Here is a 115,343-nt window from a genome sequence, read left to right on the forward strand (position 1 = left end):
CATTCCACTCAACCGGGCACGTATAAGATTGTCCATTTGAATAATCGACCGACATGCTAGACGGAACCGCGGGAGCAATACCTGCCGCGGTCCATATCCATGAGCCATTGCTGGTTGAGCGAGGAACGTATACCTTAAGCACGCCGCTCACTTCGTACGGCTCCGCGAGCGTGATCCAATTGCCATTCACGCTAACGCCGGTAATCTGACCGGTGATGGGAATTTCGGATTCATCGGTCGCCGCATTAAATGCCACCTGCGACTTATCGTCCCAATCAACATAGGCCGAGGTCTCGGTACCATCCGACAGCTTTACCTTAACGCTCGAAGATTGGATCTGGCCGTAGTAATCGGCGCCGACGTATTTTTCTAGAATTGGGTTAGCGTCGATCGACTCAACGGTAATGCCGCTTTCGTTGCTCGTCTCCGTGGCATCTGGAGCGTTTACTGCCGCCGGATCTGCCGCTGCCAGGTCCGCCGCAGTAGCCTCGATGACCACGCGCTGCTTGACTGTCTGCGTGGTGCCATCGACGGTGCCTTCGAACTCATACGAGCCGGCAGGCAGCTGCGCCAGGGTTGCCGGAGCGTCGGCGCAGTTCAATTTCCAGATAACGTTCTCTTGCTTGGTGGCACCACTCTCATAGGTCGCCGTCACGGTCTGAGGCAACGTGGCGTCGGAACCCTCGGCAACGTGCAGCTCGTTCAGGCTGGCAATAGAGACGATCTTATCTTCACTCTGGTCTTGCGAGGTTGCCTGGCCGGTGTCCGCAGACGCGGCAGCCGCACCCGTCGCATCACTTTGCTCGGCAACGACTTGGGTGGTATCACCCTGCATCATCTCGGCGAATGCCTGCGGCGGCACCGAGCCGACCGTCATCGTCAGAGCCAGACCCGCGGTAATGGCCGCGTTGACATGCCTTCTGTTCATGTTTCCTCCCGACACGCTCAACGGACCAAACAGCACTGGTCCGATTGGCAAGTTAAGTTGAGCGTATCCTTCGCCAATGGAGGTTTGCAATATGCCACAGGTTAAGCGGCATAAATGGTTTCGTAAACGGGAGAAATCAGGTGACGTATCTATGTGGCAACGGGATGGTCCCTTTGTCACATCCCGATTACGCAGCGCCACGAAAACGGGCTATCTACTACGTTTAACCCGCATGGGTCGACCATGCTGGTCTTTTTTGAAAACCAGCAAGCCGTCTACCTGCGGTTTTGATTTCACGATTTTCCGTGTGGTCGAGGGTAGTCGGTAAAACGTAGTAGATAGGCCCATTTCGTGGCGAGCAGGTCAACTCGGGGCACTGGGTAGCTAATTTAGGATGGGTTAGCGGAGCAGGCCGGCTACTTCGCCGGCTAGGGTGATGGTGCCGGCTGCTACGAAGGGCTCGCCTGCGGCATCGAAGGCAGCGAGGGCCTCGGACACGCTTGGGTATACGCCCGCGATCTTATCGGCATCAACGAGGGCAGCGAGCTCCTCCGCCGGCAGGGCGCGATCGGACTCGGTCTGGGTCACGACCACGCGGGGGAACGCCGGAACCAGAACGTCAACGATACCCGCCACGTCCTTATCGGCCAGCGCGGCGCACAGCAACGTGGGGCGGTTCTCCACGCACGGATCGATCTCGTCCAGCGCGCTCACAAAGTTCTCGCAGCTCTGAGGGTTATGGCAGGCGTCAATCAGCTTGAGCGGATCGGTTCCCAGCACATCAAAGCGACCCGGCGTGGGGCAGCCCATAAGCGACGCATCGAGCTTGTCATGATCGAGCTCGCGACCCAGATACCCCTCGCACAGCATAATCGCGCACGCGGCATTCTGCGGCTGATACGCCGGCTTGACCATGCTAGAAGTATAGATCGCACGCGGCGTGGTGCAGCTAAACTCAACCGTGTCGCCCACATGTGCCGGCACCTTGGTCGTGGCATGGTTCACCACCAGCGGCACTATGCCGCACTCGCGACAACGTGCATCCATCACGCGCTGAACGCTCGCCTCGTGCGTACCCTCGCCCAAAACAACCAGGCGTCCAGGCTTAATAACCGCAGCCTTCTCCCCCGCAATGGCCTCGAGCGTATCGCCCAAAATGCGTGTGTGATCGAGCCCGATGCCCGTAATGGCAACGGCAACGGGATCGGTCGCACTCGTGGCGTCCCAACGGCCGCCCATGCCAACCTCGAGCACGGCAACGTCCACCGCGGCCTCGGCAAACACGACCAGCGCGGCAGCCGTCAGCAGGTCAAACGGCGTGATGGTATAGGCACGCTCCCCCGCCGCCACACGGCGCGCATTCACGCGATGTCCCGCCTCAACAGCCGCCGAAACGCCACGGGCAAACGCCTCATCGCTCACAACGCGCCCATCGACCTCCATGCGCTCGGGATAGCGCACAAGCTGCGGCGACGTATACAGCGCGGTCTTGACCCCCTCACCGCGAAGAATGGCAGCCGAAAAACGCGTCGTCGAAGTCTTGCCATTGGTACCGGCAACCTGAATGCAATCGAAATATTCGTCGGGACGTCCCAGCTCATCGAGCATATCGACAACCGTCTCAAGCAGAGGACCAGCATCCCCAGAAATCCGCCCCGTATCAGCAGCAAGCCCCACAGCCTCACCAAACGAAAGCAAATCAAACTCAAAAGGAACGGTATACAAGCCGGAACGCTTAGGCATTTTTAGAACCGCCATTCATAGAAAAATAAAACAGTATAGGTTGAGGATAGTCAGCGAAAACGCCTCTGATGAGCCAAGGTGCCGTGAAACAAGGGCGCATAGGGCTTATGCCCATGCGCCCGAAGTTGAACGGCAGATTGGCCATCAGAGGCGTTTGCAGCGTCGAGTCAGCCGCCGTTCGTTAGAACGGCGGAATAGGTGTCCGCAGTAGCGAGCAATGCCCCAAACCGCGTCCCCCAGTAACGCTTACGAGAAGTCAGCAACCTGAGCAGTCAGCGCCGCCAGGATCTCCTTGAGCTCAGCTGCACGGTCCCTCTTCTTCTGGACCACCGCGGGCGCGGCCTTGGCCACAAAGCCCTCGTTGGCCAGCGTCTTCTCGCAGCCGGCGAGCTCCTTCTGGGCCGCGGCGATCTCCTTCTCCAGGCGCGCCTTCTCGGCCGAAAGGTCAACCTTGCCCTCGAGCACCACAAAGACCTCGACGCCGCTATCGACCACGGCAATGCTCGCGGCCGGCTTCTCAACATCGGTACCCATAACCAGCGAGGCAGTGTTTGCCAGAGGCTCGATGGTCGAACGCAGGCTCTCGAGCTTCTCGATGTCCTCGGCACCGGCGCGCACGACCACGTCGAGCTCGGCCTTGGGGCTCAAGCGATAACGCGAACGGGTAGCGCGGGCGGCAGACACGACGGTACGGCACAGCTCAAACGCGCGCTCGGCGTCCTCGTCGACGTACTTGGCGTAGTCGGCGGGCTCCGGCCACTTGGCGATCATGAGCGCCTCGGCGCGGTCAACGTTGCCCTCGGCGTCCAGGTCGAGCACGCTCGCCGGCATGTTGTCCCAAATCTCCTCGGTGACAAACGGCATAAGCGGGTGCATCAGGCGAATGGAGGTGTCGAGCACAAAGATCAGGTTGCGCTGCGCCTGCAGACGGCCCTCGCCCTTCAGACGGGCCTTGGTGACCTCGACGTACCAGTCGCAGACCTCGTTCCAGAAGAACTGCTGCACGCCGCGGGCCATGTCGCCAAAGGTGTAGTTCTCGATGCCCTCGGTGACCATCTTCACGGCCTTGGCCAGGCGGCTGAACATCCAGGCGTCGGCCGGCGTCTCCACGACGGGCTCGCCGGGCGTATAGCCCTCCATGTTCATAAGCAAAAAGCGGCTGGCGTTCCAGATCTTGGTCACAAACGACTTGGCCTGGTCGGTACGCGGGCTGTCGATGAGCTTCTTGGTCTTCTTGTCGATGTTTGCGTCGAACTTAACATCCTGGTTGTTGGTGCACAGCGTGAGCAGGTTGTAACGCATGGCGTCGGCGCCGTACATGCCAATGAGGTCCATGGGGTCAACGCCGTTGCCCTTGGACTTAGACATGCGGCTGCCGTCCTTGGCCAGGATCGTCGGGTAAATGACGACGTCCTTAAACGGAACCTCGTCCAGGAAGTACAGCGAGCTCATGACCATACGGGCGACCCACAGCGCGATGATGTCGCGCGCGGTAACCAGCGCCGTCGTGGGGTGATGTCCCTCGAGCAGCTCCGGCTTTTGCGGCCAGCCCTGCGTGGCGAAGGTCCACAGCTGCGAGCTAAACCAGGTGTCCAGCACGTTCTCGTCCTGATGGATGTGATGGCCGCCGCACTTGGGGCACACGTCGGTGTCCTCGGTAAGGGCGTCCTCCCAGCCGCAATCCTCGCAGTAGAACACGGGGATGCGGTGGCCCCACCACAGCTGGCGTGAGATGCACCAGTCCTTGAGGTTCTCCATCCAGGTGGTGTAGGTCTGCGTCCAGCGCGCGGGGTGGAAGGTGACCTTGCCGGAGTTGACGGCGTCGAGCGCCGGCCCTTTGAGCTTGTCGACGGCCACGAACCACTGCTCGGACAGCCACGGCTCCAGGGCGGAGTCGCAACGGTAGCAGTGCATGACGGAGTGGTCGAGCTCTTCAACGTGGTCGAGCAGGCCGTGCTCCTCAAACCACTTGATGACGGCCTCGCGGCACTCGTCACGGTTCATGCCGGTAAACTCGCCGTAGCCCTCGACGACCACCGCGTGCTCGTCGAAGATATTGATCTGCGGCAGGTCGTGGGCCTGACCCATGGCGTAGTCGTTGGGGTCGTGGGCCGGGGTGACCTTGACAAAGCCGGAGCCAAAGTTGGCGTCGACGTGCCAATCCTCAAAGATGGGGATCTCGCGGTCGACGATGGGGAGCTTGACGGTCTTGCCCACGAAGGCAGCCTTCTCGGGGTCCTTCGGGGAGACGGCAACGCCCGTGTCACCGAGCATGGTCTCGGGGCGCGTGGTGGCGACGACGATGTAATCCTGGCCGTTGACGGGCTCGGTCAGTGGGTAGCGCAGGTGCCACAGGTGGCCCTTCTCGTCCTTATACTCGGCCTCGTCATCCGAGATAGCGGTGGTGCAGTTGGGGCACCAGTTGACGATGCGCTTGCCGCGGTAGATCAGACCGTCGTGATACCAGTCGCAGAAGACCTTACGCACAGCCTGGGCGTAATCCTCGTCCATGGTGAAGCGCTCGTTGTCGAAGTCGACGGAGCAGCCCATGCGCTTGATCTGCTCGACGATGATGCCACCGTACTCGTGGGTCCAGTCCCAGCAGGCGTCGACAAACTTATCGCGACCAATCTCCAGGCGGCTGATGCCCTCACTCTTGAGTTTCTTGTCGACCTTAGTCTGCGTGGCGATACCGGCGTGATCGGTACCGAGCACCCAGCGCGTGGACTTGCCGCGCATGCGAGCCATACGGATGATGGCGTCCTGGATGGAGTCGTCGGTGGCGTGACCCATGTGGAGCTTGCCGGTCACGTTGGGAGGCGGAATGGTGACGGTGCAGTCGCCCACGCCCTCACGGCGCTTGTAGTAGCCGCCGTCAAGCCACTTCTGCAGGATCGCCGGCTCATTGGTCGACGGATCGTAGTTCTTGGGCATCTCTTCCATATATCTCTCCCTTGCCCGTCGGCGTGTCCGCCTGCTTGGTTTTCGCTCGGTCAAGTCCTGGCTCGCACGAAGAGCACATTTAGTGCTCTTCGGCTCGTGCGGAATCTACGAAAACCAAGCAGGCGGACACGCCTTAGGTATCGATTACTTCAGTCTGAATTGACTTCGCTTTGGCTTAAACAAACACACAGAATAACACAGGTAGTTGGGGTTATTGCGTATATATAAAATAGCCTCCGACGACAGATGGTCGGAGGCTATTTGCAAGCACGTTTTTGGCAGGTTTACCCGTAGATGCGTTGGGGCTGTTCTTCGCCCTTAACCGCCGCTTCGGTTACGACGACCTTGGTAACGCCTTCCTCGCTGGGGAGGTCGAACATCGTCTGCTGCAGCACGTCCTCGCAGATGGAGCGCAGGCCGCGGGCGCCGGTCTTGCGGGCGAGCGCCATGCGGGCGATCTCGTGCAGGGCCGCGTCCTCAAACTCAAGCTCAACGTCCTCGAGCTGGAACATCTTGCGGTACTGACGCACCACGGCGTTCTTGGGCTCGGTCAGAATCGACACCAGGTCGTCCTCGTCGAGCGCCTGCGTCTGGGTGACAACGGGCGTACGGCCCACGAACTCGGGGATCATGCCAAAGGCGTTGAGGTCCTGCGGGAGCACCTGACGCAGCAGGTCGTTCTCGTCGACCGAGGTGGGGCCGGCGATCTCGGAGTTAAAGCCCACGCCCTTGTTGCCCACGCGGTCGGCGATGATCTTGTCCAGACCCACAAAGGCACCGCCGCAGATAAACAGGATGTTAGTCGTATCGATCTGCAGCAGCTCCTGCTGGGGATGCTTGCGGCCACCGGTAGGCGGAACGCTGGCCACCGTGCCCTCAAGAATCTTAAGCAGCGCCTGCTGCACACCCTCGCCCGAGACATCGCGGGTAATGGAGAGGTTCTCGGCCTTGCGGGCAATCTTGTCAATCTCGTCCACGTAGATAATGCCCACCTGAGCGCGCTCAATGTCGCCATCGGCAGCATTGATGAGCTTGAGCAGGATGTTCTCCACGTCCTCGCCCACGTAACCAGCCTCGGTGAGCGCGGTGGCATCGGCGATGGCAAACGGCACCTCGAGGATGCGCGCGAGCGTCTGGGCCAGCAGCGTCTTGCCGGTACCGGTGGGACCGAGCAGCAGGATGTTGGACTTGGCGAGCTCTACCTCGTCCATATCGTCGTCGAACTTCGAGTCCAAACCGTCGTCAAAGGCCGAAAGCGCAGCGCCGCCCTCGATCACGCGACGGTAGTGGTTGTACACGGCAACCGACATGGCGCGCTTGGCGTCTTCCTGGCCCATGACATAAGCCGAAAGCTCGTCATAGATCTCGTGCGGCGTCGGCACGTGCGTAATGACCTGGCGGTCGTCCTCGAGCTCAAAGCCCTCGGCCTCGGGGTCCACGGCGGGCTGACCGGCAGCCTGGCCGTGGTCGTTGAGGAAGCCCGGCAGCTTGCCGTTGCGGGCAGCGTCCATAAAGTCCGAAGCCAGCGACTCCTCAAGAATCTCGGAGCAGGCGGCGACGCACTCGTCACAGATAAAGATGTTGGTCGGACCCTTTACGAGGCGACGGACCTGCCCCTGCTCTTTTCCGCAGAAGGAGCAGCGGATGGGGTTGCCATTCTCGTCAAAGTTGTCCTGCATGTTTCCTGCCATCCTAGGCGTCCTTCGCGGCGAGATCGCGCGAGGTGACGATACGGTCGATCAGGCCGTAGTCGAGGGCCTCGGCAGCGGTCAGGTAGTTGTCGCGCTCGGTATCGGCCTGGACCTTCTCGATGGGCTGGCCCGAGGCATCGGACAGGATCTGGTTGAGCTCGCGGCGGGTCTTCTTGATCTCCTCGGCCACGATCTCGATCTCGGTCTGCTGACCTTGAGCACCGCCGCTGGGCTGGTGAATCATGACCTTGGAGTGCGGCAGGCAGAAGCGCTTGCCCTTGGCGCCAGCCGAAAGCAGCACGGCAGCCATAGACGCGGCCATACCAACACAAATGGTGGAGACCTGCGGCTTGATAAAGTTCATGGTGTCAAGAATCGCCAGGCCAGAGTAAACCTCGCCACCGGGCGAATTGATGTAGAGCGAGATATCTTTCTCGGCATCCTGGCTCTCAAGATGCAGCAGCTGGGCAACGACCAGATTGGCGCTGACGGAGTTGATCTCCTCGCCCAAGAAGATGATGCGGTCGTTGAGCAGGCGCGAATAGATATCGTAGCTGCGCTCGCCGCGCGGCGTCTGCTCGATAACGTATGGCACGAGGGCGGAATCGAACTTAGCGATCATACGCATCTCCATTTCTCTTACGGACCAAATTGGTTCTAGATAAACGTACGGTGCCCGCATGCTATGCATTGGCTGGCACCGTACGAAGCAACCGGATAACCGGCTTATAACTTTACCCCATCACGGGCGCATGCATGCGCTCGTGGGCAAGGTGGCGAGAATTACTCGGCGTCCTTGGCGGTCTCGTCGACCTCGGTCACCTTGGCGTTCTCGACCAGGTGGTCGACGGCCTTGGAGCGACGGATGGACTCGCGGACGGCAGGCATGCGGCCATCGGCGATGAACTCAGCCTTGGAAGCCTCGACGTCCTTGACGCCGGCCTTCTCGAACTCGGCGTTGATGTCGTCCTCGGTGACCTCAATCTTGAGCTCGCGGGCGAGGGCGTCCAGAGCCAGGGACTCACGGGCAACGTCGTTGGCCTGCTTGTGCAGGTCGCCGATGAACTGCTCCATGGTCAGGCCGGAAGCGGGCAGCCAGGTGTCCAGCGTCATGCCGCGGGCAGCGAGGTTGGACAGGAAGTTCTGGCCAAGCTCCTCAAAGACGGACTGCTCGTAGTCGGCATCCATCTCGTCGAGCTGCAGGCGCTCAGCGAGAGCGGAGACGCAACGGTTCTCCTTCTCGGCCGGGAGGCGGGAAGCCTTGTCCTGCTCGATCTCAATCTTGATGGCGTCGCGCATAGCGTCGATGCTGTCGAAGCCGAAGTCGGACTTGACGAGCTCGTCGGTGAGCTCGGGGGTGTTGCGGACCTTGATGCCCTTGACGGTGACCTCGACGGTGTGGGTCTCGGCCTCCTCGCCCTCCTCGGCCTCGTCGGTCCAGGTGACGGACTTGACGTCGTCAACGTTGGCGCCGATCAGAGCCTCGTTGAACTCGGCGGGGTTGCTGTCGCTACCGGCGATGAGCATACGGCCCTCGGCGGCGAAGTTATCGGCGTTCTCGACGGCCTTGAGGTCGACGGTGACGTAGTCCTCGGCCTCGACGGCGCGACCCTCGACGTCCTCGAAGGTGGCACGGTAGTTGAGAAGCATCTCGACCTGGTTGTTGATCTCGGACTCGGTGACCTCCGCAGGGGGCATCTCGATCTCGACAGCGTCGAAGGAGGAGAGCTCAGCGGCGGGACGCAGGGAGAACTCGACGGTGTAGGTGTAGTCCTCGTGATCCTTAGCGAGGTCGAGCTCCTTGTAGTCACCGTTCTTGGTGGGGACGATGTCCAGCTCGTTGAGGACGGCGGGCTCGTTGGCGGCGATCAGGTCGTTGGTGGCCTGAGCGAGGGTGGCCTCGGCGCCAAGTGCGGAGTCGATGACCGGACGGGGAGCCTTGCCGGCACGGAAGCCCGGGAAGCGGTACTTCTTGGCGGTGTCCTTGTAGGCCTTCTTGATCGCGGCGTCGACGTCGGCGGCCGGGATGGTGACCGTAGCGGTGAGCTTGGCGTCCTTGACGTCAGAAGCGGTGATGTTCAACACGTTCCTCCTCATACTGCCCAGCTTAACTGAGGTGCTGGTACCTTTATGCAACAAAGTGTCGCGACGGCCAGGGCCGACGCAGATGCGTTGGTGCGGGCGAAAGGACTCGAACCTTCACGGGAATCCCACCAGAACCTAAATCTGGCGCGTCTACCAATTCCGCCACGCCCGCATGAGCGCACAGACTAGGAATGATAGCAGATACGAACGGCAAGCGCACGCACACCTTTTACAGGCTCACGACCTCACCACGAGTGCAAAAGGCGGGGCGAGTTGCCCCGCCCCGCCCATTACGACTTGTTCGCTGCCCCGCTACTCCCCCAGCAGGGCCTTCTCGGGCGTGATCGGCAGCGAGCGCACCTGGTGGCCGGTGGCGTGTGCGACGGCCGAGGCAACGGCGGCGAGCGGCGTGTTGATGACGACCTCGCCGATCGACTTGGCGCCAAACGGGCCCGTCGGCTCGTAGCTCGGCTCAAAGGCCACGCGAATGCTGCCGATATCCAGGCGCGTGGGCAGCTTGTAGCTCATAAAGTTGCCGGTGCGCAGGCGGCCGCGATCATCATGCTCGACAATCTCGTAGAGCGCGTGGCCGATACCCTGGGCAATGCCGCCCTCGGCCTGGACGCGTGCGAGCGCCTCGTTGATCACGGTGCCGCAGTCCACAGCCGCCACGTAGTCCACAACAGTCACCTTACCGGTGGCCTTGTCGACCTCGACCTCGGCAATGCCGGCCATAAACGGCGGAGGCGAAACGGGCAGGCAGGCAGAGGCATGCGAGGTGAGCGCGTCGCCGCCCGCGATGTTCTTGACGCACAGGTTGGCAAAGTCGCGCAGCGTGAGGTAGCGGTTCTGCTCGCGCGCGGCGCGCTCGTCGGACAGTCGCACGTACTGGCCATCAAAGACCACGTCGGCGGCGTCCACATCCCACATCTGGGCTGCCTTGGCGCAAATCTTCTCGCGCAGCTCGGTCGCGGCGTTCTTGGCGGCCAGGCCCGTCACGTACGTACCCGAGCTCGCGTACGAGCCGGCGTCGAACGGCGACACATCGGTGTCCACGCCGCGCACCACGATGAGCGAGCTCTCCACACCCAGCTCCTCGGCGGCAATCTGCGCCAGGATCGTGTCGACGCCCATGCCGTTATCGGTGGCGCCGGTGCCGATGGTAATGAAGCCGTCCTCTTCCAGGCGCATGTCGATGCCGGCGATATCCACGTTGGAGATGCCCGAGCCCTGCATGGTGAGCGCGCAACCCAGGGCTCGCACGCGGTCGCCCAGGTCCACGGCCAGCGGCTTGTCGCGCCAACCGATCATGTCCATCGCGCGCAGCAGGCAGCGGTCGAGCGCGCAGGCGTTGAGCTTCTCGTTGTAGTACTGCGGCATGACTTCGCCCTCGCGCACAATGTTTTTAAGGCGCAGGTCGGCGGGATCCATGTGCAGCATGTCGGCGAGCTCGTTGACGGCGCTCTCCACGGCAAACTGGCCCTGGGTGGCACCGTAGCCGCGATACGCGCCGCCGCGGTTGGTATTGGTGTAGACGGCGTCCCAGCTAAAGCGGCTCGCCTTCACATGGTTATAGATGGGCAAGCTCTTGTGGCCCGACAGGCCGATCGTCGTGGTGGCGTGCTCGCCGTACGCGCCGGCGTTGGACAGCGTGTGCAGATCGATGGCCGTGATGGTGCCGTCGTTCATGGCGCCCAGCTTAACGGTCATCTGCATCTGGTGACGCGAGTTGCCCGCAGTGATGGTCTCCTCGCGGGTGTAACAGCAATAGCTCGGACGGCCAGTCTGCTGGGTCACGAACGCTACGAAGATCTCGCAGCAACCCGTCTGCTTGGAGCCAAAGCCGCCGCCGATGCGCGGCTTAATGACCTGCACCTGCGACTGCGGAATGTCGAGCGACTGCGCGACCATGCGGCGCACGTGGAAGGGCACCTGCGTAGAGGTGGTCACCGAGATACGTCCAAACGCGTCGGTCGTCGCGAAGGCGCGGAAGGTTTCCATGGGCGCGGTCTGCGTGGCCTGGCTGGTGTAGGTGCGCTCAAAGACGATGTCGCTCTGGGCGAAGGCCTCATCCAAGTCGCCAAAATCGCTGGTACCGCTGCACACCAGGTTGCGAGCAACGTCGCCGCCCTGTGGGAACATAAAGGTCACGTCGCCCTCGGGGTGGACCACGATGTCGTTATCGAGCGCCTGGGTAAAGTCGAGCAGGGGCTCGAGCACCTCATAGTCGACCTTGATGAGCTTGAGCGCCTTATCGGCGGCCTCCTCGGTCTCGGCGGCGACGATCGCCACCTCCTCGTTTTGGTAACGGACGAGGTTCTCGAGAATCAGGCGGTCGTAGGGACTCGGCTGCGGATAGCTCTGGCCGGCGATGGTAAAACGGCGCTTGGGCACGTCCTCGTACGTGTAGACGCCCACGACGCCGGGCACCTTCAGGGCGCGCGACGTATCGATGGAGCGGATCTTGGCGCGGGCATAGGGGCTGCGCTTGAGTTTGACAATGAGCGCGCCGGCGGGCACCAGGTCGCCCGTGTAGACGGGACGGCCCTCGAGCAGGGCCTTCGAGTCCTTCTTGGGCTGCTTGTGAGTGATCTGCTTGTAAGAGACACCGTCGCAGCTGGTGTCGTTGACCGGCAGCTCGGGCAACTCAAAGCCAACCTGTACGCCGGACTCGTTGAGGAAGCGCACGATGGCGCGCAGCTGGCTCTCGTAGCCGCTGCAACGGCAGAGATTGCCGGCGAGCTGGCGCGAGAGCTCCTCGCGCGTGGCGACGAGGCTCGGGTCCTCCTTGGCGGCGCGGGCAAGCGCCAGCACGTTCATGATGAGGCCGGGGGCACAAAAACCGCACTGCTCGGCGCCTTCGGCAGCCATCGCACGGGCGAGCGCCTCAGACTCGGCCTTGAGGCCCTCGAGCGTGGTGATGGAGCGGCCCTCGACGCGCGCGGCGGGAACCGAGCAGCTCAGCACCGGGTCGCCATCGAGCCACACCGTGCACAGGCCGCAGTTGGTGGTTTCGCAGGCACAGCGCACCGATGCGCAACCCTGCTCGCGCAGCAGCGCAAAGAGCATGGTATCGGGGGCAATCTGAACCTTGACCTTGCGGCCATTGAGCGTAAAGGAAAGATCGATGAGTTTGGCAGCCATTAGCGCACCTCGCTAGAATCGACGCCGGGCACGCGGCGGCAGGAATACTCGTCCGTGGCAAACTTGGGGATCTGCACGGTCTCGAGCTCGCGGGCAAGCGCGGCCGAAAGCTCGATGCCGGCGGCGCGGCGCACGGCCTGAATCGCAAGCGGCGCCGAGATGCGGCGGCGGTAGTCGGCCGAGCCCCACATATTGGTGCCATAGCTCAGCGCGCGTACGGACGCGGCCAGGGCGCGAAGCTCGTCCTCGGAAGGCTGCTCGCCGGTAAGGCCACATGCCTCGCCCTGCAGCAGGGTCGCGCGCAGCGGGCGAGCACCCACGGTGACATGCCAGCTGTTGTCCCACCAGGCGGCGGTGACGTTTAAGGAGGGGAAGTCGGTCGCGGCCTTGCGCACGGCCTCATAGCTTGCGCGGTAATCGTGCTTAACGACCACCACGTGCTCGATCACGTCGCGCACATAGCCCATGTCCACGAACTCGGCGAGCGGCACACGGCCGGCCCCCGTCAGCTCGACATAGCAATCGAGGGCCAAAAATGCCGAGAGCACGTCCGAGAAACCAAAGCGACCGTAAATGCTGCCGCCCACCGTGGCGGTGTTACGCAGCTGCACGCCCACGATATCGTGGACGGCGAACTCAAAGACATGGTTGACAAGCGCGTTGAGCTCGGCATGGCGCTCGAGCTGGCGCAGGGTGCACATGGTGCCGATGCGAAACTCGGTCTCGGTCTCCTCGATCTGATCGAGTCCACAGGCCGAAAGGTCAATCGCCGTCGCCAGGCGACGCGAACCCAGGCGCATCCAGATGCCGCCGCCCACAATCTTATTGTTGCGGTTCTTCTGTAAGAGCTCATAGGCTTCGGCCGCGCTTCCAACACGGACGTAGGTACCGAACTTGAGCACGTTCTCCCCCATCTCTCCACTTGTCCAGTACTTTTAAGTGTACCAAACGAGGGGCCGCGACCTTCCACAGCACAAAAACCTCCCTCCCATCCATAACTTGCGGTGAAATACGGACTATTTGTCGGGCTTAGGGCGCCCAACAGTCCGTATTTCACCGCAACTTAAGGGGCGGTCGGCAGAGGGCCGAGGGAAATGATCCATTTTCCTCCGTCGCATGCGGATCAAAAAAGGCTCCCAGCCGGATAGCTGGGAGCCTTATCACATGCTATGTCGAGCGAAGATTTAGCAGACGCCCTGGGCGAGCATGGCGTCGGCGACCTTCAGGAAGCCGGCGATGTTGGCGCCCATAACGAAGTTGCCCTCCTGGCCATACTCCTTGGCGGTGTCGTCCACGTTGTGGAACATGCCGCGCATGAGCTGCTCGAGCTTGCCGTCGACCTCCTCGAAGGTCCAGGACAGGTGCTCGGCGTTCTGGCTCATCTCCAGGCCGGACACGAGCACGCCGCCGGCGTTGGCAGCCTTACCGGGCATAAAGGCGACGCCGTTCTCCTGGAAGCAGGTCGTGGCCTCGATGGTCGTGGGCATGTTCGCGCCCTCGCCGACCACCTTGCAGCCGTTGGCGACGAGCGCCTGGGCGTCCTCGAGCAGCAGCGTGTTCTCGCGAGCGCAGGGCAGCGCGATGTCGCAGGGCAGCTGCCAAACGCCACGGCCGTCGCCCTCGTGCCACACGGCGTTGGGCTTCTCGTCAACGTACATAGCGAGCGTAACGCCCTTGTCGTGGCCGGAGCGCTTCTTGTTGTAGACGTGCTCGAGCACGGTGTAGTCGATGCCGTCGGGATCCTCGACCCAGCCGTGAGTATCGGAGCAGGCCAGCACCTTGCCGCCGAGCTGGGAGACCTTCTGGACGGCGTAGATGGCGACGTTACCGGAGCCGTGAACGACGACGTTCTTGCCCTCGAAGGAGTCGCCGCGGCTCTTGAGGTACTCGTCCACAAAGTAGGCCAGGCCGTAGCCGGTGGCCTCGGTACGGGCAAGCGAGCCGCCAAAGGAGAGGCCCTTGCCGGTAAGGACGCCGGTCCACTCGTTGGTCAGGCGCTTGTACTGACCGAACAGGTAGGCAACCTCGCGGCCGCCAACGCCCAGGTCGCCGGCGGGAACGTCGGTGTTGGGGCCGATGTGGCGATAGAGCTCGGTCATGAAGGACTGGCAGAAGTGCATGATCTCGTTGTTGGACTTGCCCTTGGGGTCAAAGTCGGAGCCGCCCTTGCCGCCGCCCATGGGAAGGGTGGTCAGGCTGTTCTTGAGGATCTGCTCCAGACCCAGGAACTTGAGCATACCCAGGGTGACCGTCGGGTTAAAGCGCAGGCCGCCCTTGTAGGGTCCAATGGCAGAGTTGAACTCGACACGGTAACCGCGGTTGACCTGAACCTTGCCCTGGTCGTCGACCCAGGGAACACGGAACATGACGATGCGCTCGGGCTCGACGAGGCGCTCCAGCAGGGCGGCCTCCTCGTACTCGGGGTGGGCGTCGAGCGCCGGCTGGATGGTGCCGAGGATCTCGGTCGCGGCCTGGATGAACTCAGGCTGCTCGGGATAGCGGGCCTTGAGCTCTTCGAGAACTTTCTGCGTGTAGCTCATGCTTCCTCCAATGATGGGAAACGAAAAATGTTGGTCGCGGCACCCTATGCGCCGCGAACTTTATCGAGTATGGATAATATCGCACTGTTGCAGCAAAGTTTCGCATAAGCCGACGAGCAGATGTTTCGTTTTGATTACGATGCAGGTAGAAGCGTTTTTGAACACCCGACGTACAAATCGCGTGTTTCGAAGCTGTTTCGTCCACGTGTTCCAAACCACCACATTGGGGACAGGCACCTTTGTGGTGGTTTTGGTGGTTAGAGGACGAGCTGATGGTAGTCGGCGGGGGTTATGCAGCCCTCGGTGGCGGCGCGGAAGGCGGCGAGGGCATCGCCCGAGAACGGCATGGCCCAGCACAGTCCGCAGCCGGCGGTGATGGAGCCGGGCAGCGGCATGATGCGCCCGGGCACACCGGCGGCAAGACACAGCTGCTCGCATTCCATCACATCGAAGGTGCTGTCGAACGACACGATAATCTTGCGTTCGTGGTCGAGGGCATCACCGGACGGGCCTTCGCGGTGCGCCTCACGATACGCCGCGGCGGCCGCTTCCTCTTCCGCAGTATGTCCACAGCCGCCGCAGCCGCAGGTACAGGGCTCGGAACCATCGCAAGTGCAAGGCTCTCCCGTGTCGGGGCAAATATCGTGAGACATGGCAACTCCAATCGTCTAGGCGAGTAACTCGGCCGCCGCAAACTCCTCGGGCGTATTGACGTTTTCGAAGCAGAGCGTCGAGCCTGCGACCTCGACAATCTGGGGCTCATCCAGATAGCCGGCATGGACCCGGTCAATCAAACAGCGGATGCGTTGGCGGTCCTGGTCGAGCAACTCACGGGCAACCGGCGCACACGCGTCACGGCGCCAGACAGCGCAAAGCGGCTCAATCCCCCGCTCCTCGCGCGGGACGCACACATCGAGCGGGCCTTCCTTGACCCGATCCGAAAGCGCGCCGATCAGTTCTGGTGAGACGAACGGCATATCGCAGGCGACGATCGCCGCGAGGGGCAACCGAGCGGCAGCCAGCGAGCTCGCGATGCCACGCATGGCACCCGCCGACCCTTCAAGGTCCGCCACCACACGCGGCACCAGGCCGCCAAACGCGCGCTCCTCAAGATAGGTAAGCTCGCTGGGGCGCGAAGTCGTCACGACCAACTCGCCGGCAACTGGCGCCAGCCGGCCCAGCACGCGTTCGATGAGCGGCTCGCCGCAAAACAACATCCGTGCCTTGTCGCAACCCATGCGCGATGACAACCCGCCCGCCTGGACGACACAAGAAAGATCGGCTCGTCTTACGGTAGTCATACGGCAAACCACCCCCATCGGCATGCTCGAAACCCGGTGCACGAAGCTAAACACAGCCGCCGAAATATCGGCGCTACGAAAAGCTCGTGCAAAAACAAAACAGCGCCTTTGCGGCACGCAGCAAGACCGCGAGCACAAAAGCGCTGGTAGCGTATGGCGGGAACGTATGTGAATCGAACACATCCAAGACGTTTTGCACGCCTCGCAACGGTTTTGAGGACCGCGGAGCCCACCGGAGCCCATCCGTTCCCAAGTGCGGCGGTATTTTACCAAACCGAGCAGCCAATCTAGCGCAGGGAGCGCAGGCCGCCGGCCTCCTTGTCGAGCACCGTGAAGCGCACGGCATCCAGGTGCTCCAAGATGCTGATGGCACGCTTGCGCGACACACCCAGGGCCTCGCGCAACACACTCGTGGTGGCAGCGCCACCGGCTGCCTCAATGGCAACGGCAACAAGCTCGCGCGCATGGACTTCCGAGATAGCAGACAGGGCAACGTCGCGCTCGACCTTCACGATGGAACGGTTGAGCGAAAGCTCGCGCAGGGCACGCGTCATGGTGTCGCGATCGAGCTTCAACTGCTCGCCAACCTCGGGCAGCGTCGGCGCATCGAGGCCGGCTTCGTCCAGCAAGGCAACGATACGTTCGCAGGCCTCATGCACTACACGTGCGGCAGCGGCGGCCGAATGCGGGTCGAACACCTCAGCGCCCTCGGCGGCGCACACGCCACGCGAGCAGCCCTCGGAAATCAGGGCTGCGGCAACATTATCGTCAGCGGTAGGCCACGCAGCATGGGCAACGGCGCCGGGCGTAAAGCCCGTCTCCTTGGGAGCCGCCGCGTGCATGGCTGACAGAGTCGCCGCCAGTGCATCCATCGCGGCGTCGAGCACCACGGCGTCCGCCAAGAGGTCCACATCACCCACGGCAAGCTTGCGAACGGAGACCTGCGACACCAAACCGCGCAGTGCGGCATCGACCTTGCCGACACCAAGATCCAAAGCCTCGGCAACATCAACCGCCGTAACCGGCAGCGTCTGCAGCGCCAGCCAAGCGCCCACACCGCCCGCGATATCGCCGGACTCGAGCGCCGCATACAGCGCACGCTCCCCTTCAGCAAGCTCGCGCGAGCGACGGCAGCGCGAAAGCAGCACGCGCCCGCCGCCAATGAGCATCACGGGCGAAAATGACAGCACCACGGCATGGTCCCCGGCACGTAGCGGCAACGAGTTTTCCAAGCGCACCTGAACGATACGGGTCTCGCCCACCGCCATGGGGGCTTCGCCCTCCATGAGCATGATGCGACCGACGACCTCGGCCGTGCCGGCCATCACATGCACACGCGCGCCCGACTCGAGCACGCGCGGCTTGGCGCCCTCGCGGCCCAGGTAGGTGAACGTCATCATAAAGCGCAACGTCTGACCAAAGCGGTCCGCCACGCCCAGCATCTCGCCACGGTCAAGCGCCGCGACACCGTCACCAACCAGGTTGAGCGCCACACGCTGACCAGGCAGCGCGCGCGGCGTATCGCCATGCACCTGGATCCCGCGCACGCGACAGACCGTACGCGACGGCAGGGCGACGAGCTCGTCGCCCACCGCAACCGGCGCATCGTGCAGCGTTCCCGTCACGACGGTGCCGACGCCCTTGATCGTAAAGCAGCGGTCGATAGGCAGACGCGGTGCGGCATCGGTGAGCTCGGCACGGGCACGACAGGAATCCCAGCAAGCGGCAACCTGCTCGTCAAGCGCAGTCAGCAGGTCATCGATTCCCGCGCCGGTCTTGGACGACACGGGGACAATCGACGCGTCCGCAAACACGGTACCCGACAAAAAGTCATCGACATCGAGCTCGGCAAGCTCGGTCATCTCGTTATCGGCCAAGTCGCACATCGTCAGCGCGACGACCATATGCGTGACGCCCAGCAGCTCCAGCACGTGCACGTGCTCGCGGGTCTGCGGCATCACGCCCTCGACGGCCGAAACCACCAGCACGGCAACGTCGATGCCCGTGGCGCCCTGCACCATGGCGCGCAGGTAATGCGCGTGGCCCGGCACGTCGACCAGGCCGACGATCTTGCCGCTCGGCAGCGCCAGATCGCCAAAGCCCAGCTCCACGGTCATACCGCGACGGCGCTCGACCTCCAGACGGTCGGGATTCTTGCCGGTCAGTGCCTCGATCAGTGCGGACTTACCGTGGTCAACGTGACCCGTCGTGCCAACGATAACGGGACACTCCACCAGCGTTTGAACCTCACTCATCGAGCAATCGCCTTCTCAACGCACGCGACGAGCGTCGATGCCGCCGTCTCGATATCGCGGTCACCCACGAGTGTGCGCACGTCAAACAGGACGCGATCGTGCGAGGCGCGCGTGACGACCGGCGTGTCGAGATCTTGGACGAGCGAGCGCTTGAGTGCGTCAACGGAAAGACGCTCATCGACGAGGCGCACGGCAACGCACATGGTGGGCAGCTCGACGGTAGGCAGCGAGCCGCCGCCGGGAGTCGACGACTCCTCGACGATCTCCACCTGAACGGCGCACGGGCAACCGGCCTTATCGAGCCCGTCGACCATCCGATCGCGCAGCTTGCGTGCGCGACGCTCCAGATGAGCCTGCGGAAGCGTGAGCATGTTGAGCACCGGCACCTCACGATGGGCCACATCCGCCCCGTCCATGTAGATACGCAGCGTGGCCTCGAGCGCCGACAGAGCCAGTTTGCCCGGGCGCAGGGCGCGCATAAGCGGATGTGACCCACAGGCCTGGACCAGATTGCGACGGCCCATGATAATGCCCGCCTGCGCGGCGCCCAGCAGCTTATCACCCGAGCACGACACGATATCGAGCCCCGACGCCACCGAAGTGGGTGTAGTCTCCTCGCCGCCACGAACCAGGATGTCGTCGGGCAGGAGCGCGCCCGACCCCTGGTCCTCGTAGAACAGCAGACCATGCTTGTGGGCCAGGGCGGCAAGCTCCCGAGAGCCCACCTCCTCGTGAAAGCCCTCGATGCGATAGTTGGAAGGATGGACCTTCAGGATCATGGCCGTTTCGGGCGTAATGGCGCGCTCGTAGTCGCCCAAATGCGTGCGGTTGGTGGCGCCGACCTCGACGAGTTTGGCGCCCGAGGCCGCCATGACATCGGGGATGCGGAAGCTGCCGCCAATCTCGACAAGCTCGCCGCGGCTGACAATGACCTCCTTGCCTGCGGCATGGGTCGCCAGCACCAGCAGCACGGCGGCCGCGTTATTGTTAACGACCAGCGCGTCCTCGGCACCGGTAAGCGAGCGGATCAGCTGCGCGGCATGCTCCTTGCGCGACCCACGCGAGCAGGTGTCCACACTGTACTCGAGCGTGCTGTAGCCGCGCGCGACCTCGGCCACGGCCTTGGCAGCTGACTCCGCGAGCGGGGCTCGACCCAGATTGGTATGGATAACGACACCCGTGGCGTTGACGGCAGGACGCAGACTCGGCAGTGCTGATCGATGCGCACGCCACTCGATCGCCGAGGCCAGGTCGCGCTTAGAGCGCGGGGCGGCACCGGCGCGAATGGCGGCGCGCTCCTCGTCGAGCTCCGCCGTGACGGCGGCATGAACCACCGCGTCGCAGGTCTCCCCCGCCGCCTTCACTACCGGCCACTCGGCAAGCAGCTCGTTGACGGAAGGGATAGCGCGCAGGCGGGCGCGCACCTCATCGGACATGTTCTGGCTATCGCTCATGTGCGGCCTTTCAAAACCAAAGGTGAATCAATCGTTCGAACGTCAAACTATCAGCCAATTCGATCGGCTGAGTCAATCAATCGCTATTATCCTCGTGCGCCGTGATCTTTTCCACGCGAACGGCGTTTTCCTGGGTGAGCGCGGCGCCCGTCAACGGGTCCCAACGCAACGGTGTATGGTCGAGCGGGCCGACGCCCAAGGCTTGAGCGTCACCGGCATCGGCGCCAAACGAACGTCCGCCGGGGGCGGCCGACGTAAAGATACATGCCGGATGCAGATACGGCGTCGCCTCTACGCGCACGCGGTCGCGGCCCATATCGCTCACGAGCTCGACGATCTCGCCGTCGGCGATGCCCATGTGCTCAGCAGCATCGGCATTCATCTGCACGGCATCCAGATCCGATCCAGCCTCGGCGGCACCTTGGGCCGCAAGCCTGCGCGAGGTGTGCGACTCAAAGGGACGGTTACCGCTAATGAGGCGAAACATCCCCGGGGCAGGCTCCACCATGGGAGCGATCCAGTTGGGTACACGACCCAGACCGGCTCGTTCCCATACGTCACTTGCCAGCGCAATTTTGCCGCGATCCAAGGGAATCGCCGGCTCGCCCGTACGCGACGGCATCGCAACACCCGTGTCGGCCCAGCCGCGCTCCTTGAGCTCGTCCAGATCGATCCCAAAAGGCGCCACCTGGGCAGCTGCCAGATCGTCAGACGTAAACTGGAAGTACTCGCCCACGCCACACGCCTGCGCCAGACCGGCAAAAATCTCCCGACCGGGACGCGTGTCGTCATGCTGCACGGGCAGCACGGCGTTGCGGTAGAACACGCGCGCATCGTTGGCGCCTGTCACCGTTCCCACGCCGCGGTCAACCTCCAGATACGTCAGGTCGGGCAGCACGAAATCAGAAGCACGCGCCGTCTCGGACCAGCGAATATCAATCGTCACGAGCAAGTCGAGCTGCTGCAAAATACTCAACCAAGCCTGTGCATTGCCATAGCCCGCACCGGGGTTACTGGCATAGACGATGAGCCCACGCAAATCGCCGGCAAGAATCGACTGACCGATGGTCGTGCACAGGCCGCGCACCGGATCGACCAGTGGATAGCGCTCGGACCCCAGCTTGGATATGCGCGGCACCGGCGGCGTCGCAAAACGTGCGGGATCAAGGTCGCCCAGCACAAGCGGTGTGGGTGGATTGAGCGCGCCGCCTGCGTGTCCGATGCAGCCCAGCAGCACATCGACCAGACAAATCGCGCGCGCGGTCTGGGTGCTATTGGCATACGCGATACCGATACCACCATGAAAGCCGGCGTCCACCACAGCGGCAGGCGCGGCGGCAGCGAGATCGCGCGCCGTGGCGACAATCTCTGCGGCCGGCACGTCGCACATCGATTCGGCCCACTCGGGTGTCCAAGCACTGGCCGCCTGCGCCAGCTCGTCAAAACCCGTGGTATAGCGGGTCACGAACTCGTGGTCATACAGGTCCTCGGCAATCAAGACATGCGCAATGCCCAACAGCAAGGCCAGGTCGCAGCCCGGGCGCACGCGCAGCCAGCGGTCTGCAAGCGCAGCCGAGCCGCTGCGCCGGGGGTCGACCACGATGATCTTCGCCCCGCGGCGACGGGCATCGTTGAGCGCATCAACGGCCCCCATCGTCGACGAATCGACAATGGAGCGCCCCAGGTACATGATGCAATCGGTATGCGCCAGGTCGGAAGCGGGACTATAGCCCAGGCTGTGCTCCCATCCGGTGAGACGACTTACCTCGCAGGCGCCATCGGCACCGTACACGTTGGGCGAGCCCAGCGCATGCATAAAGCGATACGCCCAGTAGCGGTCGAACGAGGGCACGCCGAGCGTCATGCCCAGCGCACGGGGCCCGCACTCGTCAACAATCCCCAAAAGGCGCTCGGCAATCTGCACGAACGCCTCATCCCACGAAATCGCATCGAACCCCGAGCCATCAGCTCGCCGACGCATGGGGTGCACGATGCGGTCGCGCTCGTCAAACGGCATTGCCAGGCGATGCCGTCCGCGGGCGCACAGGGCACGCGCAGCGCACGGGTGCCCCGGCACCGGCAACTCGGCTACCACACGTCCGTCCTCAACGCGTGCCGCAAAGGCGCAATCGGCATAGCATCCCCCGCATGTGGTCACCACGGCGCGACCGTCACGCTCCACAGCAGATGCCATCTCGATTACCCCTTTCACCAGTCAAACACAACAGGTCAACAGCCCAGCAACGAGCCCAGACCAAAAAAGCCTCCCGCACGGCAACGCCCCGCGGGAGACCTAACGTCAAACAGACGGCACCTTACGCCTCGGACTTCTTGGCGTAGATAAACCAATAGCCGAGCACGACCAGAACCGCACCGCCCACAATGTTGCCCAGCGTGGCAGCGGACAGGTTAAACGCAATGCCCGCAACGTTGAGCGCATCGGCGCCGGCGACCTTGGCACCATAGCCGCATGCATGCATTACGGCACCCATGGGCAAAAAGTACATGTTGGCAACGCAGTGCTCAAAACCGCAGGCCACAAAGGCAGCGATGGGCAGCAGAATGCCCACAACCTTATCGACAACGGTCTTGCCGGCGGTACCGATCCACACGGCCAGGCACACAAAGATGTTGCACAGGATGCCACGGAAGAAGATCGTCACCCAGTCGATCGTCACCTTGCCGGCGGCGACGCTCACCATGGAGTTGGCGACCGCCTCGCCATTGAGCTTGTAAATGCCGGCCATGTACACCAAAAAGACGATGAACAGGGCACCGACAAAGTTACCGACCCATACGACGACCCAAGCCTTGAGCATCTGAGCCAAGGTGATCTTTTTGCTCTTGAGCGCACAGACCATAAGCGAATTACCGGTAAACAGCTCGGCGCCGCATACCAGTACCAGCACCAAGCCCAGGCAAAAGCACAGGCCGCCCACGACGCGCTGAGCACCCCAGCCGAGCGTGCTATCGCTCAAGAACACCGTAAAGAACAGGCCACCGAAGGCGATGAACGCGCCGGCGAACATTGCCAACAGAAAGGCCTTTGCGACCGGCAGGTTGGCCTTAGTCACGCCGGCGGCCTCGGTCTTGGCCTCGATCGCGGCGGGCGCCAGGCAATCGGGAGCGGGGTACTCCACCTTGGAATCTGCCATGTCAATCACTTCTTTCCTAATCAGCAGAGACAAGCGCTCCTATTGCTCTTGCCCCAAGCGGACAAAGTGGGAAAAGTCGTTGGCGGCCACGGCGTCGTACACGGCGTCGACGGCCTCAAAGACTTCCGGGGACATGGGGTTGTAGAACTCCGTGTCGCCCGGCTGAATCCCGACGAAGACGATATCATCGCACGATTGCTCGATTTCCTCGATCAGAATCGACAAAGGAAGCGAATGCGTGGTGAACATCGACTTGCGGGCCACATCGCGTTTGTCGAGCAAACGGATGGACCCGACGGGCAGCGCCATGTCGGCGGCATCGACCAAGACCAGGCGCGGCGGACGCTCGCGCTTGACCTCGATGATGTCGTCCTCGGGCGTCTGACCGCCGTCGATGGTGTACCAGCCGGCGATGGGTGCGTCCTCCATCTTTTTGGAGAGCACGGGGCCGGCGGCATCGTCGGCACGCAGCACGCTTCCCGCCGTGAGCACGATACCCGCAAACGGGGCGCCGTTCACACGTCCATCCACAACGCGACCCATTACTGCAACCTCCCCGTCAGATACACGCCCGACACATCGCGCACGCGCTCAACCAGATCACGGAACTTCATCAGAAACGCGACCTGCTGGGCATGCAGGCCAAAGTCGTCGTCGAACACCGAGATGCCGGCCTTGGCCGACCCGCGAAAACCGCGCTCGTCGAGCAACGCATCGCAGGCCTCGAGCAGCGACGGCACCGCCGCCTTGTCGAGCTGGCACTCGCCAAAGGAGCGGATGGCCTCAAACTTGGTTTTGGCCTCCCCCTCCGGCAGCGCGTCGATAAGCGTATAGAGCACGTTCACCGGCACCGACAGACGCGGCTCAAAGCAGTCGAGCACGCCGGTGTGGTGGCCCACGGCGAGCGTGTAGTACAGCACGTCGCAGGCCTCCTGGGGAACGTCTTCCTCGGTCTCCACAAACTTACGCGTGAGCTCATAGAAGACCACCTGGTCGGGCGCATGGCCCAGGCAGGGGTCGGCGACGCCCTCGGCAGCCTCGTCGCTTGCGCGCGAGGCATCGCCAAAAGAGCCTCCGAGCATGCCGGGGCCCGCAAAGTAACCAGAGCGGTCCGTGAGCTCCATCTAGCGACCTCCGGCCAGCACCAGATCCTGCAGCGCCGAGTACACCTCGACGCGGCGCGGATCGTCCTGCTTGTCGATGAGCAGCGCCATGGCACCGCGGATATCGCCCTTGGGCGCACCCTCGAGCGTATCCATAAACTCATTGGCCAGGTCGCGGCCGTAACGGTAACCGCTCATGGCGCGAGCTTCGCGCTCGATGGCAACACGCAGCTTGTACGGCACGCCGGGGTGCAGGATATCGGCCTGCTCGCCGGTAGCCTCGACCGTGGTCTCGGCATGGAGCTTTTGGTCCAGCAGACCGAGCGCCATGGCAAAGCCGTAGACGGTCTGCGCGGGGCTGGGCGGGCAGCCGGGGATGTAGACATCGACCGGCAGAATCTTGTCCGTGCCGCCCCAGACGCAGTAGTTGTCGTAGAAGATGCCGCCGGTGCAGCCGCACGCGCCATAGGACACCACGATCTTGGGATCGGGTGCGGCCTCAAAGGCGCGCAGGGCCGGCATGCGCATGGCACGCGTCACGGCGCCGGTGTACAGCAGCACATCGGCGTGGCGGGGCGAGGGCACGACCTTGATGCCAAAGCGCTCGACGTCGAAGACGGGCGTGATGGAACCGAAGATCTCGATCTCGCAGCCGTTGCAGCCGCCGCAGTCGACACGGTAGACGTACACCGAGCGCTTGATCTTCTTAAGAAGGGTCGCCTTGGCCTTCTCGATGCTCTCGTCGAGCTCGATCTTGGTCGGGCGGTACTGAAGCCGCTCGGGCAAAAGCGTGGGTTCGGCCATGGTTACTCCTCCTTCGTTTCAAAATCCATGATGATGCCCTCGACCGGCGCAGGACCGGCGGGAATCTCGGGCGCATCGGGGTTGAGCTCGCGGTCGATATACTCCGGGTTCACGCCGTGGCCGCCCAGATACTCCATGCCGGGGCCCTGGGGCTCACCGGACGCAAGCGTCTCGTTGGCAGCCATGCCGTGCGCGTTGCCGGTCTTTACGGCCGAGGCGGCGCGAAGGGCGTCGAGCTCGCGCTTGCACTCCTGGCACATGCCGACGGTACGGGCGGCCTGGATGGCCTCCATGCCGCCGGCCTTTTGCAGCAGGCGCTTGGCGTAGTCGATCTCCTTGTGCGGGGCAAACGGCTTGCCGCAACGCGAGCAGTGCTCGAGCGTGTAGACGCTCTTGCTGGTAAGGTCGTCTTTGCTCATGACGGCCAGCTCAAACTCCTCGGTGAGCTTGATGGCCTCCATGGGGCAGGCTTCCTCGCAGCGGCCGCAAAAGATGCAGCGACCGTAGTCGATCGACCAGGTGATGGTATCGGCCGCAAGGTCGGTGTCCATGCGAATGGCATCGGCCGGGCACGCCACGCCGCAGGCACCGCAGGCGATGCAGAGCTCCGCGTTGTGCTCGGGCTTGCCGCGCATGTCCTTGTTGGTGGGAAACGGCGCAAACGGGTACTTGACCGTCGCGTCGCCGGCCTTGGCGTTGACCTTCCAAAGCTTAAGCATATTAGAGCGCCTCCTCATCGAGCGGAGCGGCCATGGTGCCCTCGCCCGCAAGCGGCGACTTGTCGCGCCAGACGTTCTCGAACTGCTCCTTGTCGAGCACGTGGTCGCGCTTGGCGGCGACATCGGTCACCGTCACGCGGTCGGTGCAGGAGTAGCACGGGTCGAGCGAGCCGACGATCAGCGCCGCGTCGCCCACGGTGTTGCCGCGGAACATGTAGCGCAGGACCGGCCAGTTGCTGTACGTGGCGGCCTTGGCGCGCCAGCGGTAGCACTTCTGGTTGTTGCCGAGCATGGCCCAGTGCACGTCCTCGCCGCGCGGCGCCTCGGTGGCACCGATGGCGTACTTGTGCGGGGTGTACTCCCAATCCGTGGTGAGGATGGGGCCCGACGGGCAGTTTTCGAGCATGGTCTCGATCATGTCGATCGAATCGTAGACCTCCTGGATGCGAACGGCGGTACGGCCGAAGGCGTCGCAGGTGTCGGCCGTGGCGGCGTGCATCTTTTGGACGTCCGGATCGGCGTAGCCGTCGAAAGGATGGTCAAAACGCACGTCGCGGGCATAGCCCGAGCCACGCATAAGCGGGCCGACCGGCGAGAAGTCGCGTGCGATCTTGCGGTCCAAGATGCCGATGCCACTCGTACGCTCAATAAAGTTGGGCGTGGAGAGCAAGACGTCGACGAGTTCCTGAACCTCGGAGCGCAGCTGGTGGATGGTCGTGAGCGTGGAAAGCTTCTGCTCGGCCAAAATGTCGCGACGCACACCGCCGATCACGTTGAGACCGTAGGTCTTACGGTGACCGGAGAGCTTCTCGGCCAGGTCCATGGACTTCTCGCGGACGCGGAAGAACTGCTGGAAGCCGGAGTCGAAGCCCGTGTAGTGCGATGCGAGACCAATGTTGAGCAGATGCGAGTGCAGGCGCTCGACCTCGAGCATGATAGCGCGGATGTACTGGGCGCGCGGCGGGACATGAATGCCCTGGGCGCGCTCGACGGCCTCGGCATAGGCCACCGAGTGGGCGCAGCCGCAGATGCCGCAGATGCGGTCGGCGAGGAACGTCACGGCGTCATAGTTCAGGCGCGTCTCGGCGACCTTCTCCATACCGCGGTGCACGTAGAACAGACGGTAGTCGGCGTCGACGATCGTCTCGCCCTCGACGAACAGGCGGAAGTGGCCGGGCTCGTCGGAGGTAATGTGCAACGGGCCCATGGGGACGAGTGTGGTCTCCTTGCCCTTGGTATCGGCCAAGAACTCGTAGTTTTCCATGTCGCTCGCGGGAGCGGGACGGAAGCGGTAGTCCATGGAGTCCTTGCGCAGCGGGTACAGGCCGCTGGGCCAGTCATCGGGAAGCACCAGGCGACGACGATCGGGCAGGCCCTCGGGAATCAGGCCGAACATGTCGCGAAGCTCGCGCTCGCCCCACACGCAGGCGGGGACGAACGGCGTCACGGACGGGAACGTCATCTTGGCGGGATCGACCTCGGTGCGCACGGTCACCCAGCCGGGGTCCTCCCCCTCCATGGAGATGACGTAGTACACGGCGTAACGGCCGCACAGACTGCGCTCATCGTTGCCGATGATCACGGGAATCCAACCGTAGCGCTCGTAATACAGGTAGTGGACGGCCTCGGGCAGCTTGTCCTGCTTGACGGTAATCGTCAGCTGGTCCTCGCACTGCCACTCGACCTTCTCGATGCAGCCCGGAACGGCGCGGCGCAGGGCCTCGACATGGCTCTCGCAGCGACGGGCATACACCTTGTTCTCAGTTTCAATCATTCGTTACTCCACCTCGCTCTGAGCGGTCTCGGTACCGAACACAGCGCGGTACATCGGCGTCGCGTGAAGTTCCTCGGTGCTCTGCTCGAGCACGATGCCAGTCGCAGTCTCCACACCGTGCACGAGAGGCAGCGGGGTGGCGATGCCAAACCACAAGATCATGACAGCCAGGATGATTTCGGGGATAAGCATGAGCGCCGGGGCCTCATGCTTATCCATGCCCTGGGGCGCATGGCCGAATACCGACTTGAGTGCGATGCGGGTGAGCGCGGAGATGGCCACGGTAAGACCGAGGGCGACCACGACGACCAGCCACATGGGACCGGCGGTAACACCGGCGACAAAGGTCAGGAACTCAGAGATAAACATGCCAAAGGGCGGGAAGGCACCAAGGCCGAGCAGCGCCAGGATGGCGAGCGCGGCGGTTGCGGGGGCAACCTCGACGACGCCTTGGATCTTGGCCAGGCTACGCGTGCCAAAGGCGTGCTGGATGTTGCCGGACACGCAGAAGGCAAGCGTCTTGGTAAAGCCGTGGAACACGCAGTGCAGCAGGGCCGCGGCGATACCCAGCGGGCCACCGATACCCAAGCACAGGGCGATAACGCCCACGTTCTCCACAGACGAGTACGCAAAGCGGCGCTTGAGGTCGTCCTGGCGAAACATCGAGAGTGCCGCCACCAAAATGGACAGCGTGCCGACGATCAGCAGCAAAAGTTGCGGATACTCGGCGCCCACGGCTTGGATAGTAAAGCCGTAGAAGCGCATGATCACAAGCATGGCGCACTTAAGCAGCACGCCCGAGAGCAGGGCCGAGACAGGGCTCGGGGCCTGGGAGTGGGCATCGGGCAGCCACGTGTGCATGGGGAACAGGCCGGCCTTGGTGCCAAAGCCGATCACGATAAACGCAAAGGCGAGGCGCATGAGCGTCGGGTCGAACTGGTCGGCATACGGCAGCACGCACGACAGGAATGCGGCCTCGTGGGCGTTGGGAATCACGTCGGCGGCGTTGGCGTAGATCAGCAGCGTACCGAACAGGCCAAAGGCCACGCCGGCGGTGCAGACCATCGCATACTTCCAAGAAGCCTCGAGGGCCGTCTTGTTCTTGTAGATGCCCACGAGGAACACGGTGGAAAGCGTGGTTGCCTCCACGGCGGCCCACGTGAGGATCATGTTGTTGGACAGGCACGCGAGCAGCATGGTGAACACAAACAGGCTAAACAACGCAAAATACTGCTTGGCGCGCTCGGCGGGCATGGAGCCCTCCTCGATATCGGCCTTTACATAGGGCAGCGAGAACAGCCCCGTAAGAAAACCGATAAAGCCGATGAGCAGCACAAAGATGGCGCCCAGCGAATCGAGGTGAAACCACAGGCCAAGAGCGCTCGCGGTGTCGCCGCTCATAAGGACGTCACCGGCCGACATAATCGACAGCACCAGGACGGCTGCGACGGAGACCAGGTTGAGGCCGGCAAACACGTTATAGGACGTGTTCTTGGGCAAAAACGCCATGACCAGCGAGAACACCAAAGGAGTCGCGAGCAGGGCTAGAATCAACGTTTCCATGGACTACCCCCTCAGCTCGGACAGGTCGCGCGCATCGAGCGAGTGGGAGTCGTCCCAAATGCGACGCACGACGATGGACATGATGATGACGGCAAAGATGGCGTCGGTGGCGATACCGATCTCGATGATCTCGGGAGCGGTGGGGGCCAAAAGCGCGAGCGTCACATGGCTGCCGTTTTCCATAAGGCAGTATCCAAAGATCTGCTTCATGATGTTGCGCTGCGAGATGATGCAGGTGAGGCCCACAAAGAAGTGAGCGAAGCTAATAGCGAGCGCAGGCGTTGCGACCTCGGCCGTGGGCAGGCTGATCTGCGTCACGACGGCAAAGCAAATCGCGACCTCCACGGCGATGATGCAAATGGCCCACGCGGGCTTAAGGCCGGCCTTGAGCGATGCGTCGCTCGGCTCGCCCATCTTCTTGTATGCGCGGTTGAGGATGTAAGGGACCAGGACGACCTTAGTGATAAAGGCAGATCCAGCCCACATAAGCAGCTCCTGCGCACCAGTGGTGACACCGAGCGTGGCGAGCAGCCCCACGAGCACCAGCGACTGCACCGCATACCAGTGGATGGAATGTTTGATGTTCTTGGAGACAACCACCATGGTGGACGTGACGATCAGAAGGCCGCCAAGGATGTTGACGATCGAATAACCCATGTCGTTCTACCTCCTAACCGATCCAGCTGGCCGAAAGCGGGCCGCTGACGATGACCATGATGATGAGCACGATGAACACGAACGCCATCGCGCGGGGAAGCGGGGCACCCGCAGCGACCTCTTCGCTCGGCTCGCCGGGCAGGCAATAGCCCATCCACTTAAGGAACCAGGCAAAGGTGGCGACGGTCTCGGCAACCATGATGCACACGAGCACCAGGATTGCGACGTTGCCGGCACCCACAGAAAAGCCGCCGGCGATGATCTGGAACTTCGAGAAGAACGTGTTCATGGGCGGCACGCCGGCAATGGCGAGCGCCGCGACACCAAAGCCCACGCCCGAGATCGGGTACTTCTTTACGATGCCGCGAAGCTTGGGCAGCATACGCGTGCCGAGCGTAAAGGAGAACGAACCGGCGATCAGGAAGAACAGCGTCTTGGCGAAAGCGTGGTTAAAGATGTGGCAAACGGCGCCATCAAAGGCTAACTGACTGCCAAAGACCGAAAGGCCCAGACCAAAGAACACATAGGAGAGCTGGGCGATCGTGGAGAAGGCCAGCAGACGCTTCATGTCCTTTTGCGGCAGGTACATCAGGAAACCAAAGAGCATCGTGACCATTGCGTCGATAATGGCAACCCAGCCCACGATCTCGGGAACCTCGCCGGCAGAGACGAGTGCACGCGCGAACACGCACACGCCGACCTTGACCATCGAGGCACCATGCAGGTAGGCCGAAACAGGCGTCGGCGCCTCCATGGCCGAAGGCAGCCACATATACATGGGAACCTGTGCGGACTTGGCCCAGGCCGCAAACAACACGAGCAAAAGGACGATGGCCTTGAGCTTGGCGTCGAGGCCGGCAATCGCGGTAATGGCGAAGGTGCCGGTGTGGGCAAACACGATGGCGGCGCCCAGATACAGGCCGAGCGCACCGATATGCGTGATGATCAGGGCCTTCATGCCGGCCTTCTTGGCCGTAGGCGTCATGTAATAGCTAATGAGGCCCCAAGAGCACGCACCCGTGATCTCAAAGAACACGAGCTGGCCCAAAAGGGTCGAGCTGTACACGAGGCCGGCCATGGCGCCGATGAAGGTCGCGAGGTACGCGTAGAAACGACGACGCGGCGCATCGGGATGCTCACGGTTATTCTCGCTCATATAGGGAATCGAATAGATCACGACAAGCAGGCCGATACCCACAAAGGCGGGCGCGAGCAGCGTGCTCATGCGATCGAAGGTGAAGCCCATAACGAGGGTCTGCCCAAACGAGATCAGGGGGACCTGCGTGTCGGGCATGCCGGCGCCAGCGAAATTCGCGGCGAGGGCGATGGTGCAGGCCGTCGAGACGGCGGCACCCAAAACGCTGAACCACTTGGCGTACGGACGGGGGAACAGGGAGACGAGCACCGAGGCCACCATCGGGGCCGCGATAGCGACCAAGCCGAGAAGGGACAGACTGACTGCAAATGACATTGTTTCTCCCTTCTCCTACACGCCGACGACCACGAAGACAAACGCCAGAACGGCGATGCCCACGACGGCCCAGGTCTGATTGCCGAGCACCTTAAAACGCGAACGCGAGCAGGAGTTCTCGATCACGCCGCACACGACAAAGTCGATCAGGCACTTCACCAGGAAGATGACCGCGCCCAGAACGGCGGCGGCGCCCACGGTCGCGGGCTCGCCCCAGGGGACGAAGATCGCGCAGAACCAGGCGACGACCAGGACCTGCTTCATGGACATGGCGAGCTTGGCCATCGCAAGCGACGGGCCGGAAAGCTCGGCGAGCGGGCCTTCCTGGAGCTCCTGCTCGGCCTCGGCCTGATCAAACGGCAGCTTGCCGAGCTCCATGTAGCAGGCGATCGCAAAGGCGATGCCGGCGAGGATCACGGCGACCGGCGCGTCGACGGCGCCCGTCATGATGTGCTGACCCATGGTGGCGATGTCGGTGGAACCGCACACCAGGGCGGCGGCAAACAGCGCCAGCAGCATGGACGGCTCGATGAGCACGCTCATGAGCAGCTCGCGGACGCCGCCGATGCCGGCGTAGGCGTTGGACGAATCCACGCCGCAGAGGGCGAAGAAGAAGCGGGCGAGCGCCAGGCTGTACATGATGGTGATAGCGTCACCAAAGACCGGGATGGGGCTTTGTGCCGTAAAGAGCGGCAGGCCCATCGCGAGCATAAAGGCGACGGCGAAGAACAGCGGCGGCATAATGCGCAGCGCAAAGCTCGCGTCCTCGCTCTGGGACTCGGGGCGCGCAAAGAGCTTGGCCAGGTCGCGGTAGTCCTGCATGATGCTGGGGCCGCGACGGTTGTGCATCTTGGCGCGGATCACGCGGCCGAGACCGGAGAAGAACGGCGCGACGGCCATAACGACCACGCCCTGCAGAACGGCAAGTACGATGTTGTTCATGCTCTCCCCTCCTTAACCCATTTGCACGGCGAGCACGAGGAACACCACGAGTGCCGCGACGATGTAGCAGATATAGATGCTGTAGTTGCCGCCCTCGAGCTTAGTCGCGAGGTCGGCGAGCTTCTCGACACCCTTATGCGGGGCATCGACGAGAACCTTGTCGGGTACGGGCTCCACAGCCTCGGCCACACCGGTGAGCTTCTGGAAGAAGTGCGCGATGGACCAGCAGACGGCCGTGCAGCGGTCGCGCAGCGTATAGAGCGGCTGCATAAACCAGGACACCTCGGAGGCAAAGGTCGTGGCCACGACGGGCATATGCTCGTTGGGAGCATAACCGCACGCCCACGGCTGGGACTTCTGCACCTTGCCGACGGTCTTGAGCTTGCGATAGCCGCAGGCAAGGCCGACGAGCACCACGAGCGCAATGGCGATCGCGGGCGTGGAGGTGGCAGCGCCGGAGTACTGGTTCATGAGCTCCATGCCCTCGGCGGCAAACACGCCACCGTACGGATGCAGCACGGACGCGGCGACATCGACCAGCACGGGCGCGATCACGGGAGCGCCAATGCCCAGCACGACGCAGATGGCCGCGAGCAGGCCCTGCGCAAACACCATGGGGGCGGGAACCTCCTTGGCATTAGCCGCGGCCTCGGAGCGGGGCGCGGAGGCAAAGGAGACGCCATAGGCCTTGACGAAGCACGTGACGGCCAGCGCGCCGGTAATGGCGAGCGCGACGGCAGCGAACACGGCCACGATCATGACGGCCTTGTCACCCTGCATGGCAGCATTAAACAGCGACTGATAGGTAAACCACTCGGACACAAAGCCGTTGAAGGGCGGGATGGCCGAGATGGCAAGCGCGCCAATAAGGAAGCAGATGGCTGTTGCCGGCATACGGCGGAACAGGCCGCCCATCTTCTCCATATTGCGCGTACCCGTGGAGTACAGCAGCGCACCGGCGCCCAAGAACAGCTCGCCCTTAAACATCGCGTGGTTGAACGTGTGGTAGAGGGCGGCCATCAGAGCCAGGACGGCGATGCCGACCGAGTCGAGCGCCATGGCGGCCATGGAGGCGCCGACGCCGAGCAGAATGATGCCGATGTTCTCGACGGAGTGATAGGCCAGCAGGCGCTTGATGTCATGCTCCTGCAAGGCAAAGGCCACGCCGAGGACCGACGAGATCGCACCGAAGACCATGACCATAAGGCCCCACCAGACCTGAACACCCGAGGCGGAGAGCAGGTCGAGGCCCACCTTGAGGATGCCGAAGATACCGATCTTGATCATGCCGCCGGACATGAGGGCACTCACGTTGGACGGCGCCTCGGGATGTGCCTTGGGCAGCCAGCCGTGCAGCGGGATGATACCGGCCTTGGCGCCAAAGCCAAAGAAGGCGAGCACGAAGCACACGGATGCGACCGCGGGGCTAAACTGCGTGGCGCGGAAATCCGCAAAGGCAAACGAGCCACCGGCGAAGTTGGTCATGGTGAGGAAGCTCGCCATGATGAGCACAAAGCCCACGTGCGCGATCACAAAGTAGAGCCAACCGCCGTGGATGGAGTTCTCGTTCTCCTCGATCACGACCAGGAAGTACGAGGTCAGCGACATGAGCTCAAAGGCGACCAGGAACCAAAACACGTTGTCGGCGGTAATGACGAGCATCATGGACGCCACGAAGGTGTTAAAGAAGAAGCCGGCGCGGCCCTTTTTGCCCGGGTACTCATCAAAGTAGTTGAGACCGTAGATCGAACCGGCAAACGCGAGCACCGAGATGAGCGCCACGAACAGGCCGGACAGCTGATTGAGCAGCAGCTGGAAATGGGCAAACGGGAAGAACACGATGGTGTCGACCGACGTGACATTGCCCAGCACGGCCTGGATACCAGCCACAAACGAAAGCACCGCGGCGACGGCGCCGATAAGGCAGCCGGCGGTCTTGGCGGCGTTATCGGCCTTGATCAGCAGAACCGAGGCGAGCGCACCGATGCACGAGACGGCAAGCGATGCGATAAACAGCGTCATGCTATCCATTGTTTACGCTCCCTTCTGCTTTCTCGGACAGGCCCTGGGCAACAGCGGTAACGTCGACGACCGGGCCGTTTTCGATCGAGCGCAAGCGCTTGGCCTCGTCGAGCTCGCGATCGGCCGCGCCGCCCATGACGGTCAGCGCCTTGGTGGGGCACGCCGCCACACAATGCGGGCCGTCCGGATCGAAGGCGCACAGGTCGCACTTCACAGCGCAGGTGTACTGGCCGGGAGCCCACGTAAGCAGGCTGCTCAGGGACTTAGGATACGAAGGCGTCGGATCGCACATGCCTGCGACGCCGGCAATAGACGTGCCATCGGGATGGATGGCACCGAAGGGGCACGCGATGGCGCACAGCCTGCACCCGATGCACTCCTGCTCCTTGACGTGGATGCGATCGCCATCGTGCTCGATGGCATTCACCGGGCAAACCTCGGCGCAGGGGGCACCCTCGCAATGGTGGCAGGCAAGGGCGGCCGAAATACCGCCGGTCTTCACGAGCGCCAGGCGTGGCGTATCCTGAAGACCCTGCATCCGGTGGGCGTCGGCACAGGCGGACTGGCATGTTCCGCAACCGATGCACCTCTCCGGGTTGATGTCGATGAAGCGGTTCATCCCCACTTCCTTTCAAAATAACGGGCCGGGCTCCCGAACGTACGGGACGCCCGGCCCAAAAAGCCAACGAGAACGGGACTACACGATTTGATTCACGTGCGTCTCGTCATCGAACTTGGCGGCACCGGGCTCGACGTCCTGGGGAGCGGCGGCGTCGACCAGAGCCTGCTTGAGCTCGGTGTACTGACGCTCGACTTCGCCCTCGGCCCAGACCTGGTCGGCAATGGCGTCGACCTGGCAGGCGGAGAACTTGTCCTCGGGCGTGTGCGAGACCGGGTCGACCTTGTGCATGGTCAGCTCGTTGCACTTACCGATCCACCACTGGTAGGTCATATAGACCGTGCCCTTGTTGATACGGTCGCTCACGTCGGCGCGGCTGTATACCTGGCCGCGGCGGCTGTGAATCGAGACGATGTCGCCGTTCTTGATACCGCGCGCCTGGGCGTCCGCGGGATTCATGCGGACAAAGCCGGGCTCGTCGGCGAGCAGCGCCAGCGTCTTGCAGTTGCCAGTCATCGAGCGGCAGCTGTAGTGGCCGACCTCACGGACGGTGCACAGGATGAGCGGGTACTCATCGTCGGGAAGCTCGGAGGGCGCCTCCCAGTCGTGCGCCATCAGGTTGGCGCGGCCGTCCTTGGTGGTGAACTTGCCACCAGCGAACATGTCGGGCGTACCGTGGTCGTTCACATCGGTGCTCTTGACGGGCCACTGAGCGTAACCGCCCTCGGGAGCCATCTTCTCGTAGGTTGCGCCCACAAAGTTGGGGCACAGGCTAATGCACTCGTTCCAGATCTGCTCGGTGTTGTCGTAGTGCATGGGGTAGCCCATGCGCGTGGACAGGTCCGCGAAGATCTCCCAGTCGTGGCGGCACTCGCCCTTGGGCGGAACGGCCGCGTCAAAGTGTTGGAAGCTACGGTCGGATGCGGTAAAGACACCCTCGTGCTCGCCCCAAGAGGTAGCAGGCAGGATGACGTCGGCGAGCATGGTCGTCTGCGTCATAAAGATGTCCTGGCAAATGAACAGATCCAGCTCGGAAAGCGTCTTGCGCATACCAGCCGAATCGGGCTCGGTCTGCACCGGGTCCTCGCCGTAGTTGTAGAAGCAGTGCACCTTGCCCTCGTCGACCAGGTGACCCAGATCGGTGAGCTTGTAGCCCTCCTCCAAGGGGAGCTTTTCCTCGGGCACGCCCCAAGCCTTGGCAAACTTGGCGCGAGCGGCGGGGTCGGTGACTTTCTGGTAGCCAGGGTACAGGTTGGGCAGCATGCCCATATCGCAGGAGCCCTGGACGTTGTTCTGGCCACGCACGGGCGCGAGGCCGGAGTTGGGTTTGCCGATCTGGCCGGCAACGCAGGCGATGGAGGCGATGGTGTGCACCGTCTTCAGGTTCTGCTTCTGCTGGCATACGCCCATGCCCCAGCCAATGATGGCAGAGGGCTTCGCCGTGGCGTACATCTCGGCAGCTTGGTGGATCAGCGCGGGATCGACACCCGTGATGTCCTGTACGGATTCGGGAGTGTAGTTCTTGATGGTCTCCCACCACTCGTCAAAGCCGTTCGTGTGCTCGGCGACGAATTCCTTGTCGTAGAGGCCATCGTTGACCAGACAGTTGGCAAAGGCGTTGAGGAACGCGACATTGCAACCGTTCTTGATCGGAAGGTAGAGATCGGCGATACGCGCAGTTTCGATATGGCGCGGGTCGGCGACGATGATCTTGCAACCCTTTTCTTTGGCTCGCACGATACGCCTTGCGACGATGGGGTGCGAATCGGCAGGGTTATAGCCGAAGAGGAAAATGCAGCCCGCATCCTCCATACCGGGGATGGAGCATGACATGCAACCTGAACCAACCGTGTCCATCAGACCGAGGACAGTAGGGCCGTGTCAAGTACGGGCGCAGTTGTCCACGCTGTGGGTGCCGATGCACGCACGCGTAAACTTCTGCATGACGTAGTTCGCCTCATTGCCGCCGCCTCGCGAAGAGCCGGTGGTCATGACAGCGTTAGGACCATATTCGTCAATTATGGCCTGCATCTTAGATGCGGTGAAATCCAGTGCCTCGTCCCAGCTTACGCGCTCAAGATCCGCGCCCTTGGTGCGGCGGATCATCGGGTGCAGTACGCGAGGAGTCAAGATCTTGGTGTCGTTGATGAAGTCGTAGCCGCTCATGCCCTTAAGGCACAGCTCGCCCTGATTGGTGATGCCGTTGAGCGGTTCGGTACCCACGACCTGGCCGTTTTGGACCAAGAGGTTAAACTGGCAACCGGCACCGCAGTACGGGCAGATCACTTTATGCTTCTCCATGACACCCTCCTTCCTTTCTCTGCTACCGATTACTCGGTACGTATTTGACAATCGTTGGGCCTGTATGGCCGCCCGCCTACGCCTCGTTTTCGATGGTGGCGCGGGCACGCTCGGCAGTCAGCTCCGCCAGGCGCTCCTCGTCTACCAAGGTGAGACCCTTGGTCGGGCACGCCTCGGCACACGCCGGACCGCCGGGACGGTCCACGCACAGGTCGCACTTGAGCACGAAGCTCTTAGTCTGCGAACCCACGCGCACGTCGCCCATCAAGACGGGGACCTGCGTGGTCGCCACGCTCACGGCGCCAAAGGGGCACGCCATGACGCAGCTCTTGCAGCCGATGCAGTTGTCCTCGTTAACGCCGATGCGATGGTTCTTTGGATCAAAGAACAAAGCACCCGTGGGGCAGGCCTTAGCGCACGGGGCATCCTCGCAGTGATGGCAAGCCACCGGTGCGGAGATCTCGTACGTACGCGTCACGCGCAGGCGCGGCGCGGCGATGTTGCCGGGAATGTCGTGCGCCTCGATGCACGCCGCCATGCAGGTTTGGCACCCAATGCAGCGCGATGAATCGGCTACGACTCGTTTATTGCCCATGTTGTTCACTCCCTCCTGAATCCCATGCCGGAGAGACCCTGTCGACGTTGCCCCGGACCGCCCGTGGTCCGGCATCGGCGTATCGAGAGCATGCGGCGAAACAGGCACTCGGTAGAATATCTCCAACGGTATACAGGTTAAATATACGCAGTTGCAGGGGGTAAACTTGAGCATAGGCCCTGCATTACGGGTGTATTGCAGGGGTTTGGGCTGGTTAGGATTATTCTCAATAGGATATAAAAGCGAGTGTATTACACGCGTACGCCCAACAAAGATTTCACGCTCGCTTCTGAAGGATGTAGTACGTTTGTAATAATGATCACACTCAATTACTCGAGTGCAATAAAGTAATTGTTATAAGATTGGCAATTACTAGCCGAAGCTGTATTTGACTATTCATATTGCACGCTCATTAAGGGAGGCCAGTGATGTCATCGACTCAAAAACGAGCCATCCTGCAGGTGCGCATTCGCGAGGAAGACAAGCAGCATGCTGAGCGTCTCTACGACGCCATGGGCACATCGCTCGCCGAGGCCGTACGTCTTTTTGTCGCGCAGAGCATTTTGATGCGTAAGCTCCCCTTTCAGCCGGTCGCAGTACGATCAAAAGACGGCACCGCCGCCTATGGATCGCTCAAAGCATATGGGGACCCCAATCGCCGCTCCAAGGAGCGCAATGCTTGGATTGAATACCTTGCTACAGAAAGCGACGATTCGATTTTGGGTCCCGAGGAAGTAGATATCCATGAGTAGCACCATCATCGACGAGACCGTCATCCTGCGCTATCTGCTCGACGACGACGAGGTCCTGTCGCCGCGCGCTGCCAAGGTCATCGCCACGCGCACCGCTCGCGTCTACCCCGAGATCATCACGCGCGTCGTGGTCACGCTGCGCGACGTCTATAAGGTTCCACGCGTTGAGATTGCTGCGGCCATGAAAAGGCTGATCGATGACGTCATGGTCGACGAGCCCACCGTTGTCGCCCTTGCCGTCAAACTCTTTGGCAAGACCCATATGGACTTTACCGACTGCCTCCTCGCAGCCCGAACCGCCATCTACAACGATGATGTCATGAGCTTTGGCAAGCCCATCATCCAAGGCAAGATCGATTACCGCCGCAAGCGCCAAACCGCAGCCGAAGCCCGCAGCCGCAGCATCGACTCCACCATCGACAAGCTCCGCCACCGCCCCCGCAGCTAACCCCATGCCCACCCAAGTTGCGGTGAAATAGTTCCTGGATTTAGGCTTATTCGAGCTTTTCAGGAACTATTTCACCGCAACTTTCTGTAAGGGCAGGTTTTAATACCGCCGAAAGGCCATTATCGACCGTTTGCCGATGTGCCCAGCTCCGTTATAAGCCCCTGACCTGCACCGTCAAGCTTTTGGCCAGTTCATGGCAAGGTCCGACAGAATGAATATGCGATAGCTTGATGTCATTCGTTCCCTCTCAATGCCTTGGGGTCGCCAATGAGTAACGATGGCCGCTGTACTAAACCACAGGTAAAGCTATTCTTCTCGATATTCGAGGCTCATCATGACGGGCGCCTGTTTGTAGCTACGGAAAAATGGGATGAACGATGCGCCTACGCACTCATGAAAAAACAAATGATCGTTCGACTCTATAACCACGTCTATGCCGACCCCGCATATTGGAATGACCTCGGCGTCGAAGATCGCATCTTTCAATTGGCATCCGCCATTGCGGTCGTTGAACCGGATGCCGTGTTTTGTGGAGCAACGGCGGCACTGCTCTATGGCATCGGTTCTGCATATTCGCTTCTCGACAAGGTGCAAGTGCTGCTGCCGCGTTCCACCAGACGCGATATGTACGAATTCGTTGAATACCGACGCTGGCGGGCGGGCGAAGTGTGGCAGCTCGGTCCGTTTGCGCTCACGGATCCGTATCGAACGGTTGTCGATATCGCCCGAACGACCGCGTTTCGCTATGCGCTGGGTTATGTCGACGGGTTGGCTCGTGAGTACGGTGTCGAGCGTGAAGAATTACGTGCATATGCACAAGCGAACTGCCGCGGACTGCACGGCATCGCGCGCGCATTTGACGTTTTTGAACACATGGATGGCAGATCGGATAACGGTGGAGAATCCGAAGCACGGGCAGCAATGATTCTGGCGGGAGTTGCCGCTCCCAAACTTCAGGTTGAAATCACTCGACCGGGGAACGCCGGCTACTATCTGGCCGACTACGGCTGGCAGATGCCAAACGGCTCCTGGATGCTGGCTGAGCTGCATGGACTAGGCAAGTTTGAGGACGATGCCCAAAATGATCCGGAACATACTGCAGCAAAAACCTATCGAGCTGCCCTCATGCGCGACGCGAACCTGCGTGCCATGGGCCACAACGTCATTCATTTCAAACTTTCAGACACCTACGATGTCGAAGCATTTGGCACCATGATGCGCGGCTACGGTATACCAACCACAAAACCCTACGCAGACTCCTGACCGGCTGCCCTCATCTTCTCGACAACAGAACCCATCATCGACCCAGCCCGCTCGGCCTCAATAAGTTGCGGTGAAATAGTTCCTGGATAACAGCTTTTGCGGCTAATCCAGGAACTATTTCACCGCAACTTAGGAGGGGATATGGGGTCCCCGGCATGTATATGAAAACGGCTCTGATCCCCAATGGAAACCAAAGCCGTTAAAAAAATTCTTGTGGAGCGGGCGACGGGAATCGAACCCGCGTCATCAGCTTGGAAGGCTGGGGTTCTACCATTGAACTACGCCCGCAAGATATGGTCGGGACGACAGGATTTGAACCTGCGACATCCTGCTCCCAAAGCAGGCGCGCTACCAAACTGCGCCACGTCCCGAAGGTGTTGAGCAGCTAAGGTCTAAACCTTGCGTGTCCCAAAGCGAAGGAAATTATAGGGGAGACTCCCCGCCTGTGCAAGCGACGATACCCTAGCTCCTCGAATGTGCAACAAAACGACTATGGAGCAGGCCGATCACAAAGGCAACTACGGCGACCGGCGCCCACGCGGCACCGATATCCGCCAGCGGCAGCGCATCGAACGGTAGCCACGCACCCGCAAAGAACGCGTCGCGAACCGAGGTGATCACACTCTGCACCGCGACCACGCCGCCGACCCAGATCCACACCTGCGGATGAGCGTCGCAAAAGCCGTGCACCAAGCCCATAAGCACCAGCACGATGGCGACAGGGTACAGGGCGTTGAGCATGGGCACCGAGAACATGAGGATCACGTCGAGGCCCACGTTGGAGAGCACGCACGAAAACACCGCGAACACAAAGGCGAGTATCGCAAAGGGACGGCGCATGGCCTCCTCGGAAGCCTCTGCTCCCCCTTCGACCACATACGTCTCGCAGAAGTAGCGCGAGCAGCAGCTGATAAGGCCGATGCACACGTTCATGCAGGCAAGGAAGAAGATAGCGAAGACCACGACCGTGCCGGCAAGCCCAAAGTGCATGGAGGCCGAACGAGCGAGGATGGCGGCGCCGTTGGTAGCGTCGGGCATCACGGTGCCGAGCTGCATACCGGCAAGGCCCAAGCCGCAGTAGATGATGGCCATGAGCACGCCGGCGATCACACCGGAACGCGAAATCTCGAAAGCCACGCGCTTGTCATCGGTAACGCCCAGCTCGTGGATGGTCTCGGCGATGATGATGCCAAAGGCGAGCGACGCGAGCAGGTCCATGGTCTGGTAGCCGGTCAAAAAGCCCTGCACGGCAGCACCGGCATCATAGGGAGCCTGCGGCGCGGCGGCGGGGCCCAGCGGCGAGACCATGGCGGCACCCACGACCAATACGATAAGAGCAATGAGAGCGGGGCCCGTAATGCGGCCGAGCACGCGTGTGATGACGCCCGGGCGCAGCGTGAGCGCAAACGCGACGACGAAGAAGCCGACGGCAAACACCAGGCGCGCCGTGCCGAGCGAGACGCCCTCGGGCAACAGCGGCACCAGCATCTCGAAGGCCGTGGAACTCGTACGCGGAATGGCCAGGCACGGGCCAATGGCCAGATACACCGCCGCGACAAAGAACTCGCCAAACTTGGGGTGCACGCGGCCAGCAAGCTCGCGCGCCGTTCCGGCAAGCGCCACGGCGATAAAGCCCATGACGGGCAGGCCGATGGCGGCAATCAGAAAGCCGAACATGGCGACCGGCGTGGCGGAACCTGCCTGCAGCGCCAGCAGCGGCGGAATAATGAGGTTGCCGGCGCCAAAGAGCATCGAGAACAGGGCGATGCCGACGGTGACGACATGGTCGGAGCGCAGACCGCGCGGAGCGGATGAAGCCATGGGACCACCTTTCGAGTCAAAACAAAAACGGGACGGGCAAAAGACCCGTCCCGCAAGTATATACGCTTTAGCAGACTAAATCGCACAAAGCTTCAATCTAGCCACCCCTTTTGAGCCGTTACGCGTCCGAGCGATGGCGACGCAGCAGCTCGAGCCCCAGCGCGACAAGCGCAGCGGCGCCTGCAGCGACGACGACGGCCAATGGCGCACGATCGCCCGTGTCGGCGAGCTGCTGAGCGCTCGACTTGGAAGATTCCTTCTTGCCGGAGTTTTCCGCGCCCGATGCCTTTGCCTTATCAGCTGCGGAGTCATCCGAACTACCGGGTTTTGTCGGATCCTTTAAATCCGGCTGGTCGGAATCGGGCGTTCCGGGCTTTTCCGGCTCCGGCTTACTCGGGTTGTCGGGCTCAGGCTTATCCGGGTTATCCGGGTCCGGCTTGTCCGGCTGATCAGGCTCCGGTTTGCCGGGCTCGGGCCTGCCCGGGTCAGGCTGGTCGGGCTCGGGCTTGTCCGGCTGGTCCGGGTCCGGCTTGTCCGGATCGGGTCCATCGGGCTTGTCCGGATCGGGAACCACCGGGTCCGGGCCGATAGGCTCCTGCTTCTTCTTCACCGTCAGCGTACCGGGCTCGACCGTGACATCAAAGTTCGGGTCGGTGACCGTCGCCCCGATCTGGTACTCGCCCGCCGGTGAGCTTTCGTCGGCGTCGCAGGAGTACTCGACCTTCACGCCCGAGGTATCGGCTGAGCTCTCAAGGCTCGAGGTAAACGAGGGGTTCGCCTCTCCCTCGAAGCGTTCAACATCGTCGACCTTCACCTTGAGCTTCGCCGGTGAAATCTTGAACTTGCGCGAGGCGGCGCCGATATACCCGTCGCTTCGCAGCATGGCAACGGCGCGATACGTGCCGGCATCGGTCGGGGCCTCACTCGACGAATAGTGCGTGCCGCCCGTCCCGTAGTACCTGACCCTCAGGTCACCTTCGCAGGCCTTGGGAACCCCCGTGACCTTGGGCGCTTGAGCATCACCGCTATAGACGAAGTTACCGCCCTCAAATGCAAGCTCGACCCGCTTCGCCTGAACGACCAGAACGAAGTGCGCGGTCACGATCTTGCCCTGAGCATCCTTGCACGTGATGTCAAAGGTAGACACTCCGGCCTTGGACGGGGTGCCCGAGAGCGTCAGACCGCCCGCTGTGCGGGCAAGCTTAAACCCGTCGGGGAGCTTAGCGTCGTCCCACGTGTACTCATACGGAGCTTCGCCACCCGCGGCACCCGAAATCGTCGCGCGATACGTGCTATGCACACGTGCGACCGGCAGTAGACCGCCGTTGAACACAAGGGCATCGCGGGGCACAACGGAAACGACGGCACGATCGCTTTCCACCTGCGTCTCGGTACCAAGGTAGCGCTGAGTGACACAGCAGAAATACTCGCCGGCGCAATCCTCGTTGAGACCCTCGATGAGGAATGTCTCCCCCGTCTCGCCCTCGAGCGCCACGACCTCGCCGCCCACCATGTGGAACCATTGATAGGAAAGTTCGACATCGGCGGCAGAACCCGTGGTCGAGGACGCGTGGTCGAGGACGCCCTTGCCCGCCTCGGCAGCAACCGAGAGCACGACAGCATCGCTCTCGTGAGCGCTCGCATCCTGCGGCTGGGCGATCACCTTCGGAGCGTCCGCCTTCACGAACTCGAACGTGACCTCCTGCGACGCGGTGACGCCACTCAGCGTGACCTCGTACGCCCCGCCCTCATAGTCGGAGATATCGAGATCGATGGCCTTGTCCGAGCCGGCTTCCGTGACCGTCACCCGCTCGAGATAGCAGCCCTCGACGGGCGTCGCCGAGAGCGTCACGTCGCCGCCGGCATCAACGGTGACGGAAGCGTTGTCGACCGAACCGTTGACCGCCTCTGCCGTCACCTCAAAGCGCTCGGGCTTGTCCGGGTTATCGGGCTCGGGGTTATCAGGGTCGGGATTATCGGGATCCGGCTTGGGGCCCGGATCAGGATTATCAGGTTCAGGGTTAGGATCCGGGTCGGGGTTGGGATCCGGATCAGGCTGATCGGGGTCCGGATTGTCCGGGTCCGGAACCACCGGGCCGGAATCAACGGGCTCCTGTTTCTTTTTCACCGTCAGCGTTCCGGGCACGACCTCGACATCGAAGTTCGGGTCGGTGACCGTCGCGCCGATCCGGTACTTGCCAGCAGGAGAGCTCTCATCGGCATCGCAGGAGTACGCGACCTTCACACCCGAAGTGTCAACCGCACTCTCCAGGCTCGAGGTAAACGCTGGGTTCGCCTCTCCCTCGAAGCGCTCGGCGTCGTCGACCTTCACCTTGAGCTTTGCCGGAGCGATCTCGAACTCGCAGGCAGCGGCACCGATGTAGCCGTGGCTGCGCAGTGTGGCGACAGCGCGGTATGTGCCGGCATCAGTCGGGGCCTCCGTCGAGGAATATTGCGTGCTTCCGGTCCCGTAGTACTTAATCTTGAGATCGCCCTTACAGACCTTGGGCGCACCGGAAACTTCGGGCGCCTGCGACGCGCCATTAAAGGTATAGTCGCCATCCGTAAACGTAAGTATTACGTGCTTTGCCTGGACAACGAGCGCAAAGCGGGCGGTCATGGCCTCGCCACGGGCATCCGTGCACGTGATATCAAAGGCGGAAACGCCCGTCTTGGACGGGATGCCAGAGAGCGTCAGACCGCCCGGCGTACGGGAAAGCTTGAGCCCGTCGGGGAGCTTCGTCTCATCCCATGCGTACTCGTACGGAGCCTTGCCGCCCGCGGCCCCGGCAATCGTGGCGATGTACGTACTGTGGGCGCTCGCTGCCGGCAGCAGGTCGCCGTTAAACACAAGGGTGTCCCAGGCAACGACGGAGACGGAGGCGCAATCACTGTCCGTCTGCTTCTCAGTATCAAGGTAGCGTTGAGTGATGCGGCAGAAGTACTCGCCGGCCTGCTCGTCATCGAGGTCCGCGAGCGAGAGCGTCTCCCCCGTCTCGCCATCGAGCGCCACGGCCTTGCCATTCACCATGCGGAACCACTGGTAGGAAAGCTCAACCTCGGCAGCGCACCCCGTGGACGAGGTCGCGTGGTCGGCGACGTTCTTGCCTGCCTCGGCCGCAACCGAGAGCACAGCCGAATCGCCCTCATGGACGCTTACGTCCTGCGGCTGCGCAACCACACGCGGAGCGTCCGCCTTGACAAACTCGAACGTGACCTCCTGCGATGCGGTGACATCGCTCAGCGTGACCTCATACGCCCCGCCCTTGTAATCAGAAATGTCGAGGTCAACTGTCGCATCCGAGCCGGCCTGCACGACCGTCACGCGCTCGAGGTAGCAGCCCTCGTCGGGCGTCGCCGAGAGGGTTGCATCCCCGCCCTCAACAACCGAAACCAAAGCACTATCGACCGAACCGTTGACTGCCTTCGCCGTCACCTTGCAGTGCTCGGGCTTTTTCTTGACCGTCAGCGTGCCGGGGTCGACCGCGACATCAAAGTTCGGATCGGCGACCGCCGCGTCAATCTGGTACTCACCCGCCGGCGATTTCTTATTCGCCGAGCAGAAGTACGTAACCTTTACGTCCGAGGTGTCGCAACGGCTCACCAGGCTGGAGGTAAACTCGGGATTCTCCTGGCCCTCAAAGCGTTCGGCATCGTCGACCTTCACCAGCAGCTGAGCCGGCGCAACAGCAACCGTCAGTTCAACGTCTTCGGCAGCAAGATAGTTACGCGAGGCAGCGGCATGGGCGACAACACGTGCCGTACCGGCGGCCTTCACCGTCGCGCAGCGTCCCTTAATCGAAACCGGGCTCGCATCGTCATCGGAATCAACCAGATCAAAGCTCACGGGAGTCTGGGCAACGTTGTTAAACACAATGGGGTCTCCACCGTAAACACCCGAATAGCTCGTCGTTCCCGTAATGACTTGGCTTGCCTTTGCAATCGAGAAGTCGGCGGACTTTTTACCCTGATAGTTGGGGTCAGTCACCTTAACCGTGACGCGATAGTTGCCACTGTCACACGGCTCCAGCGCCGTCGGACCATAGGTGGTTCCATCTATACCGCGATAGGCAACGGAATAGGCAGACGCATCAAGGCCGGCAACCGCAACCGCCGCACCGTGTCGTGCGCCATCGTATGTCACATCAGACGTCTCGATCAGAATATCGACTGGGGCCTTCTCGATCGTGAAGTCACAGGAGGCATTACCGACATATCCCTTAGCGTCGAGCGTCGCCACCACACGATACGTGCCGGCATCCACCGGCGCCTGATCCGACGAGTAATGTGTGTCTCCCGTGCCAACATAGGTCAGTGTGATATCGCCCTCGCAACCCTCGGGCACGCCCGAAAGCTCCGGGGCCTGCGCCGTCGCGTTGTAGGTGAAGGTCTGGCCCTCAAATGCAAGCGGGGCTTTCTTCGCCTTCACGAGCAGTACAAAATGCGCTACGCGCTTATTACCCAGGTCATCGGTACACCTAATCTTGAAGCTATGCACACCCGTAGCCGCAGGCACGCCCGAGAGCACCAAGGCGCCCGATCCGTCATCTGCCAGCGTCAGCTGCATGCCCTCAGGAACCTCAACGTCAGCCAAGTTGTACGCATACGGCGCCTTGCCGCCCATAGCGCCGGCAATCTCTGCACGGTACTCATCATGAGCGGTCGCCACCGGCAGCACGCGCCCGTTAAACACAAGTGCTTCTCGGGGCACGATGGATACCTTCGCATGTTCGGTATCCGTCTTTGCCACCGTGCCCAGGTAGTTCTGCGTAATGCGGCAGAAGTACTCGCCTTCGCCGTCGCTGTCGAGCTGGGCGATCGAAAGAGTCTCCCCCGTCTCGCTCTTCAGCGCCACCGCCTTGCCGCCATCGTCAGACACGCGATACCACTGGTAGCTCAGCTTGACGTCTGCGGCGGATCCAGAAGACACAGCCGCATGGACGCGAACGTTGCGCCCCGCCTCGGCGGCAACCGAAAACTCAACCGGATCGCCCTCGTAAGCACTCGCATCCTGCGGCTGCGCAAGGACCTGTGGAGCCGCAGCCTTCGCGAATTCAAACGTGACCTGCTGCGGAGCACTCACGCCACTCAGTGTGACCTCGTACGCCCCACCCTTATAGTCAGAAATAACAAGGTCACAGGCATTGCCGGCCGGTCCGTCATCACCCGCCTCTTCGGCAACGGTCACGCGCGTCAGGTAGCAGCCCTCATCGGGCATCGCCGAAAGCGTCACCTTGCCATCCGTAGCGACCAAAGCAGACTCCGGATCAACCGATCCGTTGACCGCTCGGGCCGTCACCTTGTACTTGGGCGCCTCCGCAAAGCGTGCCTCGACGGTCATATCGTCCTCGGGCACAAACGTCCAGGAAGCATCCGTGCTCAGCGGTTCGTCGCCCAACGAACCATCTTCGTTACGCGTATACCACCCATCAAACACATACCCCGCATCGGGAACGGCAGTCAGGGTCATGGACTCACCGTTCTCGACTTCGTTGGTCACGGCATAGCCCAGCGACTCGTCCTCGGAGGAGCCCTCGACGTGTCCTCCCTGACGCGGATCAACCGCCGTAACCGTCATCGACGCCCGCTCGTAAACGGCCGTAAAAGTACGGTTGCCAAACACTACGCGGTTGATCACCGGCGTGGCGCCCACAGGCATGCCGTTCTCATCAACCCAGTATTTAAACTTCCAACCCTCGTGCGGCACGGTAAACATAATCGCCGCGGAGTGGTAGGAGCCGCCGGTACCAAGCGCAACCATGCTAAAGCCCGCGTCCTTGGGATACGTAGCGACCTGGACATCGCAGCCCGTCTCATAGAACACGGCCGTAAGCTGCCTATTCTCCTTTGCGGTACCGATATAGAACGAGCTGTAGCTCACCGTGACACCCGCATCGTCGACCCAATGCGAGAAGTGGTACTTCTTCCACGGGATCGCGATCGCCATAAACATGTCGCCCCTGTCGTAGGACCTGCTACCGGCAGGAATACCGTCGACCAGAAGGGCCGTACCGCGGAAGATGGACGACCCCGTGACGGTAATGGTCACTTGTCCATCGGATTCGAACTGCGCGTAGTACGCTATGTCCTGCGTGGCGGTCACATCGAGGGTCGTCGCGGTCTCGACAATCGAGGTACCCTCCTTATCGGTGCTCCAGCCCACAAAGCGATAGCCCATACCGGCAACAGCGGTCAGCTCCACTTGATCGCCCACGGCAAAGCTACCGCTGCCCGTAACACGGCAGCCCCTGTTCGATGCCTTGTCCTTCACCACGATCTCGCCCGTAACGGTCACCTCGTACGGATCGGCAAACACGGCCTGGAGCTCCAGCGTATCGTCCTCGAGCCCCTCGACCATATCCTTGTCGAGCTTAACCCAACAATGGGCGTCGCAGCTCAGCAGCGACTTGTTGCCCTCGGCATCCAGGACATACCAGCCGACAAAACGTTTGGTTCCCATAGGCGTAGCGTTGAGTTCGACCGTATCACCGAATTGATAGGAGCCCTCGCCGCTCAGGGTGCCCACGCCATCGTCACTTGCGCTCAAAACGACCTGATAGGACTTAGGCGTAAAGGTCGCCGTATAGGTGGCGTCACCCGTGACCTTAACGGTATAGTCGGCGTTCACGCTGACCGTCTCACCCTTATCGTCGATCCAGCCCGCAAACGAATATCCGGTGTTGGCGATCGCACGAAGCGTTGCGCGGTCGCCGGCCTCATAGCCACCAAAGCCGCTCACGGCTCCGCCCTCGGCAGGCGAAGCAACGGTATGCACGACATACGAACCCGACGCAAAGACGGCATAGAGCGACGTATCCTCACGCACGGTAAATCGATAGGTTTTCTTGGAGCTCACGCACGTGCCGTTACGGAACCAGCCCACAAAAGCCGTATCCTCGGCGGCGACCGCACGCACGGTTGCGACCTGTCCGGCGGCATACGCCCCCGCGCCCTCGACCGTGCCCATGCTCTCTTCGCACGAGACGTCCACCGTATATTGCTTTGCCGAGAACACGGCCTGGAGCGTCGTGTCGGACGTCGGCACCACGTGATAGGTGCCGTCACGGCTTACCACGGTGCCCGAAGCATCGGCCCAATACTCAAACGCATAGCCCGAAAGCGCATGCGCGGTCAGCATGGCGGCATGCCCCGCCTCGACGGTGCCTGTGCCCTCGACCCAGCCGGCGGCATTTGATTTGACCAGTGAACCGGTGCCGGAATCGACTACCGTCGTGGCGTCGACTTCATAGCTTTTTGCCATAAAGCGCGCGACGTGCACATGGCTGCGCTCCTGGTGGCAGGTGAACTCCGCATCGGCAGACTCAAACGTGCCGTCGGCCGTATACCAACCCGTAAAGACGTAACCGGGGTTGGGCGTCGCCTTCAGGGCAACCTCCGCGCCGCGGTCGGCAAGGATTCGGCTCGCCTTGACGGTGCCGCCCTCCGCGGGATCGGCGAGGGGCACGCAGACGGTATCGATAGGCACAAAGGCCGCGGTAATGACGCAGTGCCCGGTTTTGCCGCGAGCTTTGGCAACCAACGTGGTCTCGTGCTTAAGGCTCTTCAGGCGGCCATTGACGTACCAGCCCCAGAACAAAAAGCCAGGATGGGCCTTGGCCGTCAGATGAAGGGTCTCACCTAATTTGAACGTATCGGTCGTAGGCTTCACCACGGTCCCATTGCACGTCACGGTACCGCCGAGCCATGAATCGGCCGTGACCATAACCTCGGGCTTTGAGTCGGTAAAGATCGCGGTATAGGTATCGCTCTTGGTGACCTTAACGACCAGCTCGGCGGAGTCATACTCCTTACTGGAGCCATCCTTCCAATGGTCAAAGCGGTAGCCGTCGTTGGCCTTCGCTTTGAGCATCACCGTATCGCCGTAGCCGCAGGTAACAGAAGACGCGCCCGGATGCCCCTCGATCTCAACCGTACCGCGCTCCACAAAAGTCTTTTTTGCCTTCGCCGTCACGGTATACGTGTTTTCCTCAAACACCGCGCGCACCGTGCATTCCACGTCCTCGGGATAGAACTCGAGGTAGCTGGGGTCGGTGCCCAAAAGCAGGTCCGTCTTGGCGTCGTACCAGCCCTTAAAGGTAAATTGTTTGCTCGCCTCGGCCGTGAGCTCTATGCTCAGCGTGGCAGGCTCGCCCTTCATGCAGTAGCCCTCGCCGTGCACCAAATATTTGCCCGCCATGGCCGCGGCTGGCTCAACGACAACGTCCACCTTGCAGGCACGCGTAAACTTTGCCTGGATCACGCAGTCGGTAATGGGCTCAAAGGTATAGGAGCGCTCGCTCGACACCAGCGTCGACGTGGTATCCGAGCCGCCGTTGCTCAGATACCAACCGTCAAAGATATAACCCTCGGATGGGGTGGCCTCCGCGGTCAGGTGCTCGCCCTCGGGAACCTCGAGCACCATGCCGGCAGTCTCGCCGCGCTTCAGCGTAACGGTACCGCCCTCGAGCGGGTCGGCCTCGGCGCGCACAGTATGCGCATCCCTGCCGTCCATTACGGCCTCGATCCGGGCATTTCCGTTAACGCGGTATTCGCAAACTTCCTGTTTGTTGGCAATCGTGATGCCCTGCGCATCGGTCTCTCGCCACTCTACAAACCGGTACGTCTTCTCCGGATTGTCGGGGCGCACCTTGGGCCGCATCGTAAACGTGAGAATGTCCCCATCCTTCGCGCGAACCTTGCCATCCACGACCGGCACACCATCGCACAGCACCTCGGCGCTGTCGAAGGGATCGGTATTCACCAGGATGGTCTTATCCGCCTTACGGAAGCGTGCAACCAGATGGCGGTCGACCTCGGCCTTAAAGATATACGTACGCTCGGGCGAAACCTCGATGCCGTCCTCAAACCATCCCACAAAGGCATAGTCGGGACCCTCGCTCGCAGTGACCATAGCCTGATCGCCAGGGGTGATGCTCTGCTTTACGGGGCTTGCGGTGCAGCCTGTCGAAAAATCGGCCTGAATGCCATCGGCTTCGGCAACCGCAGTGACCTCGACTTTTTTCTCAAAGACGGCCGTCATTTTTACGACCTCGGGCGTCAGGTCCGTGATCGTCATCGTCTTGAGAGGAGATGTCGAGACCTCGACGCCGTTCTCTTTCCAACATACGAAGCGATAGCCGGGATTTGCGACAGCCTCGAGCGTGGCGACCGTCCCCTCATAGTGGATACCGCCGCCGGTAACGACGCCGCCCACCTCGGGCTGCGCGGTGGCAATAATTTCGATCTTATGGTCGCCATGGGGCTTGGGCTTCTTGTGGTCGTCGATGATGTCCTTAATCTCCTTGAGCACCTTGGTGCCCACAGCGGCAACATCCTCAATGTTGTCGGCCATGCCAATCTCAATCACCGCGTCGGCCGCGATGGGGTCGACAATCTCGCCCAAGCCATACATGGTAGCGAGAACGGCCGCAGCCGTAATCGCAGCGATGAGCGCGGCCTTCAGCGCCGCGAGTGACTCATCGGGGCCAGTCGCCTCGCGGAAATGCGCGGCGTACTGCACATCCCCCTCGAGCACAAACGTGTAGGACGGACCATCGTCGCCGGTAAAGACAACGTTGCCGAGGGCATCGGTCGCGTAGTCAAACACATAGCCGGGTAAAGGGACCGCTACGACCGTTACGCGTGACCCGATGCCGTACAGACCGGTGGAAAGGAACTGTCCGAGCGGCTGACCGTTCTCATCGACCCCGTCCACGCTCAGGACCACGCTCGCCTGAGGGGCACAGTAGCGCGGCGTAATCTCGATCTTGGAGTCGCTCTCATCCTCGGACTCAGTCGCGTCCGCCTCGTTCACCGTATAGGTAAAGTCGAGCTGATCGCTCACGGCGTAGGCGTCATCGCCCTCACCCAGATACCAGCCCAGGAACAGCGCGTTATCCGTTACGGCGGAAACCTCAACCGTCTCGCCGGTATTGCGATAGCAGTTTTGAGCGGTAACACTCAGGTGCGCATAGTCCTGTGACGAATCGGTAGCCTGCGCATTGTTGATGTGCACCGCATAGTCCTTGAGCTTAAAGCGAGCCTCCAGGGACAGGTCCTTATCCGGCGTAAACGTGTAGACTGTCTCTTTGGAGATGTACTTGCCGGACTCGGTGTCATACCAGCCCTTAAAGGTAAGGTTGTCGTTGAGCATCCCCAAAGCACCGGCATCGAGCGTGATCTCGGCGCCCGCATCGATCGTCATCGCGCCGGAAACATCGGGCAGCTCAACGCCGTCCATTAGCTTGCGTTCGCCTTTATCGATCGTTTGGGCATAGGAGATCTGGAACGACGTCGGCTCAGGCTTCTTAAGCTGTAGCGTGCCCTTTGTCTGGGTTTCAAAATGTGAATAGCCGTCGTCATACACGAGCTTTACGGACTGTCCGTCCATCGACTCATCGAAGACGTCACCGTCGCAGGGAGTCGCCGTAAGGTACTCGCCGAGCTCATCCTGTATGAGCGCCTCGTAGTTCCAAATCGATACCGTATGCGGGTAATCGAGCTCAACGCTCATGCCCTCGAGCGAAATGGTCTCCCCCGTCTCGTAGGTCATGTTGTTGGGGTCGCATGAGATCTCAACGTTCTCGAGCACCTTGCCCACCGGGACGGGCAGGCAGCCGTTGCACCTCTCCCAAACAGCTTTGGGATGCCCGTTAGCATACTTCGGAATCATCTTGGCAGGGACCATGACGGTCATGTTGTATTTGGGGAACGTGTCGGTGTTAATGAGCACCGCATGGTTGCACCCAAAGAACACGGTCTCGAGATTGGTACTGCCAAACGCCTTTTCCGGCAACTCCTCGATCTTGGAGTTATATGGCAGCGTCAGCCCGCCGCTCAAGTCGGTGCCGTAGAAGCAGGTGTGGCCAAGCGTTTGGACCGTTGTGTTGCTCTCGAGCCCTGTGGTGGCAAGGTTCGTGCAGAACCTGAACGCGCAAACGCCAATCGATGTAATGGAGGTATTCTTGTCCAGGCCGGTATCGGTCAGAGCCTTGCAGCCTTCGTAGGCTCTGTCGGGAATCGATGTGAGGCCGACAACCTTGTCGAGCCCCGTGGACACCAGCCCACAGTCGACAAACGCGGCTTCACCCATAGAGCCAATGGTGGCAACCTCGTTGATGTTCAAACTTGTAAGCGACTTGCAGCCATAGAATGCCTCTTTCCCGATGGTGCCGATGGTCATACCGGAAAGGCTGATATCGGTGAGATTCGGGCAGTTATAGAAGGCGTGCAATCCGATTTTAGAAATGGAGCTATTCTCAAAGCGCACTGAGCGCAGATTGGTAGAGTCGGCGCAGAGCTGTGCGTCGACTTCATCAACCCCGTAATCGACAATCAAATTCGTTACCATTCGACCGTCGACAGAGTTCTCGCGCGGGTTGTTTTCATCGATTTCTACCGTAAGATTTCCGTTTGCGTCGCACGGATACAGATAGTAGTTGGGCATGAGCTTGGCATACTCGTAGGCTGCCTGCTGCAGGTTGCCCTTGCTGTTCGTGACAAGGTGTGTGTAGCCGTCGTCATACACCAGCTGTATGGGTTCTCCGTCCATCGAGCCATCGAAGACGTCGCCGTCGCAGGGAGTCGCCGTAAGGTATTCGCCGAGTTCTTCCTTTATGAGGGCTTCGTAGTCGCTATCCATCGTCGAATGAGGATATTGAAACGTGACACTCATGCCCCTGAGCGAAATGGTGTCACCCTGCTGATAGGCCATCTTGTCGGGATCGCGCGAAATCTTTATTTTTTGGAGTACCTTACCTACGGGGACGGGCAGGCTGCCATTGCAACTCTCCCAAACCTCTTTGGGGCGGCCGCTTGCGTATTGCGAAACCATCTTGGCAGGGACCATGGCGGTCATGTATTGCTTGGGAAACGTGGTGGAATTAATGAGTACAACATGGTCGCACCCAAGGTACACGGTTTCGAGCTTAGAGCCATAGAACGCACGGCTCGGCAGTTCCTCGATTTTGGAATAAAGGGGCAGCGTCAGCCCGCCGCTCATATTGGTCCCGGAGAAGCAACCTTCGTAGAGCGTCTTGATCGTCGTATTGCTCTCAAGTCCGGTCGTCGCAAGGCGGGAGCAGTTTTTGAACGCATTAACGCCGATTGACGTGATGGATGTGTTCCCGCCCAGACCGGTATCGGTCAGAGCGCTACAGGCATTATAAGCGTTCTCAGGAATCGAACTGAGGCCAACGACCTTGTCGAGCCCCGTAGACCGCAGCCCGCTCCAGGCAAACGCGGCATCGCCCATCGTGCCGATGGTAGCAACGTCGTCAATATTTAGGCTCGTAAGCGATCCGCACCCAGAAAAGGCCCCTGTTCCGATACTTCCAATGGTCATACCGGAAAAGCTGATATCGGCGAGATTGGAGCACCCAGAAAAGGCGTGTAGTCCAATTGAAGAAATAAAGCTGTTCTCAAAACGCACCGAACGCAGATTGGAGGAATACTCACAAATATATCCGGGGACCCCATCCACTCCGTAATCAACGATCAGATTGGTTACCATTTTACCGTCGACAGAGCTCCCATACGGGTCGTCTCCATCGATCTCTACCGTAACGTTTCCGCTTGCATCACACGGATACACATGGCCGTTCGGCATAAGCTTGGCATACTCATAGACCGTTGGATCCTCATACACGAGGGGATCGACTTCGCTGTCATCGGACGAGGACTCTGACGTTGCAGGCGAGCTCTTAGCAGCATCGGAATCGGTCGCAGCACTTGTGAGGTCCTGCGCTAGGCTCGTCCCGGGGGCGTCGGATGCCGCGCTGGATGAGTCGTCCTGCGTATTATTCTCTTGGTCGGAAGACGTGGATGAAGCGCTTTCGTCCGAAGGTGATGATTCATCGACCGCATCGACATCAGCGTCAGAGCCCGAGTCGGTCTCTTGGGCCTCGCTCTCGAAGGCGACCGCCCCGGCATCATCGGCATAGGCCGTGCTGGGAGCAAGGGGTATCGAGGTCACGACCATCGCGACCGAAAGATAGACGACTAAAAACCTATAGAGGGCAGCAGTGATCCTGTTCATAGGAACCTTCCCGCAATTCGCAAAGATACAGAGTCCCAGTGTGGGCCATCATCTCACAATACCCTGTATAAGCGACAATGCGGGAAGGCTGCGCAAACGGTTTATCTAAGGGCGCAAATGGTTGGTCTAATCGCTGCTTAAATCGCGCAAAGCGTCAATCGCGGTGTCGACATCCTCGGCCGTGTTGAAGTAACCAAACGAGAAGCGAACCACGCCCTGGCGCTCGGTTCCCAGCGCGCGGTGCATGAGTGGGGCGCAATGGGCACCGGGGCGCGTCGCAATCCCCCACCCCTGCATGAGCGCGTCCGAGATCTCGGCAGAGTCGATATCACCCACGTTGAGTGAGACGATCGCCGAGCGTGCTGGCTGGTCGAAGGCACCGTAGAGTTTGATTTCCGGAATCTCACGAACACCGGCGAGAAAGCGATCGGCCAGGGCGCGTTCGTGAGTCGCAATCGCTTCAACTCCACCCTGTGCCTCGATAAAATCAAGGCCTGCGGAAAGGCCCGCTATGCCGTGACCGTTGAGCGTGCCCGCCTCGAGCCGCGTGGGCCACTCCATGGGCTGTAAGGCATCGAAGCTGTGCACACCCGTGCCGCCCATGGCCCAGGGCGCCACGTCGACGTCCTCCGCCACGGCCAGGCCACCGGTGCCCTGCGGGCCCATAAGCCCCTTATGTCCAGTAAAGCACACGACGTCGAGCCCCATGGCGCGCATATCGATATGCGCTGTGCCGGCAGACTGCGAGGCATCAACGATCACAAGCGCACCTGCCGCATGGGCGATGGCAGCCACACGCGAAACGTCGACCGCGTTGCCGGTCACATTGGAGGCGTGCGTCACCACCACGGCACGCGTACCAGGCGTGACCAACCGCTCGAGCTCGTCGTAGTCGAGCGCGCCGCTCGCGTCGCAGCCCGCATGCTCAACCGTCACACCCTGCTCCGTCGCCAAGCGATTGAGCGGACGCAGCACCGAATTGTGCTCAAGAACCGTCGTGACCACGCGGTCACCGGGACGCACCACCCCGTTGATGGCGGTGTTGAGCGCCGCCGTGGAGTTGGGCGTAAAGCACACATGGTCCGCCCTCGGGCAACCCAAAAGGCGCGCGAGCTTGGCACGGCAAGCGTGAATCGTACGAGCGGCATCGAGGGCACCCAACGTGGCGCCGCGCCCAGCATTGCCGAGCGAGCACATCGCCTGCGTCACGGCATCGATGACCGCCTGCGGCTTGTGCATGGTCGTCGCCGCGTTATCCAGATAGATCATCGCACGACCTCCCACATATCAATCACGGTAAAGCCCTCGGTGGGAACACCTGCTGCGACAAGCTCGGCGCGCAGCAGGCCCTCATCCGAAGGCAGCGCCTTCCACGCCAAGCCGCAGCCGGCAGCGACCTCTCCGGGCACGGGAATCGTTCGCCCGGGAAGACCGCGCTCGACGCACAGGGACTCACAACCCATGGCGGCCGCCGTGGTGGGAAACGTGATGACAAGCGCCGGGCGCTTCTCCCTCATGGCAACTCCAACCAATACGCTACGGACGCACGACGCGACCGGCCTGCTCCATCTTTTCGACGATCACGTACATGTTGGTGACCTCGCCCACCGCAAGCTGGTCTTTAATGCCATAGTGGTCGAGGCAGGTACCGCAGGTAAGAATCTCGACGCCCTGCTCGGCCAGGCCCTTCAGGTCATCGAGCACCGGCGAGCCCTCGACGGTGAGCTTGGCACCGCCGTTGTAGAACAGCATGGTCGCGGGCAGCTCCTCCTGCTGCGTCACGGCAAAGATGAAGGCCTTCATGAGCTTGTGGCCCAGCTCGTCGTCGCCGCGGCCCATGCAATCTGTGTAGACGGAAATGACGAGCTTGCCCTTGCCGGCGCTGGCGTCGCAGAAGGCAGCGCCATCCTGCTCGGGATCGGCCACGGCAACGGCGCCAGAGGTCGCCACGGTCACGTGCCACTCGGCGTCCGAGATCTTCTCGACCGAGGCCGTGCAGCCCTTCTCCTGCGCCATCTTGGAGATGTTCTTGACGGCGGTCTCGTTATCGACCGCGGTCACGACGGCACCCTCGCCATCGAGCTGCTTGAGTGCCTTAAGCGTCTTGACGACGGGCAGCGGGCAGGCATCACCCATGGCATTGACTTCAATTTTGGTAGACATAGCAAAATCCTTTCGAAAGAACCGTTCTAGAGAACGGTAAACAGTTACATAAACGTGCGGGCTAGCGAACAACGCGGACGGCGGGACCGCCCAGCACCGGCTCGCACACGCGCCCGACAACGGCGGCAACGCGCCCCTCGGCATGTAAACGACGCGCAAGCTCATCCACATCCGCCACGGGTGCCGCGATGAGCAAACCGCCCGAGGTCTGCGGATCGTACAGCGCATCCAACATGCCCGACTCCAGGTCCTCGTCGGCAGCCACACGCGGGCCAAAGAAGTCCTGATTGCGGTAGGAGCCCGCGGGGATAATGCCCAGACGCGCCATATCGAGCACCTGGTCAAAGAGCGGCACCGCCCCCGACGCAAGCTCAATCTGCACGCCCGAACCCTCGGCCATCTCGCACGCATGCCCGATCAGGCCAAAGCCCGTGACATCGGTGCAGCCGTGAAGCTCAAGTCCCTCGGCCAGACGAATCGGCGCCTCGTTGAGGGTGCGCATCGAGTCAAACATCGGGCTAGCCTCGTCCTGCTCGATGAGCTCGCCCTTAATGGCCGTGGTGATGATGCCCGAGCCGATCGCCTTGGTCAGCAGCAGGACATCGCCCACGCGCGCGCCGCTGTTGGCGAGCATGCGGTCGAGCGAGACAAAGCCGCTCACGGAAAGGCCGTACTTGGGCTCGTCGTCGTTGATGGTATGGCCGCCCGCGATAGAGCAACCGGCCTCGACGCACTTATCGGCACCGCCTGCCAAAATCTTGCCGGCAACCTCAACGCCCAGACAACTGGGTATGCAGAGCAAGTTCATGGCATGGCTCGGCCGCCCGCCCATGGCGTAGATGTCCGACAGCGAGTTGGCCGCGGCGATCTGGCCAAACAGGAACGGGTCGTCGACCATCGGCGGGAAGAAGTCGATGGACTGCACGAGCCCCAGGTTCTCCCCTACGCGGAAGACGCTCGCATCGTCGGAGGTATCGAACCCCACGAGCAGGTTGTCGTTATGCACATTGGGTAAATCGCCCAGGACCTGGGCGAGGGCTCCAGGAGCCAACTTAGCGGCTCAACCGCTCGCGGCAGTCATAGACGTGAGCTTAATCTGATCGTCAGGCATCGATACCTCCTCTCATCAGTCAATCATTTTCTCTCAGTATACGCATGAATGCGAGCCCAAGGCGGATGCATTAATTGAGCGCCTGTGCGCGGACAGCCGCGCCGATCGCTCCGGCAAAGCGAGCCTGGGGCGAGGTGGTCACCGGCGACCCCAGTAGCTCGCCCAACCGCTCCACTACGAAGGCGTTCTCGCACAGGCCACCGGTCAGGTAGTACGGGGCGCCCGCGGCCTGCCCGGCCATGGTCGCCACGCGCGAGACCACGCTGTCGATCACGCCACGCGCAATGTTCTCGCGCGGCTCACCGCGACCGATCAGGCTGATAACCTCGCTTTCGGCAAACACGGTGCACATGCTGCTGATCTTGGTGGGCTCGCCGGTGCGGGCGAGGTCTGCCATCTGCTGCTGGGTAATGCCCAAGCGGTCGGCCATGATCTCCAGAAAGCGCCCCGTGCCGGCGGCACACTTGTCGTTCATGGCAAACTTGGCCACGCGGCCACCCTTAAGTTGGATGACCTTGGTGTCCTGACCGCCCACGTCAATCACGGTGCCGTGGTCGCCAAACAGGCGCACGGCACCGGTGCCGTGGCAGGTAATCTCGGTAACGACCTTGTGCGCATAGGGCACCGCAACGCGGCCGTAGCCGGTCGCGATCACGCGCACGTCGTCGGCAGCCACGTCATAACCCGCCGCTGCCAGTGCCTCGCGCAGACGCTCGGCCGCATCGACCGAGGAGAACCCGGTTGGCTGCACGCACGTCCATGCCACCGAACCCTCCCCGTCGACCACAGCAGCCTTAGCCGCCGTAGACCCGATATCGATCCCGATCCCTATCATGGCTCTCTCCCAATCTAAACATCAAAGGTAGCGGCGCGTTCAGGCGCCTTGGCATCCTCCCTCACATGTAACAAAGGGACAGTCCCTTTGTCACATACCGTCACCTACAAGGTTTCGATAAAGGCGGCGATGCGCGTCTCGATCTGGCCCATGTCACCGTTGCTGTAGTCGGTCTCGATCTTCATGTACGGAATACCCGCACCCTCGACAGCCTCCTGCATGCGCGCACTCTCCACGTTAAAGGTGTGGCAGGCCTGCAGCACGCTCTCCACTACGCCATCGACGTGATATTTCTCGCACATGGCCAGCGTGTTCTCCATACGACCGTCGTTGGGCGTCATGACCGAGCAGTTGATATCCAGATAGCGGTCGGCGATGGCGCGAAGGATGTCGGACGCGTCCGGGTCGATCATCATGGCCGCCGTGCGCTCGCCCGAGCAATCGTCCATGCACGCGACCACACCGCCGTTAGACTCGATGGTACGACCGATCTTGTTGATCACACCGCCCACCGGGCATCCGGTGATCAGAATGCGCTTGGCGTCCGCCGCAACCGGGCGCTCGCCCGCGTCGTAGACCTCACGCAGCTTGGCAACCTTTTGCTCCAGCTGCTGCGTATAGGCCTCGATATCAAAGCTGAACATACCGGCAAACATGGTGCTCATCAGGTCGACGCCGCTCATGGCCGCCGGCTGGTTGGCCTGCAGCGCAAACATCTCGAGCTGGGCCGCACGCAAGCGGTTGCGACGACGGACGGCAGCGCGCAGGTCATCGTCGGTAATCGTGATGCCGTAGAAGTCCTCGAGCTCCTCCTTGAGCAGGCGGCACTCCTCGTACCAGCCTTCACGCTCGTGGGCACGATCGCGACCCTGCGGAAGATGCAGAATGTGCGTGCGCTTGAGCTCCCCCAGCAGTTCGTACATCTTCTTCTTGCCGTCGCAGGTGGTCTCGCCGATGATCATATCGCTAAAGTACGTAAACGGACACTTTTGCGAGTAGGCAAAGCCGTACGTCGATTTGATGAGCGGACACAGATTTGCCGGCAGCACCTTCTCGGCCTCGGGAATCACCTCGTCGGACGTGCCGCACAGAGCCACGCTCGCAGCCCCCGCGGCATCGATAATCTCGAGCGGCGTATAGCTGCACAAAAAGCCGACCAGGCGATTACCCGCCTGCTTATAATCCTTGACGCGAATAAACGCCGCCTTGCGTTGCTCGTTGAACTCCTCAAACGTGCGCGGCAACGGCTGTTCAATATATTCCGACATATAACTCCTTAACAAACCTTTTAACCAACCAAGGAAACGGCTTTCCCAGGTGCCCAAGGTTGCCGTGAAAGAGGAACGCCGCGTACTTCTGGTACGCAAGCGACGGTTTGAACGGCAAGATCGGGTGCCTGGGAAGCCACCGGGACGGATAGTCCTAAATGGTTTCCAAGAAAGCCTCGATCCTGGTTTGCAATTGGCCTGCGTCCTCGCCGGCGTAGTCGGTCGTGATGTGCATAAACGGAATGCCGGCTTCCTCGGCGGCCTTCTCCACGGCAAACGACTCCATCTCGTAGAGCGTGCAGAACTGCAGGGCCACATCGACGATACCGTCGGCATGCAGGTCCTTGGCCATCTGGACAATGTCCTTCATACGCTGGTCGTTGGGCGTAAAGACAGCGCAGTTGATCTTAAAGTAGCGCTCGGCGATGGCGTCGAGCATCTCGTCGACCGTCTCGCCGCCCTCGTCCACCAGGTCCTTGTAATAGCGCGAACCCGTGCAGGACTCCTCTCCTACCACAACGCCGCCGGCCTTCTCGATGAGGTTGAACAGCTTCCAGTTGGGCACGGCCATGGGCGTACCGGTGTACAGGATGCGCTTGGTCCCCTTGGGCGCCACGCCCTCGCCGACCTCGACACGCTGCTCGCACTCAGCCGCCATATCGTTGATGGCTCCGGTCAGACGCGGCGTGTCGTCCATAAAGGCGGCCTGAACGGTCAGCAGGCTGTCGAGACCGCTAATGGGCGCTGGGTCGGCAGCGCGCGTGGCAGCGAGGCGCTGCAGGGCGCGACGCTTCTCATTGACGGCGTGGATGGCGGCCTTCAGACGCTCAGGCGTAATCGTGACGCCGCACTCTTCCTCAATCTTGGCGGCGAGCTTTTTAACCTCGGCCTTCCAGGTCACGAGCGTCGACTCGTCGTGCACGTTGGGAATATCCATGACGTACATGTTCTTTTGCGTGGCAAAAAACTCGTAGGCCTTCTTCTTGCCATCGCAGGTGTTCTCGCCTACCACCAAGTCACTCGACTCGATGTAGGGGCAGACCTCACCCAGCTTAAAGCCGGCAAAGCTCTTGATAAGCGGACAAGTGTTGCGCGGTAAGTGCTCCTCGACCTTGTCCGTTGCCCAATCGGCACCCGAGCACAGACCAACGGGAATGCCGTCACAGGCAAGCACGATCTCCTCGGGCACGTACACGCAGAACGAGCCCACGATTTTGGTGGCCTCGCCGGCCTCCTTCTTGTCGAGCATCTCCTTAATACGGCCGCTATGGATGTTGGTGGCTACAAAGTCCAGGTAGGACGTTGACTTAGGGCGGTTGTTCTGTGACAGGAACATGTCCCCGTACATCTGGCCCACGGCACCCAGCAGCATATCGTGGTCGGCAAGATTCATGCCGAGGCTCTCCCACATCGGATGGAAATCAAATTCTTCAGCCATGACGGTTCCCCTCTCGAACCAAAAACGGATAACAACGGTATCGATGCACGACGGACGGCGATTGCCCGGCCGTGCTCAAACCCGGAATTTTAGGGAACCTGCTTTGCGGTCGATTATTTAGTTGTGCGTCGTCTCTCCCGGAGCCGTGAACATACCTGCTCATATGCGACTCCGAGCCATATATAGGGCACGCGCGGCAACGCGGCGAATGTATGTCGTCTGCGGCATGTGCGCACCCTCCTTTACAAGATAAGGTCAACTATATCAACGGTCATCGACCATGCGAACACCGTTGACATTCGTACGACAGTGTCGTGTGCCGTCGATTAATAAATAATTATCTTGATTGATAAGAATTTGTCATTCCTCATTCGGCGAACGGCAAAAACAAAGCCGCCGAGGCTTATATCCCCCGACGGAACTACCCGGCGCTATCGACAAACCAAATGGATCCTGCTGGCATCAAAATGCATGCGCAGCGTCTCGCCTGCTTGCGGCAGCTCGTCGACAGGTATGCCCACTTTGTTGACCTTCCACTGCAGGCGCGTCGGCGCATCGGCACGCGGCACGTCCAGCAGCACCAGGCGCTCAAAACGCGAATCGCTCACTCGGGCCACGTGCAGGTCATAGCTGTTGCGACCCCGCTCGGCACGGTTGTCCACATGAAAGTAGCTCGCACGAATACCCAGGTACGCCACGTTATCGGGAACCTCACGGCCCACGTTGAAGGTCATGCCCCAGTCCAGGGCCTCAACTTCCTGAAGCCCGATCTTGCGCGCGCGGCTCGTATTCTTGCAGCCCGTCAGGCGCAGCGCAGCCAAGGTTTGCGGCCGGCGGACCACGTCCTCGACGGAGCCGATCTCCTCCACATGTCCGTTATGCATCACGCAAATGCGCTCGCACAGGCGGCATGCCTCGTCAATATCGTGGCTCACGTAGAGCACGGTACGGTTACAGACGTCGAACAGGTCGAGCATGTTCTGCTCAAGCGCGCTCTTGAGATACGCGTCGAGCGCACTCATGGGCTCATCAAACATAAAAATGCCCGGGTGTGCCGCCACCATGCGAGCAAGCGCCACACGCTGCTGCTGGCCGCCCGAGAGACGCGCGGGATAGCGGTCGGCAAAACCGGCCAGTCCAAAGATACCCAGGTAGCGCTCGGCAAGTTGCCTGCGCGCCGCGGCGTCGCCTGCACCCTCAACGCCGGCGCACACGTTATCGGCCACCGTCATATTAGGGAACAGCTGATAGTTTTGAAACATCAGGGCGCACTTGCGCTCCTGGGGCGACAGATTGATGCCCGCCACCGAGTCAAAGAAGGTTACGCCGTTGACGACGATCTTGCCCTCGTCGGGCGTCTCCACGCCGGCAATACAGCGCAAGGTGCAGCTCTTGCCGCATCCGGAGGCGCCGAGCAGCGCCACACGCTCCTCGCCGGCATCGAGCTGAATGTCGAGGGTAAAGCCGGGATAGCGCTTTTTGATATCCAGAACGAGCGACATGGCCTATCGACCTCCCTGCAAAGCGGCATCATCGCGCATGAGCTCGGCCAGCGCCTCGCGATCGATACGCAAGGCATCGCCGCCCGCCGGGTCGAGCGAATCGCCCTGTCCGGCAAGATCTTTGATCCGCTTGCGCTCCACACAGGAAAGGCCCCGCTCGCGATACTTTTGCGAATGCGCCGTGTACATGTTGATGAACAGGATGACCAGGAAACTAAACACGATCACGACGACGACCCAAAAGAGGGCCACCGAGGTGTTGCCGCCCATCCACTCAAAGTAGATGGCGATGGGGATGGTCTGGGTAATGCCGGCGTAGTTACCCGCAAAGAACAGGGTGCAGCCAAACTCGCCCATCGCGCGGGCAAAGGCGAGCACCGTGCCGGCGGCAATCGAGGGCCAGCCAAGCGGCATCATAAGCTTGGTAAAGATGCGACGCTCGGACCATCCCAGGGTTCGCGCCGCATCGAGCATCTGCGTGTCGAGGCTCTCGAAGGCTCCGAGTGCCGTACGGTAGACCAGCGGGAACGACACCACCACGGCAGAGATCACCGCCGCCGGCCACGTAAAGACGATCGAGACGCCGTGCGCGATAAGCCACCGACCGACCCCGGTCGAGCGGCCAAACAACATGAGGAGCAGAAAGCCGCAGACCGTGGGCGGCAGCACCATAGGAATCGTAAAGACCGAATCGAGCAGGCCCTTGATGCGACTCGAGGTACCCATAGTCTTCCACGCGGCGAACAGGCCCAGCGCAAAGGAGATCAGCAGGGCAAGGCCGCTCGTCTTAATGGACACCCAAAACGGGCGATAGTCGATGTCGCCCAAAAAGGAGGCCAGAGAGGCCAAGGGCCCCTGCTCATCCCGCAACACGACAGACGATGCTTCTACCATTTGAGCGCTATCAAGCCAACGCGCGCCGCCCTTGGCATCACCCGAGGCTGACGCAATCACCACATAGCGGTCCCCATCCGCACCACGCACATCAAAGCCATAGGTATACCCGCCGGCATCAAACGTTGTTTCCGCCGTGACATACCAAGGAAGATCCACGTCCCCCAGCTGCGCACCTCCCATGCAGTTTGCGCTGTCGAGCTCACAGACGAGAGCCTTGAGACCCGATACGCACTCGTTGTCCTGCGGATCCAAACCATACTTCTCGACTGCCTTGGGCGATATCCACACCACAACGCGGTCGGCAGCGGGCGCCACTACAAGGTCCACGTCCTCGTCAACGGGAAACCGGTAGCCCTCAGGCTGGCCCTCCATGGCACGAGCGGTCCCCTTGGCCAACCGCTCAAAACCCTCGATCCCATAGGAAAGCCCATGAGCGGTCGCAGCAACCTGGGCCCCGTCCTCAGCGTCCCCAGCAAACGCAAGTCCCGGCACCCAGCAAAGCGCGAGGGTCAAAGCACAGGCGACAAGCATGCGGAATCTATTAAGCACGAAAAGCTCCAAGCGAATACAAGGACGGAGTGAGACACAAAACGATGGAATTATCGCGCCAAGCCGCACTACTCGGAAAGCTCAAAGCCGTACTTAGCCCAAATCTTCTGAGCCTTCTTGTTGGTCAGACAGAAGTCGATAAATGCCTTGGCCTCGTCGGCGTGCTCGGAGCTCTCGGCAACGGCGCCCGGGTACACGATGGGCTTGTGCGAATCCTCGGGGCACACGAAGGCCTCCTCGATGCCGTCATAGCGGAAGATATCGGAGCTGTAGACAAAACCGGCCACGCAGTCGCCCGTAGACACATAGGCGGCGGCGGTACCAACTTTGTCGGCCAGTGCGACCTTGTCGGCGATCTCGGGTGCGTACTCGCCATCGTCACCCTCGGCACCGGTGTAGAGGCCCGCGGAGGCCAGTGCCTGGTTGGCGTACTTGCCGGCAGGAACGGTCTTGGCGTCGCCGATGGCGATCTTGCCGTCCAGGCTCGCGACGTCGGCGATGGCCTCGACCTTGGTGTCGGAGCCCTCGGCGCGAATGACCACAAGATCGTTGACGAACATATCCTCACGCGTGTCGGCGTCGACGAGCTCGGCGGCCTCGGCGTCGTCCATGGTGCCCTTGGAGGCTGTGATGAGCACGTCGACCGTGGCGCCGGCGCGCATCTGCTCGACAAGGTCGCCGGACGCCTTAAACTGCGTGTCGGCAAAGGTGGTACCGGTCTGCTCGGTGTAGAGCTTCTGAACCTCGGGCAAAGCCTTCTCGAGCGAGTTGGCAGCAAAGACCTGCAGCTCGACAGCCTTCTTGGACGAAATCTTGGCGGAACCGGCATCGGAACCGGTCGACTCAGGCTCCTTGTTGCCGGAGCAGCCGGCAAGGCCAAGGCCGGCAGCGGCGACAGCGGAGAGTGAGACGAATCCGCGGCGAGAAACCATATCGAACATGTTCAACCCTTTCGGACCTTGTGCCCGGGTACCCCACCGCAGGCTTTATTCTGTAATTAAATTATACTTCGGTGCGAATAATGATTATGAGAAATTATTCTCGTCTGAAAATATAGTTTCAAGCATGCCTACAGAATGCCGTCCCCTTGGGCGCAAATAAAAGGCGGAGCAGCCGTTCAGGTCGCTCCGCCGCAGGTAAACCGCTTAGTTGGTATGTCCGCCGCCCGCTGTCATCTGAGCCGCATGCTCCAGCTGGTCCGCTATGGCCTCCCAGCTTTCGCGGGCGGCCTTCGTAGAACCGGGAAAGTTTACGACAAGTGTATGACCTCGTTGCATGCAAATAGCGCGCGAGAGCATAGCGCGGCGCGTCTTGGTCATGGAGTACGCACGGATTGCCTCTGCAATACCCGGCACATCGCGCTCGCAGACGGCACGCGTCGCCTCGGGCGTCACATCGCGCATCGAAAGCCCCGTGCCGCCGCAGGTGAGCACGACATTGGCGTGGCACTCATCGGCGGCTTCCACAATGGCATCACCGATCTCGCTGACGTCGTCGCGCACGACCACATGCGAGGCGACCGTCCAGCCCTGCGCCTCGATAAGTTCCTCGAGTGCGGCTCCAGCCTCGTCCTGGGCAAGATCGCGCGTATCCGAGCACGTCACGATCGATATCTTCAGCTCCATAGCATTCCTCCTACAACACGGCGCCCTCGGGCAGGTCGACGCGAACAACGTCCACGACATCGCCCACCTTGAGGTCGCACGGCCCTTCGTCAACACGCAACAGGCAGTTAGCCCGCTGCATCGTGCCGAGCAGCGCCGAATTCTGCGTCTTGGCCTCGGTCACCAACAGCTCACCGGTCTCGGGGTCGCGCAAAACCGTGGCGCGATCGAAGAAGCGGCGATGCTGTCGCTTTTTCACGCCGTGCGTGAGCGTCGCCTGCTGCACGGGACGCACGCCCTCGGCAAAGCCGCGCATCTTGCGGATCGCCGGACGCGCAAGCATCTCAAAGCCTACATACGCCGCGGCCGGATTGCCTGAAAGTCCCAGGTAGGGCTTACCCCCAAGCAAGCCAAACGTGATGGCCTTGCCCGGACGCATCGAGATGCGATCGAACAGCACCTCACCCTCGCGCCGGACGAGCGCCGTCACGTAGTCGTAGTCGCCTGCCGAGGCGCCACCGCTCGTAATGACAAAATCGCACTCCTGCACGGCACGATGCACCAGCTCGGCAATCGCCTGCTCATCATCGGGCGCAATGCCGTAGAACACGGGCTCGGCTCCTGCATCGAGCGCTTCGGCCATCAACGCCGACGAATTGGAGTCGCGAATCTGCCCGCGCGCCGGCACGTTCCTCGGTGCGACCAGTTCCGTCCCCAGCGAGATAATGCCCACACGCGGCGCGGCATGCACCTTCACGCTCGCATACCCGGCGCTCGCCAGCAAGCCGGCGCCCGCCGGAGCCACAACCTCGCCGGTGCGCATCACGACATCGCCGGCATGTGCCTCCTCGGCGGCAGAGCGAACGTTCTCCCCTACCTTGGCAGGCGCCGAGAAGCGAACGTGCGAGCCCTCGTTGCCGTCGCCATCGAGTACGTCGACGATCTCGTACTTCACCACGGCATCGGCACCTTCGGGCACCGGCGCTCCCGTCATGATGCGGACCGTCTCGCCCGCGCCAATTATGCCCTCAAACACATGGCCCGCGGCCTCATGTCCGATAACGTCGAGCGTCACTGGCGCCTCGCCAGATGTCTGCGCCAAGTCCGCCGAGCGCACGGCATATCCGTCCATAGCGCTGTTGGCAAACGGCGAGATGTCGGTATCGGCCACCGCGTCCTCGGCCAAGGGAAAACCAGCTGCCTGCCACACGGGAATCTCGATGAGATCCGTCGGAGCAACGTGCGACAAAACAATCGATTGCGCATCCTCCAGCGGTATGAGTTTCTCTGCCATATGCACCTCTTAATGCCACGGCGCACAACAGGGGCGCCGATTCTTTATGCTTGTCTCAGTATAATCCCCCGACGCACGACCGCGACTCGGCCTGTACCCGCAAATACACCTGTCGGTTGCAGGCCGCGAAACAGAATGGAAACCAACCCACCGGCTCGTCGCGTTTACCGCGTTTTATAATGCTTGCGTTGCAACCTAAAAGAGGAACGTATGGCACATAACGACAAACCCGAAAGCGCAAACGAAGCGCAGGATCATTCCCAGCCGCTCGACGACGGCGGATTTTTCTCCCTTAATGACGTCATCACGGCAGGCAGGCATCAACTTACCCGCTCCGAGCATCTCTTGGCTGCCGGCACGCGCCGCAACGCCCGCAACCTACTCGCGAGCGCCAAGTTGCTCGTACTCGTCGTCATCGTCTCGCTCGCCATGGGCGCTGCCGCTTGGGCGTTTTTGGCCTCGTTGAATATCGCGACCGACTATCGCGAGCACCATGCGTGGATTTACGCGCTGCTTCCCGTTGTGGGCGTTGCCACCGCATGGGTGTACAAAAACCACGGTCTTGCCGCCAAACGCGGTAACAACCTGGTCATCGACTCCGCTCTGGGCACACGCCTCATCCATATGCGCATGGCCGTCCTCACCTTCGTCTGCTCTACGCTCACGCACCTAACGGGCGGATCGGCCGGTCGCGAGGGAGCCGCGGTGCAGATTGGCGGCACCATCGCCAGCAACATCTCGAGCCTCGCCCACCTCAAAAAGCATGACCACCACGACCTCATGCTCGCCGGCATCTCGTCGGCCTTTGGCGCCGTATTCGGTTCGCCCCTTGCTGGAGCTTTCTTTGGCATGGAGATGTGCTTTATCGGCAAGATCGACTACACCGCGGGCATCTACTGCCTGGTCGCCTCGTTTACCGGCTACTTTACGTCGCTTGCCTTGGGAACCAAGTACGAGGCGAATGTCATCGCCAGCGTTCCCAACATGACACCACGGACGGTTGTCATCGTTGTTATCAGCGCCATTATCTTCGGCCTGACGGCACGCCTCTTTGCCTGGTCGGTTCGAACCGTCAAAAGCTTGTACGGTCGCTTTATCGCCAATTACCTCGTCCGCGCACTCATAGGCGCACTCGTGGTTTTGGCCGCCTATGCCCTCCTCGACGCCTGGGACTACGCCGGCCTTTCCACGTGGCTTTCCGGCGCAGGATTTGCCGGCAACACCAGCCTGGCGGACGCAGCCATCAAGTTGGTCGTCACAGCGCTTACCCTGGGTGCGGGCTTCCAAGGCGGCGAGGTCACGCCCCTGTTTGGCATCGGTGCGGCACTCGGTGGCTGGATCGGGTGCCTTACCGGACTTGACCCCAGTTTTCTGGCGGCTCTCGGCATGCTCGGCGTGTTCTGCGCCGGCCTCAACGTGCCCATCACCACCTGCATGATGGCCATCGACCTGTTCCACGGCACGGCCGCCGGGTTCTTTGTCATCGTGGCCTTTATCAGCTATCTCGTCGGCGGCCACCGCGGCGTATATCCCGCGCAGCGCATCATCTCACCCAAGCGCCGTTCACTTATCGTTGATGAGGGCGGTACGGTAGCGGATGCTATCGAGCGCCACAACGACCTGATAGAGTAGACGCAAGTATTCGCAGTGCAGCCACAATCAGGGGCAATTCGACCTGAGCGCGACCGCACTGTCATGCCACACGCCGGGAGTCGCCTCATGCAAGCAACTGATTTTGGTCGCACGCTCATCATCGCCAACCCCGCCGCCCAGTCGCGTGCGGCGCGCGAGGTCGCTGAGCGCCTGCAGCGCTTTTTGGACATGACCGCACGCTCATCCCAGTTTGACCTGGTGCTGACCGAACGCACGGGGCACGCCAAGGAGCTGGCCGCACAGGCTCAGGGCTATCGCACCGTTATCGCACTCGGCGGCGACGGCGTGATTCACGAGGTCGTCAACGGGCTTATGACGCAAAAGGAGGACGTCCGCCCCGCTCTTGCCGTCCTGCCCGTGGGCTCCGGCAACGATTTTGCCCAAACGCTTGGCATCGACGATTTCTCCGGCAAGGATTTTGGCGCGCTGCTCACCTGCGAGCTGCAGCGTCAGGACATCGGGCGCATTCGCTCGTGGAGCCCAGCGAGCGGCAGCGGCGAGGCTACCGTTGAGTACTACGACCAGACGCTTTCGGTCGGCATCGATGCCGCCATCGGCCTTGGCACCACCGAGCTGCGCAAAAAGACCGGCTTGACGGGCGCTCCGCTCTACACCCTATCGGGACTTGAGCGGTTTGGCCTGCGCTATCGCAACTACCCCATGACAGTCAGCTTTGACGGCGCGCCCGCCGAGCGCGTGAGGGCGATCATCATGGCAATTCAGCTGGGCCCCACCTATGGCTCGGGCTATCACATCTGCCCCGATGCCGACCCCTGCGACGGCATACTCGACGTCTGCTACGCCTGCGGCCCCGTCCCGCGCGCGGTTGCCCTGCCCATGTTCCTTTCGGCCAAAGACGGCCACCACACCAAGCTGCCACCGGTTCGCATGCGCCGCTGTCGCCATGTCGTGCTTACCTTTGAGGAGCCCGACTACCCCATCCAGGCCGACGGCGAGCCCATCGTCGCCTCGCGCATCGAGGTCGACATCCTCGCCGGCGCCCTCCACGTCTGGCACCCCACCCGCTAGCCACCCTTAAGTTGCGGTGAAATAGGGATTGTTTGGGGGTGCGGACAGATAGTTGGACCGCGGGGCGGTCCGAACTGGAGGTTCGCATGTACAGCAGGGAGAAGGTCGAGCTCTTCCTCCTGGCGACGGAGGACGGCATGGGGCCCACCGCCGCCGCGGAGTTCGCGGGGGTCACGGTGAGCGCGGCCAAGAAGTGGGCGACGGAGCACCTCCCGCGCAGCTACACCGGCGGGGGCTGTAGAATCGTGGCGAGGAAGCGGCTCGAGGTGATATACGCGATCATGGGGGACAAGGTTCCGTACGCAGTCTAACGGCCGGCGGAGATCGCAGGCCCGGCAGGGCCTGCGTCAGCATTGCCGAAAACGCCTATCGAAAGGGCAATCCTTCTTGACAGAACTACAGGAACACCCCCACGCGGGCGAGAGGGCGCGCAGGCGCGGCGAGCGCCTAGCACGCGAACTCCCGTAAGAGCGCGTCTTCCACTTCCCGAAGCGAAAGGGCCCCACCTCCCTCGGCGGGACGGGCGACCACGATGCAGCGCGCTCCCACGTCGCGCGCGGAGGCGATCTTCTCGGCCGTGCCGCCTACGGTTCCCGAGTCCTTGGTCACAAGCCACTGGGCGCCCACCTGCCGAAGCATCGCCTCGTTGAGCTCGCGGGTGAAGGGCCCCTGCATGCCGATGACGTGCGACGGCGAAAACCCCGCGTCGATGCACTTCGTTATAGCACCGGGCAGCGGGAGCACACGCACGAAGAAGCGCTCCGCGAAATCGGCGACGCGCGTGTAGGGAGCAAGCTCCTTGCTCCCCGTCGTGAGAAGCGCGCGACCCGGGTTCTCGGAGAGAAAGCGCGCCGCGCAGGCGATCGACGCGACCGACACGACGCCTTTGGGCAGCGCCTCGACCGGGCGCGCAAGGCGCAGGCATCGTGCACCCACGACGAGCGAAGCGGCCCGGATGTTGCCGCTTGCGAGCGTAGCGAAGGGGTGCGTGGCGTCGACGACGATGCGCGCGCCGGAAAGCTCGCGCTCCATGTCAGCCTCGTCGAGCCTGCCCGCATGCACCTCGATGCCCGGAAGCTCGCCCAAAAGCTCGCCTCCGTACTCGGTTGCCGCATAGGCGCGGGCGGGGATGCCCGCCCCGCTCGCCCATTCGCACAGAAGGCGGCCCTCGGTGGTGCCGGCGAAGATGCGCAGCGCCGGCGCGGATGCGGGCGCCGTCACTTCGGGCCGCCTGGGCGCGTGATCTGGTAGAGCAGCGCGTTCATAATGGCGGCCGCCACGGTCGAGCCGCCCTTGCGACCCCTCGCGACGATGGCCGGCACGCGTCGCGCGAGTAACTCCTCTTTCGCCTCGACCACGTTCACAAACCCGACCGGCACCCCAACGACGAGCGCGGGCGCGATCTTCCCCGCGTCCATGAGCTCGGCGAGGCGCAGAAGTGCTGTGGGAGCGTTGCCGACGGCCACGGTGAGCGGACCCTCGAGGCCGCAAGCTTTGTCCATGCTCGCAACGGCGCGAGTCGTGCCCGCGGCGCGCGCCGTTGCGGCGACATCAGGGTCGGACATGTAGCACACGGCCTTGCAGCCGAGCTTCTCGAGCGCGGGCTTGCTTATGCCTGCGAGCGCCATGTTCGTGTCGGTGAGCACCGTGGCCCCTGCGCGCAGTGCGTCGAGCGCACAGTGCGCGGCGTCATGGGTGAACACGAGGGAATCGGCGTACGAGAAGTCGGCAGTGGTGTGGATGACGCGCTTCACGACGGGCTCTTCGAGCGGCGGGAACGTGCGGCCGCCGAGCTCTTCGGTGATGATCTCGAAGCTGCGCCGCTCGATGTCGCCGGGCGCCATCTCCTTGGAATCCATCTAGTACTCCACTCCTTCCCTTGCACATATCCCCTGCTCGTAGGGATGTTTCTCGCACCGCATCTCGGTTATGTAGTCGGCCTTCTCCACGATCTTGCAGGAAGGCGCGCGCCCGGTGAGCGCTACTTCGACGCCGCGCGCGGACATATCGAGCGCGCGGTCCACGAGCGCCTCGTCGACAAGCCCCTTCGAAAGCGCGTCGAGCACCTCGTCGAGCACGAGCAATCCCTCTTGCGCGCCCTCGAACTCGGCGAGCGCGGAAGCGAGGTTCCCATCGTGCAGCTCGCACGTCGCGGCAAGTTCTTCCGACGTCATCGACCAGGTAAACTTGTCCGACGCCTTCCCCGCGAACACGGGCACGCCGAAATGCTCGGCGAGCAGGCGCACCTCCCCGCTTTCGCCGTCTTTCAGGAACTGCACGACGACGACGCGGCGGCCTGCAGCGAGCATGCGAAGGGCGAGGCCCATCGCCGCCGTGGTCTTGCCTTTGCCGTCGCCATGATACACGTGGATCATACGCCCTCCTCGATAATGCGGTAGACATGCTCCATGTCGAGCGCCCCGCGCACGACGTCGGCCAGGCGGTCGAACTCGCGAGCACGGTGATCGGCCGCGGACGCCGCGCCCGCAGCACCCACGACGTTCTCGGGCAGGCCGCGCATGCGCGCGAGCGAGCGCGCGAGGGCGAGCGCCACCCCCGGTTCGTCGAACAGGCCGTGGAGATAGGTTCCGAACACGTTTCCGCAGGCCGCGCCTTCTGGTTTGCCGCCAATCGTGCCCGCAGGGGCGCAGGAGACGGTCGTTTCGCCGTCGTGAATCTCGTACCCACGCGCCGTCATACCGTTCCACACCGAGAACGCGCCTTGGGCGCCCGTGATGCGCAGCTCCGACTGGGCGAGGCGCTTTTCCTCCTTGAACACCGTACTTGCGGGGATGAGCCCGAGCCCGCGCGCGGTGCCAGCGCCTTCCCTGCCGTACGGGTCGGAAAGCTCGTCTCCCAAAAGCTGGTAGCCTCCGCATATGCCGAGCACCGGCGTGCCCGCGCCCGAAAGCGCGCGTACACAGGCTCCGATGCCGCTAGCCGCAAGCCAGCGCGCGTCGTCGAGCGTAGTCTTCGAGCCGGGAAGCACCACCAGGTCGGGTCGGCCCAGATCGGTCGTCGAGGAAACGTAGCGCACGCCCACGCCGGACACGCGCGAAAGCGGGTCGAAGTCGGTGAAGTTCGACAGATGCGGAAGACGCACGACGGCGACGTCGATGACGCCGCGCGCCTCGCGGGCAGATAGGCGCGGCGCGAGCGAGTCCTCGTCGTCCAGGTCGAGCGTAAGATACGGCACGACCCCCACGACGGGAACCCCGCACATCTTCTCGAGCGGGGCCAAACCCGGGCGCAGGATTTCCACATCGCCGCGGAACTTGTTCACCACAAGTCCCCGCAAAAGCGCACGGTCCTCGGGCGCAAGGAGCGCGACCGTACCGTAGAGCTGGGCAAACACCCCGCCTGGGTCGATGTCGCCCGCGAGCAGCACGGGGGAGGACACGGCGCGCGCGAGCCCCATGTTGACGATGTCGTTTTCGGCAAGGTTGATTTCGGCGGGGCTGCCGGCGCCCTCGATGACGATGACGTCGTTTTCCTCCGCGAGCGAATCGAACGCCTCCAAAATCTGCGGCATGAGCGCCTTCTTTCGCGCGAAGTAGTCCCTCGCAGCGAAGGCTCCCTGCGCCTTGCCGGCCACGATGAGCTGGCTTCGGTGACCGCTTTCAGGCTTGAGCAGGATGGGGTTCATGCGCACGTCGGGCGCGATGCCGCACGCCTCGGCCTGCATGATCTGGGCGCGCCCCATCTCGAGCCCGTCGGCCGTGACACCGCTGTTGAGTGCCATGTTCTGGCTCTTGAAGGGAGTCACGCGCAGGCCGTCCTGCGAAAGCACGCGGCAAAGCCCCGCCGCAAGCAGGCTCTTCCCCGCGTTCGACATGGTGCCCTGGATCATGATGGGCTTCGCCCTACCCACGGGTATCGACCTCCTTCGCCGAGCCTCGGCCATCCGCGCCCGCCATAGCGCCGCTGCAAGAAGCGCCACCCCGTTCGTCGGGTTCGCCTTCGCCCGATGCGCCTTCCGCCCGAAGCACGCGGCTGAACGCCATCGCAAGCCGGGCATTCTCCTTGCGCGTGCGCACCGCGACGCGGCACCAGAAACGGGACAGCACCGAAAACGAGTCGCACGTGCGGACCAAAACCCCCTGATTATAAAGGCGCTCGGGGATGTCTTTCGCCGGCGTGCGGACTAAAAGGAAGTTCGCATCCGACGGCACGACGGAAAGCCCGAGCGAGGAGAGCTCGTGGGAAAGCCACGCTCGCTCGCCCGCCAATACATCGCGCGTGCGCGAGACGTATTCGAGGTCTTCCAGGGCGGCGATGCCCGCGGCCTCGGCGACCGAGGAGACGGGCCACGCCTGCCCCGCCCGGCGAATCCCCTCGATGAGTTGGGCGTTTCCGCTGATCAGATATCCCAACCGCAACCCCGCCATTCCGTAGAGCTTGGTGAACGCGGAGAGCACGGCCACATGGCGCGAACACGCGGCGCGTGCGGCCACGCTCCTTTCGCGGGCGTCGGGCGCAAATCCGAGGAAGCACTCGTCCACGACGAGCAGCGCGCCCACCTGCTCGCAGCGGCAAGCCGCGGCATCGATCACGCTGGGGTCGACGAGGCGCCCCGTCGGGTTGTTCGGATTGCAGAGGTACGCCACGTCTCCCGGCCCCTCGATCGCGCGGGCGAAGGAGGCGGGCACGTCGAAGTCGTCCGCTTCAGAGAGCGGGAACTCCTGCACGCATGCGCCGTAGTACGATGCCGCCTCAGCATATTCAGAGAACGTCGGCGCGCACACGACGATGCGTTTCGGGCGCACCGCCGCGGCGAGCCGCCAGATGATGTCGGACGCGCCCGCGCCGCAGACGATAGTATCTTCGGGAATGCCCTGGGCACGCGCCAGGGCGCGAACGAGGGCGAGGCTTTCCCTATCGGGGTAGGCGTCGATTCGAGAAAGCGCCTTGCAAGCTGCGGCGACGGCGCGCGACGAGGGGCCTGCCGGATTCACGTTCACCGAGAAGTCAATGAGGTCGGAGGCGTCCCCTTCGCAAGCGATGCCGAGCGATTGCGCGCTGCCCCCATGCGTACGGGCACGCAGGGTTCCCCCGACAGCCCGGGGCGCGGCGTGGTCTTCCCTCATGCCATCGCCCCCACGGCGAGCACGACTGCCGCGCGCGCGGCGCCGAAGACGACGAGCGCGCATACGGATGCGGCGAGCATGAGCCTTGTCGCCCGGGCGATGTCGCCCCACTCGATTTCGCGGGACGCGTCGCCTATCGTCGGTTTCTCAACGAGCTTGCCGAAATACACCGCGGGTCCTGCCAGGCGCAGCCCGAGCGCGCCCGCGCACGCCGACTCGGTCTGCGCCGCGTTCGGGCTCGCATGGCGACGCCTGTCGCGGCGCCAGATGCGCGCCGCCCCGCGCGCGTCGAGCCCGACGATCGGGCACACGGCGATCATGAGCAGGGCCGATAAGCGCGAGGGAATCCAGTTCACCGCATCGTCGAGGCGCGCCGAGGCGCAGCCGAAGTCGATGTAGCGCTCGTTTTTGTAGCCCACCATACTGTCGAGCGTGTTCACCGCCTTGTACGCCATGCCCAAGGGCGCACCCCCGATCATAAGGTAGAAAAGCGGCGCGATGACGCCGTCGCTCGCGTTCTCCGCCACCGTTTCCACGGCGGCGCGCGCGACGCCCCGCTCGTCGAGAACAGACGTGTCGCGTCCCACGATGAGCCCGACGGCTTCGCGCGCCGCGACAAGGCCGCCCTTCGAGAACGCGCGGGCCACGGCCAGGCTCTGGCGGCGCAGCTCGCATGCCGCGAGAATCTGATAGCTCGCCCATGCCTCGGCCACGAAGCGCAAGCCGGAGTGAACCATGCCGCAAACATGCAGGATTCCCCAGGTCAAAAGCCCACACGCAAGCGGAAGCGCCACGGCGAGCACAAGCCCTGCGGCGCGCGTGCCCGCGGACGTTTGCGGGAATGCGCCCCGCAGGCGGCCTTCGGCCCACGTGATTGCGCGCCCCATGGCGACGACGGGATGGGGAAGCCAGCGCGGGTCGCCGAAGGCAAGGTCGGCCGCGAACCCGGCGGCGACGGCAAGAATCGTCATCACCGGGCATCGCCCCCCGAAGCGGGGCGAACGTCGCGAAGGCAGCGCCCATCCCAGGTGGCGGCCCATGCGCCGCCCGGCTCGGTATGCACGTCGAAGTATCCCATTTTCGGGACAGCAAGCTCGGAGAGCAGCGCTTTCACGGTACCCGCGTGAACGACGAAGACGGCGCGCCCCCTCCCCTGGGCGCGCTCCGATTTGCACGCCTCCCGAAACGCCGCGACGACGCGGCGGGTGAAATCGCTCTTGCCCTCGCCATGCGGGCAGCGCGTCTCGCACCAGGAGTCTACCCAGGCGCGGTAGCGCGCATCCTCTTTAAGCTCGGCGGCGCTTCGCCCCTCGAAGTCGCCGAAATCCATCTCGCGCAGACCGGGGCACGCCATAAGCTCCGCGTTCGGGAAGAGGATGCGCGCCGTCTGGTCGGTGCGGGCCATGCCGCTCGTGATAACACGAAACGCGTCACGATCGCACGCGAGGTCGCGCAAAGCGCGCTCGCCCGCGCTCGACAGGGGCTCGTCGGTGCCCGCCCCGCTGTAGCGATGGTCTTCCGTGCCCGCCGTGGCACCATGGCGCACGAAGACGACTTCCAAAGGCGCGCCCGCGCCCTGCGTCCCTCGAGGCGCATCGGCAAGGTTTCCTTTGATGACCTGGGGAATCCCGCACGTCATGCGCACGACGACGTCGGCGCGCGCAGCGAGCGCGCATCCCAGGCGCCCCGCGCGCTCGCGCCATTGGGCGTCTTCCGCACGCATGGGGACGACCCCCGAGCCGACCAAGGGCAGAATCACTGCGTCGAAGCCGATCAGCCGCTCGAGCGCCCGGTCAGCGTCGAGCGCGCGTACGAGTTCCTCAGCACGGTATGCGACGCGGCCGGCAAAAGCCGCGGGCACGCCGCCCTCCACAAGCTGCGCCGCGTCGACGAAATCATCCGCCGCGAACCCGAGCTTTTCGCGCACGAAGGCCCTCTTCCCCGAATGCGCGCCACCTACCACGAGCATCATAGGAGCATGCCCCCCGCCACCAGCATGGCAAGCATCGCGAGCTCGGCCCATTGCAGAAACCATCCGGCCAAATCCCCCGTCACCCCGCCGAAGCGGGACAGGGCAACATGGCGGTACCACGCGAGCGCCAAAAGCCCCGCCACCGCCATAAGGGCGCCGACGGCCTGAGCGCACGCGGCCATCCCTACAGCCGAAGCCGCAGCGAAAGCGCAAAGCGGCACGACGATCGCCGCGCGCTTCTTCGCAGGCGAGAGCCCCGCGGCCATGCCGTCCGCCCGCGCGGCAGGCCAGCATTCAACGGCGAGCCCCGAAAGCGCGCGGGAGAACACGAGCGAGCACAGAAGCGCGAAGAACGCCCCCGCCGTAAGCGGCAGCGCGGTGAACAGGGAAAACTGCAGAATAAGGTACACAACAACACCGATGACCCCGAAGGCGCCCGCCCGCGGGTCGTGCATGATCTCGAGCTTTCGCTCGCGCGGGGCCCAACTTGCAAGCGCATCGGAGGTGTCGCAGAGCCCGTCTAGGTGGATGCCTCCCGTCACCGCCACAGGCAGCGCCACGAGCACGGCCGCGACGATGGTCGCGGGCACGCCGAGCAGGTTCGCCACGTGCCCCCACGCCGTCATGAGGAAGCCTTCCGCAAGGCCCACCAGGGGAAACGCGGCAAGTGCATGGGTTGACCCGAAATCGGTCCAGGCCGATTTCGGGACGGGGATGCGCGAGAACGTTCCGAACGCCGCGCCGATCGCCTCGGTTATCTTCACCTTGTAGGTCCTTCACCTTTCATCCACACGGGAATCCCGCATACCACTTCGACTGCGCGGTCGGCCAGCGCCGCCACGCCCGCGTTCACGCGCGCGAGCGCGCGCCTCCATGCCTCGGTCCCCTCATCGTAGCGCATCCCATCGGCGAACACGTCGACGGTGACCACCACCGTATACGCAGCGGCCTGAGCGAGCCGTTCGATGCCTCCGAGCACCTCGCGCGCCGCAGCGTCGGGGTCACGTGGGGACAAGCCGCCTTCCGCGAAAAGCTCGTTCGCAACCAGGTTGCCCACGTCCTCCAAAAGAAGCGTGCAGCCGCGCGGAAGCCCAGGCACTGCGGCGCCCACGTCACGCGTGCGCTCGAGGGTGGAAAACCCCTTGCCCTCGCGCAGCGCCCGATGGCGCGCAATGCGGTGGGCGCCCTCTTCCCCGAAGGGCTCCATCGTTGCCAGGTACACGCGGGGGCCGTCGTGCCCGAGGCACAGGGACTCGGCGTAGGCGCTCTTGCCGCTCGCGGCGGCGCCGATAACGAGCGTCACCGTCATTTCCCGGCCTCGAAATGCTCGTAAGCAGCCATGCCAGTCGCCGTGAACGTCTTCCCATCCCGGTACACGCGCAGCGCCGAATCCAGAAGGGGCAGATACGCCATGGCGCCCGCGCCCTCGCCCAAGTGCATGCCTGCGTCGAGGGGTGCCTTTATGCCGAGCTCGCGAAGGAGCTCCTGGCTTGCGGGTTCGCTTGATGCGTGGGTGCCCACGAGGTAACCCAAGGCGTTGGGGCACAGGCGCGCCGCGCACAGGGCCGCCGTGCAGGATATGACCCCGTCGAGGAGCGCCGGCGCCTTCGAGGCCGCGGCCCCCAGGTAGAAGCCGCACATCGCCGCGATGTCGAAGCCGCCCACCTTCGAGAGCACGTCGATTGGGTCGGCGGGATCGGGCGAGTTCGCGTCGATAGCGCGCTCGACCACGTCGCGCTTGCGCGCGAGCGAGGCGTCCGAGAGCCCCGCGCCGCGCCCGACGAGGCTCCGCGCGTCCGCCCGGATGAGCACTGCGGCCACCGCCGCCGAGGTGGTCGTGTTGCCGATGCCCATCTCGCCCGCGGCGAGAAGGCGCACGCCGGCGCGGGCAAGCCCGCACGCGACGGCAATTCCGACCTCGATCGCGCGCACGGCCCCATCTCGAGACATAGCGGAGCCGTGCGCGATGTTGCCACTCCCCCGCCGCACGTTCGCGCGCACCATGCGCGCGTCTTCTATGCCCCGGGCCATACCCACGTCGACGGGCACGACCTCGGCATCCGCGAACGCCGCCATGCGGCAGGCGCTCGTGGCCCCCTCGCACATGTTGCGCGCGACGGCTCGCGTCACGTCTTGCCCGCTTTGCGACACGCCTTCGGCAACGACCCCGTTGTCGGAGAAGAATACCGCGAGCGCACGGGGAAACTCGGCCACCTCGGCGCTCCCCTGAGCTGCAGCGATACACGCGACGGCGTCTTCAAAGTCGCCCAATCCCCCCAAGGGGTGCGCGATGGAGTCCCACGCGGCGTACGCGGCGGCGCGGGCGCATTCGTCTGCGGGCGCGATCCGGGAGAGCGCGGCTTCGAGCACGGCGCCCGGCGCCGACGAGAACGCGCGCTCGACTTCCTCGCGAATGCAGGCAAGCGCGGTTTCGGTTGTTTCAGCCATGCCGTCTCCTCTCTGCGAACGACGCTGCGGCAGATGCGAACGCGCGCGCAACGTCGGGGTTCGCGGGATAGTACACATGCGGAAAGCCCGCCACCAGGGACGGGGTGGTCGTCATGCACGGCCAGCCCTTGTCGCGCCGGGGCTTCTGCGCCCAGAAGTCGCCGCCCGGGCAGGTGGACTGCCAGTAGTGGAACTCGTGCGCGCGGATGCGTGTGCCGCGCGGCCCGTAGAGCCCGTCGCGTTGGGAAGTGAGCTCCACGTACCCGAAATGGGACAGCCTTCCCCCGTTCTCGCTTGCGCCCTCAAGGGCGCCCGCAACAGGCCAGCGCCGCCCCTCGCTATCGGCGATTTCGCGCTGCAGGTACAGAAACCCACCGCATTCGGCGACCGTCGGCATGCCGGATTCCACCGCGCGCCGCACCGCCTCGCGCATCGACGCGTTCTCGGAGAGCTGCCGCGCATGGAGCTCCGGGTAGCCGCCCCCCAGATAGAGGGCGCTTGTCCCCCGGGGCAGCTCGCTATCACACAGGGGGCTGAAAAAGACCAGCTCGCAACCCAGGTCCTCGAGCGCGCGCAGATTCTCCTCGTAATAGAACGAGAACGCCTCGTCACGCGCGACGGCGACGATGGGCCGCGCTCCCGCGATCGGCTCCAACCGGTAAGGTTCCTCGCGGATATCGGGTGCCGTCGCCGCTATTTCGAGCAAGCGGTCGACGTCGACGCTCTTTTCCACCAGCTCGGCCATCTTGTCGATGCGCGCGGAGAGCTGCTCGACCTCGTCGGCGGTCACAAGCCCCAGATGCCGGCTTTCGAGCGAGAACGCCTCGTCGGCGGGGATATTCCCCAAAACCGCGACGCCCGTGTGCTTCTCGATCGCAGGCGCCGCATAGGCGCAGGCAGCGGCGCTCGTCTTGTTCAGCACGACGCCGCGCACGTTCGCACAAGGCAGGAACTCGGCGATGCCGCGGATTACGGCGGCGAGCGATAAAGACGCCCCGCGCCCGTTCACCACTAAAACGACCGGCGTTTCCGTGTCGCGCGCAACCTGGTAGCTGCTCGCGTCGGCCACGCCGGGCGCCATGCCGTCGTAGAAGCCCATGACCCCCTCGAGCACCGCGACATCCGCGCCCGCGGCGCCGCGTGCCAACAGGGCGCGCAGCGTCGGGGCGTCGGTGAAGAAGCCATCTAAGTTGCCCGAACGCGCACCCACGACGCGGCGATGAAAGAGCGGGTCAATGTAATCGGGGCCGCATTTGAAGGCCGCGCATGCAAGGCCGCGGCGCGCGAGCGCGCGCAGGAGCGCGCACGTTACGACCGTCTTGCCGCTCCCGCTCGAGGGGGCAGCGACCATGAAGCGCGGGATGGACGTGCTCACCGGGCGCCGCCTTCCCCATCTGCGGCGTTGTAGTTAGCAAGCGAGACCACCCCAACGGACGGGTTCCCCTCGGCAGAGGGGTCCTCCCCGACAGGCGGCTCAGCAAGCGCCCCGACTTCGGCAAGCTCCTCGGCATCCGCGCCCGCACCACGCGCACTGACGAGGAACACGGGGTTTTGCGCCTTCATAAGATGGTGCGAGCCTACAGCCTCGGCACGGGCGGCCGACACCTGGCACGCCTCGAACCCCTTAAAGCGCGAACCCGAGAGGAGCGCGCACGCCTCGGTGAGCGTCTCAACGGTGACGCATGGCACGCACAGGCGAACCTGCGAGTTCTTCTCGAGTGCCGCCTCCACGATGGAGGGAAGCTCGCCCGCGCTCCCGCCGACGAACACGGCGTCGGGGACGGGCAGTTTCGCGAGCGCTTCGGGGGCGACACCGGGGACCGCATACACGTTTCCGCACCCGAATGCATCCGCGTTCTCTCGGATGAGCCGCACGCCGGCCGCGTTGCGCTCGACCGCCCATACCGACCCCGCTCGCGCGACGAGCGCCGCCTCGATCGACACGCTCCCCGTGCCGGCGCCGACATCCCACACGGTGTCGGTCGCGGTAAGGCGCAGCTTCGCGAGCGCGACGGCGCGCACCTCCTGCTTGGTCATGGGAACGTCGCCGCGGATGAAGAGCTCGTCGGGAATGCCCGAGGAAGCGTACGGCCAGCGGGAGCTCGCGGCGCGGGATGCGCCCGCAGAGTCCGCTGCGGAAGAAGCCGCCGCGGGCGCAGACGCGCCGGCCGGCGCCTCGGAGGCTGCGCTAGAGCCCGCAGGCGACCCGGCGCCGCCTGCGAACTCGATAAGCATCACGTTCAAGTCGTCGAACATCTGACCTGCGATTTCACTTGCGGTCGCGCAGGTGATGCGCTCGTCGGGGTACGACAGGCGCTCGGCCACCGTCACGCGCGCGTCCCCGAAGCCCGCCTGCACAAGCTCGCCCGAAAGCCGCGAGGGGTCTTCCCCGCCCGACGTGGCGAGGAAGAGCTCACCTGCGCGCTCGGCCTCGGCCAGGATGTCGCACGCCACGCCGTGAGCGCTCGCGAAGCGCCAATCCTGCCATGGACGCGCGAGGCGCGCGGCAAGATACGACGCTGAGCTTATGCCGGGAATGACGTGCACGTCCACCTGCGCGTCGCCGGAGAGCGCCTCCACCAGGCGGCGCGCGCCGCTGAACAGCCCCACATCGCCCGTCATCACGACCACGGCGCGCTGCCACGACGCCGCATCGGTGAGCGCGGAGACGATGTCCGCCGTCTTCACGAGCTCGCATCTCACCACGTCGGGCGACACGTCGATGCCGACAAGCGCGCGATGAGCGCCGATGACCACGTCGGCGATGTCGATCGCGTCGAGCGCCGCGCGCGAGAGCAAGTCGGGGTTTCCGGGCCCCGCCCCGATGATCGTTACCTTTCGCATGGAATCTCCCGATACCCGCGCGGCGTGACCATACGGCCGCCTACGCGCTTCGTGTCCGCGTTGCCGACGAACACGGTGGTGAACATGTCGGCGTCGAACTCCCCCAGCTCGGAGAGCCTGCACATGCCCGACTGCTGCCCCTCGCGCCCGATGTTGCGTACCCAGCCGCAGAGCGTGTCGGGGGCCTTCCATTCGAGCATAATCTTCGCCGCGCGCGAGAGCCTGTCGGCGCGCTTTCTGCTGCGCGGGTTGTACAAACAGATGCAGAAGTCGGCGCTCGCCACGGCGGCGAGCCTGCGCTCGATGACCTCCCACGGCGTGAGCAGGTCGGAGAGCGACACGACCGCGAAGTCGTGGGCAAGCGGGGCGCCGAGCACCGCCGACCCGCTCTGAGCCGCGGTGGCCCCGGCGATAACTTCCACGTCTACATCGGGGTAGTCCTCCGCAAGCTCCAGCACGGGGCTCGCCATGCCGTACACGCCCGCGTCACCGCTGCACACGAGCGCCACGGCTTCTCCGCTCTGCGCGCGTGAAAGCGCCAGGCGGCACCGTTCGACCTCGTGCATCATCGGCGTCGCGAGATGCGCCGCGTCGGGCACGGCGGCGAGCGCGAGCTCCACGTATTTCGTGTACCCCACAACGATGTCGGCCGCCTCGAGCGCGCGCCGAGCCGCAATCGTCATGCCGTCGGGGCCGCCCGGGCCGATCCCCACCACGAAGAGCTTTCCCATCACAGCTCCTTAAACGAAAGTTCGATAGTTACCTTGGAAAACGCGACGGTCACGCCGCCGTGAGCGAGCTTCGGGAAGATAAGTTTGCCCCCGTCCGCGAGCGCCGCGCGCTCGCACACGTTGTCGACCCCCACCGTCGCGCGCACGAAATCAGATGACGAAACGCTGCCTTCGACCTGCGACAACTCCTCTGCGGAATACGTCACGAGCGGTATATTGCGCGCGCGGCAGAAGGCGAGCAGACCCTCCTCGTGCGCCTTCACGTCGATCGTCGCCGCCTCGCGCACGGCCGAAGGCGAGATACCCGCCTGCCCGCACGCGAGAAGAAACGCCTCCCCGATCGCTTCGGCGCACGCACCGCGACGGCACCCTATGCCCGCAACGATGCAGGGCACGACAAGGCGAAGCGGCTCGAGCGCAGGCGCCTGCGCCCGCACGCCCGCCGGCCTCCCCGTCTCACCGGCGGGCACGACCTCGCCCGCTGTCTCCGCCGCGCGAACGGGCGCACCTGCATTCGCGCCAGCGAACGGCGACACGACGATATCGGCCCGAGCGCGGTCGGACGCAATGTCAACCCCCTCAGGCGGCTGTCCCGAAATCGGCATGTCGGAATAGAGCGCCACGCGCCCGCCCGAAAGCAGCCGCGCCGACACTCGCTTGATGGCCTCGGGATTCGAGACGGCGAGCCCCGCACAGCGCGCCCACGTATCCACCGCCCACACGCCGCGGACGTCGGTCGCCGTGGTGATGACGGGGATGGCCCCTGCCGCGCGTGCCACAGTTTGCGCAAGCTCGTTCGCACCGCCCAAATGCCCCGACAAAAGCGAGACGGCAAAGCGCCCCGCCTCGTCGATCGCCACAACCGCGGAATCGTTTGCCTTCGAGGCGACATGCGGCGCGATCGCCCGCACGGCGATACCCGCCGCGCCCACGAACAGAAGCGCGTCCGACGCTTCCCACGCGAGCGCCGTCCATGCGCGCAGGTCGGCCTTCCCCTCGCCGAACCCGCGCGAAACGGAAACGTCCCAGCCAGGGTCATCTTCACCTGTCTGCGCGCAATCGGAAAGCGCGCGGGCGATGCGCTCCGCCAACGCATACCCCCTCTCAGTAAACGCTATGCAGGAAACCCTCATCTAGCTCACCACCATCGTCGAGAAGTAGCTGCCCCGATCGGGCACATCGTCGAGCGAGCGGTACACGCACTCGCCCGAAAGCCCACAGTCCTCTACGAGCTCGGCACCGTCGAAGGCGCCCTCCTCGCGAAGGATGTGCTTCATGTCCGCAAGCGAGCGGCGCGCCTTCATGACCACCTTCGTCCCCGGCCAGTCGATTGCGCGGCGCACGTCGTCGTAGCCGCCGGGCACGATGTGCAGAGGCGACGACATCTCGGGCGTGAGGTCGCGCTCGAGCGCCGCGGCGACCGCGCAGAAGCTCGGCACGCCGGGAATGGCGCGCGCCTCGAACCCGCAGGCGCGCACGTCGGGCGCTATGCGCTGGAAAGTGGCGTAGATGCTCGGGTCCCCCAGGTTCAGCAGCGCGACGTCGCGGACCGCATCCAGGTGCGCGACAAGCTCGCGAACAAGTGAGGCATGCTCGGCCGCGCGGCGCTCGGCGTCGCGCGTCATCGAGAATCGCACGGGGATCACCGTCTTGCCTGTAAGGTCGACGGCGCCGCGCACGATGTCGAGCGCGACCATGGCCCCGTCCGCCGTCTGCGGTGCGGCGATGACCGGACACGATTCGATTGTGCGGACGGCCTTGATCGTGAGCAGCTCGGGGTCGCCAGGCCCCGTGCCCACCCCGTACAGCACGCCTTTACTCATACGTCGCCCCCAATTCCCCGATAACTGCATCGGCGCCCGACGTGCGGAAAAGCTCTCGGCGCTCGGCGTCAAACACGACCGCGGCGATGTCGCATGCGCCCGTCGCGCGGCGGCGCAACCTGTCCTCGATTGCCGCAGCGAGCGAGGCGCGCGCAGCGTCCCCCACGCCGGCGGCCTCGATTGCCTCGAGCGCCGCCGTGGTCGTGACCGACGACATGATCTCGCGTACGGTCTTCGCGCCCGCGCCGGCCAAGGCCGCGTGGGCGGCCAGAATCTCCGCGCGGCAGTCGGCGGTACGCGAATGGGTGTCCATGATGCCGCCCGCGACCTTCACCAGCTTGCCGATGTGTCCCACAAGAAGGACATTGGTAAATCCCTCGCGAACGCAGCAATCAATCGCATCGCCCACGAAGTTGGAGATGAAGACCACCGGCGCACCGTTTAGGTGGAAATGCCCCGAGATGAACTGCCCGCCGTAGTTGCCGGGCGTGAGCACGACTCCGCGCCGCCCCATAGCCGCATGCTGCCGGATCTCGAGCTCGATGCTGTCGCGCAAGGCAGCGAGGCTGCGCGGCTCGACGATGCCCGTCGTGCCCAGGATGGAGATGCCGTCCTTTATCCCCAGGTGCGGGTTAAAGGTCTTTTCGGCAAGGGCAACACCCTCGGGTACCGAAATCGTCACAGCAATATTTCCAGAAAAGCCATGCGCGGCGCACACCTCGCGCACCGCCGAAGTGATCATCGCGCGCGGCGTCGCGTTGATGGCGGCCGCCCCCACCGGCTGCTCGAGCCCGGGCAACGTCACGCGCCCCACGCCCACGCCGCCATCGACGGAAACTTCCGATTCGCGCGCGGGCACGCCCTTGCTGCCCGCAGCACCCGTGCCCGACCCCGCATGTTCCACGCGCGCGTACACGAGCACGCCGTCGGTCACATCGGCATCGTCGCCTGCGTCCTTTCGCACGGCGCACTGGGCGCACCCCTCGCCGATAAATGCGTCGACCACGTTCGCCTCGACGGGCAGCCCGCCGGGGGTGACGATCGACACGCGGCCGACGGGCTTTCGTGACAAGAGCATCTCACAGGCCGCCTTCGCCGCGAGCGCGGCGCAACTCCCCGTGGTGTAGCCGCAGCGCAGGCGGGTCGTCCCGGTATATATGTAGTGCTCGAAGGCCACGCTAGCTGCTCGCCTTCCGATACCCCGTGGCAAACGAAGGGTCGTAAAGCTTGCTGCGCTCGTACGACTCCGCTTGCGCGCCGTCGTGCGCAAGCCCGCCGCGAGCTCCGAGCACGCGGCCCACCACCACGAGCGCCGTGCGGTCGATGCCCTCTCGCGCGCCCGCATCGGCGAGCGTGCCCACTGTGCAGCGCACCACGCGCTCCTCAGGCCAGGTCGCCTTGTACACGAGCGCCGCCGGCTCGTCGGAGCTGCGGCCCGCGGCCAAAAGCTCGGCGGAAAGCTCGGCGAGCATACCCGAGCTCAGGAAGATAACCATAGTCGAGCCGCTTTCCGCCATGGTGCGCATGCCCTCGCCCGCGGGCATGGGGGTACGTCCGGAAAGCCGCGTGATCACGACCGACTGGCTGATTCCCGGCAGCGTGTATTCCTGGCGAAGCGCCGCCGCGGCACCGCAAAAGCTCGACACGCCGGGCACCACCTCGTAGTCCACGCCGCGCGCGTCGAGCGCGTCCATCTGCTCCTGGATGGCGCCGTACAGGCACGGGTCGCCCGTGTGCAGGCGCACCACTTCCTCGCCCCGCGCACCTGCCGCGCACATCACGTCGAGCACTTCCTCCAAGGTCATGTGCGCGCTGTCGTAGACGACGCAGGATTCCTTGCACTCGGCGAGCAGCTCGGGGTTCACAAGGCTCCCCGCCCAAACGACCACGTCGGCCGCACGCAGAAGACGCGCCCCGCGCAGTGTGATAAGGTCGGCGGCGCCCGAACCTGCGCCAACGATATGAATCATCCGAGCCTTCCCTTCCCGTTTCTCATCGCAACCGTTTACGCCGCCCTTCGCGCAGCGGGCAAAACACGGCGCCCGCAGCGGCAATCGGCGCAAATACGTAGGCAGGAGGCGCAATGCCGCCCGCCCTGGCTTTGACACGCCCACAAACGCCCACTATCATAGTGGTAGTTTCGGCAACGAGCATATGACAATCGAATAAAAGGAAACGACCGGCGCGGCGCCCACACAGTCCGCGCTGGCTTGCGGAGGGAACCAGGTGGGAATCCTGGGCAAGGGACATTACTGTGTAGGACGCGCGCGCGAACCGCCTCGCGCCCCAAGCCAGACTGCTTCGCCTTTTCCTCACGGCATCGCCGTGGCGTTAGCTCCTTGTGAACCCCGAGGAGTGCGCTTCCCTTTCGAATGCAAGAAACAGGCGCGCTATCCCTTTGCGGACAAGCGCGCTTTTCTTTCGCTTGTGCCGATAAGCAACTGTCGCCGGGGGACCGGCAAACCGAGGAAAGGGAAAACCATGTCCGACCAGATGTCACGCCGCGGCTTCATGGGCGCCGCAGCAACCGGAGCCGTCGCGCTCGCCGGAGTCGTGCTCGCGGGCTGCTCCAGCACCTCCACGAGTTCCGAGAAATCGAGCGAAAAGGAGAAGACTGTGAAGCCGGTCATCCTCGTCACGAGCTTCGGCACGAGCTACAACGACTCGCGCCACATCACCATCGGCGCCATCGAAGACGCTATCCGCGAGAAGTACTGGCAGGACTACGACATCCGCCGCGCCTTCACCGCGCAGATCATCATCGACAAGCTGAAGAAGCGCGACGGCATCACGATCGACAACATGACCGAGGCGCTCGACCGCTGCGTGGAAGACGGCGTGAAGGAAATCGTCGTGCAGCCGACGCATCTCATGGCTGGCCTGGAATATGCCGACGTGAAAGACGAGCTCGACAAGTACGCCGACAAGTTCGACAAGATCTCGCTCGGCGACCCGCTGCTCACCTCCGACGACGACTACAAGAAGGTGGCCGCAGCCATTAAGGAGAACATGGCGTCCTTCGACGACGGCGAGACGGCGCTGTGCCTCATGGGCCACGGCACCGAAGCCGATTCCAACGCCGACTATGCCAAGATGCAGGAAGTGTTCAAGAACGAGGGCTTGACGCAGTTCTTCGTCGGCACCGTCGAGGCTGAACCGACCTGCGAGGATGTTATCGCCGCCGCGAGCGCCGCAGGGTACAAGAAGGCCGTGCTCGCGCCGTTCATGGTGGTCGCGGGCGACCACGCGAACAACGACATGGCAGACGAGACCGACCCCGACAGCTGGGCTGCGAAGTTCGTGGCCGCCGGCTTCGAAGTGACGTGCCTGCTCCAGGGTCTGGGACAGAACGTCGCGGTCGACGACATCTACGTCTCGCACGTGGACGACGCCATCGCCAAGCTGTAAACTCGCCGCGCACGGGGGCGCCGGTCGCGTCCCCGTGCAACGGGCATGCGCCTTCCCCGACCGACGGCGCATGCCCGTTGCATTCGCATCCCGTCTGCCCACCGCACGGCGCGGGCGGTCGAAGCGATTGAAAGGAACCCCTCCATGTTGAAGAAAACCCTCACCTTCGCCCTGTCGGCGGCGCTTTGCGCGTTCTCGCTCGTCGGCTGCGCCGGAAATTCAATCGACAGCGCAAAGGCAAGCGATGCCGATTCCCAGGAAAAGACCGAACAGGCGGCCGATGCGCCCCAGGGCGCAAGCGCTGCCCCCATCACCGCCGACAAGGTGGCCGACGGCACCTATCCGATCACCGTGGATTCCAGCTCGAACATGTTCAGGATTGTGGACGCCCAGCTCATCGTGGAAAACGGCTCCATGCACTGCGTGATGACGCTTTCCGGCACGGGCTACGGCAAGCTCTTCATGGGCACGGGCGACGAGGCTGCCGCCGCGAGCGAGGCCGACTTCATCCCCTATGTGGAAAACGCGGAAGGCAAGTACACCTACGACGTGCCCGTTGATGCGCTCGACGAGGACACCGCCTGTGCCGCGTGGAGTATTAGAAAAGAGCAGTGGTACGACCGCACGCTCGTGTTCGAATCCGCCGGCGTCGATCTGCGCGCCGACGCACTGAAGTAACGCCATGCGGTCGATTCTTCCCAAGGGGGAAAACAGGAAGCTCCACAGCATCGCGGCGCGCGCGATCGCTTGCGTTCTCGTCGCCCTGCTCGCGCTTCCCTTCGCGGGGTGCAGTGCGAGCCCGAACGCGACCGGTGGCACGGCGGGCTCTCAGGAATACACTGTGAGTGTCTCGCTTTCCGGCGGGTCAGGGCGTGCAAGCATCGCCTCACCCACCACAATTGTGAAGGATGGCGACACCTACACCGCGACCATCACCTGGTCGAGTTCGAACTACGACAAGATGACCGTCGACGGCGTGGACTACGCGCCCGTAAATGACGGCGGCAACTCCACGTTCGAGATACCCGTCACGCTCGACGAGGACATCGCCGTGTCGGCCGAGACCGTCGCCATGTCGACGCCGCACACCATCGACTACACGATCCACTTCGACTCATCCACCATGAAGGAGAAATCGGGCGACGATGCAAGCGGCGGCTCCCCTGCGGGAACGGCTTCAAGCGCCGCGGCCGACTTCCACAACGCCGATTTGGGCTGCGGCTGGGAGCCGACGGGGGCGCTTCAGCTTGAATACGCCAAGCACTTCACTGTCGACGAGTTCGAAGGCGGTCTGCGGCTAATCTGCGTTTCGAATGGGGAGCGTTTCCTCGTGGTGCCGCAAGATGCGAAGGTACCTGATGGGTTGAGCTCCGACATCGCGGTCATAAGGCGCCCCGCCGACAAGGTGTACCTCGTGTCGTCGGCGACGATGTGCCTGGTCGACGCGCTCGATGCGAACGACAATATCCTCATGTCGGGCACGAAGGCCGACGATTGCTCGGTCGCGGGCTTCAAAAGCGCGCTCGAAAGTGGGGCGATCGCCTACGGCGGCAAGTACAGCGCACCCGACTACGAGCGATTATCGGCCTCGGGCTGCACGCTCGCCATCGAGAACACCATGATCAACCACACGCCCGATGTGAAGGAAAAACTTCAGAAGCTCGGGCTCGTCGTGCTCACCGAACAGTCGTCGAGCGAGCCCGAAGCACTCGGGCGCATCGAGTGGATTAAGCTTTTCGGCGTCCTGTTCGACAAGGAAGATGAGGCCGCGCGCCTGTTCAGCGAGCAGAAGGCCCGCGTCGAGCAAACGTCGGGGCTCACGTCGTCAGGTAAAACCGTGGCGTATTTCTACATTAACTCGAACGGGGCCGCTGTCACGCGGCGGGCGGGCGACTACGTGGCGCAGATGATCGAGCTTGCAGGCGGCAGCTACGCGCTCGATGACGCGCAGGCGTCGTCGACGTCAGGTTCGTCAGTAACGCTCGAAATGGAGCGCTTCTACGCGACGGCGAAGGATGCCGACATCATCGTCTACAACGGCACCATCGACGAATCGGTTGCCACCTTGGACGACTTCGTAGGCAAAAACGCGCTATTGTCGCAGTTCAAAGCCGTGAAGAACGGCAACGTCTGGGTCACAAGCGCCGACATGTACCAGCAGATGACTTCTACCGCCGACATTATCGACGAGCTGCACGGGGCGTTCGCCGGCGATGACGCGAGCGACTTCCATTATCTGAGGAAGCTCGGCTAGTGCCATGAGAAGCCGGCTTTCCATGGCATACAACGAATCGGGGCGCGCCGCGCGGTGTCGCGTCGTGACGGCGCTGCTCGCTGTTTCTCTCATCGTGCTCGTCGGGGCCAACCTGTGCATCGGGAGCGTGCTCGTGCCCGCAGACCACATCCCCGGCATCCTTTCGGGCGGCGCGGCCAATTCCATAGAAAGCCAGGTCATCTGGGAGATTCGCCTGCCGCGCGTGCTTTCAGCCGTGCTTCTCGGCGGGGCACTTTCGCTCTCCGGGTTCCTGCTGCAGACGTTTTTCAACAACCCCATCGCCGACCCGTTCATCTTGGGCGTCTCCTCGGGCGCAAAGTTCGTCGTCGCGCTTACGATGATCGTACTTCTGGGCGCGAACCAGGCCATGTCCTCGCCGGCCATGGTGGCCGCAGCGTTTCTGGGCTCGCTTATCACCATCGGCTTCGTGCTCCTCATCGCACGGCGCATAAGTTCCATGGCCATGCTCATCGTGGCGGGCGTCATGGTGGGATACATCTGCTCGGCGGCGACGAACTTCCTCATCGCCTTCGCCGACGACCAGTCCATCGTGAACCTGCACAACTGGTCTTTGGGTAGCTTCTCGGGTTCGAGCTGGGACGACATCGCGGTCATCGCGGTCGTGGTGATCACCGTGAGCGCATGCGTATTCGCGATATCGAAGCCCCTTTCCGCCTTCCAGCTGGGAGAAGCCTACGCGAAAAGCGTCGGCGTGAACGTCGAACGCTTCCGCGTGGTGCTCGTCCTTCTAGCAAGCATGCTCTCCGCCTGCGTGACCGCGTTCGCTGGTCCGGTGTCGTTCGTAGGCATCGCGGTTCCGCATCTCGTGAAGTCGGCGCTAAAGTCGTCGAAGCCCATCCGCGTGATTCCTGCGTGCTTCTTGGGAGGCGCAATCTTCTGCGCGGGCTGCGATTTGATCGCGCGCACGCTGTTCTCTCCCGTCGAGCTTTCCATCAGCGCCGTCACCGCCATCTTCGGCGCTCCGGTGGTTATCGCGCTCATGTTGAAGAAGCGGGTGAGGTAGATGGGGGAATTCGTGCCGCGGCCCAAAACGCTCGGAGGGGACATTCCATGCTTAGACAGTCCTGAGCTCACACGAAAGCGCCATGAGGCACTTTCGGCTCGTGCGGAACTGCGCGCAGAACGCCTCCTCCGAGCGGAGTCGAACCTCGAAACCCCGGTCGAAACGCAGGCTGACGGAGCGCCGCTTTTCCACATAAGCGACTTGTCGGCGGGCTACGACAAGAAGGTCGTAGTCGAAGGCGTCGATCTGGAGGTTCGCGCGGGCGACGTCGTGGCGCTCATCGGGCCGAACGGCTCGGGCAAGTCGACCATCTTGAAAACCATCACACGCCATCTGGCACCGCTTGCCGGCGCGGTCGAGCTCGACGGGCGGGAAATTTCCCGATGGAAGACGGCGGAGTTTGCAAGGAACCTTGCCGTTATGCTGACAGATCGCCCCCGGACCGAGCTCCTCACCTGCCGCGATGTCGTAGAGGCGGGAAGGCACCCCTACACCGGGCGAATGGGCACACTCTCGCCCGACGACCATAGTCGGGTCGACGAGGCCATGAAAACCGCACATGTGGAAGAGCTCGCCGAGCGCGACTTTATGCAGATAAGCGACGGGCAACGCCAGCGCGTCATGCTCGCACGCGCCATCGCGCAGGATCCGCGTGTGCTCGTGCTCGACGAGCCCACGTCGTATCTCGATATCCGCTACCAGATCGACCTGCTGCGAATACTTCGCCACCTAGCGAAATCGCGGAATGTGGCTGTCATCATGTCCATCCACGAACTCGAGCTCGCGCAGAAAAGCGCCGACAAGGTGATTTGCGTGAAGGACGGCCGGGCCTTCCGCGCCGGCGCACCCGAGGACATATTCACGCGCGAGACGATTGGCGAGCTCTACGGCCTTCAACATGGCACCTTCAACGAGCGCTTCGGCAGCGTGGAAATTGGGCGCCCGCACGGCGATGCGCACACGTTCGTCATCGCCGGCGCAGGTACGGGGTCGGCTGTGTTTCGCCAGCTCATCCGGCAGGGCAAGGCGTTCTACGCGGGCGTTCTGCACGAAGGGGACATCGACTGCGAGCTCGCGCGCGACCTGGCGGCGGAATGCGTGGCCGAGCGCGCCTTCGAGCCGATCGGGGATAAAACCATAACCCGCGCCAAAGAGCTCCTCGTCCACTGCGCGCGCCTTATCGTGTGCCCCGCCGCCTTCGGCACCATAAACGCCCGTAACGCAGAGCTCGTCGAGTTCGCACGCTCGCACGGTATCGAGGTCATGCGAGCGTGCGAAGGCGCATCGGAGGATTCCCAATTGGAGTGGGAAGGATAAACTGGACTTTCCTTTAAGGATCCTCAAGCGTACCGTCGCTCGTATTCCACTGGAGACATGTAGCCCAAGGTGAAATGCATGCGCACCCTATTTTAATAGAGCTCTATGCGCTTGAAGATGTCCTGTTTGGCCTCGTCCCTCGTCCCATAGCTCCTCCCTTCCGCCAATTCCCTTTTCAGCGTCTTGAAGAACGACTCAGCCACCGCGTTGTCCAGCGGCGTGCCGGACCTTGATACCGACCGGATTACGCCAGGCGAGTCCAGACATCGCTGGAAGGAACGGGAGGCGTGCTGCGCGCCTTGATCGTCATGGAAGACGAGGCCGCCGTCATCTGCGGACCCTCCCTGCCAACCGCCTGCTCTATCGCGTCGATCGCGACCTTCTCGGTGATGCGCTCGGACATCGACCAGCCCGCGACCTTGCGGGAGAAGGCGCCTGTCACGGCTGCGAGATAGAGCCACCCTTCTCTTGTGGGTATGTAGGTGATGTCGCCCACCCAAAGCCTGTTGCGCCCGCCGCCGAAGAAAGCGCGCTCCGCCAGGTTCAGCCGAGGGTCTCCCTTTTGCGGCTTTAGCTGCATAAACAGCCCCTATTTCACCGCAACTTATTGAGAAGATCATTCGTCGCTGCCCGGCTTGCGACGGTTGGCCTTTTTAATCGCATTGAAGTGCTTGTCGTTGAGCCTGCGCTGGCGCGATCGCTGGGGCACTTTGGTCTTGACGCGACGGCGCGGCGGACGGCCACGACGCTCAAGCTCTGCCCTCAGCTTACGCAGGCAGCTCGCGCGATTTTGAAACTGGCTGCGGCTCTCGCGCGCCGTCACGGTAATCCCCGAAGGGATATGCTTCATGCGTACCGCCGAGTCTGTCGTGTTCACACCCTGGCCGCCCGGGCCCGTCGCGCGAAACACCTGCACCTCGCAGTCGCGGACCAGCTCCTCGGCCGACATCTCGGCAAAGCGCGCATACTCGCGCCATCCCATCTTGATCTCATCCATACCAATACCTCCTCTCAAACAAAAAAATGTGACAAAGGGACAGCCCCTTTGTCACATCGCATACCAATCGCTTGTGTTGCGCGCTTAGGCGAAGGTGATCTCGCCGTTCTCGCAGTCCATATCGGCGATACGGGCCAGGCTCTCAACGCGGAAGCCGCGCTCGCGGAGCTTATCGCCACCGCCCTGGAAGCCCTTCTCCACGGCAATGCCGATGCCGGCAACCTCGGCACCAGCGGCCTCGCAGATCTTGATAAGACCCTCGAGCGCGCAGCCGTTGGCCAAGAAGTCGTCGATGATCAGGACCTTGTCGCCCTCGGACAGGAAGCGCTTGCCCACGATGACCGGGTACTCCTTTTGCTTGGTAAAGGAGTAGATGGTCGTAGCATACTGCTCGCCGTCGAGATTGATGGACTGCGCCTTTTTGGCAAAGACAACCGGCACACCGCCAAAATGCTGAGCCGCGATGCAGGCCATGCCAATACCCGAAGCCTCGATCGTCAGAATCTTATTGATCTCGACATCCTTGAACAGACGGGCCCACTCGGCGCCCATGTGGTCGAACAGCTCAACGTCGCACTGGTGGTTGAGGAAGGCATCAACCTTAAGGACGTTACCGGCCTTTACGATGCCGTCATGGCGAATACGATCCTCAAGCTCCTGCATGGCGCAACCCCTTCTCGCGGCAAGGATACCGCGCAATTAATAAACGTTGTTCGATAGTCTACCACGGACCGACCCCCGCCCGCCCCACAAGCCGCATCGCACCACAAACCAGTCTTTTTGGGACGGAGCGAATCGTGGCAGACAGCCTCCCAACACGCTAATGACGGACGCGCATCTTCACCAAACGCACCATGGCGAGCGCAAAGCCCACTGCCGCCACAGTCATGAGCACGTAGAATACCGAACGAAAACCAAACAGGAACACATCCGGACGACCTGCAACAATACTGGTCACGGCCTCACCCATCGCCACGCTCATCTGCCCATACAGAATATGCGACGCCGCCGTAATACCCACTGCCATACCCGCATAGCGCGCCAGGCTACCCAGGCTGCCCGCAAAGCCGAGCGCCTCGCGCGGAGCCGAGCCCATATACAGCGAGTTATTGGGGCTCTGGAAAATCGACGTGCCGCACGACATAAACGCGACGCAGCACACAATCACAGGGATAGAAGAGTGCTCATCGAGCGTGCTAACCGCAAAGAGGCCGCACACGTACACGCCCAGGCCGACTGCCGTAGGGCCCTCGCAGCCAACACGGTCCGAAACCGTACCCGAAAGCGGGCCGATAAAGGCATTCACCATCGGCAGTGCCAAAAAGAGCAATCCGGAAATGTCAGAACCAAACCCATGGGCGTCCTGAAAATAGAACGGCAGGATAAACTCGGATGCGCCAATACCAACGAACACGATGAGCATGCAGGCAAGGTTGATGCTGAAGGCCGAATTTGCAAAGCAGCGACGAGCAGCCTCGATCAGGGACATGGGGCGCTCGCCGGCCTCCGGCTTAACATGCGGTAGCGTATAGAGCCCCACGATAAATGAGATGACGCCAATGGGTAGGTTGATGAGGAAGATGCTCTCCCAGGGAAAGTTTGCCACCAGCATGCCGCCGAGCACGGGGCCACACATCATGCCGAGGGCCACAAAGGTCGCAAGAATACCCATGGCACGACCGCGCTCGCGCGCCGGAAACGACTCGGTGATGATACCCATGTTGTTAGCCATGGCCGCCGCGCAACCGACACCCTGAACAATGCGTGCCAGGATAAGAACCTCGAGCGAGGCCGAAAGGCCGCACAGCAGCGAGCCGGCCGTAAAAACGATGACGCCCAGCTGGAATACGCCCACCTTGCCGCGTACGTCGCCCAGACGGCCAAACGGCAACATAGCCACGCATGTCGCGAGCAAATACACCGAGCTCACCAGCTGAATGCGATCGAGGCCCACGCCCAGCTCCTTTTGCATCACGGGCAACGCCACGGTCACGACAGTCGAATCCAGACACGACATAAACGTCATGATGAGCACGGTAAACAGAATCGCCCATTTGTTCTTGCCATGGGTGTCGCCCTCAAGGGCAATGTGCTCGCGGCGCAGCTGCTCTGCGGTTTTCTCCATATCCATCCTTTCGAGTGGCGCAACGCAAAAACGGGGCCCCAATCGCCTACAAACAGTCGCGATTGGGGTCCCGCCTACGGAATCGGAACGAAAGGTCGCCGAAGCTTTCTGCCAGCATCGGCACCTTATGCGAACGCTAGCCTAGCACTGCTCGAGTGCCTGCTCAAGGTCGGCAATCAGATCGGCCGCGTCCTCGAGGCCGCACGACAGGCGCACCATGTCGGCGGAGATGCCGCAGGCGATGAGCTCCTCATCGTTCATCTGGCGATGCGTGGCGTTAGCGGGATGCAGGCAGCAGGTGCGGGCGTCTGCCACATGCGTGGCGATCTGGGCGAGCTTAAGGCTCTTCATAAAGGTCTCGGCCGCCGCGCGACCACCGTTAAAGCCAAAGCTCACGACGCCGCAGGTACCGTTGGGCATGTACTTCTGAGCCAAGTCATAGTACTTATCGCCCTCCAGGCCCGGATAGCTCACGAAGCGCACCTTGGGATGGCTCTGCAGGAACTTGGCAACGGCCAGGCCGTTCTCGCAATGACGCGGCATGCGCACATGCAGGCTCTCGAGCGAGCTGTTCAAGAAGAACGCCGCCTGCGGGTTCTGCATGGGGCCAAGGTCGCGCATGAGCTGCGCGGTAGCCTTGGTAATGAAGGCACCCTCGCGACCGAACTTCTCGGCATAGGTCACGCCGTGATAGCTCTCGTCGGGCGTGGTGAGACCCGGGAACTTGTCTGCATGGGCCATCCAGTCAAACTGGCCGTGGTCGACGATCACGCCGCCAAGGTAGGCAGCATGTCCATCCATGTACTTGGTGGTGGAGTGCGTAACGATGTCGGCGCCCCACTCAAAGGGACGGCACATCACGGGCGTCGGGAAGGTGTTGTCGACCATCAGCGGCACGCCGTGGTCATGTGCGGCCTTGGCAAATCGCTCGATGTCGAGGACGGCCAACGCGGGGTTGGCGATCGTCTCGCCAAAGACGAGCTTGGTATTGGGCTCAAAGGCGGCCTCCAGCTCCTCATCGGTGCAGTCGGGGGCGACGAACGTGCAAGTCACGCCCATGCGGCCCATGGTATGGGCGAGCAGGTTATACGTACCGCCGTAGATAGCAGAGCTCGCGACCACGTGATCACCGGCACCGGCCACGTTAAAGATCGCGAGGAAGTTCGCGGCCATGCCCGAACTCGTGAGCATCGCAGCGGTGCCGCCCTCCATCTCGCAGATCTTGGCGGCAACCAGATCGCACGTGGGGTTCTGCAGACGGCTGTAGAAGTAACCAGACTCCTCCAGGTCAAACAGCTTGCCCATGTGCTCGGACGTGTCGTATTTCCACGTGGTGGACTGGTAGATGGGCACCTGGCGCGGCTCCGCATCGCCCGGGCGATAGCCGCCCTGAACACACGTGGTACCGATAGTCTGCTCGCACATATCCAACTCCCTTACTTGGGTTTTGTTTTTATTCGGTTCACGATACCGCTACCCCGCACCCCTCTCAACCCATCCCGCCGATAGGTTATGGGACAAATTAATCAGGTTTATTTGTCCCAAATCTTAAGAAAATGTTCGATGGAGAAAAACAATGAGATATGCACTGCGGTCTCGATAAGCGAATGCGCCGGCAAGGGTACCATAGGCGGGTACACCGCAATCGAGGAGACGACGATGAAGCAGATCGATACCACCCAGCTCAACACTGCCACCTGCCAGGCTCAGGCTGCCGAATACCACGCCCGCGGCTTTAACTGCGCACAAGCCGTTGCTTGCACTCTTGCGCCCGCCGTCGGACTCGACCCCGAGACCGCGTTTACCCTCACCGAGGGCTTTGGCGCCGGCATGGGAGGCATGACCGAAACCTGCGGCGCCATCTCGGGCGCCGTGGCCATCATGGGCTTTGTAATGAGCGACGGTATGGAAAACCCCAAGACCAAGGGCCAGACCTACAAGCTGTCGCGCGAAATCGCTAAGCGTTTTAAAACGAAGAACACGACGACCGTCTGCGGCACGCTCAAGGGCGTCGGATCGGATAATGGCCCGCTCCGCAGCTGCCCCGGCTGCATCGACGATGCCGTCGAGATCGCCTGCGATATGCTAAAGCAGCTCGCCGAGTAAACGGCAGCAACGTAAAACGACGGCCGGCCCGCTTGGGATCCATCCAAAAGCACGCCGGCCGTCGTCGTTAGAACTCGGCAAATTCGGGAGCGCCGACCTCGATCTCCTCGCGCCCTGCCATAAGCTCGCGCATCTTAGCGCAAAACGGCTCCTGCTCCCCCGCCTTAAACACCAAATGAATCGTCACGGCATCCGCGTAATCGGTATCCGCAACCTTGGCACCCGAATCCTGCGCCAAGCGAAGCACCTGCTCGTATTGCGGATAGGCCACACGCACATCAACCGGCACAACGCTCGTCATCTCAACGATCTGCCCGGCCTCCTGAGCCGCAGCCACCGCCGCCTGCGTCGCCGCGGTATAGGCGCGAACCAGGCCGCCCGGCCCCAACAGCGTGCCGCCAAAATAGCGCGTCACCACGCAGCAAACATTTTTGAGCCCTGCGCCGCGCAGCACCTCGAGCGTCGGCATGCCGCTCGTACGGCTCGGCTCACCATCATCGCTCTGGCGCTCACGTCCATCGACCAAAATCCACGCGGGAACATTGTGTCGAGCGTCGTAATGACGCTTGCGAACCATCTCGATAAAGGCATTCGCCTCGTCCTCGGACTCAATATGGACCAGCTGGGCAATAAACCGGCTCTTGCGGTCCACAAACTCGCCCGAAACCTCAATATTCGATTGCAGAGTAAAATAGCTGTCCAACAAAGCCCCTCAACAACAAGCAAAGCGCAGTAACAAACAGCCTCAATAATACGATAACCCCAGCAAAAAGAATGGAGCCACCGATGATTCCGTCAACGAAAGCGAGAACCCGTCAGCGCGAGCAAGGTGCCTTGAAAGACGAGATTGCAACGAGAACGGAGCCGCCGACGACCAGGCAAAAACAGCGAGACGGCGTCAGCTGAGTCGATTTGGCCCGAAAGAGGAGGGAGCACGCCTTATGGCGGCGACCGACGAATGAGCGCCAAATCGGCCAGCTGACGCCGTCGCAGCGTCAACAAGAAAGCTGAGTGGGCCTGTAAGCCGGGTTCTGTCGTGAACGGTCATTTATCTTGTCTGCACGTTACCGTGCAGCTCCACGCACGCTACCCGAACGCGGACCGGGCCGGCCCATAGCGTTCCTATTCGCGCTTGCTCCGGATGGGGCTTGCCAAGCCGCCGTGTTGCCACGACGCTGGTGGTCTCTTACACCACCGTTTCAGCTTTTCCCTTTACGCCTTGCGGCGCAGGTGGGAGTCTTCTTTTCTGCGGCGCTTTCCGTCGGATCACTCCGCCCGGCCGTTAGCCGGCATCCCGCCCTCTGGAGCCCGGACTTTCCTCACGCGTACTGCAAGCAGCACATCGCGCGACCGTCTGGCCCACTCAGCAGTGAAAGAGTGTAGCACACCGTTGCCGCAGGCAATGGCACAACGCAAACGCTCGACACGATAAACCAAGAACCGTCATGCGCTACAATGGTCCTGTCGATGGGCAACGTCGTCAGTCGAGACGCGACCGCGCTCCGCACCCCTCCGTCTACTCGGTGTGTTCCCGCCTCCTCCCCGAGGCGGGATGTCGGCATTTTTCATGTACCGACAACTCAATAGCAAGCGGATAGCCAAAGCAGCGTTACGCGCGGGCACCACCGAACATTTCAGAGCCAAGCAAAAAGGGACCCGTCCATTGCGGACGGATCCCTTACAACAAGTGATCGTCAAACCGATTTACTCGGCGTCGGTCTCCTCGTCCTTCTTCTCGGAAGGCAGCGGGGTAACCTCGATCTCGACGCCCAGAGTCTCAGCAGCAGACTTCATGGACAGGGAGATACGACGACGGTCGAGGTCGATCTCCATGACCTTGACCTGAACCTTGTCGCCCACGTGGGTGACCTGAGAAGGCTGGTCGACGTGCTTGTTGGCCATCTCGGAGATGTGCACCAGGCCCTCGATGCCCTCGCCCAGGTCGACGAAAGCGCCAAACGGGACAAGCTTGGTCACCGTGCCCTCGACGATAGCGCCGACGGGGTACTTCTTGACCAGTGCGCGCCACGGATCCTCGGTGGTCTGCTTGAGACCCAGGGAGATGCGCTCGCGGTTGAGATCGACGTCGAGAACCTCGACCTCGACCTCCTGGCCAACCTTGACAACCTCGGAAGGATGGTTGACGTGGTTCCAGGAAAGCTCGGAGATGTGGATGAGGCCGTCGATACCGCCGAGGTCGACGAAGGCGCCGAAGTCGACGATGGAGGAAACGGTGCCCTGGAGACGCATGCCAGACTTGAGCTTGGACAGGATCTCGGAGCGCTCGGCCTTACGGGACTCCTCGAGCACGACGCGACGAGAGAGGACGACGTTGTTGCGGTTGCGGTCCATCTCGATGACGCGGGCCTCGATGCGGGTGCCCATGTAGGAGGTGAGGTCCTTGACGCGACGGAGGTCGACGAGGGAAGCGGGCAGGAAGCCACGCAGGCCGATGTCGAGGATCAGGCCGCCCTTGACAACCTCGATAACCTCGCCCTCGACGTTCTCGCCGGAGTTGAACTTCTCCTCGATGCGGTTCCAAGCACGCTCGTACTCAGCACGCTTCTTGGACAGGACCAGACGACCGTCCTTGTCCTCCTTCTGGAGAACCAGAGCCTCGATGGGATCACCGAGTGCAACGATGTCTGCAGGGTTAGCGTCCTTGCGGATGGACAGCTCGCGGACCGGGATAACGCCCTCGGACTTGAATCCGATGTCAACGAGCACCTCGTCATGCTCGATCTTAACGACAGTGCCGTTAACGAGATCGCCCTCATCAAAGTCGGTAATCGTACCGTCGATGAGGTTGTTCATCTCCTCCTCGTTGACATCGTCAAGAGAGAAAATGGACGAGTTCTGAATCTCACTCAAAGGTGGACCCCTTTCGAACTACGGGGCCCCGATTGCTAGGACCTACAGAAGGGTGCGACAAGCACACAACGTTTAGGAACACTCGGGAGCCGACAGATACTAATGTGACGCTTGTGCAATCACGTTCGTATAGGTTACGGGGAAATGAGTTCGATTTCAAGCGTGAACTGCGATTTTTTACTCGTGTGGAGACTTTTTCGTAATCTTATGAACACGCGTCTCCGCAACTTGACGATAACCAGCCAGGCATTCGGCTTTGGGATAAAGTATCCGGAGCCAACGATTCTAGATCGATTTTTCGAGAAAGGTGCCCGCGTGCTCAAAGCAGTCGTTTTCGATATGGACGAAACGCTTCTTAGCATCAACCTCAACGCGTTCATCCTTCGCTATTTTAAGGATGTCTCTTCGATGCTCGCGGATATCGGGCGCCGCAGCCGCGGTGGCACGATGGCACGCCTCGGCACCATCCTGGTCGACCTCAACGCCAATCGCCGCAGCAGCACGGACAATCGCACCAATCTTGAGTTTTACCAAGAAGAGGTCGAGCGCCGATGCGGCATTTGCCTCTCGGACCCACTTATCTACGAGGCGTTTACCTACTACGACCGCGAAGTTCTTCCGTACAAGAATGACGAACTCATCAACGCCCATGCCATGCCGGGCGCACACGCCGCGCTTCAGGCCGTACAGGACGCAGGGCTGCGCTGCGCGCTCTTTACCAACCCCAGCTTTCCGCAGGGGGCCATCGAGTGCCGCATGGGTTGGGGCGACCTGGCCGACGCCCCCTTTGAGCTCGTCACGCACATGGGAAACGCCACCCGCTGCAAGCCTGATGCCACCTACTATCTAGAGCAGCTTCAGGTGATGGGGCTCGAACCGCACGAGGTCCTTATGGTGGGCAACGATCCCAAACGCGACTTCCCTAACCCCGCCTGCGGCATTCAGACTGCCTATGTAGGCCAGGGCAAGCCCAACCGAGTCACCTGGCGCGGAACCATGGAAGGCTTCGCCCGCGACTTTAACGCCGTAGTAGAAGCCTTCTACGAACACCAAGTAGCCGATGCACTAAGCTAGTCTCCAAATCCGGAATGGGGCAAACATCAGGTACGTTTGTCCCATGCTTCGTTACGTGGGCAACGGCTTGAGGGCAAGATGCGACGGCGCGGTGTCTTAGGCCGTGATCATTTTGACGCGCTCACCGATTTTGGCGTCGCGCTTGTCGGAGATGACAGTAAAGCCCTCCAAATCGCGCACCTTTACATTTGAAAACACGTGGAACTTGGAACTATCGGCGAGCACGTAACTCGTCTGGGCGTTCTGCATCACGATGCGCTTTTTGATGGCCTCGGGATAACCCGGCGTCATGATGCCGCGGTCCTCGTCCACCGCGTTGACGCCTATAAACGCCCGGTCAAAATACAGCTCACGCAACGTGTTCTCCACCATTGGCCCGGTCAGTGAGCAGGTGACGGGATTGAAGTCGCCGCCAATAACCACCACCTTGGCCGCGAGCTCGCCCGTAAAGCGACATGCATAGCCATTGGTTGTGTAGATGGTTACCGGCTTATCAACGAGTATGCCCAGGAGGGCCGTCGCAGTGGTACCAGAATCGACATAGACTGTCTCGCCGTCCTCGACCTCCGCCGCCGCGCGGCGCGCGATCAGGTCTTTCTCGCTACTCCGCTGCGCGCCCTTTTCAAAGACACTCGCCTCGTGAGCCGCAGAATGCAGCTTGACCGCACCGCCGGTCAGATACTCGATGCTCCCCCGCTTCTCGAGCTCCTTGAGGTCGCGGCGCAGCGTAGACATCGACACGTCGGGCATAAAGGCCGCGAGCTCGTCGATCTTGAGCAGGTCGGCCTCCCTAAGCTTGTTAAGAATCAGTTCATGGCGCTCATACGGAATCATCGGCGTTCCTTCCTTTTCATCTATTTTCAAAGTTTAACCTAATTAAGCCAAGCAAAAGCAAAAAGGGTCGTTGCCATTTAAGCAGCGACCCTTTATCAGATGGAGGTCGGTCTTGGCCTTGAGCTCATGACGCAGGGTCTCAAAGCGAGATTAGGCGAGTTGATCGTCCTTACCAGTAAAGATGTAGCCGAGCACGCCGGCAACAACAGCCGAAATAGCCATGCCGATCATGGCGAAAGCGAAGTTCATCGGGTCGGAGGAGACGAAGGCCGGGAACGTGGTGACGGAGCCAAAGACAAAGGCAGTGGTGACGACCTTGAAGAGGCCGAGGAACGCACCGCCGCAGGCACCGCCGATGATCTGAGCCAGGAAGAGCTTCTTGTTCTTGACGAGCATGCCAAAGAGCGTGGGCTCGATGATGGCAGAGAGGCAGATGGTCACGGCGCCGGTCATGGCAAAGCTCTTGAGCTTCTGGTCGCGGGCCTTGAGGAAGACGCCGAGGGCGCACCCGATAACGGCAAAGTTGCAGGCAAAGGTGGCCGGGCAAATGTAGTCGAAACCGTTGGAGGCAATATTGTTAATCATGATGGGGTTAACGGCCCAGTGAATACCCATCGAGACGAGCACGGACCAACCGCCGCCCACCAGGATGCCAGCAAGCACGTTGGAGCGGGCGATGAGCCAGTTGACCACGAAGGCGATGCCCTCGCCGGCATAGACGCCCAAGGGGCCGATCACGAGCATGGTGGCGGGAACCATGATGATCAGCGAGACCGCGGGGAGCACGACGAGCTTAAGGGTCTCGGGCACATGCTCATCCAGGAACTTATAGAGGAACGAGTAAACCCAGATGGCGATGATGGCCGGGATAACGGTGGAGTTGTAGCTCATAAGCACCACGGGAATGCCAAAGAACTCGCTCATGGCGCCGTTGCCCGCATCGCCCATCAAGCCGATAAAGTCGGGATAGAGCAAACAGGCGCAGATCAGGGCCGACAGATACGGGCTCGCACCAAAGCGTTTGCCCGATGAGAAGCCCAGAAGCACCGGCAGGAAGTAGAACACGCTCATCGAGAGGGTGTAGAGGATGGTGTAGGTGCCCGTGCCCTCGGTGATAAGGCCAAGCTGAACCGCAAGGATCAGCAGGCCGCGGAGGATACCGGAGCCGGCCATGGCGGGCAGCAGCGGAGCAAAGACGCCCGAGATGGCGGAGAAGATCTTAGAGACGATGCCCTCGTCAGAGGAGGCGCTTGTGGAGACCTCGGCGCCCGAACCCTTGACGAGCGGCTCGAACTTCTCGTAGAGCTTGGGCACCTCGGTGCCGATCAGCACCTGGTACTGGCCGGCAGAGTTGACGGTGTTGACCACGCCGTCAACCTCCTTGACGGCCGCGTCGTCGCACCTGGAATCGTCGCGCAGGTTCAAGCGAAGACGGGTGGCGCAGTGTGTCATGCCCGAGATATTCTCGGGGCCGCCCACGGCGGCAAGAATGCCCTTGGCAGTAGCTTCCCAATCGCGTTTCATAAAATGATTACCTCCCCATCGCACAGAAGAGCTCGCGCACGAGCGCGGCCGCTTCGAGTGCATCGTTTGCGTCGATCACGGACTGGATTCTTTCATGGCCCACGCTTTCCAGGGCGTCATTCATAAGCTTCATCATAGCGAGGTTATGAGCGCACTCCCCTTCAGCATCCTCGATAAGCGGGAACGTATCGAAGTAGATGGCGTGGTCAAAGGCGTATTTCTTGAGATAGAAAAGCATTTCGAGCGTCTTGACAGGCGTAGCCATGCCGATCATGAGCCCGTCGTCCATCACGCCGTAACCATCGTTGAGGTGAATGCCGTAGAGCTTGCCGGCGCGGCCGAAGATATCGGTAGCCATCGCGGGGTTCTCGTGCTTCATGAGCATATGACAGTAATCGAGCGTGACACCCAAATTCTCGCGGTCCACCGCGTTGAGGATCATGCCGGTGAGGCCCATCGTATCGATATAGGCGTAGCTGCGCTCCTCATAGGGCTTGTACTCGATGGAGATATGCAGGTCGGGTGCATAGTCGCAGACCGCCTGGAACGCCTTAACGAGGTTATCAAACACGCGGGTGTAGTCGATCTGGAAGCTGTAGTCAAAGCCATCGTGACCGAGCCAGATCGTCACGGTATCGCCGCCGCAGGCGCGACAGTAGTCGCAGGCCTCATAGCAGAGCTTAAGCGCCTCCCCAGCGAGCGCGGGATCCTGGTTGCCCAGGTCACCATTGATGAAGTCGCTGCGGAAACGAAGGGCCGTGCCGTTGAGCTTGAGATCGTGCGCGTCGAGCTTGGCCTTCATCTCCTCGGCGGAGATGCCTGCCACATGCTCGGGGTAGTTAAGGTCCACATGGGTGAGGCCGACACGCTGGAATTGATCGAAGACGTGGTCGATGTTCTTCTCACCGGTTCGGTAGTAAGAGTTGATACGGGTTGCGAATTTCATCGCTGAGCTGCCTTTCCTGTAAGGAAACGTTCAAGCGGGAAGCCCCGACCGTTGCGCGCATTTGGACAGGTACCTCTTCCGCAACTACAGTCTATTGCAACTATTTCTCATTCGCAATCATCTTTTTCCATTCCTATTCATATAGTTTCATAGTTATTGCATAGTGAACCAGCTTTTACCTGCACTTTAGTTGATGAATACACCTGACACTCGTTGAAACTTTATGATCTCCTTGATTTCAACTACCGTTTACCGCCGAATATCAACCATTCACCGGCAAAGAAAAAGCACCTGCCCACTATGCAGGCAGGTGCTTTACAGCCACATGCGCGACGGCTTCAACAGGAAAAATGCAGTGTCTCAGAGCCCCTAGCAGTCGACGACGGTTTTGCCGATCATGATGTTGAGGATCTCGACGTCGGTATCCTTCATGCCCACGCGGCCCACGTAGCCCATGCTGGCAATCGTCTGCTCGACGGTATCCTGAATGAGGCCCTCGCCGGCGCGGAAGCCGCGGCCCTGCATGGCCATATCGTGGCCCAGAATCGCAGCATCAACGGCAGCGGAAATCTTAGCCGCGCAACTCGCCTTGGCGCCATCGCACACGATGCCGCCCACGTTGCCGAGCGTGTTCGAAACCGTCGCGCCAATCTGCTCGCGCGTGCCACCGCACAGCCAGGTAATGGCAGCACCGGCACCGCACGCAGCGCAAATAGCGCCACAAAACGCCGAGAGCGCACCAATATAGCTCTTGATATGCACGGCGATGAGATCGGACAGCATCACGGCACGCACTAGGCGCTCGTGGTCGCAGCGTAGGTACTCGGCATACTCCATAACGGGCAAGGCGCAGGTAATGCCCTGATTGCCCGAGCCGCACACGATGGCGACCGGCAGCGCGCAGCCGTTCATGCGGGCGTCGGACCCGGCGGCTGCACGGGCACGGGCACGGCAGGCGACGTCATCGGCGCGAGCGCCCAACAGCGTACGGCCAACCTCGGCGCCCCAAGCGTGCGCCAGGCCCTCGGCACTGATCGCGCCGTTCAGCTCAATCTGACGCTCAACGGCAGCGCGGGCGCTCTCGATGTCGCCGCCCTCGATAAAGTCGATGATGGACTCGATCGACATGGGCGTGTCGGCGCTATCTACCACACGCTCGGCCACGACGCGCTCGGCGCAGGCGGCACACTCCCCCGCCGACTTGCCGCATACCGGAATACCGTCAAGCGTATGGCACGTGACATTGGTGTGGTGGTCGGTAATCTCGACGACCGCAACATGGCCCCCGGCCGTGGCAGTCACCTTGATGTAGAGGTTGGGCACACCCTCGACAAGCGACACATCGCAATAACCGGCATCGGCGAGGAGCTCGGACACGCGAGCACGGTCTTCGTCGTTAACGCTCTCGAGCACCTCGAGCGCGCTCTTGGCGTCACCGCCCACGGCGCCCAGCACGGCCGCGGCCTCAATACCGTGCATGCCGCCCGAGTTGGGCACGGTCACGCTCTTAACGTTCTTGATGATATTGCCTGAGCAGGCAACATCCATATGATCGGGTTCGCAACCGAGCGTCCGGCTCGCCAGCGCCGCTGCATAGGCAACGGCAATGGGCTCGGTGCAGCCGAGCGCGCAGACAAGCTCGCGGTTCAAGACATCGCAAAAAGCGGCATCGCGGATGGAATCGGTAGGCATAGGAATCTCCTGCTTACATAACGGACTGGGCTCTCGATAATAGTTAGCTCTTTTATTTGATAACAATGCATCAAAAACCGCAACCATGGTTCCGACGGACGGCGTTCAAGCGCAATCTGACGGCATTCATTCATGAAAAGCTAGTCTTGTTGCATGCTAAAGCGTTTGACCAAAAAACGCCCGAGCGTTTACACAAAAGTCGCGTTATCATGCAGTCGAACGCGGTAAAACCTTTAGCAATTCCGCCGCACGAACCAGAGAGGAACCACTCATGAAGATCGGTATCGGTAACGACCACGCCGCCGTCGAGCTCAAGAACATCATTTCCGAGCACCTGAAGGAGCGCGGCTGCGAGGTCGTGAACTATGGCACCGACACCTCCGAGAGCTTCGACTACCCCATCGCCGGTTACAAGGTGGGCAAGGCCGTGGCCAACGGTGACGTCGACCTGGGTATCCTGATCTGCGGTACCGGCGTCGGCATTAGCCTGGCCGCCAATAAGGTCGAGGGCGTACGCGCCGTCGTGTGCTCCGAGCCCTTCAGCGCCAAGCTCTCCCGTATGCACAACAACACCAACGTGCTGGCCTTTGGCGCCCGCGTCGTGGGCTCCGAGCTCGCCAAGATGATTGTCGACGAATGGCTCGACGCCGAGTTTGAGGGCGGCCGCCACGAACGTCGCGTCAATCTCCTCAACGAGATCGACCAGACCCGCGGACTAAAGATTGTCGACGAGGCCTAAAGACTTACAAAGCCATACGCTAGCGCCAGCCCCCGCCCGGAAGAAACATCCGGACGGGGGCTCTTTAGTAGTTTTCTATGCGTTTACTAAAAATCTACCGGAATAAAAGGGCGCCGCGGTTGGAATTCCGCGGCGCCCAAGCCACACGCTAACAGCTTTAAGGAGTCAAAGCTGGTTTAGCCAAAGAAACGCTTGATCTCGATCTCGGCGTTCTCCAGGCAGTCGGAGCCGTGGATCACGTTGGCGTTGACATCGACAGCGAAGTCGCCGCGGATGGTGCCAGGAGCAGCATCAAGCGGGTTGGTAGCGCCCATAAGGGTGCGCATCTTGGAAACAGCGGAGAGACCAGAAACGACCATCTTGACGACCGGACCGCTCGTCATAAAGTCGCAGAGACCGCCAAAGAAGGGCTTGTCGGCCAGATGGGCGTAGTGCTCCTCGACGGTAGCGCGCTCGAGCGTGGTCATCTCCATGCGCTCGATGACAAGGCCGCTGCGCTCAATACGAGCAACAATCTCGCCGATCTTGCGGTCGCGCACGGCGTCGGGCTTAATCATGATGAAGGTCTTCTCGATAGCCATAAGGTAGCCTTTCAAGTAGGTTCGCGCGTGCCCAAGTCCCATTCCGGCACCCGCCTGGACTGCATCGTAACAGAGTTTTAGCTGCAGTTAAACAAAAAGCTGTTTATTGAAACGCTGCAATTTATTAAAGCGCTCCATATGTGTCACTTCTGTTTCGAAGCCCGATTAGAGTACCATCCGACCGCTCATCAACCACATCGAACAGAGCGGGCGGTCGGTTGCCACCCGCGAACGTACCCCCTTCACAACCTGCCCAAAGGTCCTACAGAAGTTCTCGACAAGCCCCTCCCCCATAGCAGCAAAATAGGGGCGCCCGCATCAGCAGACGCCCGTAAAGCAAAAACGATTTATCAATAAATGGACAATACGTCTTCAGCCAAACCTCTACTTTGCCCCGTGACCCATCTCGACAACCTTGGTTAGCGATCCAAACACGCCCTCGTCGGCCACAAGCTGTACCTCGGCACGCTGCAGCTGCACGGCAACGGCGGCAGGGGCGGTACCGCCCTCGGTCGTACGCGCGGCGACAATTGAGGGGATGTCGAGCGCCTCGGTAATATCGCGTTCAAAGAGCGGGCTTGCCTCCTGGAACACCTCAAACGGCAGGTTCTCAAGATTGCAGCTACGCTTCTCACACATCAGGACCAGATGGCCCACCACGGCATGTGCCTCGCGGAACGGCAGACCACGCTTTGCCAGGTAATCGGCAACATCGGTGGCGGCAAGGTGCCCCACGCCGCACTCGCACGCCATGGCATCCTCGTTGACGGTCCAGGTCGAAATCATTCCGGCCATAACGGACAGGCACTGCATGAGCGTGTGAGCGGTATCGAGCGCGCCCTCCTTGTCCTCCTGCAAGTCCTTGTTATAAGCGAGCGGCAGGCCCTTCATGGTTACCAGCAGCTGCACCAGGTTGCCGTACACGCGACCGCTCTTACCGCGGATAAGCTCGGCAAAGTCGGGATTCTTCTTCTGCGGCATGATGGACGAGCCAGTGGAGTAGGAGTCTGAAAGCGTGATAAAGCCAAATTCGGAGCTCGACCACAGCACGATCTCCTCGGAAAGACGCGACAGGTGCATCGCCATGACGGATCCGGCGTAATGCAGATCGAGCAGGAAATCACGGTCGGAAACCGCATCGAGCGAGTTGGGAATCACGCCCGCAAAGCCAAGTTCGGCAGCCGTCATCTGGCGATCGAGCGGATAGCTCGTACCGGCAAGCGCGGCAGCACCCAGCGGGCAGTTGTCGGCGGCATCAAAGGCGGCCTTCAGACGTGTAAAGTCGCGCGCGAACATCCAGGAATACGCCAGCAGATGATGTGACAGCAGCACGGGCTGAGCATGCTGCATGTGCGTGTAACCCGGCAGAATCACCTTGTCGTACTTCTTGGCCGCATCCACCAGCACGTGGCGCAACTGCAGGTTGGCCTCCATGAGCTCCTTGGCCAACGCCTTGACGCCCAGGCGCGTATCGGTCGCCACCTGGTCGTTGCGCGAACGTCCGGTATGCAAGCGCTTGCCGGCCTCGCCGATGCGACGCGTCAGCTCGCTCTCGATGGACATATGGATGTCCTCGTCGTTGATATCGAAGGTGAAGTTACCGGCATCGATATCCTGTTCGATTCCGGTCAGGCCCTCGGCAATCGCCTGCTCGTCCTCGGCACTGATGATGCCTTGGGCCGCCAGCATCTTGGCATGCGCCTTAGAACCGGCGATATCCTGCTTATAGAGATGTTTGTCGACCGGCAGCGACGCGCCAAACTCCTGCGTGACCTCGGCCACTCCCGCCTCAAAACGACCGCCCCAAAGAGCCATGGAACCGTCCCCTTTCTCCAAATACCAAAACAAGCGCCCAAAGCAATGAGCCATGTCGCTAAAGCGATTTTTCAACCGCTAGTTTTACACATTCCCCACCGTGCACAGGGCCATGTAGCTAATATGCAAAGAAGTGACGCACGAGGCACTTGGTGCCCAACGTCTCCCTCCGGATGTTGCCTTGCGAACCATCGATCCAGGCCTTCAGGCTCATAGGAACATCCTCGACCTTTGCAGCATCGAACTCGGGCGCGAGGGCAAGCAAGGCATGCGCGATAGCGTTGAACATAATGGATACTCCTCATATATATAGGCACAGAGCCGCCAAATTGATAGAAGGAGCCCCGCCGGACAACCCCGGCGGGGCTCGGACTCAGCCGTAGACGCGGCATCATATATGCGGGCGGAACGTAGGGGCCACCGATGTTAAGAAGTGTCAGCAAGCATAACGAAAGGTAGGGACCCCGTGCGCCCGTTATGTATCACGCGGATGGGCCGCGCGGATACCAAGGGAAGGAGGCGCTAGGCCTGGGCGGCGGCGGAGCTGGGACCCTGGACCTTTGCCCACGTCTTGAGCGACAGCGTATCGATCTCGATAAAGCCGGCGCTGGCCTTCTCGTCAAACGTGGTGTCGCGGTCGTAGGTAGCCAGACCGTAGTCATACAGGCTAAACGGGCTCTTGCGGCCGACAACATGGCAGTTGCCCTTAAAGAACTTCAGACGGACGGTGCCGGTCACGAACTTCTGAGTGTCGGCCATAAAGGCATCGAGCGCGTTTTTGAGCGGGCTATACCACTGGCCGTTGTACACGGCGGTGGCCCAATCCTGCTCGAGCTTAATCTTGGTCTTGAGCAGGTCGCCCTCGACGCAGATATCCTCGAGTGCCTTGTGGGCGGTGACGAGCGTCAGGGCGCCGGGAACCTCGTAGCACTCGCGGCTCTTGAGGCCCACCAGACGATCCTCGACCAGGTCCAGGCGACCAAAGCCGTTGTCACCCGAAATCTTGTTGAGGGCGATGACGATCTCGGAGAGCTTCATCTTCCTGCCGTCGACGGCGACGGGCTTGCCGGCCTCAAACTCAATCTCGGTATACGTCGGGGTGTCGGGCGTGTCCTCGGGATTCTTGGTCATAACCCAGGCGTCATCGAGCGGCTCGTTCCAGGGATCCTCCAGGTGGCCGCACTCAATGGCACGACCCCACAGGTTGTCGTCGATGGAATAGGGGTTGTCGTTGGCACCCTCGGGAACCGGCACGTTGTGGGCGTGAGCATAGGCGACCTCGTCGGGACGGCACTTCAGATCCCACTCGCGAACCGGGGCGATAACCTTAAGCTCGGGGTCGAGGGCCTTGACGGCAGCCTCAAAACGAACCTGGTCGTTACCCTTGCCGGTGCAGCCGTGGGCGACGTAGGTAGCGCCAAACTCGTGAGCGACCTCGACGAGCTTCTTGGCGAGCAGCGGGCGAGACAGGGCGGAGAGCAGCGGGTACTTATTCTCGTACATGGAGTTTGCGGCGATGGCCTTAGTCAGGAACTCATCGGAGAACTCATCGCGCAGGTCGAGCACCTGGCAATCAAGAACGCCCAGGTCGAGCGCCTTCTGCTTCTTGGCGTCCAGGCCGGTCTCCTCCTGGCCCACGTTGCCGCAGACACAAACGACATCGAGATTCTTCTCGTCCTGGAGCCACTTGACACATACGGATGTATCAAGACCACCGGAATATGCGAGAACGACTTTTTCCTTGCTCATGGCTGTTTCCTTTCGCCCTTGGTAGCTAATTAGAACATCGGTCAGTTGCAAGTCATTTCAAGGTCATATACCGTGCAATATCAGGTTAAATAGCAAAAATCAGCACATACATGCCCTAGAAACATGCAGCAATGTCGTGCTAAAACCCAACGACCTCAAAATGACTCTGTTGAGGCAATTCGCCCCATGCGGACAGAGACGATTGTTATCGTCGTCGGGAAATTGCGCGCTGGCGTCGGATGGCATTGTCTGCAGTGGTGATGATCTTTACGAACTGCATCTGCCTCTCCTTTCACCTATCGCCGGGCGCAATTCTAATATCGCAAACGGTACCTTTTCCTCGGTAAGCGGTGCTTTTGCCGTCTCCGTTTTCGATGGTCGCTATATTACGCTAAAGTGCCTGCTGTACAAGCGACAAATTCAAATTTCTGAAAAGTTTTTTCATTAGTTTGTGAATTGCAGTGCAAGTACGCACCATTCCTGCGAAAATACGCTCGATTACATAGCAGAGGGTCATTACGCCCGAAACAATCTGGAAACGGAAAGGCGCATTTATGCAGACTTATGAATCAGACGCTAACATCGGCAACATTAAACTCATCGCCGTCGACATGGACAAGACGCTGCTCACCGACGAGCGCGTGTTGCCGCAGGGTCTTGATGAGCGCCTGGACAAGCTCGCCGACGCCGGCATCGTATTCTGCCCCGCCAGCGGACGTCCAGCCCCCAAGCTCGAGGAGATGTTCGAGGGCATCAAGAACCGCCTCGCCTTTTGCCCCGACAACGGAGCCTGCGTCATCTATCGCGGCAACTATATCTATATGAGCAACATCGATGTGGCGCTGTATCAGCAGGTCTTGAGCCGCGCCTCGGAGGATTCTCGCGCCGTCCCCGTCCTATGCTGCTACGACGAGTTCTACGTACTTGCCCGTGACCATCAATACCACGACGAACTCAGCGTCTACTACAACACGATCAACTACGTCGATAGCTTTGAGGGCATTGATATCGAATCCAACAAGATTTCGATCTTCTTCCCCGCCTACGATGCCGAGCCCGCGTTTCGCGAGAACTACAGCCCCGAGTTCTCGGACAAGCTCTACGTCACCAACGCCGGGCGCGAGTGGATAGACTTTATGAACCTGGGCGTCGACAAGGGGTCGGGCGTCGCGCACCTGTGCGAGCAGCTGGGCATTGATATCGCTGATGCCGCCGCCGTGGGTGATACGTACAACGATATCCCCATGCTGGAGCGCGTCGGGCATAGCTTTATCGTGGATAATGCCGAGGAGCACATGAACGCGCACGCCAAATGGCGCATTCCGAGCAACAACGACGGGGGCGTACTGACGCTCATCGACGCCATCTTGGCGGCTCGTTAACGTTGCTCGTCAGACCTGGCCGGGCGGCGCGGGCAAGTTTTTCGTTCGGTCAGGTCCTGGGCTCGCACGAAGAGCACATTAAGTGCTCTTCAGCTCGTGCGGAATCTACGAAAAACTTGCCCGCGCCGCCCGGCCAGGTCCTAGGTTTACTTGCTTGCCGCCATGATGGCGCCTCGGGTGTCTAGATACTTGGCTGAATTTATTTGATATGGAAGGAGCCCGTTGTTGGACGGGCTCCTTTTTCTGTGCGGTCTATTTGGCTAGGCTTCGGCTGCTTCGAGGTGTTGCGTTTCCTTGATCTCGACGATCATGTCGATGCGGCGTTGGTGGCGGCCGCCTTCGAACTTGGCGTCGAGCCATTCGTCCACGATCATCTTTGCGAGCTCGGAGCCCACCACGCGGGCACCGAAGGCCACGATGTTGGTGTTGTTGTGCTCGCGGCTGAGTTTGGCCGAATAGGGCTCGGAGCATACCACGGCACGCACGCCCTCAACCGCGTTGGCTGCCAGACTGATGCCCACGCCCGTGCCACAGATAAGAACGCCCAGATCGCACTCCCCTGCCGCCACGGCGCAGCCGACCTTGTAGCCGCTAATGGGATAGTCAAAACGCTCGGTGGAGTTGGTGCCAAAGTCCACGACCTCGTAGCCGCGCTCCTCCAGGTGCTCCTTGATGATGTTCTTGAGCTCGACGGCCACGTGGTCGTTACCGATTGCGATCTTCATTTACAGGTTCCTTTCGATCGAGCCACATGGCTCTTTGCTATTAACTGACAGCCTCTGGCCTGCCGCGGTTAGTACTCCTCTCCCTGACGCAGCTTCTCAAGCGCTTCCGCATAGGTCATGTCCTTGCCAAACAATGCGCTCGTGCCCAAGATGAAGCCGTCGGCACCGATGGCCGAGAGTTCCTTGACGCGCGCGGGCGAGCAGGCGCCGTCGATCATGATCTTGAAGCCGTACTCATCCTTGAGAGCCGCAAGCTGTTCAATCTTCTTTTTAGTGAATTCGATAAACGCCTGCCCGGCAAAACCGGGATTGACCGTCATGACCATCACGTAGTCGCAGAGGTTGAGAATCTCCTCGAGCAGGGTCACCGCGGTATCGGGGTTGACGGCGATGCCCGCAGCGCAACCGAGCGCTTTGATGGCGGCGAGCGTCTTGACCACATAGCGCTCGGACTCGGGATGAATGTAGATGATATCAGCGCCCGCATCGGCAAAGAGGTCGATCTTGGCCGCCGGGTTCTCGATCATCAGATGCACGTCGACGAGCTTTTGCGTGGCAGCGCGCACGGCCTTGATGTCCTCGAGGCCCATCGCAAAGTTAGGTACAAAGCTACCGTCCATCACATCGCAGTGAAAGATATCGGCACCCGCGGAGTCGAGCTCACGCACCGTGTTGGCAAGCTCGCCGTAATCGGCGCACATCATACTGGGGCAGAGAAGCATAGATGATCCCTCACAAATTCGTCCAAGAGCGTCATTTGGTTAATCGTATAACCAGCTGAG

General features: G+C 62.0%; 90 protein-coding genes, 4 tRNA genes, 1 other RNA gene and 1 pseudogene (1 of these 96 cut by a window edge). 15 read left to right on the top strand and 81 right to left on the bottom strand.

Going from position 1 to position 115,343, the window contains the following annotated elements:
- The 30 genes from AAAV21_RS00720 to AAAV21_RS00865 all read right to left on the bottom strand — a co-directional run.
- Positions 1–928, bottom strand: partial view of an Ig-like domain-containing protein gene (locus AAAV21_RS00720; protein ID WP_349106704.1) — the 5' portion only. 5,525 nt of this gene lie to the left of the window's left edge; the window shows 928 of its 6,453 coding nt (coding positions 1–928); its start codon is at positions 926–928; its stop codon lies off the left edge, out of view.
- A gap of 399 nt (positions 929–1,327) precedes the next feature.
- Positions 1,328–2,671 carry a Mur ligase family protein gene (locus tag AAAV21_RS00725; RefSeq protein ID WP_349106706.1) on the bottom strand — a complete coding sequence of 448 codons (1,344 nt, stop codon included), beginning with the start codon at positions 2,669–2,671 and terminating at the stop codon, positions 1,328–1,330.
- 246 nt (positions 2,672–2,917) lie between these two features.
- Complete coding sequence (locus AAAV21_RS00730) at positions 2,918–5,614, bottom strand: valine--tRNA ligase (protein WP_349106709.1); 2,697 nt, start codon at positions 5,612–5,614, stop codon at positions 2,918–2,920.
- A gap of 284 nt (positions 5,615–5,898) precedes the next feature.
- Positions 5,899–7,305 (bottom strand): ATP-dependent Clp protease ATP-binding subunit ClpX, encoded by a 1,407-nt coding sequence (gene clpX, locus AAAV21_RS00735; RefSeq protein ID WP_349106711.1) that lies wholly within the window; start codon positions 7,303–7,305, stop codon positions 5,899–5,901.
- A 1-nt stretch (position 7,306) separates the two neighbouring features.
- Positions 7,307–7,927 carry an ATP-dependent Clp protease proteolytic subunit gene (locus tag AAAV21_RS00740; RefSeq protein WP_022095182.1) on the bottom strand — a complete coding sequence of 207 codons (621 nt, stop codon included), beginning with the start codon at positions 7,925–7,927 and terminating at the stop codon, positions 7,307–7,309.
- Between the two features lie 161 nt (positions 7,928–8,088).
- Positions 8,089–9,390: a trigger factor gene (gene tig, locus AAAV21_RS00745; protein ID WP_233502799.1), complete on the bottom strand. Its 1,302-nt coding sequence runs from the start codon at positions 9,388–9,390 to the stop codon at positions 8,089–8,091.
- 88 nt (positions 9,391–9,478) lie between these two features.
- Positions 9,479–9,562: transfer RNA gene (locus AAAV21_RS00750), tRNA-Leu, on the bottom strand.
- A 140-nt stretch (positions 9,563–9,702) separates the two neighbouring features.
- A complete protein-coding gene (locus tag AAAV21_RS00755) occupies positions 9,703–12,534 on the bottom strand; it encodes a molybdopterin cofactor-binding domain-containing protein (protein WP_349106714.1) in 2,832 nt (943 codons plus the stop codon).
- A complete protein-coding gene (locus AAAV21_RS00760; RefSeq protein WP_349106717.1) occupies positions 12,534–13,436 on the bottom strand; it encodes an FAD binding domain-containing protein in 903 nt (300 codons plus the stop codon). The genes AAAV21_RS00755 and AAAV21_RS00760 overlap by 1 nt, the downstream gene beginning before the upstream one ends.
- A 282-nt stretch (positions 13,437–13,718) precedes the next feature.
- Complete coding sequence (gene gdhA / locus AAAV21_RS00765; protein WP_349106720.1) at positions 13,719–15,074, bottom strand: NADP-specific glutamate dehydrogenase; 1,356 nt, start codon at positions 15,072–15,074, stop codon at positions 13,719–13,721.
- Between the two features lie 257 nt (positions 15,075–15,331).
- Positions 15,332–15,727 carry a DUF3343 domain-containing protein gene (locus AAAV21_RS00770; RefSeq protein WP_349106722.1) on the bottom strand — a complete coding sequence of 132 codons (396 nt, stop codon included), beginning with the start codon at positions 15,725–15,727 and terminating at the stop codon, positions 15,332–15,334.
- 15 nt (positions 15,728–15,742) lie between these two features.
- Entirely contained in the window at positions 15,743–16,375 is a 633-nt protein-coding gene (locus AAAV21_RS00775) for a molybdenum cofactor guanylyltransferase (RefSeq protein WP_349106723.1), read from the bottom strand.
- Positions 16,376–16,529: 154 nt separating this feature from the next.
- Positions 16,530–16,626, bottom strand: a tRNA-Sec gene (locus AAAV21_RS00780).
- Positions 16,627–16,662: 36 nt separating this feature from the next.
- Positions 16,663–18,630, bottom strand: a complete 1,968-nt coding sequence (gene selB, locus AAAV21_RS00785; RefSeq protein ID WP_349106726.1) for a selenocysteine-specific translation elongation factor — start codon at positions 18,628–18,630, stop codon at positions 16,663–16,665.
- Complete coding sequence (gene selA / locus AAAV21_RS00790; protein ID WP_349106728.1) at positions 18,627–20,084, bottom strand: L-seryl-tRNA(Sec) selenium transferase; 1,458 nt, start codon at positions 20,082–20,084, stop codon at positions 18,627–18,629. Before selA ends, selB begins: the two co-directional genes overlap by 4 nt.
- Positions 20,085–20,160: 76 nt before the next feature.
- The gene (locus tag AAAV21_RS00795) at positions 20,161–22,278 is read right to left on the bottom strand and encodes a molybdopterin-dependent oxidoreductase (RefSeq protein WP_349106730.1); all 2,118 of its coding nucleotides are present in this window, start codon (positions 22,276–22,278) and stop codon (positions 20,161–20,163) included.
- A gap of 121 nt (positions 22,279–22,399) precedes the next feature.
- Complete coding sequence (locus AAAV21_RS00800; protein ID WP_349106732.1) at positions 22,400–23,239, bottom strand: formate/nitrite transporter family protein; 840 nt, start codon at positions 23,237–23,239, stop codon at positions 22,400–22,402.
- 39 nt (positions 23,240–23,278) lie between these two features.
- Positions 23,279–23,782, bottom strand: coding sequence for a hydrogenase maturation peptidase HycI (gene hycI / locus AAAV21_RS00805; protein WP_349106734.1), 504 nt, complete (start codon positions 23,780–23,782; stop codon positions 23,279–23,281).
- A complete protein-coding gene (locus tag AAAV21_RS00810; protein ID WP_349106737.1) occupies positions 23,782–24,363 on the bottom strand; it encodes a formate hydrogenlyase maturation HycH family protein in 582 nt (193 codons plus the stop codon). The genes hycI and AAAV21_RS00810 overlap by 1 nt, the downstream gene beginning before the upstream one ends.
- The gene (locus tag AAAV21_RS00815) at positions 24,364–25,146 is read right to left on the bottom strand and encodes an NADH-quinone oxidoreductase subunit B family protein (protein WP_349106739.1); all 783 of its coding nucleotides are present in this window, start codon (positions 25,144–25,146) and stop codon (positions 24,364–24,366) included.
- 2 nt (positions 25,147–25,148) lie between these two features.
- Positions 25,149–25,865, bottom strand: a complete 717-nt coding sequence (locus AAAV21_RS00820; protein ID WP_117746390.1) for a formate hydrogenlyase complex iron-sulfur subunit — start codon at positions 25,863–25,865, stop codon at positions 25,149–25,151.
- Between the two features lies 1 nt (position 25,866).
- A complete protein-coding gene (locus tag AAAV21_RS00825) occupies positions 25,867–27,639 on the bottom strand; it encodes a hydrogenase large subunit (protein ID WP_022095197.1) in 1,773 nt (590 codons plus the stop codon).
- A gap of 3 nt (positions 27,640–27,642) precedes the next feature.
- On the bottom strand, positions 27,643–29,202 hold the full coding sequence (locus tag AAAV21_RS00830) for a hydrogenase 4 subunit F (protein ID WP_349106742.1): 1,560 nt from the start codon (positions 29,200–29,202) through the stop codon (positions 27,643–27,645).
- Positions 29,203–29,205: 3 nt separating this feature from the next.
- Positions 29,206–29,859, bottom strand: coding sequence for a hydrogenase 4 membrane subunit (hyfE, locus tag AAAV21_RS00835; RefSeq protein WP_118237867.1), 654 nt, complete (start codon positions 29,857–29,859; stop codon positions 29,206–29,208).
- Between the two features lie 13 nt (positions 29,860–29,872).
- Positions 29,873–31,330, bottom strand: a complete 1,458-nt coding sequence (locus AAAV21_RS00840; protein ID WP_349106744.1) for a hydrogenase 4 subunit D — start codon at positions 31,328–31,330, stop codon at positions 29,873–29,875.
- A gap of 15 nt (positions 31,331–31,345) precedes the next feature.
- Positions 31,346–32,272, bottom strand: coding sequence for an NADH-quinone oxidoreductase subunit H (locus tag AAAV21_RS00845; RefSeq protein ID WP_118237871.1), 927 nt, complete (start codon positions 32,270–32,272; stop codon positions 31,346–31,348).
- Between the two features lie 12 nt (positions 32,273–32,284).
- On the bottom strand, positions 32,285–34,303 hold the full coding sequence (gene hyfB, locus AAAV21_RS00850; RefSeq protein WP_349106747.1) for a hydrogenase 4 subunit B: 2,019 nt from the start codon (positions 34,301–34,303) through the stop codon (positions 32,285–32,287).
- Positions 34,296–34,913: a 4Fe-4S dicluster domain-containing protein gene (locus tag AAAV21_RS00855; RefSeq protein WP_022095203.1), complete on the bottom strand. Its 618-nt coding sequence runs from the start codon at positions 34,911–34,913 to the stop codon at positions 34,296–34,298. Before AAAV21_RS00855 ends, hyfB begins: the two co-directional genes overlap by 8 nt.
- A 78-nt stretch (positions 34,914–34,991) precedes the next feature.
- Positions 34,992–37,214 (bottom strand): formate dehydrogenase subunit alpha, encoded by a 2,223-nt coding sequence (fdhF, locus tag AAAV21_RS00860; protein ID WP_349106749.1) that lies wholly within the window; start codon positions 37,212–37,214, stop codon positions 34,992–34,994.
- A gap of 76 nt (positions 37,215–37,290) precedes the next feature.
- The gene (locus AAAV21_RS00865) at positions 37,291–37,809 is read right to left on the bottom strand and encodes a 4Fe-4S dicluster domain-containing protein (RefSeq protein WP_022095206.1); all 519 of its coding nucleotides are present in this window, start codon (positions 37,807–37,809) and stop codon (positions 37,291–37,293) included.
- A gap of 428 nt (positions 37,810–38,237) precedes the next feature.
- On the opposite strand from AAAV21_RS00865, the gene AAAV21_RS00870 reads away from it, so the two are divergent.
- From AAAV21_RS00870 to AAAV21_RS00880, 3 genes are all read left to right on the top strand, one after another.
- Positions 38,238–38,561 (top strand): type II toxin-antitoxin system RelB/DinJ family antitoxin, encoded by a 324-nt coding sequence (locus AAAV21_RS00870; protein WP_099431570.1) that lies wholly within the window; start codon positions 38,238–38,240, stop codon positions 38,559–38,561.
- Positions 38,554–39,009, top strand: coding sequence for a hypothetical protein (locus AAAV21_RS00875; RefSeq protein ID WP_349106752.1), 456 nt, complete (start codon positions 38,554–38,556; stop codon positions 39,007–39,009). Before AAAV21_RS00870 ends, AAAV21_RS00875 begins: the two co-directional genes overlap by 8 nt.
- 267 nt (positions 39,010–39,276) lie before the next feature.
- Complete coding sequence (locus tag AAAV21_RS00880) at positions 39,277–40,272, top strand: hypothetical protein (protein WP_349106754.1); 996 nt, start codon at positions 39,277–39,279, stop codon at positions 40,270–40,272.
- Positions 40,273–40,486: 214 nt separating this feature from the next.
- Here AAAV21_RS00880 and AAAV21_RS00885 read toward each other — a convergent pair.
- The 16 genes from AAAV21_RS00885 to glp form a co-directional block, all read right to left on the bottom strand.
- Positions 40,487–40,560: transfer RNA gene (locus AAAV21_RS00885), tRNA-Gly, on the bottom strand.
- 6 nt (positions 40,561–40,566) lie between these two features.
- Positions 40,567–40,643, bottom strand: a tRNA-Pro gene (locus tag AAAV21_RS00890).
- A gap of 91 nt (positions 40,644–40,734) precedes the next feature.
- Positions 40,735–42,093, bottom strand: a complete 1,359-nt coding sequence (gene brnQ, locus AAAV21_RS00895; RefSeq protein WP_349106757.1) for a branched-chain amino acid transport system II carrier protein — start codon at positions 42,091–42,093, stop codon at positions 40,735–40,737.
- Between the two features lie 118 nt (positions 42,094–42,211).
- Positions 42,212–55,129, bottom strand: a complete 12,918-nt coding sequence (locus tag AAAV21_RS00900; protein ID WP_349106760.1) for a leucine-rich repeat protein — start codon at positions 55,127–55,129, stop codon at positions 42,212–42,214.
- Between the two features lie 126 nt (positions 55,130–55,255).
- On the bottom strand, positions 55,256–56,398 hold the full coding sequence (locus AAAV21_RS00905) for an aminotransferase class V-fold PLP-dependent enzyme (protein ID WP_349106763.1): 1,143 nt from the start codon (positions 56,396–56,398) through the stop codon (positions 55,256–55,258).
- On the bottom strand, positions 56,395–56,646 hold the full coding sequence (locus AAAV21_RS00910) for a DUF3343 domain-containing protein (RefSeq protein ID WP_349106766.1): 252 nt from the start codon (positions 56,644–56,646) through the stop codon (positions 56,395–56,397). Before AAAV21_RS00910 ends, AAAV21_RS00905 begins: the two co-directional genes overlap by 4 nt.
- A gap of 19 nt (positions 56,647–56,665) precedes the next feature.
- On the bottom strand, positions 56,666–57,292 hold the full coding sequence (yedF, locus tag AAAV21_RS00915) for a sulfurtransferase-like selenium metabolism protein YedF (protein ID WP_349106769.1): 627 nt from the start codon (positions 57,290–57,292) through the stop codon (positions 56,666–56,668).
- Positions 57,293–57,353: 61 nt separating this feature from the next.
- Entirely contained in the window at positions 57,354–58,403 is a 1,050-nt protein-coding gene (gene selD / locus AAAV21_RS00920; protein ID WP_349106772.1) for a selenide, water dikinase SelD, read from the bottom strand.
- 70 nt (positions 58,404–58,473) lie between these two features.
- On the bottom strand, positions 58,474–59,238 hold the full coding sequence (locus tag AAAV21_RS00925; protein WP_349106773.1) for an acyl-CoA dehydratase activase: 765 nt from the start codon (positions 59,236–59,238) through the stop codon (positions 58,474–58,476).
- 104 nt (positions 59,239–59,342) lie between these two features.
- Entirely contained in the window at positions 59,343–60,506 is a 1,164-nt protein-coding gene (locus tag AAAV21_RS00930; protein ID WP_349106775.1) for a double-cubane-cluster-containing anaerobic reductase, read from the bottom strand.
- Between the two features lie 154 nt (positions 60,507–60,660).
- Positions 60,661–61,944, bottom strand: coding sequence for a double-cubane-cluster-containing anaerobic reductase (locus tag AAAV21_RS00935; protein WP_349106777.1), 1,284 nt, complete (start codon positions 61,942–61,944; stop codon positions 60,661–60,663).
- 431 nt (positions 61,945–62,375) lie between these two features.
- Entirely contained in the window at positions 62,376–63,446 is a 1,071-nt protein-coding gene (locus AAAV21_RS00940; RefSeq protein ID WP_349106778.1) for an ATP-binding cassette domain-containing protein, read from the bottom strand.
- 3 nt (positions 63,447–63,449) lie between these two features.
- Entirely contained in the window at positions 63,450–64,892 is a 1,443-nt protein-coding gene (gene modB, locus AAAV21_RS00945) for a molybdate ABC transporter permease subunit (RefSeq protein ID WP_349106779.1), read from the bottom strand.
- A 68-nt stretch (positions 64,893–64,960) separates the two neighbouring features.
- Positions 64,961–65,833 carry a molybdate ABC transporter substrate-binding protein gene (gene modA, locus AAAV21_RS00950; protein WP_349106780.1) on the bottom strand — a complete coding sequence of 291 codons (873 nt, stop codon included), beginning with the start codon at positions 65,831–65,833 and terminating at the stop codon, positions 64,961–64,963.
- Between the two features lie 204 nt (positions 65,834–66,037).
- A complete protein-coding gene (locus AAAV21_RS00955; RefSeq protein WP_117584062.1) occupies positions 66,038–66,517 on the bottom strand; it encodes a MogA/MoaB family molybdenum cofactor biosynthesis protein in 480 nt (159 codons plus the stop codon).
- A 10-nt stretch (positions 66,518–66,527) separates the two neighbouring features.
- Complete coding sequence (glp, locus tag AAAV21_RS00960) at positions 66,528–67,790, bottom strand: gephyrin-like molybdotransferase Glp (RefSeq protein ID WP_349106782.1); 1,263 nt, start codon at positions 67,788–67,790, stop codon at positions 66,528–66,530.
- Positions 67,791–68,000: 210 nt separating this feature from the next.
- On the opposite strand from glp, the gene AAAV21_RS00965 reads away from it, so the two are divergent.
- The 3 genes from AAAV21_RS00965 (at position 68,001) to AAAV21_RS00975 (ending at position 70,783) form a co-directional block, all read left to right on the top strand.
- Positions 68,001–69,422 carry a chloride channel protein gene (locus AAAV21_RS00965; RefSeq protein ID WP_349106783.1) on the top strand — a complete coding sequence of 474 codons (1,422 nt, stop codon included), beginning with the start codon at positions 68,001–68,003 and terminating at the stop codon, positions 69,420–69,422.
- Positions 69,423–69,509: 87 nt separating this feature from the next.
- Positions 69,510–70,472 (top strand): diacylglycerol kinase family protein, encoded by a 963-nt coding sequence (locus tag AAAV21_RS00970; RefSeq protein WP_349106785.1) that lies wholly within the window; start codon positions 69,510–69,512, stop codon positions 70,470–70,472.
- An 86-nt stretch (positions 70,473–70,558) separates the two neighbouring features.
- Positions 70,559–70,783: a hypothetical protein gene (locus AAAV21_RS00975; protein ID WP_349106787.1), complete on the top strand. Its 225-nt coding sequence runs from the start codon at positions 70,559–70,561 to the stop codon at positions 70,781–70,783.
- 136 nt (positions 70,784–70,919) lie between these two features.
- Here AAAV21_RS00975 and cobK read toward each other — a convergent pair whose 3' ends face one another.
- Genes cobK through cobM form a run of 17 tightly spaced genes read right to left on the bottom strand, consistent with a single transcriptional unit; the run spans position 70,920 to position 87,347 of the window.
- Positions 70,920–71,693 carry a precorrin-6A reductase gene (cobK, locus tag AAAV21_RS00980; protein WP_349106788.1) on the bottom strand — a complete coding sequence of 258 codons (774 nt, stop codon included), beginning with the start codon at positions 71,691–71,693 and terminating at the stop codon, positions 70,920–70,922.
- On the bottom strand, positions 71,690–72,331 hold the full coding sequence (locus tag AAAV21_RS00985) for a precorrin-8X methylmutase (protein ID WP_349106789.1): 642 nt from the start codon (positions 72,329–72,331) through the stop codon (positions 71,690–71,692). The genes cobK and AAAV21_RS00985 overlap by 4 nt, the downstream gene beginning before the upstream one ends.
- Positions 72,332–72,847, bottom strand: a complete 516-nt coding sequence (locus tag AAAV21_RS00990; protein WP_349106790.1) for a cob(I)yrinic acid a,c-diamide adenosyltransferase — start codon at positions 72,845–72,847, stop codon at positions 72,332–72,334. It abuts the gene before it with no gap.
- The gene (locus AAAV21_RS00995; protein WP_349106792.1) at positions 72,844–74,343 is read right to left on the bottom strand and encodes a cobyric acid synthase; all 1,500 of its coding nucleotides are present in this window, start codon (positions 74,341–74,343) and stop codon (positions 72,844–72,846) included. Before AAAV21_RS00995 ends, AAAV21_RS00990 begins: the two co-directional genes overlap by 4 nt.
- Entirely contained in the window at positions 74,336–75,559 is a 1,224-nt protein-coding gene (locus tag AAAV21_RS01000; protein WP_349106793.1) for a threonine-phosphate decarboxylase, read from the bottom strand. The genes AAAV21_RS00995 and AAAV21_RS01000 overlap by 8 nt, the downstream gene beginning before the upstream one ends.
- Positions 75,556–76,530, bottom strand: a complete 975-nt coding sequence (gene cbiB, locus AAAV21_RS01005) for an adenosylcobinamide-phosphate synthase CbiB (RefSeq protein ID WP_349106795.1) — start codon at positions 76,528–76,530, stop codon at positions 75,556–75,558. The genes AAAV21_RS01000 and cbiB overlap by 4 nt, the downstream gene beginning before the upstream one ends.
- Positions 76,530–77,486, bottom strand: coding sequence for a histidine phosphatase family protein (locus AAAV21_RS01010; protein ID WP_349106797.1), 957 nt, complete (start codon positions 77,484–77,486; stop codon positions 76,530–76,532). Before AAAV21_RS01010 ends, cbiB begins: the two co-directional genes overlap by 1 nt.
- A 41-nt stretch (positions 77,487–77,527) precedes the next feature.
- A complete protein-coding gene (gene cobS, locus AAAV21_RS01015; protein WP_349106800.1) occupies positions 77,528–78,295 on the bottom strand; it encodes an adenosylcobinamide-GDP ribazoletransferase in 768 nt (255 codons plus the stop codon).
- Positions 78,292–78,840 carry a bifunctional adenosylcobinamide kinase/adenosylcobinamide-phosphate guanylyltransferase gene (locus tag AAAV21_RS01020; protein ID WP_271743517.1) on the bottom strand — a complete coding sequence of 183 codons (549 nt, stop codon included), beginning with the start codon at positions 78,838–78,840 and terminating at the stop codon, positions 78,292–78,294. Before AAAV21_RS01020 ends, cobS begins: the two co-directional genes overlap by 4 nt.
- Entirely contained in the window at positions 78,837–79,979 is a 1,143-nt protein-coding gene (locus tag AAAV21_RS01025) for a nicotinate-nucleotide--dimethylbenzimidazole phosphoribosyltransferase (protein WP_349106804.1), read from the bottom strand. Before AAAV21_RS01025 ends, AAAV21_RS01020 begins: the two co-directional genes overlap by 4 nt.
- Positions 79,972–81,354: a cobyrinate a,c-diamide synthase gene (locus tag AAAV21_RS01030; protein ID WP_349106806.1), complete on the bottom strand. Its 1,383-nt coding sequence runs from the start codon at positions 81,352–81,354 to the stop codon at positions 79,972–79,974. The genes AAAV21_RS01025 and AAAV21_RS01030 overlap by 8 nt, the downstream gene beginning before the upstream one ends.
- Positions 81,351–82,823 (bottom strand): precorrin-6y C5,15-methyltransferase (decarboxylating) subunit CbiE, encoded by a 1,473-nt coding sequence (gene cbiE / locus AAAV21_RS01035; RefSeq protein WP_349106808.1) that lies wholly within the window; start codon positions 82,821–82,823, stop codon positions 81,351–81,353. Before cbiE ends, AAAV21_RS01030 begins: the two co-directional genes overlap by 4 nt.
- A complete protein-coding gene (cobJ, locus tag AAAV21_RS01040) occupies positions 82,811–83,554 on the bottom strand; it encodes a precorrin-3B C(17)-methyltransferase (protein ID WP_042435525.1) in 744 nt (247 codons plus the stop codon). Before cobJ ends, cbiE begins: the two co-directional genes overlap by 13 nt.
- Entirely contained in the window at positions 83,554–84,687 is a 1,134-nt protein-coding gene (locus AAAV21_RS01045) for a cobalamin biosynthesis protein (protein ID WP_349106811.1), read from the bottom strand. The genes cobJ and AAAV21_RS01045 overlap by 1 nt, the downstream gene beginning before the upstream one ends.
- Entirely contained in the window at positions 84,688–85,377 is a 690-nt protein-coding gene (gene cobI, locus AAAV21_RS01050) for a precorrin-2 C(20)-methyltransferase (protein ID WP_349106812.1), read from the bottom strand.
- Complete coding sequence (gene cbiD, locus AAAV21_RS01055) at positions 85,370–86,554, bottom strand: cobalt-precorrin-5B (C(1))-methyltransferase CbiD (protein ID WP_349106814.1); 1,185 nt, start codon at positions 86,552–86,554, stop codon at positions 85,370–85,372. Before cbiD ends, cobI begins: the two co-directional genes overlap by 8 nt.
- A gap of 1 nt (position 86,555) precedes the next feature.
- A complete protein-coding gene (gene cobM, locus AAAV21_RS01060; protein ID WP_349106816.1) occupies positions 86,556–87,347 on the bottom strand; it encodes a precorrin-4 C(11)-methyltransferase in 792 nt (263 codons plus the stop codon).
- A gap of 511 nt (positions 87,348–87,858) precedes the next feature.
- Between cobM and AAAV21_RS01065 the strand changes: the two genes are divergently transcribed.
- From AAAV21_RS01065 to AAAV21_RS01085, 5 genes are all read left to right on the top strand, one after another.
- On the top strand, positions 87,859–88,785 hold the full coding sequence (locus AAAV21_RS01065; protein WP_349106818.1) for a sirohydrochlorin cobaltochelatase: 927 nt from the start codon (positions 87,859–87,861) through the stop codon (positions 88,783–88,785).
- 144 nt (positions 88,786–88,929) lie between these two features.
- Positions 88,930–89,463 (top strand): hypothetical protein, encoded by a 534-nt coding sequence (locus AAAV21_RS01070; protein ID WP_349106819.1) that lies wholly within the window; start codon positions 88,930–88,932, stop codon positions 89,461–89,463.
- Between the two features lie 4 nt (positions 89,464–89,467).
- Positions 89,468–91,039, top strand: coding sequence for an ABC transporter substrate-binding protein (locus AAAV21_RS01075; protein ID WP_349106820.1), 1,572 nt, complete (start codon positions 89,468–89,470; stop codon positions 91,037–91,039).
- A gap of 22 nt (positions 91,040–91,061) precedes the next feature.
- Entirely contained in the window at positions 91,062–92,084 is a 1,023-nt protein-coding gene (locus AAAV21_RS01080; protein WP_349106822.1) for an iron ABC transporter permease, read from the top strand.
- Positions 92,085–93,401: an ABC transporter ATP-binding protein gene (locus tag AAAV21_RS01085; protein ID WP_349106823.1), complete on the top strand. Its 1,317-nt coding sequence runs from the start codon at positions 92,085–92,087 to the stop codon at positions 93,399–93,401.
- A gap of 244 nt (positions 93,402–93,645) precedes the next feature.
- Here the strand turns inward: AAAV21_RS01085 and AAAV21_RS01090 are convergent, their stop codons facing one another.
- The 5 genes and pseudogenes from AAAV21_RS01090 to AAAV21_RS01110 form a co-directional block, all read right to left on the bottom strand.
- The gene (locus AAAV21_RS01090; protein ID WP_349106824.1) at positions 93,646–93,981 is read right to left on the bottom strand and encodes a DDE-type integrase/transposase/recombinase; all 336 of its coding nucleotides are present in this window, start codon (positions 93,979–93,981) and stop codon (positions 93,646–93,648) included.
- A 36-nt stretch (positions 93,982–94,017) separates the two neighbouring features.
- A pseudogene (locus AAAV21_RS01095) lies at positions 94,018–94,317 on the bottom strand (peptide chain release factor-like protein); the annotation flags it as partial.
- Positions 94,318–94,482: 165 nt separating this feature from the next.
- Positions 94,483–95,061, bottom strand: coding sequence for a xanthine phosphoribosyltransferase (locus tag AAAV21_RS01100; RefSeq protein WP_117854990.1), 579 nt, complete (start codon positions 95,059–95,061; stop codon positions 94,483–94,485).
- Positions 95,062–95,218: 157 nt separating this feature from the next.
- A complete protein-coding gene (locus AAAV21_RS01105; RefSeq protein WP_349106825.1) occupies positions 95,219–96,523 on the bottom strand; it encodes an MFS transporter in 1,305 nt (434 codons plus the stop codon).
- Between the two features lie 141 nt (positions 96,524–96,664).
- Complete coding sequence (locus AAAV21_RS01110) at positions 96,665–97,948, bottom strand: O-acetylhomoserine aminocarboxypropyltransferase/cysteine synthase family protein (protein ID WP_349106827.1); 1,284 nt, start codon at positions 97,946–97,948, stop codon at positions 96,665–96,667.
- Positions 97,949–98,182: 234 nt separating this feature from the next.
- Between AAAV21_RS01110 and AAAV21_RS01115 the strand changes: the two genes are divergently transcribed.
- Complete coding sequence (locus tag AAAV21_RS01115; protein ID WP_349106828.1) at positions 98,183–98,629, top strand: C-GCAxxG-C-C family protein; 447 nt, start codon at positions 98,183–98,185, stop codon at positions 98,627–98,629.
- A 67-nt stretch (positions 98,630–98,696) separates the two neighbouring features.
- On the opposite strand, the gene AAAV21_RS01120 is transcribed toward AAAV21_RS01115, so the two are convergent.
- The 3 genes from AAAV21_RS01120 to rpsA form a co-directional block, all read right to left on the bottom strand.
- Positions 98,697–99,335 (bottom strand): YigZ family protein, encoded by a 639-nt coding sequence (locus tag AAAV21_RS01120; protein WP_349106830.1) that lies wholly within the window; start codon positions 99,333–99,335, stop codon positions 98,697–98,699.
- Between the two features lie 298 nt (positions 99,336–99,633).
- Positions 99,634–99,995: RNase P RNA component class A (rnpB, locus tag AAAV21_RS01125), an RNA gene on the bottom strand.
- A gap of 338 nt (positions 99,996–100,333) precedes the next feature.
- Positions 100,334–101,500 carry a 30S ribosomal protein S1 gene (gene rpsA, locus AAAV21_RS01130; RefSeq protein ID WP_022095232.1) on the bottom strand — a complete coding sequence of 389 codons (1,167 nt, stop codon included), beginning with the start codon at positions 101,498–101,500 and terminating at the stop codon, positions 100,334–100,336.
- Positions 101,501–101,815: 315 nt separating this feature from the next.
- On the opposite strand from rpsA, the gene AAAV21_RS01135 reads away from it, so the two are divergent.
- Positions 101,816–102,574, top strand: a complete 759-nt coding sequence (locus AAAV21_RS01135) for an HAD family hydrolase (RefSeq protein ID WP_349106833.1) — start codon at positions 101,816–101,818, stop codon at positions 102,572–102,574.
- Positions 102,575–102,670: 96 nt separating this feature from the next.
- On the opposite strand, the gene AAAV21_RS01140 is transcribed toward AAAV21_RS01135, so the two are convergent.
- The 4 genes from AAAV21_RS01140 to AAAV21_RS01155 all read right to left on the bottom strand — a co-directional run bounded on the left by AAAV21_RS01140 (position 102,671) and on the right by AAAV21_RS01155 (position 107,570).
- A complete protein-coding gene (locus AAAV21_RS01140; RefSeq protein WP_349106834.1) occupies positions 102,671–103,408 on the bottom strand; it encodes a DeoR/GlpR family DNA-binding transcription regulator in 738 nt (245 codons plus the stop codon).
- 150 nt (positions 103,409–103,558) lie between these two features.
- Entirely contained in the window at positions 103,559–104,932 is a 1,374-nt protein-coding gene (locus AAAV21_RS01145) for a PTS transporter subunit EIIC (protein WP_349106835.1), read from the bottom strand.
- A 7-nt stretch (positions 104,933–104,939) separates the two neighbouring features.
- The gene (locus tag AAAV21_RS01150) at positions 104,940–105,878 is read right to left on the bottom strand and encodes a TIM barrel protein (RefSeq protein WP_349106837.1); all 939 of its coding nucleotides are present in this window, start codon (positions 105,876–105,878) and stop codon (positions 104,940–104,942) included.
- 369 nt (positions 105,879–106,247) lie between these two features.
- Positions 106,248–107,570, bottom strand: coding sequence for an L-serine ammonia-lyase, iron-sulfur-dependent, subunit alpha (locus AAAV21_RS01155; protein ID WP_349106838.1), 1,323 nt, complete (start codon positions 107,568–107,570; stop codon positions 106,248–106,250).
- A gap of 271 nt (positions 107,571–107,841) precedes the next feature.
- On the opposite strand from AAAV21_RS01155, the gene rpiB (AAAV21_RS01160) reads away from it, so the two are divergent.
- On the top strand, positions 107,842–108,309 hold the full coding sequence (rpiB, locus tag AAAV21_RS01160) for a ribose 5-phosphate isomerase B (RefSeq protein ID WP_117629409.1): 468 nt from the start codon (positions 107,842–107,844) through the stop codon (positions 108,307–108,309).
- Between the two features lie 176 nt (positions 108,310–108,485).
- On the opposite strand, the gene ndk is transcribed toward rpiB (AAAV21_RS01160), so the two are convergent.
- The 4 genes from ndk to AAAV21_RS01180 form a co-directional block, all read right to left on the bottom strand.
- Positions 108,486–108,890 carry a nucleoside-diphosphate kinase gene (gene ndk / locus AAAV21_RS01165; RefSeq protein WP_055251725.1) on the bottom strand — a complete coding sequence of 135 codons (405 nt, stop codon included), beginning with the start codon at positions 108,888–108,890 and terminating at the stop codon, positions 108,486–108,488.
- A gap of 384 nt (positions 108,891–109,274) precedes the next feature.
- Complete coding sequence (argH, locus tag AAAV21_RS01170; RefSeq protein WP_349106841.1) at positions 109,275–110,705, bottom strand: argininosuccinate lyase; 1,431 nt, start codon at positions 110,703–110,705, stop codon at positions 109,275–109,277.
- Positions 110,706–110,823: 118 nt separating this feature from the next.
- Positions 110,824–110,994, bottom strand: coding sequence for a hypothetical protein (locus tag AAAV21_RS01175; protein ID WP_158551645.1), 171 nt, complete (start codon positions 110,992–110,994; stop codon positions 110,824–110,826).
- Positions 110,995–111,227: 233 nt separating this feature from the next.
- On the bottom strand, positions 111,228–112,454 hold the full coding sequence (locus AAAV21_RS01180) for an argininosuccinate synthase (RefSeq protein ID WP_349106843.1): 1,227 nt from the start codon (positions 112,452–112,454) through the stop codon (positions 111,228–111,230).
- A gap of 554 nt (positions 112,455–113,008) precedes the next feature.
- Between AAAV21_RS01180 and AAAV21_RS01185 the strand changes: the two genes are divergently transcribed.
- Positions 113,009–113,836, top strand: coding sequence for an HAD family hydrolase (locus AAAV21_RS01185; protein ID WP_349106845.1), 828 nt, complete (start codon positions 113,009–113,011; stop codon positions 113,834–113,836).
- Between the two features lie 260 nt (positions 113,837–114,096).
- Here the strand turns inward: AAAV21_RS01185 and rpiB (AAAV21_RS01190) are convergent, their stop codons facing one another.
- Together rpiB (AAAV21_RS01190) and rpe are read right to left on the bottom strand one after the other, a co-directional pair.
- Entirely contained in the window at positions 114,097–114,561 is a 465-nt protein-coding gene (gene rpiB, locus AAAV21_RS01190; RefSeq protein WP_349106848.1) for a ribose 5-phosphate isomerase B, read from the bottom strand.
- 68 nt (positions 114,562–114,629) lie between these two features.
- Positions 114,630–115,283 (bottom strand): ribulose-phosphate 3-epimerase, encoded by a 654-nt coding sequence (gene rpe, locus AAAV21_RS01195; protein WP_117803354.1) that lies wholly within the window; start codon positions 115,281–115,283, stop codon positions 114,630–114,632.
- Positions 115,284–115,343 lie beyond the last annotated feature (60 nt).

The sequence above is a fragment of the Collinsella sp. CLA-AA-H302 genome (assembly GCF_040093305.1).
Lineage (GTDB): Bacteria > Actinomycetota > Coriobacteriia > Coriobacteriales > Coriobacteriaceae > Collinsella.

Bases quoted from the DNA above. Each gene is read 5' to 3' on its own strand.
- AAAV21_RS01150 (WP_349106837.1), bottom strand. From the start codon at position 105,878: ATGAAATTCGCAACCCGTATCAACTCTTACTACCGAACCGGTGAGAAG.
- brnQ (WP_349106757.1), bottom strand. From the start codon at position 42,093: ATGGCTTCATCCGCTCCGCGCGGTCTGCGCTCCGACCATGTCGTCACC.
- AAAV21_RS01180 (WP_349106843.1), bottom strand. From the start codon at position 112,454: ATGAGCAAGGAAAAAGTCGTTCTCGCATATTCCGGTGGTCTTGATACA.
- gdhA (WP_349106720.1), bottom strand. From the start codon at position 15,074: ATGAGCTACACGCAGAAAGTTCTCGAAGAGCTCAAGGCCCGCTATCCC.
- AAAV21_RS00865 (WP_022095206.1), bottom strand. From the start codon at position 37,809: ATGGGCAATAAACGAGTCGTAGCCGATTCATCGCGCTGCATTGGGTGC.
- hyfE (WP_118237867.1), bottom strand. From the start codon at position 29,859: ATGGGTTATTCGATCGTCAACATCCTTGGCGGCCTTCTGATCGTCACG.
- AAAV21_RS01140 (WP_349106834.1), bottom strand. From the start codon at position 103,408: ATGATTCCGTATGAGCGCCATGAACTGATTCTTAACAAGCTTAGGGAG.
- AAAV21_RS00990 (WP_349106790.1), bottom strand. From the start codon at position 72,847: ATGATCCACGTGTATCATGGCGACGGCAAAGGCAAGACCACGGCGGCG.
- AAAV21_RS00985 (WP_349106789.1), bottom strand. From the start codon at position 72,331: ATGGATTCCAAGGAGATGGCGCCCGGCGACATCGAGCGGCGCAGCTTC.
- AAAV21_RS00775 (WP_349106723.1), bottom strand. From the start codon at position 16,375: ATGACTACCGTAAGACGAGCCGATCTTTCTTGTGTCGTCCAGGCGGGC.
- AAAV21_RS01085 (WP_349106823.1), top strand. From the start codon at position 92,085: ATGGGGGAATTCGTGCCGCGGCCCAAAACGCTCGGAGGGGACATTCCA.
- AAAV21_RS00975 (WP_349106787.1), top strand. From the start codon at position 70,559: ATGTACAGCAGGGAGAAGGTCGAGCTCTTCCTCCTGGCGACGGAGGAC.
- AAAV21_RS00955 (WP_117584062.1), bottom strand. From the start codon at position 66,517: ATGGAGCTGAAGATATCGATCGTGACGTGCTCGGATACGCGCGATCTT.
- rpiB (WP_117629409.1), top strand. From the start codon at position 107,842: ATGAAGATCGGTATCGGTAACGACCACGCCGCCGTCGAGCTCAAGAAC.
- AAAV21_RS01025 (WP_349106804.1), bottom strand. From the start codon at position 79,979: ATGGCTGAAACAACCGAAACCGCGCTTGCCTGCATTCGCGAGGAAGTC.
- AAAV21_RS01000 (WP_349106793.1), bottom strand. From the start codon at position 75,559: ATGAGGGAAGACCACGCCGCGCCCCGGGCTGTCGGGGGAACCCTGCGT.
- rpe (WP_117803354.1), bottom strand. From the start codon at position 115,283: ATGCTTCTCTGCCCCAGTATGATGTGCGCCGATTACGGCGAGCTTGCC.
- glp (WP_349106782.1), bottom strand. From the start codon at position 67,790: ATGGCAGAGAAACTCATACCGCTGGAGGATGCGCAATCGATTGTTTTG.
- AAAV21_RS00825 (WP_022095197.1), bottom strand. From the start codon at position 27,639: ATGATTGAAACTGAGAACAAGGTGTATGCCCGTCGCTGCGAGAGCCAT.
- AAAV21_RS01115 (WP_349106828.1), top strand. From the start codon at position 98,183: ATGAAGCAGATCGATACCACCCAGCTCAACACTGCCACCTGCCAGGCT.
- AAAV21_RS00740 (WP_022095182.1), bottom strand. From the start codon at position 7,927: ATGATCGCTAAGTTCGATTCCGCCCTCGTGCCATACGTTATCGAGCAG.
- AAAV21_RS00795 (WP_349106730.1), bottom strand. From the start codon at position 22,278: ATGGCATCTGCTGTGGAGCGTGACGGTCGCGCCGTGGTGACCACATGC.
- AAAV21_RS01110 (WP_349106827.1), bottom strand. From the start codon at position 97,948: ATGTGCGAGCAGACTATCGGTACCACGTGTGTTCAGGGCGGCTATCGC.
- rpiB (WP_349106848.1), bottom strand. From the start codon at position 114,561: ATGAAGATCGCAATCGGTAACGACCACGTGGCCGTCGAGCTCAAGAAC.
- AAAV21_RS00800 (WP_349106732.1), bottom strand. From the start codon at position 23,239: ATGGCAGATTCCAAGGTGGAGTACCCCGCTCCCGATTGCCTGGCGCCC.
- AAAV21_RS00925 (WP_349106773.1), bottom strand. From the start codon at position 59,238: ATGATAGGGATCGGGATCGATATCGGGTCTACGGCGGCTAAGGCTGCT.
- AAAV21_RS00870 (WP_099431570.1), top strand. From the start codon at position 38,238: ATGTCATCGACTCAAAAACGAGCCATCCTGCAGGTGCGCATTCGCGAG.
- argH (WP_349106841.1), bottom strand. From the start codon at position 110,705: ATGGCTCTTTGGGGCGGTCGTTTTGAGGCGGGAGTGGCCGAGGTCACG.
- cobJ (WP_042435525.1), bottom strand. From the start codon at position 83,554: ATGGGAAAGCTCTTCGTGGTGGGGATCGGCCCGGGCGGCCCCGACGGC.
- cbiB (WP_349106795.1), bottom strand. From the start codon at position 76,530: ATGACGATTCTTGCCGTCGCCGCCGGGTTCGCGGCCGACCTTGCCTTC.
- AAAV21_RS01080 (WP_349106822.1), top strand. From the start codon at position 91,062: ATGGCATACAACGAATCGGGGCGCGCCGCGCGGTGTCGCGTCGTGACG.
- AAAV21_RS00770 (WP_349106722.1), bottom strand. From the start codon at position 15,727: ATGTCTCACGATATTTGCCCCGACACGGGAGAGCCTTGCACTTGCGAT.
- AAAV21_RS01185 (WP_349106845.1), top strand. From the start codon at position 113,009: ATGCAGACTTATGAATCAGACGCTAACATCGGCAACATTAAACTCATC.
- AAAV21_RS01100 (WP_117854990.1), bottom strand. From the start codon at position 95,061: ATGCAGGAGCTTGAGGATCGTATTCGCCATGACGGCATCGTAAAGGCC.
- AAAV21_RS00730 (WP_349106709.1), bottom strand. From the start codon at position 5,614: ATGGAAGAGATGCCCAAGAACTACGATCCGTCGACCAATGAGCCGGCG.
- AAAV21_RS00810 (WP_349106737.1), bottom strand. From the start codon at position 24,363: ATGGAGCTCACGGACCGCTCTGGTTACTTTGCGGGCCCCGGCATGCTC.
- AAAV21_RS01075 (WP_349106820.1), top strand. From the start codon at position 89,468: ATGCGGTCGATTCTTCCCAAGGGGGAAAACAGGAAGCTCCACAGCATC.
- cbiE (WP_349106808.1), bottom strand. From the start codon at position 82,823: ATGCGAAAGGTAACGATCATCGGGGCGGGGCCCGGAAACCCCGACTTG.
- AAAV21_RS00755 (WP_349106714.1), bottom strand. From the start codon at position 12,534: ATGGCTGCCAAACTCATCGATCTTTCCTTTACGCTCAATGGCCGCAAG.
- AAAV21_RS01155 (WP_349106838.1), bottom strand. From the start codon at position 107,570: ATGCCTACCGATTCCATCCGCGATGCCGCTTTTTGCGATGTCTTGAAC.
- AAAV21_RS01090 (WP_349106824.1), bottom strand. From the start codon at position 93,981: ATGCAGCTAAAGCCGCAAAAGGGAGACCCTCGGCTGAACCTGGCGGAG.
- AAAV21_RS00935 (WP_349106777.1), bottom strand. From the start codon at position 61,944: ATGGCTGAAGAATTTGATTTCCATCCGATGTGGGAGAGCCTCGGCATG.
- hycI (WP_349106734.1), bottom strand. From the start codon at position 23,782: ATGGGTCGCGTTGTGGATGGACGTGTGAACGGCGCCCCGTTTGCGGGT.
- AAAV21_RS00820 (WP_117746390.1), bottom strand. From the start codon at position 25,865: ATGCTTAAGCTTTGGAAGGTCAACGCCAAGGCCGGCGACGCGACGGTC.
- AAAV21_RS01070 (WP_349106819.1), top strand. From the start codon at position 88,930: ATGTTGAAGAAAACCCTCACCTTCGCCCTGTCGGCGGCGCTTTGCGCG.
- AAAV21_RS00940 (WP_349106778.1), bottom strand. From the start codon at position 63,446: ATGTCGCTCGTTCTGGATATCAAAAAGCGCTATCCCGGCTTTACCCTC.
- AAAV21_RS00930 (WP_349106775.1), bottom strand. From the start codon at position 60,506: ATGTCGGAATATATTGAACAGCCGTTGCCGCGCACGTTTGAGGAGTTC.
- modA (WP_349106780.1), bottom strand. From the start codon at position 65,833: ATGTTCGATATGGTTTCTCGCCGCGGATTCGTCTCACTCTCCGCTGTC.
- AAAV21_RS01105 (WP_349106825.1), bottom strand. From the start codon at position 96,523: ATGGAGAAAACCGCAGAGCAGCTGCGCCGCGAGCACATTGCCCTTGAG.
- selB (WP_349106726.1), bottom strand. From the start codon at position 18,630: ATGAGTGAGGTTCAAACGCTGGTGGAGTGTCCCGTTATCGTTGGCACG.
- AAAV21_RS00910 (WP_349106766.1), bottom strand. From the start codon at position 56,646: ATGAGGGAGAAGCGCCCGGCGCTTGTCATCACGTTTCCCACCACGGCG.
- hyfB (WP_349106747.1), bottom strand. From the start codon at position 34,303: ATGGATAGCATGACGCTGTTTATCGCATCGCTTGCCGTCTCGTGCATC.
- AAAV21_RS00880 (WP_349106754.1), top strand. From the start codon at position 39,277: ATGAGTAACGATGGCCGCTGTACTAAACCACAGGTAAAGCTATTCTTC.
- AAAV21_RS01145 (WP_349106835.1), bottom strand. From the start codon at position 104,932: ATGAAACGCGATTGGGAAGCTACTGCCAAGGGCATTCTTGCCGCCGTG.
- AAAV21_RS00900 (WP_349106760.1), bottom strand. From the start codon at position 55,129: ATGAACAGGATCACTGCTGCCCTCTATAGGTTTTTAGTCGTCTATCTT.
- cobI (WP_349106812.1), bottom strand. From the start codon at position 85,377: ATGAGTAAAGGCGTGCTGTACGGGGTGGGCACGGGGCCTGGCGACCCC.
- clpX (WP_349106711.1), bottom strand. From the start codon at position 7,305: ATGGCAGGAAACATGCAGGACAACTTTGACGAGAATGGCAACCCCATC.
- yedF (WP_349106769.1), bottom strand. From the start codon at position 57,292: ATGTCTACCAAAATTGAAGTCAATGCCATGGGTGATGCCTGCCCGCTG.
- AAAV21_RS00845 (WP_118237871.1), bottom strand. From the start codon at position 32,272: ATGAACAACATCGTACTTGCCGTTCTGCAGGGCGTGGTCGTTATGGCC.
- AAAV21_RS00815 (WP_349106739.1), bottom strand. From the start codon at position 25,146: ATGGCCGAACCCACGCTTTTGCCCGAGCGGCTTCAGTACCGCCCGACC.
- AAAV21_RS00875 (WP_349106752.1), top strand. From the start codon at position 38,554: ATGAGTAGCACCATCATCGACGAGACCGTCATCCTGCGCTATCTGCTC.
- selA (WP_349106728.1), bottom strand. From the start codon at position 20,084: ATGAGCGATAGCCAGAACATGTCCGATGAGGTGCGCGCCCGCCTGCGC.
- AAAV21_RS01065 (WP_349106818.1), top strand. From the start codon at position 87,859: ATGTCCGACCAGATGTCACGCCGCGGCTTCATGGGCGCCGCAGCAACC.
- AAAV21_RS00965 (WP_349106783.1), top strand. From the start codon at position 68,001: ATGGCACATAACGACAAACCCGAAAGCGCAAACGAAGCGCAGGATCAT.
- AAAV21_RS00905 (WP_349106763.1), bottom strand. From the start codon at position 56,398: ATGATCTATCTGGATAACGCGGCGACGACCATGCACAAGCCGCAGGCG.
- AAAV21_RS00840 (WP_349106744.1), bottom strand. From the start codon at position 31,330: ATGTCATTTGCAGTCAGTCTGTCCCTTCTCGGCTTGGTCGCTATCGCG.
- cobM (WP_349106816.1), bottom strand. From the start codon at position 87,347: ATGATTCATATCGTTGGCGCAGGTTCGGGCGCCGCCGACCTTATCACA.
- AAAV21_RS00830 (WP_349106742.1), bottom strand. From the start codon at position 29,202: ATGGAAACGTTGATTCTAGCCCTGCTCGCGACTCCTTTGGTGTTCTCG.
- AAAV21_RS00855 (WP_022095203.1), bottom strand. From the start codon at position 34,913: ATGAACCGCTTCATCGACATCAACCCGGAGAGGTGCATCGGTTGCGGA.
- AAAV21_RS00725 (WP_349106706.1), bottom strand. From the start codon at position 2,671: ATGCCTAAGCGTTCCGGCTTGTATACCGTTCCTTTTGAGTTTGATTTG.
- AAAV21_RS01175 (WP_158551645.1), bottom strand. From the start codon at position 110,994: ATGTTCAACGCTATCGCGCATGCCTTGCTTGCCCTCGCGCCCGAGTTC.
- AAAV21_RS01045 (WP_349106811.1), bottom strand. From the start codon at position 84,687: ATGAGGGTTTCCTGCATAGCGTTTACTGAGAGGGGGTATGCGTTGGCG.
- AAAV21_RS01020 (WP_271743517.1), bottom strand. From the start codon at position 78,840: ATGACGGTGACGCTCGTTATCGGCGCCGCCGCGAGCGGCAAGAGCGCC.
- ndk (WP_055251725.1), bottom strand. From the start codon at position 108,890: ATGGCTATCGAGAAGACCTTCATCATGATTAAGCCCGACGCCGTGCGC.
- AAAV21_RS00970 (WP_349106785.1), top strand. From the start codon at position 69,510: ATGCAAGCAACTGATTTTGGTCGCACGCTCATCATCGCCAACCCCGCC.